Source organism: Gordonia sp. Z-3, assembly GCF_036233855.1.
In the GTDB taxonomy this organism is placed as follows: domain Bacteria; phylum Actinomycetota; class Actinomycetes; order Mycobacteriales; family Mycobacteriaceae; genus Gordonia; species Gordonia tangerina.
On record NZ_JAZARS010000006.1, the window covers coordinates 1 to 115,343 of the forward strand.

At 67.0% G+C, this 115,343-nt stretch carries 95 protein-coding genes and 1 pseudogene (1 of these 96 running past the window's edge); 48 read left to right on the forward strand and 48 right to left on the reverse strand.

All coding sequences use genetic code 11. The features are described from left to right. The first annotated feature begins 288 nt into the window (after nucleotides 1-288). The 9 genes from VX037_RS08210 to VX037_RS08250 all read left to right on the forward strand — a co-directional run bounded on the left by VX037_RS08210 (nucleotide 289) and on the right by VX037_RS08250 (nucleotide 13,801). Nucleotides 289-1,602: an aromatic ring-hydroxylating oxygenase subunit alpha gene (locus VX037_RS08210; protein WP_328713839.1), complete on the forward strand. Its 1,314-nt coding sequence runs from the start codon at nucleotides 289-291 to the stop codon at nucleotides 1,600-1,602. Between the two features lie 9 nt (nucleotides 1,603-1,611). Then, nucleotides 1,612-2,673: a hybrid-cluster NAD(P)-dependent oxidoreductase gene (locus tag VX037_RS08215; protein ID WP_328713842.1), complete on the forward strand. Its 1,062-nt coding sequence runs from the start codon at nucleotides 1,612-1,614 to the stop codon at nucleotides 2,671-2,673. Between the two features lie 13 nt (nucleotides 2,674-2,686). Further along, nucleotides 2,687-3,949, forward strand: coding sequence for a sarcosine oxidase subunit beta family protein (locus VX037_RS08220; RefSeq protein WP_235725644.1), 1,263 nt, complete (start codon nucleotides 2,687-2,689; stop codon nucleotides 3,947-3,949). Between the two features lie 34 nt (nucleotides 3,950-3,983). Continuing rightward, complete coding sequence (locus VX037_RS08225) at nucleotides 3,984-7,295, forward strand: sarcosine oxidase subunit delta (protein ID WP_328713843.1); 3,312 nt, start codon at nucleotides 3,984-3,986, stop codon at nucleotides 7,293-7,295. Next, nucleotides 7,288-7,854: a sarcosine oxidase subunit gamma gene (locus tag VX037_RS08230; protein WP_328713845.1), complete on the forward strand. Its 567-nt coding sequence runs from the start codon at nucleotides 7,288-7,290 to the stop codon at nucleotides 7,852-7,854. The genes VX037_RS08225 and VX037_RS08230 overlap by 8 nt, the downstream gene beginning before the upstream one ends. A gap of 33 nt (nucleotides 7,855-7,887) precedes the next feature. Continuing rightward, a complete protein-coding gene (gene purU / locus VX037_RS08235; RefSeq protein ID WP_328713846.1) occupies nucleotides 7,888-8,736 on the forward strand; it encodes a formyltetrahydrofolate deformylase in 849 nt (282 codons plus the stop codon). Nucleotides 8,737-8,791: 55 nt separating this feature from the next. Continuing rightward, a complete protein-coding gene (locus tag VX037_RS08240; protein ID WP_328713848.1) occupies nucleotides 8,792-11,248 on the forward strand; it encodes a GcvT family protein in 2,457 nt (818 codons plus the stop codon). Between the two features lie 13 nt (nucleotides 11,249-11,261). Then, nucleotides 11,262-12,929, forward strand: coding sequence for a BCCT family transporter (locus VX037_RS08245; protein ID WP_328713849.1), 1,668 nt, complete (start codon nucleotides 11,262-11,264; stop codon nucleotides 12,927-12,929). Nucleotides 12,930-13,006: 77 nt separating this feature from the next. Continuing rightward, a complete protein-coding gene (locus VX037_RS08250; protein WP_287017072.1) occupies nucleotides 13,007-13,801 on the forward strand; it encodes an IclR family transcriptional regulator in 795 nt (264 codons plus the stop codon). Here VX037_RS08250 and VX037_RS08255 read toward each other — a convergent pair. Continuing rightward, complete coding sequence (locus tag VX037_RS08255) at nucleotides 13,771-15,972, reverse strand: DUF2254 family protein (RefSeq protein WP_328713851.1); 2,202 nt, start codon at nucleotides 15,970-15,972, stop codon at nucleotides 13,771-13,773. The two genes, VX037_RS08250 and VX037_RS08255, sit on opposite strands and share 31 nt — an antisense overlap. A 59-nt stretch (nucleotides 15,973-16,031) precedes the next feature. Here VX037_RS08255 and VX037_RS08260 point away from each other — a divergent pair, with 59 nt between their 5' ends. Together VX037_RS08260 and VX037_RS08265 are read left to right on the forward strand one after the other, a co-directional pair. Further along, nucleotides 16,032-16,670, forward strand: coding sequence for a response regulator transcription factor (locus tag VX037_RS08260; RefSeq protein WP_328713852.1), 639 nt, complete (start codon nucleotides 16,032-16,034; stop codon nucleotides 16,668-16,670). Continuing rightward, nucleotides 16,654-17,946: a sensor histidine kinase gene (locus VX037_RS08265; RefSeq protein ID WP_328713854.1), complete on the forward strand. Its 1,293-nt coding sequence runs from the start codon at nucleotides 16,654-16,656 to the stop codon at nucleotides 17,944-17,946. The genes VX037_RS08260 and VX037_RS08265 overlap by 17 nt, the downstream gene beginning before the upstream one ends. Here VX037_RS08265 and VX037_RS08270 read toward each other — a convergent pair. From VX037_RS08270 to VX037_RS08280, 3 genes are all read right to left on the reverse strand, one after another. Continuing rightward, complete coding sequence (locus tag VX037_RS08270; RefSeq protein WP_266062966.1) at nucleotides 17,937-18,365, reverse strand: MerR family transcriptional regulator; 429 nt, start codon at nucleotides 18,363-18,365, stop codon at nucleotides 17,937-17,939. The genes VX037_RS08265 and VX037_RS08270 overlap by 10 nt on opposite strands. A gap of 4 nt (nucleotides 18,366-18,369) precedes the next feature. Next, the gene (locus VX037_RS08275; protein WP_266062967.1) at nucleotides 18,370-19,875 is read right to left on the reverse strand and encodes a SulP family inorganic anion transporter; all 1,506 of its coding nucleotides are present in this window, start codon (nucleotides 19,873-19,875) and stop codon (nucleotides 18,370-18,372) included. A 587-nt stretch (nucleotides 19,876-20,462) separates the two neighbouring features. Further along, a complete protein-coding gene (locus tag VX037_RS08280) occupies nucleotides 20,463-21,335 on the reverse strand; it encodes a LysR family transcriptional regulator (protein WP_235726350.1) in 873 nt (290 codons plus the stop codon). Between the two features lie 95 nt (nucleotides 21,336-21,430). Between VX037_RS08280 and VX037_RS08285 the strand changes: the two genes are divergently transcribed. After that, complete coding sequence (locus VX037_RS08285) at nucleotides 21,431-22,630, forward strand: MFS transporter (RefSeq protein ID WP_266062968.1); 1,200 nt, start codon at nucleotides 21,431-21,433, stop codon at nucleotides 22,628-22,630. Nucleotides 22,631-22,637: 7 nt separating this feature from the next. On the opposite strand, the gene VX037_RS08290 is transcribed toward VX037_RS08285, so the two are convergent. The 5 genes from VX037_RS08290 to VX037_RS08310 form a co-directional block, all read right to left on the reverse strand. Beyond that, a complete protein-coding gene (locus VX037_RS08290; protein ID WP_328713855.1) occupies nucleotides 22,638-24,317 on the reverse strand; it encodes an HNH endonuclease signature motif containing protein in 1,680 nt (559 codons plus the stop codon). Nucleotides 24,318-24,420: 103 nt separating this feature from the next. Next, nucleotides 24,421-25,845, reverse strand: coding sequence for a phytoene desaturase family protein (locus VX037_RS08295; protein WP_235721404.1), 1,425 nt, complete (start codon nucleotides 25,843-25,845; stop codon nucleotides 24,421-24,423). After that, nucleotides 25,842-27,683: a DUF3556 domain-containing protein gene (locus tag VX037_RS08300; protein ID WP_328713857.1), complete on the reverse strand. Its 1,842-nt coding sequence runs from the start codon at nucleotides 27,681-27,683 to the stop codon at nucleotides 25,842-25,844. Before VX037_RS08300 ends, VX037_RS08295 begins: the two co-directional genes overlap by 4 nt. Before the next feature lies 1 nt (nucleotide 27,684). Then, nucleotides 27,685-29,160, reverse strand: coding sequence for a class I adenylate-forming enzyme family protein (locus VX037_RS08305; protein WP_235721406.1), 1,476 nt, complete (start codon nucleotides 29,158-29,160; stop codon nucleotides 27,685-27,687). Between the two features lie 10 nt (nucleotides 29,161-29,170). Next, entirely contained in the window at nucleotides 29,171-29,941 is a 771-nt protein-coding gene (locus VX037_RS08310) for an SDR family NAD(P)-dependent oxidoreductase (protein ID WP_235721407.1), read from the reverse strand. A 202-nt stretch (nucleotides 29,942-30,143) separates the two neighbouring features. Here VX037_RS08310 and VX037_RS08315 point away from each other — a divergent pair, with 202 nt between their 5' ends. Further along, the gene (locus tag VX037_RS08315) at nucleotides 30,144-31,445 is read left to right on the forward strand and encodes a PucR family transcriptional regulator (protein WP_235721408.1); all 1,302 of its coding nucleotides are present in this window, start codon (nucleotides 30,144-30,146) and stop codon (nucleotides 31,443-31,445) included. Here VX037_RS08315 and VX037_RS08320 read toward each other — a convergent pair. Then, nucleotides 31,430-32,221, reverse strand: a complete 792-nt coding sequence (locus VX037_RS08320; protein WP_287014956.1) for an SDR family NAD(P)-dependent oxidoreductase — start codon at nucleotides 32,219-32,221, stop codon at nucleotides 31,430-31,432. The two genes, VX037_RS08315 and VX037_RS08320, sit on opposite strands and share 16 nt — an antisense overlap. Nucleotides 32,222-32,411: 190 nt before the next feature. On the opposite strand from VX037_RS08320, the gene VX037_RS08325 reads away from it, so the two are divergent. Together VX037_RS08325 and VX037_RS08330 are read left to right on the forward strand one after the other, a co-directional pair. Continuing rightward, on the forward strand, nucleotides 32,412-33,221 hold the full coding sequence (locus VX037_RS08325) for a PIG-L deacetylase family protein (protein WP_287014957.1): 810 nt from the start codon (nucleotides 32,412-32,414) through the stop codon (nucleotides 33,219-33,221). Nucleotides 33,222-33,250: 29 nt separating this feature from the next. Further along, entirely contained in the window at nucleotides 33,251-33,931 is a 681-nt protein-coding gene (locus VX037_RS08330; protein ID WP_266062984.1) for a nitroreductase, read from the forward strand. Between the two features lie 13 nt (nucleotides 33,932-33,944). Here the strand turns inward: VX037_RS08330 and VX037_RS08335 are convergent, their stop codons facing one another. From VX037_RS08335 to VX037_RS08345, 3 genes are all read right to left on the reverse strand, one after another. Continuing rightward, entirely contained in the window at nucleotides 33,945-34,367 is a 423-nt protein-coding gene (locus VX037_RS08335; RefSeq protein ID WP_266062971.1) for a DUF779 domain-containing protein, read from the reverse strand. A 39-nt stretch (nucleotides 34,368-34,406) separates the two neighbouring features. Then, nucleotides 34,407-35,930, reverse strand: coding sequence for an acetaldehyde dehydrogenase ExaC (gene exaC / locus VX037_RS08340; RefSeq protein ID WP_235721412.1), 1,524 nt, complete (start codon nucleotides 35,928-35,930; stop codon nucleotides 34,407-34,409). 185 nt (nucleotides 35,931-36,115) lie between these two features. Continuing rightward, nucleotides 36,116-37,270, reverse strand: coding sequence for a MalY/PatB family protein (locus VX037_RS08345; RefSeq protein ID WP_287014958.1), 1,155 nt, complete (start codon nucleotides 37,268-37,270; stop codon nucleotides 36,116-36,118). Nucleotides 37,271-37,340: 70 nt separating this feature from the next. Here VX037_RS08345 and VX037_RS08350 point away from each other — a divergent pair, with 70 nt between their 5' ends. Continuing rightward, on the forward strand, nucleotides 37,341-38,147 hold the full coding sequence (locus VX037_RS08350; RefSeq protein WP_287014959.1) for an LLM class F420-dependent oxidoreductase: 807 nt from the start codon (nucleotides 37,341-37,343) through the stop codon (nucleotides 38,145-38,147). 78 nt (nucleotides 38,148-38,225) lie between these two features. Beyond that, nucleotides 38,226-40,244 carry a TPM domain-containing protein gene (locus VX037_RS08355; protein ID WP_328713858.1) on the forward strand — a complete coding sequence of 673 codons (2,019 nt, stop codon included), beginning with the start codon at nucleotides 38,226-38,228 and terminating at the stop codon, nucleotides 40,242-40,244. Between the two features lie 16 nt (nucleotides 40,245-40,260). On the opposite strand, the gene VX037_RS08360 is transcribed toward VX037_RS08355, so the two are convergent. Further along, nucleotides 40,261-41,637: an NAD-dependent succinate-semialdehyde dehydrogenase gene (locus VX037_RS08360; RefSeq protein WP_235721416.1), complete on the reverse strand. Its 1,377-nt coding sequence runs from the start codon at nucleotides 41,635-41,637 to the stop codon at nucleotides 40,261-40,263. Nucleotides 41,638-41,839: 202 nt separating this feature from the next. Here VX037_RS08360 and VX037_RS08365 point away from each other — a divergent pair, with 202 nt between their 5' ends. Further along, entirely contained in the window at nucleotides 41,840-43,930 is a 2,091-nt protein-coding gene (locus VX037_RS08365) for a PhoX family protein (protein ID WP_287014960.1), read from the forward strand. Between the two features lie 10 nt (nucleotides 43,931-43,940). Here the strand turns inward: VX037_RS08365 and VX037_RS08370 are convergent, their stop codons facing one another. Next, complete coding sequence (locus tag VX037_RS08370; RefSeq protein ID WP_266062977.1) at nucleotides 43,941-44,171, reverse strand: PLD nuclease N-terminal domain-containing protein; 231 nt, start codon at nucleotides 44,169-44,171, stop codon at nucleotides 43,941-43,943. 56 nt (nucleotides 44,172-44,227) lie between these two features. Here VX037_RS08370 and VX037_RS08375 point away from each other — a divergent pair, with 56 nt between their 5' ends. Both VX037_RS08375 and VX037_RS08380 read left to right on the forward strand, forming a co-directional pair. Next, nucleotides 44,228-44,701, forward strand: a complete 474-nt coding sequence (locus VX037_RS08375) for a MarR family winged helix-turn-helix transcriptional regulator (protein WP_235721419.1) — start codon at nucleotides 44,228-44,230, stop codon at nucleotides 44,699-44,701. 13 nt (nucleotides 44,702-44,714) lie between these two features. Continuing rightward, the gene (locus VX037_RS08380; RefSeq protein ID WP_328713860.1) at nucleotides 44,715-45,992 is read left to right on the forward strand and encodes an MFS transporter; all 1,278 of its coding nucleotides are present in this window, start codon (nucleotides 44,715-44,717) and stop codon (nucleotides 45,990-45,992) included. Here VX037_RS08380 and VX037_RS08385 read toward each other — a convergent pair. Further along, entirely contained in the window at nucleotides 45,970-48,912 is a 2,943-nt protein-coding gene (locus tag VX037_RS08385) for a hypothetical protein (RefSeq protein WP_328713862.1), read from the reverse strand. The genes VX037_RS08380 and VX037_RS08385 overlap by 23 nt on opposite strands. Before the next feature lie 288 nt (nucleotides 48,913-49,200). On the opposite strand from VX037_RS08385, the gene VX037_RS08390 reads away from it, so the two are divergent. Then, complete coding sequence (locus tag VX037_RS08390; RefSeq protein WP_328713864.1) at nucleotides 49,201-50,832, forward strand: DUF222 domain-containing protein; 1,632 nt, start codon at nucleotides 49,201-49,203, stop codon at nucleotides 50,830-50,832. Here the strand turns inward: VX037_RS08390 and VX037_RS08395 are convergent. From VX037_RS08395 to VX037_RS08420, 6 genes and pseudogenes are all read right to left on the reverse strand, one after another. Next, on the reverse strand, nucleotides 50,826-51,194 hold the full coding sequence (locus tag VX037_RS08395; RefSeq protein ID WP_235721423.1) for a carboxymuconolactone decarboxylase family protein: 369 nt from the start codon (nucleotides 51,192-51,194) through the stop codon (nucleotides 50,826-50,828). The two genes, VX037_RS08390 and VX037_RS08395, sit on opposite strands and share 7 nt — an antisense overlap. Continuing rightward, complete coding sequence (locus VX037_RS08400) at nucleotides 51,191-51,772, reverse strand: RBBP9/YdeN family alpha/beta hydrolase (protein WP_328713866.1); 582 nt, start codon at nucleotides 51,770-51,772, stop codon at nucleotides 51,191-51,193. Before VX037_RS08400 ends, VX037_RS08395 begins: the two co-directional genes overlap by 4 nt. Then, nucleotides 51,769-53,129, reverse strand: a pseudogene (locus tag VX037_RS08405) (MFS transporter). The gene VX037_RS08400 and the pseudogene VX037_RS08405 overlap by 4 nt, the downstream one beginning before the upstream one ends. A gap of 168 nt (nucleotides 53,130-53,297) precedes the next feature. After that, complete coding sequence (locus tag VX037_RS08410) at nucleotides 53,298-54,365, reverse strand: 3-keto-5-aminohexanoate cleavage protein (protein ID WP_266063900.1); 1,068 nt, start codon at nucleotides 54,363-54,365, stop codon at nucleotides 53,298-53,300. 79 nt (nucleotides 54,366-54,444) lie between these two features. Continuing rightward, the gene (locus tag VX037_RS08415; protein ID WP_235721427.1) at nucleotides 54,445-55,332 is read right to left on the reverse strand and encodes a TauD/TfdA dioxygenase family protein; all 888 of its coding nucleotides are present in this window, start codon (nucleotides 55,330-55,332) and stop codon (nucleotides 54,445-54,447) included. Nucleotides 55,333-55,360: 28 nt separating this feature from the next. Continuing rightward, a complete protein-coding gene (locus tag VX037_RS08420; protein ID WP_328713868.1) occupies nucleotides 55,361-56,335 on the reverse strand; it encodes a quinone oxidoreductase family protein in 975 nt (324 codons plus the stop codon). 153 nt (nucleotides 56,336-56,488) lie between these two features. Here VX037_RS08420 and VX037_RS08425 point away from each other — a divergent pair, with 153 nt between their 5' ends. Next, entirely contained in the window at nucleotides 56,489-57,631 is a 1,143-nt protein-coding gene (locus VX037_RS08425) for an AraC family transcriptional regulator (RefSeq protein WP_328713870.1), read from the forward strand. 382 nt (nucleotides 57,632-58,013) lie between these two features. Here the strand turns inward: VX037_RS08425 and ggh are convergent, their stop codons facing one another. Further along, on the reverse strand, nucleotides 58,014-59,354 hold the full coding sequence (gene ggh / locus VX037_RS08430; RefSeq protein ID WP_235721430.1) for a glucosylglycerate hydrolase: 1,341 nt from the start codon (nucleotides 59,352-59,354) through the stop codon (nucleotides 58,014-58,016). A 77-nt stretch (nucleotides 59,355-59,431) separates the two neighbouring features. Between ggh and VX037_RS08435 the strand changes: the two genes are divergently transcribed. Further along, nucleotides 59,432-60,112 (forward strand): SDR family oxidoreductase, encoded by a 681-nt coding sequence (locus VX037_RS08435; protein ID WP_235721431.1) that lies wholly within the window; start codon nucleotides 59,432-59,434, stop codon nucleotides 60,110-60,112. Here the strand turns inward: VX037_RS08435 and VX037_RS08440 are convergent, their stop codons facing one another. Both VX037_RS08440 and VX037_RS08445 read right to left on the reverse strand, forming a co-directional pair. Beyond that, nucleotides 60,113-60,502, reverse strand: a complete 390-nt coding sequence (locus VX037_RS08440) for a nuclear transport factor 2 family protein (RefSeq protein ID WP_235721432.1) — start codon at nucleotides 60,500-60,502, stop codon at nucleotides 60,113-60,115. A 280-nt stretch (nucleotides 60,503-60,782) separates the two neighbouring features. After that, nucleotides 60,783-60,962, reverse strand: a complete 180-nt coding sequence (locus tag VX037_RS08445) for a hypothetical protein (protein WP_235721433.1) — start codon at nucleotides 60,960-60,962, stop codon at nucleotides 60,783-60,785. 21 nt (nucleotides 60,963-60,983) lie between these two features. On the opposite strand from VX037_RS08445, the gene VX037_RS08450 reads away from it, so the two are divergent. Continuing rightward, entirely contained in the window at nucleotides 60,984-61,430 is a 447-nt protein-coding gene (locus VX037_RS08450; protein WP_266061830.1) for an SRPBCC family protein, read from the forward strand. On the opposite strand, the gene VX037_RS08455 is transcribed toward VX037_RS08450, so the two are convergent. From VX037_RS08455 to VX037_RS08475, 5 genes are read right to left on the reverse strand one after another with little or no spacing between them, the layout of a single operon-like run. Continuing rightward, complete coding sequence (locus VX037_RS08455; RefSeq protein WP_328713871.1) at nucleotides 61,427-62,170, reverse strand: TetR/AcrR family transcriptional regulator; 744 nt, start codon at nucleotides 62,168-62,170, stop codon at nucleotides 61,427-61,429. The genes VX037_RS08450 and VX037_RS08455 overlap by 4 nt on opposite strands. A gap of 18 nt (nucleotides 62,171-62,188) precedes the next feature. Further along, nucleotides 62,189-63,769, reverse strand: coding sequence for an FAD-dependent monooxygenase (locus VX037_RS08460; protein ID WP_328713873.1), 1,581 nt, complete (start codon nucleotides 63,767-63,769; stop codon nucleotides 62,189-62,191). Nucleotides 63,770-63,779: 10 nt separating this feature from the next. After that, on the reverse strand, nucleotides 63,780-65,465 hold the full coding sequence (locus tag VX037_RS08465; protein ID WP_328713875.1) for a (2,3-dihydroxybenzoyl)adenylate synthase: 1,686 nt from the start codon (nucleotides 65,463-65,465) through the stop codon (nucleotides 63,780-63,782). Next, nucleotides 65,462-67,783, reverse strand: coding sequence for a hydantoinase B/oxoprolinase family protein (locus VX037_RS08470; RefSeq protein WP_328713877.1), 2,322 nt, complete (start codon nucleotides 67,781-67,783; stop codon nucleotides 65,462-65,464). Before VX037_RS08470 ends, VX037_RS08465 begins: the two co-directional genes overlap by 4 nt. A 27-nt stretch (nucleotides 67,784-67,810) precedes the next feature. Then, on the reverse strand, nucleotides 67,811-69,919 hold the full coding sequence (locus tag VX037_RS08475; RefSeq protein ID WP_328713878.1) for a hydantoinase/oxoprolinase family protein: 2,109 nt from the start codon (nucleotides 69,917-69,919) through the stop codon (nucleotides 67,811-67,813). 246 nt (nucleotides 69,920-70,165) lie between these two features. Here VX037_RS08475 and VX037_RS08480 point away from each other — a divergent pair, with 246 nt between their 5' ends. The 5 genes from VX037_RS08480 to VX037_RS08500 are packed head-to-tail and all read left to right on the forward strand — an operon-like array spanning nucleotide 70,166 to nucleotide 73,706. After that, nucleotides 70,166-70,921 carry a maleate cis-trans isomerase family protein gene (locus VX037_RS08480; RefSeq protein WP_287014971.1) on the forward strand — a complete coding sequence of 252 codons (756 nt, stop codon included), beginning with the start codon at nucleotides 70,166-70,168 and terminating at the stop codon, nucleotides 70,919-70,921. Nucleotides 70,922-70,950: 29 nt separating this feature from the next. After that, a complete protein-coding gene (locus VX037_RS08485; RefSeq protein WP_287014972.1) occupies nucleotides 70,951-71,598 on the forward strand; it encodes a VOC family protein in 648 nt (215 codons plus the stop codon). Beyond that, a complete protein-coding gene (locus VX037_RS08490) occupies nucleotides 71,595-71,855 on the forward strand; it encodes a hypothetical protein (protein WP_287014973.1) in 261 nt (86 codons plus the stop codon). Before VX037_RS08485 ends, VX037_RS08490 begins: the two co-directional genes overlap by 4 nt. After that, on the forward strand, nucleotides 71,852-73,099 hold the full coding sequence (locus VX037_RS08495; protein WP_328713879.1) for an alpha/beta hydrolase: 1,248 nt from the start codon (nucleotides 71,852-71,854) through the stop codon (nucleotides 73,097-73,099). Before VX037_RS08490 ends, VX037_RS08495 begins: the two co-directional genes overlap by 4 nt. A gap of 40 nt (nucleotides 73,100-73,139) precedes the next feature. Next, on the forward strand, nucleotides 73,140-73,706 hold the full coding sequence (locus VX037_RS08500) for a dihydrofolate reductase family protein (protein ID WP_235721444.1): 567 nt from the start codon (nucleotides 73,140-73,142) through the stop codon (nucleotides 73,704-73,706). A 28-nt stretch (nucleotides 73,707-73,734) separates the two neighbouring features. Here VX037_RS08500 and VX037_RS08505 read toward each other — a convergent pair whose 3' ends face one another. Then, on the reverse strand, nucleotides 73,735-74,307 hold the full coding sequence (locus VX037_RS08505; protein WP_235721445.1) for a TetR/AcrR family transcriptional regulator: 573 nt from the start codon (nucleotides 74,305-74,307) through the stop codon (nucleotides 73,735-73,737). Nucleotides 74,308-74,451: 144 nt separating this feature from the next. Here VX037_RS08505 and VX037_RS08510 point away from each other — a divergent pair, with 144 nt between their 5' ends. Beyond that, on the forward strand, nucleotides 74,452-75,474 hold the full coding sequence (locus tag VX037_RS08510) for a zinc-dependent alcohol dehydrogenase (protein ID WP_328713881.1): 1,023 nt from the start codon (nucleotides 74,452-74,454) through the stop codon (nucleotides 75,472-75,474). Nucleotides 75,475-75,522: 48 nt separating this feature from the next. Here VX037_RS08510 and VX037_RS08515 read toward each other — a convergent pair whose 3' ends face one another. Then, nucleotides 75,523-76,722 carry an acyl-CoA dehydrogenase family protein gene (locus VX037_RS08515; protein ID WP_328713883.1) on the reverse strand — a complete coding sequence of 400 codons (1,200 nt, stop codon included), beginning with the start codon at nucleotides 76,720-76,722 and terminating at the stop codon, nucleotides 75,523-75,525. An 84-nt stretch (nucleotides 76,723-76,806) separates the two neighbouring features. On the opposite strand from VX037_RS08515, the gene VX037_RS08520 reads away from it, so the two are divergent. The 3 genes from VX037_RS08520 to VX037_RS08530 all read left to right on the forward strand — a co-directional run bounded on the left by VX037_RS08520 (nucleotide 76,807) and on the right by VX037_RS08530 (nucleotide 78,183). Then, nucleotides 76,807-77,139: a TfoX/Sxy family protein gene (locus tag VX037_RS08520; protein ID WP_235721448.1), complete on the forward strand. Its 333-nt coding sequence runs from the start codon at nucleotides 76,807-76,809 to the stop codon at nucleotides 77,137-77,139. A 117-nt stretch (nucleotides 77,140-77,256) separates the two neighbouring features. After that, entirely contained in the window at nucleotides 77,257-77,958 is a 702-nt protein-coding gene (locus tag VX037_RS08525) for a hypothetical protein (RefSeq protein WP_328713885.1), read from the forward strand. 33 nt (nucleotides 77,959-77,991) lie between these two features. Beyond that, entirely contained in the window at nucleotides 77,992-78,183 is a 192-nt protein-coding gene (locus VX037_RS08530) for a hypothetical protein (protein ID WP_328713886.1), read from the forward strand. A 105-nt stretch (nucleotides 78,184-78,288) separates the two neighbouring features. Here VX037_RS08530 and leuS read toward each other — a convergent pair whose 3' ends face one another. After that, on the reverse strand, nucleotides 78,289-81,168 hold the full coding sequence (gene leuS / locus VX037_RS08535; protein WP_328713887.1) for a leucine--tRNA ligase: 2,880 nt from the start codon (nucleotides 81,166-81,168) through the stop codon (nucleotides 78,289-78,291). Nucleotides 81,169-81,321: 153 nt separating this feature from the next. On the opposite strand from leuS, the gene VX037_RS08540 reads away from it, so the two are divergent. From VX037_RS08540 to VX037_RS08550, 3 genes are read left to right on the forward strand one after another with little or no spacing between them, the layout of a single operon-like run. Beyond that, on the forward strand, nucleotides 81,322-81,765 hold the full coding sequence (locus VX037_RS08540; RefSeq protein WP_328713888.1) for an SdpI family protein: 444 nt from the start codon (nucleotides 81,322-81,324) through the stop codon (nucleotides 81,763-81,765). 5 nt (nucleotides 81,766-81,770) lie between these two features. After that, a complete protein-coding gene (locus VX037_RS08545; protein ID WP_442903649.1) occupies nucleotides 81,771-82,778 on the forward strand; it encodes a bile acid:sodium symporter family protein in 1,008 nt (335 codons plus the stop codon). A 59-nt stretch (nucleotides 82,779-82,837) separates the two neighbouring features. Then, a complete protein-coding gene (locus VX037_RS08550) occupies nucleotides 82,838-83,503 on the forward strand; it encodes a helix-turn-helix domain-containing protein (RefSeq protein ID WP_235721451.1) in 666 nt (221 codons plus the stop codon). 8 nt (nucleotides 83,504-83,511) lie between these two features. Here the strand turns inward: VX037_RS08550 and VX037_RS08555 are convergent, their stop codons facing one another. Together VX037_RS08555 and VX037_RS08560 are read right to left on the reverse strand one after the other, a co-directional pair. Further along, nucleotides 83,512-85,500, reverse strand: a complete 1,989-nt coding sequence (locus VX037_RS08555; protein ID WP_442903652.1) for a CocE/NonD family hydrolase — start codon at nucleotides 85,498-85,500, stop codon at nucleotides 83,512-83,514. 154 nt (nucleotides 85,501-85,654) lie between these two features. Continuing rightward, nucleotides 85,655-86,227 (reverse strand): YqgE/AlgH family protein, encoded by a 573-nt coding sequence (locus tag VX037_RS08560; protein ID WP_268899826.1) that lies wholly within the window; start codon nucleotides 86,225-86,227, stop codon nucleotides 85,655-85,657. A gap of 114 nt (nucleotides 86,228-86,341) precedes the next feature. Here VX037_RS08560 and VX037_RS08565 point away from each other — a divergent pair, with 114 nt between their 5' ends. Beyond that, entirely contained in the window at nucleotides 86,342-87,676 is a 1,335-nt protein-coding gene (locus tag VX037_RS08565; RefSeq protein ID WP_328713890.1) for an MFS transporter, read from the forward strand. A 27-nt stretch (nucleotides 87,677-87,703) separates the two neighbouring features. On the opposite strand, the gene VX037_RS08570 is transcribed toward VX037_RS08565, so the two are convergent. The 3 genes from VX037_RS08570 to VX037_RS08580 form a co-directional block, all read right to left on the reverse strand. Beyond that, a complete protein-coding gene (locus VX037_RS08570; protein WP_328713892.1) occupies nucleotides 87,704-88,291 on the reverse strand; it encodes a hypothetical protein in 588 nt (195 codons plus the stop codon). Between the two features lie 88 nt (nucleotides 88,292-88,379). After that, a complete protein-coding gene (locus tag VX037_RS08575; RefSeq protein ID WP_235721456.1) occupies nucleotides 88,380-88,817 on the reverse strand; it encodes a hypothetical protein in 438 nt (145 codons plus the stop codon). A gap of 239 nt (nucleotides 88,818-89,056) precedes the next feature. Then, nucleotides 89,057-89,302 (reverse strand): hypothetical protein, encoded by a 246-nt coding sequence (locus tag VX037_RS08580; protein WP_372474945.1) that lies wholly within the window; start codon nucleotides 89,300-89,302, stop codon nucleotides 89,057-89,059. Nucleotides 89,303-89,307: 5 nt separating this feature from the next. On the opposite strand from VX037_RS08580, the gene VX037_RS08585 reads away from it, so the two are divergent. After that, nucleotides 89,308-90,399, forward strand: a complete 1,092-nt coding sequence (locus tag VX037_RS08585; RefSeq protein WP_235721457.1) for an aminotransferase class V-fold PLP-dependent enzyme — start codon at nucleotides 89,308-89,310, stop codon at nucleotides 90,397-90,399. Here VX037_RS08585 and VX037_RS08590 read toward each other — a convergent pair. Together VX037_RS08590 and VX037_RS08595 are read right to left on the reverse strand one after the other, a co-directional pair. After that, on the reverse strand, nucleotides 90,393-91,931 hold the full coding sequence (locus tag VX037_RS08590; protein ID WP_328713893.1) for a glycerol-3-phosphate dehydrogenase/oxidase: 1,539 nt from the start codon (nucleotides 91,929-91,931) through the stop codon (nucleotides 90,393-90,395). The two genes, VX037_RS08585 and VX037_RS08590, sit on opposite strands and share 7 nt — an antisense overlap. After that, on the reverse strand, nucleotides 91,928-92,566 hold the full coding sequence (locus VX037_RS08595; RefSeq protein WP_328713895.1) for a TetR/AcrR family transcriptional regulator: 639 nt from the start codon (nucleotides 92,564-92,566) through the stop codon (nucleotides 91,928-91,930). The genes VX037_RS08590 and VX037_RS08595 overlap by 4 nt, the downstream gene beginning before the upstream one ends. A gap of 20 nt (nucleotides 92,567-92,586) precedes the next feature. Here VX037_RS08595 and VX037_RS08600 point away from each other — a divergent pair, with 20 nt between their 5' ends. Next, on the forward strand, nucleotides 92,587-93,531 hold the full coding sequence (locus tag VX037_RS08600) for a diacylglycerol/lipid kinase family protein (protein ID WP_328713897.1): 945 nt from the start codon (nucleotides 92,587-92,589) through the stop codon (nucleotides 93,529-93,531). 55 nt (nucleotides 93,532-93,586) lie between these two features. Here VX037_RS08600 and VX037_RS08605 read toward each other — a convergent pair whose 3' ends face one another. Beyond that, entirely contained in the window at nucleotides 93,587-95,023 is a 1,437-nt protein-coding gene (locus tag VX037_RS08605; protein ID WP_328713899.1) for a CCA tRNA nucleotidyltransferase, read from the reverse strand. Nucleotides 95,024-95,218: 195 nt separating this feature from the next. Here VX037_RS08605 and VX037_RS08610 point away from each other — a divergent pair, with 195 nt between their 5' ends. The 3 genes from VX037_RS08610 to murJ are packed head-to-tail and all read left to right on the forward strand — an operon-like array spanning nucleotide 95,219 to nucleotide 103,057. Beyond that, the gene (locus VX037_RS08610) at nucleotides 95,219-96,415 is read left to right on the forward strand and encodes an NUDIX hydrolase (RefSeq protein ID WP_266061869.1); all 1,197 of its coding nucleotides are present in this window, start codon (nucleotides 95,219-95,221) and stop codon (nucleotides 96,413-96,415) included. Then, the gene (locus tag VX037_RS08615; protein WP_442903650.1) at nucleotides 96,408-99,185 is read left to right on the forward strand and encodes a hypothetical protein; all 2,778 of its coding nucleotides are present in this window, start codon (nucleotides 96,408-96,410) and stop codon (nucleotides 99,183-99,185) included. The genes VX037_RS08610 and VX037_RS08615 overlap by 8 nt, the downstream gene beginning before the upstream one ends. Beyond that, nucleotides 99,182-103,057 (forward strand): murein biosynthesis integral membrane protein MurJ, encoded by a 3,876-nt coding sequence (murJ, locus tag VX037_RS08620; protein WP_328713902.1) that lies wholly within the window; start codon nucleotides 99,182-99,184, stop codon nucleotides 103,055-103,057. The genes VX037_RS08615 and murJ overlap by 4 nt, the downstream gene beginning before the upstream one ends. On the opposite strand, the gene VX037_RS08625 is transcribed toward murJ, so the two are convergent. Next, the gene (locus VX037_RS08625; RefSeq protein WP_328713904.1) at nucleotides 103,036-104,025 is read right to left on the reverse strand and encodes a sterol desaturase family protein; all 990 of its coding nucleotides are present in this window, start codon (nucleotides 104,023-104,025) and stop codon (nucleotides 103,036-103,038) included. The genes murJ and VX037_RS08625 overlap by 22 nt on opposite strands. A 156-nt stretch (nucleotides 104,026-104,181) precedes the next feature. On the opposite strand from VX037_RS08625, the gene VX037_RS08630 reads away from it, so the two are divergent. From VX037_RS08630 to VX037_RS08655, 6 genes are all read left to right on the forward strand, one after another. After that, complete coding sequence (locus VX037_RS08630; RefSeq protein WP_266061874.1) at nucleotides 104,182-104,895, forward strand: TetR/AcrR family transcriptional regulator; 714 nt, start codon at nucleotides 104,182-104,184, stop codon at nucleotides 104,893-104,895. Between the two features lie 121 nt (nucleotides 104,896-105,016). Beyond that, nucleotides 105,017-105,577, forward strand: coding sequence for an RNA polymerase sigma factor SigM (gene sigM, locus VX037_RS08635; protein WP_235721467.1), 561 nt, complete (start codon nucleotides 105,017-105,019; stop codon nucleotides 105,575-105,577). Between the two features lie 158 nt (nucleotides 105,578-105,735). Then, nucleotides 105,736-106,485 carry a hypothetical protein gene (locus VX037_RS08640; RefSeq protein WP_328713905.1) on the forward strand — a complete coding sequence of 250 codons (750 nt, stop codon included), beginning with the start codon at nucleotides 105,736-105,738 and terminating at the stop codon, nucleotides 106,483-106,485. Nucleotides 106,486-106,646: 161 nt separating this feature from the next. Then, on the forward strand, nucleotides 106,647-107,639 hold the full coding sequence (gene trxB, locus VX037_RS08645; RefSeq protein ID WP_235721469.1) for a thioredoxin-disulfide reductase: 993 nt from the start codon (nucleotides 106,647-106,649) through the stop codon (nucleotides 107,637-107,639). A 75-nt stretch (nucleotides 107,640-107,714) separates the two neighbouring features. After that, nucleotides 107,715-108,053: a thioredoxin gene (trxA, locus tag VX037_RS08650; RefSeq protein ID WP_235721470.1), complete on the forward strand. Its 339-nt coding sequence runs from the start codon at nucleotides 107,715-107,717 to the stop codon at nucleotides 108,051-108,053. 206 nt (nucleotides 108,054-108,259) lie between these two features. Beyond that, nucleotides 108,260-109,438: an N-acetylmuramoyl-L-alanine amidase gene (locus VX037_RS08655; protein WP_235721978.1), complete on the forward strand. Its 1,179-nt coding sequence runs from the start codon at nucleotides 108,260-108,262 to the stop codon at nucleotides 109,436-109,438. 81 nt (nucleotides 109,439-109,519) lie between these two features. On the opposite strand, the gene VX037_RS08660 is transcribed toward VX037_RS08655, so the two are convergent. The 6 genes from VX037_RS08660 to yidC form a co-directional block, all read right to left on the reverse strand. Next, nucleotides 109,520-110,350, reverse strand: a complete 831-nt coding sequence (locus tag VX037_RS08660) for a hypothetical protein (RefSeq protein WP_266061877.1) — start codon at nucleotides 110,348-110,350, stop codon at nucleotides 109,520-109,522. Between the two features lie 141 nt (nucleotides 110,351-110,491). Then, entirely contained in the window at nucleotides 110,492-111,556 is a 1,065-nt protein-coding gene (locus VX037_RS08665) for a ParB/RepB/Spo0J family partition protein (protein ID WP_235721472.1), read from the reverse strand. Nucleotides 111,557-111,969: 413 nt separating this feature from the next. Continuing rightward, entirely contained in the window at nucleotides 111,970-112,917 is a 948-nt protein-coding gene (locus VX037_RS08670) for a ParA family protein (RefSeq protein ID WP_328713907.1), read from the reverse strand. A 143-nt stretch (nucleotides 112,918-113,060) separates the two neighbouring features. Next, the gene (gene rsmG, locus VX037_RS08675) at nucleotides 113,061-113,807 is read right to left on the reverse strand and encodes a 16S rRNA (guanine(527)-N(7))-methyltransferase RsmG (RefSeq protein WP_328713908.1); all 747 of its coding nucleotides are present in this window, start codon (nucleotides 113,805-113,807) and stop codon (nucleotides 113,061-113,063) included. 183 nt (nucleotides 113,808-113,990) lie between these two features. Next, entirely contained in the window at nucleotides 113,991-114,698 is a 708-nt protein-coding gene (locus tag VX037_RS08680; protein ID WP_235721475.1) for a Jag family protein, read from the reverse strand. A gap of 79 nt (nucleotides 114,699-114,777) precedes the next feature. Then, a protein-coding gene (yidC, locus tag VX037_RS08685; RefSeq protein WP_235721476.1) for a membrane protein insertase YidC crosses the window boundary here: on the reverse strand, nucleotides 114,778-115,343 show its final stretch. 784 nt of this gene lie beyond the right edge of the window; 566 of the gene's 1,350 nt are visible here — the last part of the coding sequence; its start codon lies beyond the right edge, outside the window; the stop codon is at nucleotides 114,778-114,780.

Here is a 115,343-nt window from a genome sequence, read left to right on the forward strand (position 1 = left end):
CGACGATCACCATTTCGCGGGCAAACCTATGTGAGGCACCGAGGGCGTTTCGCGGGCAGATTACGTGAGTCAAGCCGACGGCTTGACAGCGCAAGAGCTGGAACGCACACTTGTTGCATCGGATGCGCGTCGTTGCGTATCACGCAACATCTGAACATTCTCCTCGATCACCACCCCCGATCAGAGCCCACTGTCGGCCGGAACCCATTCCTGCCCTCAGTGATCTTGTGCTGCAACCCATCTCCGATCCTCCACCTCAGGACCTGTGCAGAGAGGCATCCACCGCTGATGACCGCACCATTCGTTGCGCGTACCGCCACCAGCGCCCCGGCACCCGGCACCCACGCCCTGCTCACCGAACGCGTGCACGGTGAGAGCCTCGCCGCGCCGTTCTATGTGAGCGACGAGTTCTTCGATCTCGATCTCGACGAGATCTACTCCAAGTCTTGGCTTTTCGTCGCAACAGAGGCCGAGATCAGCGAGCCCGGCGACTACGTGACCATCACCTTCGGCTCACGGTCGGTGATCGTCGCGCGCGATGACCTCGGCCGAGTCCGAGCCCATCACAATGTGTGCCGTCACCGCGGCGCGCGTCTGCTCACCGAACCGAACGGCTCCACCGGCACCATCGTGTGCAGCTATCACTCCTGGACCTATGGCATGGACGGCCGCCTCGAGTTCGCCGACGCGCAGGCGCCCGGCTTCGACAAGTCCTGCTACTCGCTGCGTTCGGTCCACGTCCGCACGATCGCCGGACTCGTGTTCATCTGCCTCGCCGACGAACCTCCCAACGACATCGACGAGGTGGCCGGCATCGTCGAGCCGTACCTGGCACCGCACCGCCTCGCCGAGGCGAAGGTGGCCAAACAAACCGACCTCGTCGAGAACGGCAACTGGAAACTCGCCATGGAGAACAACCGCGAGTGCTACCACTGCGGCGGGCATCCCGAACTGCTCAACGTGTTCTTCCCCACCTGGGGCTACAGCAGCACCGACGCCATCCCCAGCCGGCTCGCACCGGTCTTCGATCGCTACCGGCGGGCCACCGCAGCGCAGATCGAGATCTGGGATCGGCGGGGTCTCCCCTACCCCCGCATCGAGCAACTCGACACCCGCCCAACGGGTTTCCACATCGAGCGAGAAGCTCTCGATCTCGCCGGCGAGTCCTTCACCCTGGACGGCACCGCCGCCTGCGGCCGGCTGTTGACCGACATTCCCGAGGCGCAGCTCGGCCGGCTCTCCATGCACCTGCAACCCAACATGTGGCTGCACGTGACGAGCGATCACGCACTGCTGTTCTCGGTGATCCCCGTCGCCGCGGACAAGACACTGGTCCGCACCACCTGGCTGGTCCATCGCGATGCCGAGGAGGGCGTCGACTATGACCTCGACCATCTCACCGGCATGTGGGAGACCACCAACCAGCAGGACGCCGACCTCGTCGCACTCGCACATCAGGGCATCAGCAGTCCCGCCTACGTGCCCGGTCCCTACGGCCCGTCGGAGTTCCAGGTGGAGGCATTCATCAACTGGTACGTCACCACCCTGCGCGATCGGCTGGGTGTGACAACGCCCCACGTCACCGACGCCGCGAGTGCGTGACCGATCATCATGGCCGACGACATCTTCCTGCAGTGCGTGTCCCGGGCGGAGACCACCCGCGACATGACCACGTTCAGCTTCCGCATCGCCGGCGGTGCACCGGAGTTCTCCACCGGGCCCGAAGCCTCCGACGACTCACACACCTTCGCATTCGCACCCGGCCAGTTCCTGTCGTTGTCGGTGGAGATCGACGGACGCCCCATCCCGCGGTGTTACAGCATCTCCTCGCCTCCGACCCGTCCGGGCACTCTGTCCATCACCGTCAAGCGGGTCAACGGCGGCTACGTCTCCAACTGGCTGCACGACAACATGGTGGAGGGCATGATGATCGCCGCCACCGGTCCCCTCGGTCGCTTCACCTACACCGCGCGCCCGGCCGAGAAGTATCTGTTCATCTCTGCCGGTAGCGGGATCACGCCGGTGATGTCGATGTTGCGCTCGGTGACCGACAGCGAGTCGCCACTCGACATCACATTCGTGCACAGCGCGCGCAGCGTCGACGACATCCCGTTCCAGGAGGAGTTGGAGGATCTCGCACGCTCCCACACCAACCTGACGCTGGCGTTCGCCGCGACCCGGATGGTCGCCGACGAGCTACCCGACTGGACCGGCCATCGGGGCCGTATCGACCGCGCCATGCTCGAACGTGTCTGCCCGGACCTCGCCGACCGCGAGGTCTTCCTTTGCGGCCCAGGCCGCTTCCGCAGTGAGGTACGCACCTCGTTGATGGCGGCGGGGGCAAGTCTGGCCCGCATCCACGAAGAGAGCTTCGGCTTCAGCCTGCCTGCCGCCGAGGACGCTACCGACAACGGCGTGGTCGTGGACTTCTCCCGTCGCGCACGACGGGTGACCGTCGCGCCGGGGACCACGATCCTGGCCGCCGCCGCGGCCGCCGGGGTCACCCTGCCGTCGTCATGCGGGGTGGGCCTGTGTGGGTCCTGCAAGGTCCGCAAACTCTCCGGCGACGTCGTGATGAACCACCAGGGCGGAATCCGCCCCCGCGAGATCGACCAGGGCAAGATCCTGCTCTGCTGCTCCGAACCCATGTCCCCCGTTGTGATCGACTACTGAGGAACACCCGACGATGCCCACAGACCCCCGGATCGCCGCACCCGACGCCGCGCTCCCACCCGGCGCGCACCTCCCCCACCACCCCGACTTCCTTTGGCGGGCAGCCGAACCCAAGTCGACCTACGATGTGGTGATCGTGGGCGGGGGCGGTCACGGACTGGCCACCGCCCACTACCTCGCCCGAAACCATGGCATCACGAATGTCGCCGTGCTGGAGCGCGGCTGGCTGGCCGGCGGCAACATGGCCCGCAACACCACCCTCATCCGCTCCAACTACCTGTGGGACGAGAGCGCCGGCATCTACGAGCACTCCCTGAAACTGTGGGAGGGCCTCGAAGACGAACTCGGGTACCCGATCCTGTTCAGCCAGCGAGGGGTGCTCAACCTCGCCCACACCGAGCAGGACGTACGCGACAGCATCCGGCGCGTGGAGGCCAACCGGCTCAACGGGATCGATGCAGAATGGCTCGACCCGAAGCAGGTCGCACAGGTGTGCCCGATCGTCAACACCTCGGCCGACATCCGCTACCCGGTGCTCGGCGCCACCTTCCAGCCGCGCGGCGGGATCGCCAAACACGACTACGTGGCGTGGGGCTTCGCCCGCAGCGCCAGTGACGCCGGGGTCGACATCATCCAGAACTGTGAGGTCACCGGTTTCGTCACCGACGGTGACCGCGTGGTCGGGGTCGACACCAACCTCGGCCGGATCGGTGCCGGGACCGTAGCCCTGTGCGCGGCCGGCCACACCTCCACCCTCACCGACCAGCTCGGCTTCCGGGTACCGGTGCAGAGCCACCCCCTGCAGGCGCTGGTCTCCGAGCTGCTCGAACCCATCCATCCGACGGTGGTGATGTCGAATGCGGTGCACGTGTACGTGTCCCAGGCGCACAAGGGCGAACTCGTGATGGGCGCCGGCGTCGACTCCTACAACGGCTACGGTCAGCGCGGCGCCTTCCACATCATCGAACGTCAGATGGCCGCGGCTGTGGAACTGTTCCCCGTGTTCGGTCGGGCCCGGCTGTTGCGCACCTGGGGCGGCATCGTCGACGTCACCCCGGACGCCTCACCCATCGTCGGCGCCACCCCGTACGAGAACCTGTACCTCAACTGCGGCTGGGGCACAGGAGGTTTCAAAGCGACACCCGGGGTCGGCTGGTGTCTGGCCCACACGGTGGCCACCGGCAGCCCACACGCCATCAACGCACCGTTCGCCCTCGACCGGTTCGTCACCGGTCGACTCATCGACGAGCACGGCGCCGCCGCCGTCGCCCACTGATCCCCGCCACCGCCTCGAGTACAGAGACACCACCATGCAGATGATCCCGTGCCCGCACTGCGGGCCCCGCGAAGAGACCGAGTTCCACTACGGCGCCGCCGCCGGCATCTCCTACCCTGAGCAGCCCTCCGAGCTCGACGACACCGACTGGGCGCACTACCTGTTCTTCCGCCCGAATCCCAAGGGTGCGATGGTCGAACGCTGGTGTCACACCGCCGGTTGCCGCCAGTGGTTTACCCTCGAGCGCGACACGGTGACGTACGAGTTCGTGGATGGCGAGACCCGCCGGCCCAACCGCTGGTCGATCTCGATACACGACTCACTCCGTTCGCCGCTACTCGATCCAAGGAGTAGTTCCGAGCCGCTAGGCGAGGAACGTATCGAGACCAGTCCCACCGCAAGCACTCTCGATACGCCCGACGGTGGGCTGATTTCGATACACCCCTCGCCTAGCGGCTCGGGGTTACTCAATCAGCAGAACGGGACCACGACCAGCGAAGAAGGTACCGACCTCACGTCGACCCCCACCCACGCCGAATCCCAACCCTTCCGCACCGGGACCGGCGGACGCATCGACCGATCCCGTCCCATCGACTTCGTCTTCGACGGGGTGACCTACCGCGGCTACGCGGGCGACACCCTCGCCTCGGCGCTGCTCGCCAACGGCGTACGGGTCGTCACCAGCAGCGTCAACCTCGGCCGGCCGCGCGGCATCACCGGCGCATGGGCCGAGGACGCGACCGCACAGGTCGGTGTCGACGCACCCTTCGTGGAGCCGATGATCCCCGCCACCACCGTCGCGCTGTGTCCCGGACTCGTCGCACACGGCGTCCCCGGCTGGGGCAAGCTGAGCACCACCGTCGACGACGCACGCTACGACGCCCTGCACCACCATCCCGATGTCCTCGTGGTGGGGGCGGGTGCGGCCGGTCTGATGTCGGCCGTCATCTCCGCCCGCGCCGGTGCGCGAGTGCTGCTCGTCGATGAGCGGGGCGAGGCGGGCGGCGCGACACCCGGCGCCGGATGGGTGAGTGACGCTGTCGCCGAACTGGATTCCTATGATCACGTCACGCGCCTGACCCGCACCACCGCGTTCGGCGCCTACGACGACGGCTTCCTGCTCGCCGTCGAGCACCGCACCGATCACCTCGGTACTGCTGCGCCAACACACATCTCGCGGCAACGTGTGCACCGCATCCGGGCCCGCCGAATCGTCATCGCCACCGGCGCCCACGAGCGGCCGATCGTATTCGCCGGCAACGATCTGCCCGGCGTCATGCTAGCCGGTGCCGGCGCCGAGTACCTGAAGCGGTACGGGGTGCGGGTGGGGCGCACGGCGGTGGTGTTCACCGCCTGCGACGCAGCCTATGCGGCCGCCTTCGCACTGGTCGACGCCGGCATGTCGGTACCCGCCATCGTCGACGTCCGGGAGACGGTGAGCGCAGACCTGCGCGAGAAGGCGCAGCGCCGCGGCGTCCCGATCCTGGCCGACACCACCGTGACCCGCGCGCACGGCACCGGCGCGGTCACCGCGGTCGACCTGAGCGACGGTACCTCTGTCGCCTGTGACACCGTCCTGGTCAGCGGCGGCTGGAACCCGGCGGTGCACCTGTGGAGTCAGCTCCGGGGGACGATCGCCTTCGACGACCACGCTGCGGCCTTCCTGCCCACCGGCACCGTGGCGAACACCGAGATCGTCGGCGCTGCAGCGGGTCTCACGACATTGACCGCATGTCTGGCGAGCGGTCGACGCGGTGCGGTCGCGACCTTGAACGGGCTCGGCCGGCCACTGCCGGAGTTCCGCGCCGTCCCGCGGGTCACCGAACGAACACCGGCGGCGCCCGCCGTCTGCTGGTATGTGCCCGATCCCGACACGGCGGACTCGACCTCGTTCGTCGACCTGCAGCGCGACGCGACCGTCGCCGACATCGCCCGGGCGCTGGGAGCGGGAATGCGGTCGGTGGAACATGTCAAGCGCTACACCACCATCGGCACCGGTCACGACCAGGGCAAGACCTCGGGCATCGTGACGTCGGGGATCGTCGCGCAGATGCTCGGCATCCCTGTGAACGACGCCGGCACCACCACGTTCCGTCCGCCCTACACCCCGGTCACCTTCGCCGCCCTCGCCGGCCGCGACCGCGCAGACGGCTACGACCCGGTGCGACGAACGCCGATCCACGACTGGCATGTCGAGCGCGGCGCCGTCTTCGAAGATGTCGGACAGTGGAAGCGACCGCGCTACTACCCACGCGGCGGCGAGGACATGCACGATGCCGTGCTGCGCGAGTGTGCCGCGGTCCGAACGGGTGTCGGCATCCTCGATGGCTCAACCCTCGGCGTCATCGACGTCGCCGGGCCCGATGCCCCGGCCTTCCTCGATCTGCTCTACACCAACATGATGAGCACGCTGCCGGTCGGCAAGGTGCGCTACGGCGTCATGTGCGGCGCGGACGGGATGGTCAAGGACGACGGTACGGTGATGCGGACCGCCGCCGACCGCTACACCGTCTACACCACCACCGGAAACGCTGCCGCCATCCTCGACTGGATGGAGGAGTGGCACCAGACCGAGTGGCCGGATCTGCGCGTGTGGATGACCTCGCTGACCGACCAGGTGGCCACCTTCCCGGTGGTGGGACCCCGTTCGCGCGACGTCGTCGGGGCGGTGTTCGCCGACCTCGACGTCTCCACCAAGGCCTTCGAATTCATGGGCTGGCGCGACACCACCTACCGCGGGGTGCCCGTCCGCATCGGCCGCATCAGTTTCTCGGGTGAACTCGCCTACGAGGTCAACATCGGCGCGAACTATGCCGATGCCCTGTGGCGGCAGCTGATCGCGGCAGGTGAACCGTACGGCATCACCCCCTATGGCACCGAGACGATGCATGTACTGCGTGCCGAGAAGGGCTACCCCATCATCGGTCAGGACACCGACGGCACCGTCACCCCGCACGACCTGGGGATGAGTTGGGCGGTGTCGAAGAAGAAGCCCGACTTCGTCGGCAAGCGGTCCTTCGCACGTGCCTCGGCGACGGCACCCGACCGCAAACACCTGGTGGGCCTGTTGCCGACCGACGGCATCACCTGGCTACCGGAGGGATCGCAGATCATCTCCCACCGGACCGACCGCACGCTGCCGCCTCCGCCGGTGCCGATGCTCGGTCATGTGACGTCGAGCTACCGCAGCGCGGAACTGGGCCGGACGTTCGCGCTGGCGCTGGTGAAGGGTGGCCGCGACCTGATCGGCACCCGACTCGACGTCCCGGTCGGCGACACACTGTGCGAAGTAGAGATCACCTCAACTGTTTTCGTCGATGTAGAAGGAGCGCGACGCGATGGCTGACACCACCATTCCCGATCTGGAGCCGATCCCGCCGCTGCGCGACTGGTCGGAGCGGTTCGCCGCCCTCGCCCCGGCGATCCTGCTGGCCGAGACCCCGGTCGCCCAGGCCGTGGTGCGTCCCACCGGGCCCGCGGCGAGCACGCGACTCGAGCTGCCCGGGGTCTGCCGGAAGCGGTCCACCGGTCCGGAGACGACACTCTGGCTGGGGCCCGACGAGTTCTTGGTCTACACGGCCGGCGTCGCACCCCACGCGTTGACCGCAACGGTGGGCGATCGCGCCGGCGACAGCGCGTACGTGGCCGACATGTCGGGTCAGCGCACCCGACTGCTACTCGGCGGGCCCCACGCCGAGACCATCCTCGCCCACGGCTGCGCGGTCGACCTGTCCCCGAACGCGTTCGGCGACGACGACGTGGTGCAGACACAACTCGCGCAGGCCGGCGTGATCATGCACCGCGTCCCGGGCGGATTCGCGATCTTCGTCCGCAGCTCCTTCGCCGACTATCTCGCGGGGTGGCTCGTCGACGCCGCCACCGAGTACGTCGCCACAACCCCCTGATCCACCTTCCATCCCCACCCCGTAGAGGAACCCATGTCCGACCGATTCACCCTCACCCTGCGGTGCCCGTCCCGCGGCGGTGTCATGCACGCGATCAGCTCGTTCCTCTACAGCCACGGCTGCGAGGTGCTCGACCACCAGCAGTTCGACGACCCGATCACCCACACCCTGTTCGTGCGGACCGAGTTCGCGTCGGCCCGCCAGTCCGGCTCGGAGCAACTGTCGGCCGCCTTCGACCATCTCGCCAGCGGGCTGGACGCGGAGTACTCGATCGACGACCAGACTCCACAGCGGATCCTGGTGATGGTGTCGCGTCTGGGGCACTGCCTCAACGACCTGATCTTCCGGTGGCGATCGGGCACCCTCGGCGGCGACCTCGTCGCAGTCGCCTCCAACCACACCGATCTCGCGCCGATGGCCGAATCCGCGGGGCTGCCGTTCCATCACATCCCGGTGACGCCGGACACCAAGGCGCAGGCCGAGACCGCGATGCTCGATCTGGTGTCGTCCTACGACGTCGACCTGGTGGTGTTGGCGCGCTACATGCAGATCCTCTCCGACGAGACCTGTTCGGCCCTGCGGGGCCGCGCCATCAACATCCACCACTCCTTCCTGCCGGGTTTCAAGGGCGCCAAGCCGTATCACCAGGCGCACCAGCGGGGGGTGAAGTACGTCGGCGCCACCGCCCACTACGTGACCCCCGACCTCGATGAGGGACCCATCATCGAGCAGGAGGTCATCCGTATCGACCACACCCACGACCCCCGGCGACTGGCCTTTGCCGGTAGCGACGCCGAGGCGTTGGCGCTGTCGCGTGCCGTGCGCTGGCACAGCGAGAACCGGGTTCTGATGAACGGCACCAGCACCGTCGTCTTCACCTGACCCACCCTCACCCGAGCTCCCAACCCAGAACCCCACCCGAGAAAGACAGATACCCATGGCTGCACCGAAAGTCGTGATCGTCGGCGCCGGCATCGTCGGCACCTCCCTCGCCGACGAACTCACCGCGCGCGGCTGGACCGACGTCACGGTCCTCGACCGCGGCCCACTGTTCGCCACCGGCGGCTCCACCTCGCATGCACCGGGCCTCGTCTTCGCGACGAACCCGTCCAAGACGATGACCGAACTCGCCTCCTACACCATCGAGAAGTTCTCCTCGCTCGAACACCCCGACGGCTGGTGCTTCAACCCGCTGGGTGGGCTGGAACTCGCCACCACCCCGGCGCGCTGGGAGGACTTGCACCGCAAGGCCGGCTGGGCGGCCTCGCGCGGTGTCGAGCATCGGCTCGTCGACGCCGCGGAGTGCGCCGCCATGTACCCGCTGATCGACCGCGATCTCGTCCTCGGCGGACTGCACACCCCGAACGACGGTCTCGCCAAGGCGATGCGCGCCGTAGAGGCCCAGGCAGCCCGTGCCATGTCGCGGGGTGCGGTGTTCCGCGGCGAGCAGGAGGTGATCGACGTCGTCGAGGCCAACGGTGAGGTCCGCGGCGTACGGACCACGACCGGAGTTGTCGACGCCGACATCGTGGTGTGCTGCACCGGTTTCTGGGGTCGCGAGTTCGGCCGCCGAGTGGGGCTCACCATCCCGCTGGTGCCGATGGCCCACCAGTACGCGATCACCACCGCCGTCGACTCCCGCCGCGGGGTCAACTCCGCTCTGGCCGAGGCGTCGCTGCCGATCCTGCGACATCAGGATCACGACCTGTACTACCGCGAGCACGGCGACCGCATCGGTATCGGCTACTACGGCCATCGCCCGATGCCGTCGGATGTGGGCAACCTCGACTACGAGACGAAGATCTCGCTCGACGAGATGCCCTCGAAACTCATGTTCACCCCTGACGACTTCGACGACGCCTGGCAGCACACCGTCGCGCTGCTGCCCGAACTCGGCAACGGGAAGGTGGAGGAGGGCTTCAACGGCATCTTCTCCTTCACCCCGGACGGCCATTCGATCATGGGTGAACACCGCGACCTTGCCGGATTCTGGGTTGCCGAGGCGGTCTGGGTCACCCATTCGGCCGGCGTGGCGAAGACCATGGCCGAGTGGATGATCGACGGAACCCCCGGGATCGACGTGCACGAGACCGACCTGTACCGCTTCGAGGACGAGGCGCTGCGCGACGACGTCATCCTGGCCACCAGTTCGCAGTCCTTCGTGGAGGTCTACGACATCGTCCACCCGCACGATCAGCGGAGGGCGCCGCGCAACGTCCGCACCAGCCCCTTCCACGACCGCGAGGTGAATCTCGGCGCCGAGTTCTGGGAGAGCGGCCTCTGGGAACGCCCCGCCTGGTTCGAGGCCAACCGGCCGCTGCTCGAGCAGAAGGTCGCCGACGGTCTGCAGATCCCGCAGCGCGATCCCTGGGCCGCCCGGCACTGGTCGCCGATCGCGGTCGCGGAGGCGGCGCACACCCGCAGTCATGTCGCCGTGTACGACATGACTCCGCTGACCCGATTCGAACTCTCCGGGCCCGGCGCGCTGGCCCTGCTGCAGCAGCTCACCACCAACAACATGGACAAATCCGTGGGCTCGGTGACCTACACGCTGATGCTCGACGACAAAGGTGGTGTCCGTTCGGATCTGACCGTCGCCCGCCTCGGCGACGACCTGTTCCAGGTGGGCGCCAACGGCCCGCTGGACTTCGACTGGATCACCCGGCACCTCCCGGCGGACGGTTCGGTGACGTTGCGTGACATCACCACGGCCACCTGCTGCCTCGGACTGTGGGGACCGCTGGCGCGCGACGTGCTGGCACCACTGACCCCGGCCGACCTGACCAATGACGGGCTGCGGTACTTCCGCGCGATGACGACCACCGTCGGCGCGGTGCCGGTGACCCTGATGCGGGTGTCGTATGTGGGTGAACTCGGCTGGGAGATCTACACCTCGGCGGCCAACGGCCGGGCGCTGTGGGACGCCGTGATGGCGGCGGGTGAACCGCACGGCATCATCGCGGCCGGCCGGATCGCCTTCAACAGCCTGCGCATCGAGAAAGGGTATCGCTCGGCCGGAACCGACATGACCATCGAGCACACCCCGGCCGCCGCGGGCCTCGACTTCGCCGTCCGCATGTCCAAGGACGATTTCCTCGGGAAGTCGGCACTGGCCGAACGCGGCGCGCCGAGCAGACTGCGCACCCTGCGGTTGACCGACCCCGCCGCCGTCGTGCTCGGCAAGGAACCGGTGGCGGTGAACGGCGCGGTCGTCGGCTACATCACCAGCGCCGGCTGGTCGGCGACCGTCGGCGCCTGCCTGGCGTACGCGTGGCTGCCCGCGGACCTGGCCGACGGTAGCCAGGTCGAGATCTCCTACCAGACAACGCAGTACCCGGCTGTCGTCACCTCCGAACCGGTGGTCGACCCCGAGATGACCCGAATCCGGAAGTGACCCGAGAGGCAGCATGAACAACCACCTCACCGCCCCTGCCCGAGCCCGCATCGACCCCACCGTGTTCGGTGTGACCGCCGCACTGGTGGTCGGCTTCCTGATCTGGGGTCTGGCTGCCCCCGACAACCTGTCCGCGGTCAGCGCCGGCATTCTCGGGTGGATCACCGGCAGCCTCGGCTGGCTGTTCATCCTGTCCGCCAACGGATTCGTGGTGTTCGCGGTGTGTCTCGCGCTGAGCAAGTACGGCAAGATCCCGCTCGGCAAGGACGGTGAGAAGCCGGAGTACCGCACCATCAGCTGGATCGCGATGATGTTCAGCGCCGGGATGGGCATCGGACTGATGTTCTTCGGCTCCTACGAACCGCTGTATCACTTCGTCGAGGCGCCGCCGGGGATGTCGGCAGGCGATGTGCGCACCGCGATGGCCACGACGATGTTCCACTGGGGATTTCACCCCTGGGCCATGTATGCCGTCGTCGGTCTGGCACTGGCGTACAGCACCCACCGGCTGGGCCGCAAGCAGCTGATGAGCGCCGTCTTCGCTCCCCTGCTGGGCGAGCAGACCAATGGGGCCGGCGGCAAGATCATCGACATCCTCGCGATCTTCGCCACCCTGTTCGGGACGGTCGCATCTCTGGGTCTCGGTGCGCTGCAGATCGGTTCGGGTCTGGCCAAGGTCGGTTGGGCCGACAACCCGGGCACCATGTTGTTGGTCGCGATCATCGCCGTGTTGACCGCCGCATTCGTGGCGTCGGCCGTGTCGGGCGTCGCCAAGGGCATCCAGTGGCTGGCCAACATCAACATGGTGTTGGCCATCGTCCTGGCCGTGTTCGTCTTCGCGGTGGGTCCGACGGTGTTCATCCTGAACCTGATGCCCACCACTCTGGGTGCCTACGCCAATGACATCACCGCGTTCTCGGCGCGGTCATCGGCGACCGTCGACGCCGCCGGGGAAAGCTGGTTGGCCGGCTGGACCATCTTCTACTGGGCGTGGTGGGTGTCGTGGACGCCGTTCGTGGGCATGTTCCTGGCGAAGATCAGCAAGGGCCGCAGCATCCGCGAGTTCGTGATCGGGGTGATGGTGGTGCCGACGACCGTGTCGCTGGTGTGGTTCTGCGTCTTCGGCGGCACCGCCATCCGGGAGCAAACCGACGGCGTGATGGGTTTCGACGCGGCGCTGGTGATGATCCTGGTGGCGATCTTCTTCGTCTCGGGTGCGGACTCCGCCTCCTTGGTGATGGGCACGCTGTCCGAGCGTGGCGCCCACGAACCGTCCCGATCGGTGACCATCTTCTGGGGCGTGCTCACCGGCGCGGTGGCGGCGCTGCTGCTGGCCATGAGCGGCGATGACGGCCTCAGCGGGATCAAGCAGATGGCCATCATCGCCGCTCTGCCGTTCGTGGTGGTGATGATCGGGATGTGCCTGTCGCTCTGCCTGGACCTGCGTCGCGACCCGTTGATCGTGGCGCGTTCACAGCTCGACGACCAGGTGGATCAGCACATCCGTGCGCAGGCGGAGAAGATCGGGACCGGCGAGATCGTCGTGGTCGATCCGGTGACGCTCGAGCGGCCACCACGCACTCGCCGGCGGATCCGCCGGCGCATCGACACCACCATCGACATCACAGTGGCCGCGGACGGCGCACCCGTTGGCGCGGCAGACGGGGACCCCCGGCCATGACGGGGCGGGCGCATCTCGCGGCCGTACGCGGCGGGGCTCCGGACCCGACGAACCGGACAGGTACCCTGGGCGCTGCGATGGCTGAGGAGAGTGCGGAGACCGACCGACCCGTAGGTGCCGTCGAACGGGCGCTACAGGTCATGGAGATCATCGGCAATGTCGGCTCGGCCGGCGTCACCGAGATCGCTCTCGAACTCGGCGTCCACAAGTCCACCGTATCGCGCATCCTCTCGTCGCTGGAGGCGCGCGGATTCGTCGAACAGGTGCCGGACGGACGCAAGTATCGCATCGGGTTGACGGTCGTCCGGCTGGCCGGTTCGACGATGGCGACGCTCGACATGACCAAATGCGGTCAGGAAACCTGCGACGCGGTGGCGGCGCAGACCGGCGAGACCACCAACCTCGCGGTCCTCAACCAGTCGCAGGCGATCAATGTCATCGAGGCGGCCGGCTCGTCGAGCGTCGCGCTGCGGACCTGGGTCGGACAGGCGTCACCGGCGTACGCGACGTCCTCGGGCAAGGTGCTGCTGGCCGAGCTGCCCGAGACCGAACTCCGCGACATTCTCTCCGCAGAGCTCGAGCGCTTCACGGAATCCACCATCGTCGACATCGACGAACTGGTCGACGAACTCCGCACGATCAAGCGCCGAGGCTGGGCGATGGCGGTGGAAGAACTCGAGGTCGGTCTGGTGGCGTTCGCCGCTCCGGTGCGCGATCACACCGGCGAGCTCGTGTGGGCGCTCAGCGTCTCCGGTCCGCGCTACCGACTCGATCCCAATGATGCACAGGAGATCGTGACAACAGTCACCGCTGCCGCAGCCGACCTCAGCCGACTGTTCGGCTACCGGGCGGCGGGGTCGACCGGCGCCTGACCCTGCGACGTCGTGTTGATCTGCAACCGGCGGTGGCGTACCCGCCCTTCTTCCGAGCCGTAGCCCTGCCGGTCGGCGGCCTGCGCCAGGCGCCGATCCAGGGGTGTCGCCCAGTCGGCGTCGACCTCCGCGTCGAGCGCGGCCATCCGCTCCCGCAGCGCGGATTGTTGGTCGGGACCGCATTGTTCGCACAGGGTGTCGTAGAGCGCGCGCAGCCGTCGTTGCACCTGAATCGAGCTCCGACCGAAGTGCCGGACCTGGTCGGTGGCGATACCCACATAGTCGCCCCAGGTGCGCCGATACCCGCCGATGAGGGTCAGCGTGCGGTGCTGCTCCTCGGCCGCCACCCGTGGGGCCAGCATCAGCAGCAGATCCTCGGCGTGATCGATCGCCTGCACCGCCCGGCTGGGGTCGTTGATCGACGGTGACAGCGCCTTGAGCGCGACGTCGGAGATGGCCTGCAACGCAGCGGCCGGACTCACTGACGGACGGTGGGTGTCGCCGAACAGCAGACACGACAACAGCTGTGCGGGACGCACGTGACGATCGTCGCCGACGATCTCGAACACCCCGACGTTGTGTGGCACATAGTCGCCGACCCCCACCAGCAGGTCGACCCGGACATCCCATCGGATGGCCAGGCGCTGGATGCGGTCGAGGTTGATCGCCAGCAGCACACGTCCCTGCGTCGGCGCATCGCGCAGGGTCACCACCTGGGTCACCGGTCGCGGGTCGTCGTCGGTGGCGGTGGTGCCGCCCACGGCTTCTCCGGCCAGGTACGGCTGATGATCGGGATACTGCCGATACACCGCAAGACGTCCCTGCGATTCGATCCACCGCAACAACTGCGTCGAGTTGAGGATGCTGCCGACCTTGCCGATCAGCACGATGAACATGAACGCACTGGCCAGCGCCAGCGCGATCGCGATCGAGGTCGACACGGCCGGGGCGTCGGTCCCGTCGGACACCGTGGTCAGATCGACCGCCACGATCAGGGTGAACGCGAACGTCGACAGGAACAGGCCGACCGATGCGCGCATCACCCGGTCCTGCTGCAGCATCGGGATCACCCGGATGGAGATCTGCGAGGCACCGAACTGCATCGCCAGGGTGACCGCGGTGAACACCAGACCGGTGAGGGTGGCCATCGCGCCGGCGATGACGCCGAGCAGGGTGGCCGTGGTGCCGGCGTCGAGGACGTAGGTGGCGAACGAATCGTCGATGGAGATCGCGATCAAACCGGCCACGATCGCCGCCGACACCATGAACGTCGGCAGTCGCCACGGCGGTTCACGTTTCAGTTCGCGACGGGTGCGGCGCCAGCGCACTGCCGTGATCAGCCGGCCGGGTGCGCGATCGACGGCAACGGGGTCGACGTGTGGTTCGCGTGGCGGTGTCGCCGGCTGCTCCGGCAACCCGAACCGACCGGCGACCGCCTCCTGCGCGACGATCTTCGCGCGCACGATGGGTTCCCGGTAGCGCATTTCGCGGTCGGCCGCCTTCTGCTGTTTGTGTGGGCGGTTGCCGTATCGCCACCGCGCCCACGGGGAACGGGGTCGGGCCACCCGGATTGCCCCGAACAGCAACAGGAACGGGAAGAACAAGCCGATCAACCCGGTCCACACCTTGCCTTTGAGCAGGGTGATGATCGCAAAGCAGACGTTGATCGTCACCGCCAGTACCACACCGGCACGGGTCGAATTGTCGGTTGCGTCGCGGAATTCGCCGACCACATCGTTGGCACCGAAGGGGTGCACGCCCATCAGGAACAGCAATCCGATCGCGATCGCCACGAACACTGCGTCGATCGAGGTACGGCCCTCCTCCGACCAGTACACGTCGCGCAGATGCAGCAAAAGCGCGAACTCGTCGAGCACCAGCGCCGCACCGATTCCGAACAGCGCCGCGAGAATACAGTCGGCCACCGGCGTGCGGAACGGGTCGACGGCGAAGAACCCGAACCCGGACAGCAGCATCAGCATCATCCCGAAGAACACGTGATGCACGTGCACACCGCCGGGCGTCACATTGCCCGGCCACCAGCTCACCTCGGCGCGAATCATCCGCACGCTGAACCGGATGAACAGGAAGGTGAGTACGAACGCGATCAGCAGGAAGAACAGCGGCAGCCGACCCGTCTCGACGATCGTGCGATCGAACCAACCCGCCATGGGGTCGACCCTACTGCGATATCGTCCGCCCGCAGGGCTTCGGCGCATATCCTGAGCCGATGGATCGGCTGGTGACCGCGGTGGTGATCGACGACCACCCGTTCTTCCGGGATGGAGTCTCGCGTGGGCTCACCCAGAGTGGGCGGGTGCGCGTCATCGGGGAGGCGGCCGACGGTGCGAGTGGGTTGGACCTCATCCGCCGCGAGCAGCCCGACGTTGCGGTCGTGGACTATCAGATGCCCGGGGTCACCGGAGTGGATGTGGCTCACGCGGTGACTCGCGACGGCCTGCGCACCCGAGTGCTGTTGTTGTCAGCGGTGACCGACGGCCCGATCGTGTTCACCGCCCTCGAGGAGGGCGCCTGCGGGTACCTGTCGAAGGATGCCGACCGCGACGAGATCGTGGGCGCGGTGACCCGGGTCGCGAACGGCGAGACGGTGGTTCCGCCGCAGCTCGCGGCCGGTCTGGTGGGCGAGATACGGTTGCGGTCGCAGCCCGACGTGCCTGCGCTCTCCGAGCGGGAACGTCAGGTGCTCGACGGTTTCGCCCGCGGCAAGTCGATCCCGCAGGTCGCCGCGGAGCTCTACATCGGTGCGGCGACGATTAAGACCCACACGCAGCGCCTGTACGAGAAGTTGGGGGTCTCCGATCGCGCTGCCGCGGTCGCCGAGGCGATGCGCCGTGGCCTCCTCGAGTAGCCCGCCACCGCGCCTCGGCCTCGCCGAGCTCGCCGAGGAGCAGCGAATCGACACGATCCTGGTCGCGCATGCGCTGCAGGGCATCCGGATTCAGGTGCTGCTGCGGTTGCTGCTCACGATCTTCGTGGTGCTGTCGGTGACGGTGGAGCCGCCGATCTATTCGACAACGCTCTGCATCGCACTGGCCGCGGCCTACGCCGGATGGTGCGCGTTGGGTGCCATCCTGGCGCCACGGGTCGGTCTGCTCGCTATCCGGTTTTCCTGGCTGATCCTGCTCGTCGACCTGTGTGCGCTCGTCGCGGTCACCGCGGTGGCCAGTGGTTCGGATCAGATCAGTTGGACTGCAGACGTTCTGGTGACCGGTTTCGCGATCGTGCCGATGATCGCGGCGATCAGCATGCGTCCACTGGTGTGCGCGGCGGTGGTGATCCCCACGGTGGTGGTCTATTTCGCGGCTCAGGTGATCGCCCGCATCCCCAACGGGCGGCCATGGTCGGTAATCGCGCTCGAGACCCTCGTGATCGTCGTTCTCGCGTTGGGCGCGGTGCTGCTGTCGCGGCTGCAGCGCTCCCGGGTGGAGACCATCGGATCGCTCGCCGCGCAACGTCGTCGGCTACTCGACGACGTGATGCAGATCGAACAGCGTGAGCGTCGCGACCTTGCCGAACATCTGCACGACGGCGCGTTGCAGTACGTGCTGGGGGCACGTCAGGAGCTGGCTTCGCTCGGCGAGGGCCCGTACGACGCCGAGAGCATAGCGCGGATCGACGGGGCACTGCGATCCGCTGCGCAGCTGCTGCGGTCCACCCTGGGCGAACTGCACCCGGCCGTGCTGGATCAGGCCGGCCTCGCCGTGGCGCTGGCGGATCTCGCGCGCTCGGTCGAGCAGCGCTCCACACTCACGATCGCCGTCGACGCTGTCGGATGGCCGGACGACCTCCGCTCACCAGCCGACCCGCTTCTGTTCGCCACCGCGCGTGAGCTCCTCACCAATGTCGTGAAGCATGCCGGGGCGACGAGGGTGGACCTCACCGTCGAGATCGATGACGGACGCGGGCGGCTCGTGGTGCTCGACGACGGTGTCGGCATCGACGAGGCCGCACTGTCGGATCGCGTGGCCGGCGGACACATCGGGCTGGCGTCGCGACGGGTGCGGCTGGGAGGCCAGGGCGGGTCGTTGACCGTGCGGCGGCATCCCGACGGCGGCACGGTGGCGATCGCCGAGGTACCGATGAGCGAGGTACCGATGGGTGGGCTACACCTCGGTCATGAGTGAGCGCCCGCCCGAGCCGCGAGTTGCTCGGTGAGTTCCTCGGCGTAGGCCAACTGCCGCGCCAGCTTTCGGCACGATTCCTGTGCCCGTTGATGGAATTCGGCGAGTTCGGCACCGGCGGCTGCCTTGCCGTCGGCGGACGCTTCCGGGTCGTCGAGGACCGCTTCGGCATCGAGCAATCGGCGCATGTCGTCGAGACTGAACCCGGCAGGCTTCATCCGGCGGATCACCAATAGTCGGTCGATGTCGCCGGGCGTGTAGAGCCGGAAGCCGCCCGCCGACCGTGCCGACGGGACGACGAGTCCCACCTCGTCGTAGTGCCGGATCGTCTTGATGGACAGTTCGGTGCGATGGGCCACCTCCCCGATCTGGAGCAGATCGTCGGCGGCCGCCGGCGTGTCCGGTTTCTCGGTCCCCGTCATGGTGTCAGTGTGCCCCGGACAGATGACCACTGAGCCGTTCGTGACGCTGCGCGCTGCTGTCGTTGAGGCCCACGATCGTCGCCGTCTTGCCCTTCGCCGCGTACTTGGTGGTGATGGCGTCGAGGGTGGCGACGGTGGAGGCGTCCCAGATGTGGGAGTCGCTCATGTCGATGACGACGTTGCGCGGGTCGCCGACGTAGTCGAACTGATAGACCAGGTCGTTGCTGGAGGCGAAGAACAATTCGCCGCGTACTGCGTAGACGCGTGTGTCGTCGTCAGGGTGCGCGACGTCGACGACCTCGGTCAGATGCGCGACCCGGCGGGCGAACAGCACCATCGCGGTGATCACGCCGACGATCACACCGTAGGCCAGGTTGTGGGTCACCACAGTCACCACCACGGTCGCGAGCATCACGGTGATCTCACTCTTGGGCATGCGGCGCAACGTCTTCGGGTTGATGCTGTGCCAGTCGAAGGTGCCCACCGACACCATGATCATCACCGCGACGAGCGCCGCCATCGGGATCAGCGCCACCACATCCCCGAGGCCGACGACCAGGATCAGCAGGAACACACCGGCCAGGAAGGTCGAGATGCGCGTGCGTGCGCCGGAGGACTTCACGTTGATCATCGTCTGGCCGATCATCGCGCACCCGCCCATGCCGCCGAAGAATCCGGTGACGATGTTGGCCACACCCTGCCCGACGGCTTCCCGGGACTTGTCGGAGTGGGTGTCGGTGATGTCGTCGACGAACTTCGCCGTCATCAACGATTCCAGCAGTCCGACCAGCGCCATGGTGAACGCGTACGGCGCGATGATGGTGAGGGTGTCCCACGTGAACGGGACATCGGGGATGAGCCAGGCGGGCAGGCTGTCAGGCAGTTCGCCTTCGTCGCCGACGTTGGGGACCGAGAGACTGGCGGCGATGGTGACCGCGGTGAGCAGCACGATCGCCACCAGCGGCGCCGGGATCACCGTGGTCATCCGCGGCATGAACACGATGATGGCGATGCCGATGGCGACCATCGGATACACCAGCCACGGCACCCCGATCAGGTGCGGCAGCTGCGCACTGAAGATGAGGATGGCCAAGGCGTTGACGAAGCCGACCATGACGCTGCGCGGGATGAACCGCATCAGCTTGGCCACGCCGAGCCCGCCGAGCAGCATCTGGAAGACGCCGGCGAGGATCACCGCGGCGATCAGGTAGTCGAGGCCATGGCTGTCCACGAGCGGCGCCACGACCAGCGCCACCGCGCCGGTCGCCGCCGAGATCATCGCGGGTCGGCCGCCGACGATGGCGATGGTGACCGCCATGGTGAACGACGCGAACAGGCCCACCCGGGGGTCGACGCCGGCGATGATGGAGAACGAGATGGCCTCCGGGATCAGCGCGAGTGCGACGACGAGTCCGGCGAGCACCTCGGTGCGCAGTCGGCGCGGGGACCGCAGTGCGGCCAGGACCGACTGCTCCTGCTGGGGCGAGACCACAGTGGTGGTCGACGACATGGACGTCTCCTTCGGCCGCGCACGGCGGCACACGGTGATCGCGTCACCTGACGATGCTGGGCACCGACCGCACCGTTGCGGTCGGCGAGAAAGATGCCGGCGGGCAGACCGCCGGACGCAGCTCGGAACTCTACCCTTCGGGGAGGGTAGAGTTGCAAATCCCCGGCCCCGCTGTGGTGCGAAACACCCGGTGCGCGCCCGCCACAGTCCCCTGCCGCCGATCGAGTAGCCCGAGGCGCCAACCGAAGCCGCCCCTTCTCGCTGATCCAATAACCCCAGGCGCCAGCCGAGGCTCACCCTTCTCGCTGATCGAGTAGCCCGAGGCGCTAGCCGAGGCTCACCCTTCTCGCTGATCGAGTAGCCCGAGGCGCTAGCCGAGGGCGTATCGAGATCCCCCCGCACCTCACGGCCCACCGATCGGTGGCCATCACCTCCACCACCGGATCCCCCGGTCGGCGGACCTTGCGAACGCCAGGTCACGGCAAAGTTCTCGGTGTCACCATCGTCGGCTTCGATCAGTGGCGAGTCCCCGCTGCGCGCCGGCCCGCGGCAGTGAAAGCGCCGGTCGGCGCTTGGTTCGTCCGCGCTCAGTCGGCGCGCGCTCGGTCGACCACGAAGTCCCGGAATCGGTCCGCCGCATCCGGCAACGGTCTCGGACGAAACCACGTCAGCCCGATCTCGCGAGACTCGTCGGCCAGCGGGATCAGCTCCACGCCCGGTCGGAGCGCAGTGTCATCGACGGGCACCACCCCGATCCCCAAACCGGCACCCACCAGACCCGTGATGGTGGTCAGTTCGGCGGATTCGAAGGCGATGGTCGGCGCGATATCGGCTGCGGCACAGAGCTCGTCGACGATGCGCCGCATCCCGTATCCGCGCTGCATCACGATGAACTCCTCGTCGGCGGCCTCGGCGAGCCCGATGACCGAACGCCCGGCGAAGCGATGGCCCCGCGGAACCACCAGGGCGAGATTCTGCTGTGCTATCGCGAGCCATGCCATGTCGGTACGCATCGGCCGGGGTGAAACGATCGCGAGATCCGCCTCGCCACGGGCCACGTGATCGACCACCGTGGCCGCCGCATCCTGGGTGAGGGTGAACCGGGCCCCGGGATTGGCGTCTCGGAAACCCTTGATCAGATCGGGGACCAGCGCAACGCCGAAGGAATGCAGAAAGGCCAAGCGGATCGGTCCCTGCGCGGGCCGAGTCATGTCCTCGATCTCCCGTCGCGCGGTGTCGAGTTGGACCCGGGCGCGCCGGGAGCGCTCGAGGTAGACGCGCCCGAAGCGGTTGAGGACGAGTCGCCGTCCGTGCCGATCGAACAGCGGAACTCCGAGGTCGAGCTCGAGGCGCGCGACGAAACGAGACAGCGTCGGCTGCGAAACGTGAACCTGTTCGCCGGCCGCAGTCAGGTTCTCCGCCTCTGCGATGGCGATAAACCAGTCCAGTTCATCGTGCATCAGACTCAATCTACCTGCAATTATTCCCATCTGCATAAGAGACTGGCACATGCTTCATTTTGCGCATCTGCGATGTGGTGCTTGCCTGAGTAGCGATGACGACCACAGCCTCTACAGCCGCGAGGACCGGATACACCCCGGGCACACCCGGGTATCGCCGTGCCACCATCGCGTTGTTCGCCGCCGGCATGACGACATTCATGGCGCTCTACTATGTGCAGGCCCTATTGCCGCAGTTGTCGGATCATTTCGGTGTCTCCCCCACCTCCGCGGCATTGTCGGTATCGCTGACGACCGGTTTCCTGGCCGTCGCGATCATCCCGGCCAGCGTCTTGTCGGAGCGCTTCGGTCGGGTGCGCATCATGGCGATCTCCGCGCTGGCCGCATCGATCGTCGGCATCCTGCTGCCGTGGGCGCCGACCATTGAACTGCTGTTGGTCGGCCGCGGACTCCAGGGCGTGCTGTGCGCTGGGGTGCCGGCAGTGGCGATGGCCTACCTCGCCGAGGAGATCGACGGCGGGTCGCTCGGCACCGCAATGGGTCGCTACATCGCCGGAACCACCATCGGCGGCTTGACCGGTCGCCTGATCCCGGGCTTCGCCGTCGACGTGGTGACATGGCAGTGGGCCCTAGAGATCGCCTGCCTGGTGTCGCTGGCCTTCGCCATCATCTTCTGGCGGACCGTCCCGGCGTCGCAGTTCTTTGCCCCGCAACGTATCTCACCGGCCACCACGATCGGTAACCTGCTCGGCCATCTGCGCAACCCGGGACTGCTCCCACTGTTCCTCCTCGGTTTCGTGCTGATGGGCGGATTCGTCACCGTCTACAACTTTTTGGGCTACCGCCTGCTGCGTGGCCCCTTCGGGCTCAGCGAGGCAGTGGTCGCAACCGTGTTCGTGATGTACCTGGCGGGCACCTTCTCCGCGACGATCGCAGGCCGGTTCGCCGACCGATGGGGACGACGGCCGGTACTGATCGCCGCGGTGTCGAGCATGCTGGTCGGTCTCGGCCTGACCGTGCCCGACAATCTCCCAATCGTGCTGGTCGGCATGTTCGTGTTCACCGCGGCCTTCTTCGCCGCGCACTCGGTGGCCAGCAGCTGGGTGTCGGCGCGCGCCACCGATCACCGTGCCGAGGCATCGTCGCTCTACCTGTTCCACTACTACCTCGGGAGTTCGGTGGTGGGTGCGCTGGGCGGGCTGGCGTTCTCCGCGTTCGGATGGGTGGGTGTAGCCACATACGTCGCGGTGCTGGTGGCGGCGGGTCTGGGCCTGGCCGTATTCGGGCAGGAATGACCCCCGATCAGTACGGTGGTGGGTTCTGTGTGTTCCAGCGTTCCATGGCGCGGGTGTCGGCGCGCTCTACCGATTTCGCGCGTTGGCCGCGGAGGGTGTCGATGCGTTGTCGGGCGGGGTCATCGGGTGGTCGGGTGCTGCGGGTGAGCGAGGTGAACAGGTCGCGGCCGGTGAACGCGTTGCCCAGGTAGGTGTGGCCGGTCGGTGATTGGAAGAACACCGTGCCCAGTGGGTCTTGGTAGTCGCGCCACCCGGTGGCGAAGGTTTTGATGCGGTGGTGAAAACGGCACAGCGGCTTAAGGTTTCGTGCATCGGTGGCGCCACCCTCGGCGTGTGGGACCGAATGGTCGACATCGGCGTGATAGGCGCGGTTGTTGCAGCCGGGAAAGCTGCAACACAGCTCGCCGGCCCGGATGAGGTCGGCGAGTTTTTTCGACGGCGCGTAGCGGTCGGTTTGTGCGAGGTTGGTGGTGTCGGGTGTGACGTAGCAGCGTTTGGCCTCGGCCAACAATGCGCGGGCGGTGTCGGCATCGATGACACCGTGCCCGTCGAGGAAGGCCGGATCATCATCGTGACCGAGCAGGGTGCTCAGGTTGACCACGATGTGAAACGTTGGACGCGGCGCACAGTCCGACGTGACGGTCTCGGCGCCGGCACCGTTCTCGGCATCGGTAACAGCCTCGCCCTGCTTGTCGCGGACCTCGGCCGCACCATTCACGTTGGTGTCAGACGCGGTCACGTCGGAGGCGTCGGTGCCGGTGGCGTCGCTGCCGGTGTCGGGTGATGCGTCGGGTCCGTCGCGTTCCTCGCCGGCGGCGCTGTCATCGTCGGCGCCGGCGGTGGTGGTGCAGACTTCGCACCGGCAGTCCAGACGGGCGGCACCATCGGCCAAAGCGACCAACGCGTCGGCGCGGCGTTGAGCGGCGGTGCGTGGATCGTCGGGATGCACCGAGGCGGCCATCGCTTGGAGTCGGGCATCGATGGCCGCGGCCTGCTCGGCGGGCAACACACCCCCGATACGCGATTGGCCCGGGGTGTGGCGGTCGGGGCGCACACTGATGTTGCGGTCGGTGTCGACCTGCTCACGGCGACGCCGCACCGCGGCCGGATCGATCTTCGCGATGATCTTGTCGATCATCGTGGTGAACCGGGTCATCGACATCGGTTCGCGTGACTCGATGGCCGCAGCGATCTCGGTATCCAACACGGCGAACTTCGCGGGATCGGCCAACACGGTGCGCCGTACCACCACCAGAAACCGCGGTAGGTCGATCCGTCCGGCGACGAGGGTGGCGCCGGTGAACGGCAACTGATGCCGTAACACGCTGCCGGCCTCGATCAACTCCCGCGCCCGGGCCGGGGGCACCGTCAACGCCGCACCGACCTCGGCGATCGCCATCTCCAACCCGGTCGGCCCGTACTGGGCGCGGGGATCCTCCCCGGCCGCCGCACGCTTGGCCAAACGTTCCAAAGTGGCCAGCGACGTCGACTGCTCACCCAACGCCGCCGCCAACCGCACCAGATGGTCCTGTTCACGTTCATCATGAATCAGGCTGACCGCCTGCAACATCCGATAATCGGCGGCCGCGCGCACCGCGTTGCAATGATGAAGCACCTCGACCAACTCGGTAGCGCAATGCCGCTCATCATCGGCCATCTGGGCCAACGCCGGCGCGCTCGAAGTCATGACACCAAACTAACCGCACCCACCGACAACATTCGTCGACGCAGGTCAGACACCGGAAAGGACTGCGAGGAAGGCTTGGCCGGATGACGGCCGAACACGGCAGTCACATCCGGGCCAGCACCGCCTGTGCAGCGTGGAAGCCACCCATTCCGTGCACGCCCGCCCCCGGTGGTGTCGCCGACGAGCACAGGACGACTCCGCGAACGCCTAGAGCGTACGGGTTCGTCGTCATCCGCGGCCGAAAGGCGATCTGCCGGGCGGTGTTCGCACCGGCGCTGATGTCGCCGCCGACGTAGTTGGCGTTGTACTTCTCCAGCGCTGCCGGACCACGAGTCGACGTCGCGATGATCCGCTCCCGGAACCCCGGCGCGAAGCGCTCGATCTGGCCGATGATGGCCTCCGTCGCATCGCCGGCATAGCCATGCGGAACGTGCGCATACGCATAGATAGGATTGATCGAGCCGTTGGATCGGCTGCTGTCAGCGATGTACTGCTGACCCACCAGCACGAAGGGGCGCTTCGACATTCGGCCGCGGACCGTGTCGCGTTCTGCCGCCACGATCTCGCGAGCGGTCCCACCGAGATGGAGCGTGCCCGCCCGGGCGCAGTCACCGTTGGTCCACGGGATGTGACCGTCGATCGCGATGTCGACCTTGAACGCGGCCGGGCCGTATCGGTAACGGCCCACTGCCCGCCGAACCCGATCGGGCATCTCATCACCGACGATCCGCGCCGCGGCGTGCGGGGACGTGTCGAGCACGACCGCATCGGGTCGCCGGCCGGTCAGGTCACGCAACTGGTCCAGCGAGGTGACCCGGATGCCGGTGATCACCTTGCCGCCCAGCGCCGCCAGCTCCGCGAGCAGTGCATCGGTGATGCGTTCGCTCCCACCCTCGGCGACGGGCCAGCCGACGGCGTGCGCGGCGGCGGTCAGCATCAGGCCCACCGAACTGCTGAGCGGGGTGTCGAGCCGGCCGAACGCATGCGCGGCGACACCGGTGAACAGTGCCCGCGCCGGATCGTCGGTGAACCGGCAGGCTGTCCACGTCGCGGGTTGCACCGCATGTAATCCGAACCGCCCGAGCGTGACCGGATGTCGCGGAAGGTGCGCCAGAGGCCGGAACACCTCCCCGATCAGCTCGTCGAAGTGTGTCGTCGCGCCCGAGAAGAGCCGGTCCCAGGAGCGGGCATCTACCCCGAGTGAACGTGCGGTCTCCGCGCGATCCCGCGTGGCGAGGCCTGCGTGTCCGTTGTCGAGCGGATGGGCCAGATCGAACTCCGGCCAACGCCAACGCAATCCGTGCCGCTCCAGATTCAACGACCTGAAGAACGGTGACGCGACGCCGGTCGGGTGGAAGGCGGCACAGTCGTCGTGCAGTACTCCGGGGACGGTCGGTTCGCTGGTCCGCGTACCACCGCCGGGACGGTCATGCGCCTCGAACACCGTGACGTCGACGCCGGCCTGAGCCAGCCGGATGCCGGCAGCGAGCCCATTGGGTCCGCTGCCGACGACGACTGCGTTCGTCATGCCACCGCACCCTTGCCGTGGGTCAGGGTTTCCTGTCGGCAGAAGCCGTCTGCCGTCCACGTAACCTGAAGCCGCACCGGACCGTTCGGCAGCCACGGCTGTTCCTTCACGCAATCGCTCACATTCCAGGTACCGCGTTCCACGACGCCGAGTGCGGCGTCTATGACGCGATACTCCTGCGCCGGATTGCTCCACGGTGTGGCCGGCGACTCGCAGTAGGCGACCACAAGGTCGCCGGGCGCGAGGTTCAGACGCCGCTGGATCGCCGCGATGAGCCGTTCGTCGTGCAGGTGTCCGTCGCCGAAGTTCCAGCCCAGGATGGTGTTGCACATGAACTCGCCTTCCCGGGTCGTCCGCGTGTCGATGTCCTCGAGGTGCTCGTAGAGGACCGACAACAAGCCGCGTCCCTGGCTGTGCATCGAGCGCCAGGCGACGGCCTTCTGCAGAGTCATTTCCGCGTCGTGCCGCTCATACGGTGTGGGAAGCATCCGCTGCAGCTGGTCGATCTGGTTCTCTACCAGGGGGAGTTCGTTGAGCCGCTCTTCCACACCCGGCTTCATCGACCAGATCGCCGACGCCCAGTTGCCCGCGTACTGCCGCATCGACGGAAGGAACGAGACGAGGTCGGGCCGCAGGTTGCCGAGCACCGGACCGAAGCAGAGGATCGCGAAGACCGGTATCAGCAGCCAGGGCTGCGAGAAGTTCCAGATGTTGTAGACCGAGGCGTCGAACCCGACCCACAGCACCAGGGCGATATAGCCGAAGTACACATTCCATTCCAGCGGCACCGCTAGCGGGAAGGTCGAGGTGATGTAGATGTGGAATGCCACGATGATCACCGCGCCGATGACCGCGATCGTGGTGTTGGTGGTAAGCAGCAGGACCAGCGGAATCGCGATCTCGACGGTGGTACCGGCGATGTGGGCCATGAACCAGGCAACCTTGCTGGGCCGGATGTCGTCGGGGCTGTCGCGGTAGAAGAGCCGCTTGACGAAGCGGAACTGTCCCGGACTGTTTGAGACCATCGGTGGCACGACGTTGATGAAGTGCTCGCCGAGCTTGGAGACCCCTGCTCCGATCCAGACGACACAGATGATGATCTTGAAGACCACGACCAGATCCACGAAGTTGGCCGCGTCCGCCCCATCTCCGAGGACCATCGCCCCGAAGATGGCGGAGAACAACATTATCGGCAGATACTGCTCAGAGCGAGCCGCCAGGAAGACGACCTTGTCGCGCAATCCCATCAACGTCATGGTGACCAGGATCGGGATGAACGCCACCGGCGGCACCAGCTCCTGCGGACCCGTGCCGGCCGGTAGGAACTGCACCGGCTGCGCGGTGACCACCAACGGATAGACCAGGCTCGCCACGACTGCGAGGAACAGGACGACATCGATGACGGTGCGGGTGTCGCCGCCGGTGCCGGGCACGTGCCGTCCCCACGGCGCCATCCGAACGGTGCCGGGCCGAATCCAGTACCGGACATTTCCCAGCATGGGGGTGAAGTGGCCGCACAGCGGGCCGAAAGCACCTGCGAGCCCTAGCACCTCCAGGAGCATCAACCAGACGGCGAGCTTCTGGTAGACGACGATGTTGTCGAACCAGCTCGCCGGGTCGGTGAAGTGCACGTACTGCGTGGTCCACGCGGTGATCGCCAGCCCGACAGCGAAGTACAGTCCCAGCATCTTCGCGATGTACACGACGTGCAGGACGCGTGGCGTACCGAACCCGTCGTCGACCCAGTGGGTACTCAGAATCCTCATGCGGTCGCGCAGCGGAAGTCGCACGAAATCCGAGGGTTCCATCGGCTGTGGAGAAGGTTTGATGAACCCCATGTCAAACTCCTTGCTGTGCGGGCTTTTGGGCAAGGCCGGCCCGCAGCCCGGGCTTGTCGATCTTGCCGACCGGGTTCTTGGGTAAGGCGCCCGTGATGGTTATCGAGACCGGCACCTTGATCTTGGTCAGATGCTGTGTGCACATGTCGCGAAGTTCGGTCTCGGTGACCGATCGCTCCGGGTGGAGCGCGACGTAGGCGACGGGGACCTCGCCATAGATCGGGTGCGGCGCACCCACAACGGCCGCCTCCAGCACAGCTGGATGGCCGTACAGAACGGATTCGATCTCTTTGGGGTACACGTTTTCCCCGCCTCGGATGATCATGTCCTTGATCCGGTCGACCAACCGGAGGTAGCCATCGTCGTCCAGGATCCCGACGTCGCCGGTGTGCAGCCATCCGTCACCGAGTGCGTCCACGGTGGCATCGGGCCTATTGCGGTACCCCTGCATCACGTTGGGCCCCTTGATCACAACCTCACCACGCCGCCCGGAGGGCAGTAGAGAGCCGTCGTTGTCCATGATGGCCACCACCTGGCCGGGCAAGGCCGTACCGACGGTGCCGGCTTTACGTGGTCCGTCGACGGGGTTCGCCGTCGACGCGCAGGTGCCCTCGGTGAGGCCATAGCCTTCGATCAGCGGGAAGCCGAACCGCTGTTCGGTTGCGCGGAGCAGTTCTTCGGACGCCGGTGCCGCCCCGCAGATCGCGAACCGTACCGAGGAAGTGTCGGCGGCGACGTCAGACGGCAGTGCGACGAGGTGTGCGTAAATCGTCGGTACCGCGGAGAAGAAGGTCGGCCGGAGGCGTTCGATCGCACCGAGAAACTCCACCGGATGGAATCTGGCGAGAACCGACAGCTGCGCACCGGCGATCATAGTGGCCAGGTAGCTGACGCAGATCGCGTTGACGTGAAACAGCGGCAGCACCAGCAGGCAATGGTCGTCCTCGGTGAGCCGCAGAGCCTCCACCATCGAGCCGGCCATCGCGGCGATGTTGCGGTGGGTGAGTTCGACACCTTTGGGACGGCCCGTCGATCCGCTTGTGTAGACCAGCAACGCCAGGTCGCCGACAGCGGTGACCGGGGCCGGCACGGACCTCGTCGGGGCTGTCCGCAGATCGTCGACGAGCACGCTCCATCGACCACCATCGGGCGCACCCGCGCTGGCGCGTACCACGAGTGCCGCATCCGCATCGGCGATCTGATAGGTCGCCTCCGATGCGGTGAACACCGGATTGACCGGCGTCGCAGCAGCACCGAGACGCCATGCGGCGGCGAGGCACACGAGCAATTCGACGCGGTTCGGCAACATCACTGCCACCACCGAGCCTGGACCGACACCATGATCCGCGAACTGTTCGGCGGCACCGTCGACCCGCTCGGCGAACTGCGCATAGGTCAATTCGGTGTGGCCGTCGCGAACGCACGGTCGGTCGGACTGCTCGGCGGGACGGTGCCAGGGCAGATAGTGCAGTTCCATCGTCGTCACCTCAGAACAATCCGGCGTCGAGGCCGCCGTCGAGCACAAGGCCCGATCCGGAGCAGAACGACGACTCGTCACCGGCCAGGAACAGCACAGCCTTGGCGATCTCCTCGACCGTGCCGTACCTACCCTGCTTTTGTTCGATCAGTGCGTCGAAGCCGTGCGCCGGCAGTCCCAGCGCAGTCTCGAAGCCCTGCACCTGATCGGTGACGAGGTGCGTGGCCACGAACCCGGGCAGAACAGCGTTCACGCGTACCCCGAATGCGCGGAGCTCGGTCGCCGCAGTCTTGGTCAAATTGACGACGCCCGCTTTCGCAGCCGCATACGAGGACACCAGCGGGGTGCCGGCCAATGCGGTCACCGAGCCGATGGTGACGATGCTGCCGCCGCCACTGGCGATGATGGCCGGCGCCGCATAGCGGATGGCAAGGAAGACCCCGTCGAAGTTGATCGAGGTGACCTTGCGCCACGCCGCCAGATCCATCTCCACGATGGGCGCCACCGACGCGATGCCGGCGTTCGGGATCATCACCTGCAGGCCACCGTAGGTCGCGACGGTCGACTCGACCAGGCTCTTGACCTGCTCCTCGTCGCGGACATCGCAGGCGATGGCGGTCGCGTTCGTCAGTTGTCCGGCGGCCTCCTTCGCAGCGGCTTCATCGATGTCGGCGACGACGACGCTCGCGCCAGCCGACGACAGCTGACGAGCGATCTCCAGTCCGATTCCGTGCGCTGCGCCGGTGACGATCGCGGTCTGCCCGGTGAGATCGGGTGCCATTGGATTCCTTCGTTCGGGGGTGTTGGATGCGACGAGCGTATGGAGCAGCGCAAGGCGAAAGATTGTGCTCACGACACGAACTTTCCGCGGATCGTTGTGGCAGGGTTCACATCGAGACCAGGCATCAGGTGGCGGCAGCCAGGAGTGACGCAACGGTCTTGGGTTCTGCGAACAAACCAGAATGCGGAGAGAGGACGACCCGATGGGTGGCGAACTGAGCCCGGAGCAGCGACGTCTGGCGGCGTTACGGGTCGCCGAGGTGGCCAAGACCGTGGGAGCCGAACTGCCGAGTCTCGGTCGGGCGCTGCACGCCGAGATCGCCGACTCGATCCCGGAGTTGCGCGGCGACGACGTCATCCTGGAACTGTTACGCGCGAGCACGGAGAGCAATGTGGAGACATTCCTCCACGTCGCCCAGCACGACATCCACGTCGACGATGTGCGCCCACCACCGGCTGCGATCGAGTATGCCCATCGCTTGGCGCAGCGTGCGATCTCGGCGAACGCACTGCTGCGGGCATATCGCATCGGGCAGAACCGGGTGCTCGATTGGGCGGTCGCCGAGGTCGCGGCCACCGAACGCGATCGGGACGTCGCCTTCGCGGCGTCGCAGGCCTTCCGCACCACCACGTTCGCCTACGTCGACCGGATCGCCGAACAAGTCGTCGCGGAGTACGAGGCCGAACGCGAACGCTGGCTCGCCAATCGCAACACCGTCCGGACCGCAATGCTCACCACGATTCTCACCGGCCGCGATCACGACCTCGGAACTGCGGAATCGGCCATCGGCTACCGCCTTCGGCAGCACCACCTAGGCGTCGTCATCTGGACCTCCGACGAGCACGGCGTGCCGAGCGAACTGCGTCGGATGGAGTCGTTGGTTGCGGCCATCGGCGAAGCCGTCGACGCCGACGGTCCCGCGCTGTTCCTGCCTCAGGATCGCAGCCTGGCGTGGGGCTGGATTCCGCTGGGCCGCAGCCGTGACTGTCATCGAATCGACCGTGACGCCGTCACTCGCCTGATCACCGATGCCGGCCCTGGCGTTGGTGTGGCCTTCGGTCGGCCGCACTCGGCGACGGTCGGTTTCCGTAGGACTCACCAGGAAGCACAGCGCGCGCACGTCGTCGCATCGATTGCCGGTGACCTCCTGGTCACCGACTTCGATGACGCCGGGGTTCAGCTGTGTTCGCTCCTGGCCCGCGACCTCGAAGCCACCAGAGACCTCGTCGCATCGACACTCGGTGGCCTGGCCGCCGACGATGAGAACACGGCCCTGATGCGGGCAACGCTGTTGGCGTTCCTGAAGGCCGGCAGTAGCTACGTCGCCGCGGCCGAGGTGATCCACTTACACAAGAACACGGTGAAGTACCGCGTGGACAAGGCGATCGACGCACGTGGTCGTCCCCTCGACGACGATCGTCTCAACCTGGAGATCGCCCTCACCGCCTGCCACTGGCTGGGCTCAGCGGTGCTCCCCCGGGATCGTCGTCAGGCGCGTGCCTGACGACGATCGCCGAGCTTCCGCATCACCCTCAGCATCGGCAGTCCGATGCTCGGTACGACATCGACGCCACGCACCAGAACGCCGCGCCAACGCGGCAGTACCCGGAAGAGCTGGCGACTGTCGATCAGGGCCATCCCTGCACGCGCAACGGCATCTTCGTCGAGGGGCTTCGGGCCGGAGAACAGCATCGCCGCGCCCGGGTCAGTGGCATGCGAGGTCACCATCTGGGTGCCGACGACGTCCGGACACAGTGCCCGGGCCCGGATGGGCATCCCGGCATGGGCCAGGTCCCCCTGCAGCGACGTGGTGTAAGACAGCACCGCCGCTTTGGTTGCGGCATAGAGGGCCAGGCCCGGTACGGGTGTGAGCGCCGAGATCGAAGCCACATTGAGGATCGCCCCTCCACCGGCGCCCATCTGCGCGACCGCTGCTGCGGAACCCGCCATGACGCCACGCACGTTGACCTCGAGGATGGTCGCGATCTCCTCGTCCGACTGCTTCCAGGCGTCTCCGGCGAAGAGAACTCCGGCATTGTTGACCCACACCTTCAGCGTGCCGCGCGTTGCGGCTTCCTCGGCGATCATGCGGTGCGACGCGATGTCGCGCACATCCTGGGCGAATCCGACCGCTCCGCACCCGATCTCCGCGGCGACACGTTCGGCAGCGTCGCCGTCGATATCGGTCACGACGACCTGATGTCCCACGTCGGCAAGATGTCGGGCGAGGGCACGGCCGATGCCGCGACCGGCTCCGGTGATGACTGCTGTGGTACTCATGCGACGACCGTAGAGCGCGGCGTCACCGATCTGCTCGTGTTCGCGACACAACCTTTCGTCGCGGACTTGGTCGACGCGTCCAGCCGCCGGCGTCGGTGGATGACCACGAGGTACGCGACCCTCACACAATCGATCCGGCCACGGTGACGCCAAAACCTGGCCGGAGGTCACCGCACTGTAGAAACGAGCCATGAGCACAATCGTCTTTGTCCACGCGCATCCCGACGACGAGGGAACCGGCACCGCGGGCAGCATGATCCGCGCATCACGGGAGGGGCACCGTGTGGTGGTCGTCTATTGCACCGACGGGGATCCCGGCGATGTGCCGGACGATCTCGCGCCCGGTGAGACGGTCGTGAGTCGCCGGCGAGGCGAAGCCGAGGCGTCGGCAGCGATCACGGGCACGGCCCGAGTTGCGTGGCTGGGTTACGGCGACTCCGGCATGACCGGATGGGCACAGAACGAAACCGACGGTGTGTTCTCGCGCGCCGACCTCGGCGAAGCGGCCCGTCGTCTGGCCGACATCCTGGACGAGGAGAACGCCGATGTCGTCGTCGGCTACGACTGGCACGGCGGCTATGGCCACCCCGATCACATCATGCTGCACCACACCACCCGCGCCGCAGCGGATCTCGCGGCGAAGACGCCGCGCTACCTGGAGGTCACCATGAACCGCGACCTGATGCGACAATTGTTCACCCTCGCCAAAGAGATGGGCATGGAGGGTTTCGACCCGGATCTGCGCGGTGACGACGGGAATCCGGTCGGCACACCGGAAGCCGAATTGCATTGGGCCGTGGACCTCGGGGACGACGTGATGGCCAAACGTGAGGCCCTCGCCTGTCACGCGAGTCAGAGCGACGTCAAACAACTCCTGGCGATGCCGGTCGAGATGTTCCCGGTCGGCTTCGGCACCGAGCACTACATGGAACCGGGCCGGCCGGCCGGCATGATCCGAGGTTGGTGGCTCGACGAGGCGGAGCATGGAATACTGCCGTGATGGTCGATTCACCCGAGCAGAGATCGACGATGGGTTACGACGAAGTGGTTCTGGGGCGCCGCAGCATCCGTGGGTTCACGCCCGACCCGGTACCCCGGGAGCTGATCGAAGAGATCCTCGAGCTCGCGATGCGGGCCCCGTCATCGATGAACACGCAGCCCTGGAATTTTCATGTGATCACCGGAGAACCGCTCGATCGCATCCGAGCGGGAAACACCGAGCGCAACCTGGCCGGCGTACCCCATTCGCGCGAGTTCCGGACGGGCGCGGAGAAGTTCACCGGCACCCACCGTGAACGCCAGGTCCAGGTTGCGAAGCAGCTGTTCGGCGCGATGGGTATCGCCCGCGACAACACCGAGCTACGCCACGACTGGGTGCTGCGGGGATTCCGTCAGTTCGATGCCCCGGTGTGTGTGATCGTGACCTACGACCGCATTCTCGACGGCAGCGACGACACACCGTTCGATTGCGGTGCGGTCTCCACCGCGCTGGTGAACGCAGCCTGGTCTCGCGGGCTGGGGGCGGTGATCAACAGTCAGGGCATCATGCAGTCGCCCGTCGTGCGAGAACATGCCGGTATCCCCGACGACCAGGTGATCATGAAGAGCATCGCGCTGGGCTGGCCGGATGACACCTTCCCGGCCAATGCCGTGGTGTCCGAGCGCAAGTCGGTCTCCGAAGCCGCCACCTTCGTGGGGTTCGAACCGTAGCCGGCGCCCGCCGTCACGCGCCGACGGCGGCACCCGTCTGAGGCGGGTGGGCCTCGAGCACCTCGTTCTCCTCCGGACTGAAAGCCCTCGAGCGCGAGAGGAATCGAACCCCTTCCGGCGCTTCCAGACTGAACCCGGCACCGCGGCCGTCAACCACGTCGAGGATCAATTGCGTGTGTTTCCACAGTTCGAACTGATCACCGTTGATCCACACCCGCACTGCGGGAAGGGGTTCGGTCAGTTCGATCTCGCCGACGAGGACGTCGCGCTGGCCGACCCGGTATTCACCGACCGGATAACACATCGGGGCCGAGCCGTCACAGCATCCACCCGACTGGTGGATCATGAGACCGCCGTGCAGCTCCGATAGTTTCGTCAAGAGCTGCACGGCGGTGTCTGTGGCGACGACCCGATCAGGAACCTGCTGGTCCGACACGGGTTTTCACCTCTGCTTTCTGTTGTGGTGAGATCCAGATCAGAAGAAGCCCTTGGCATTCTGCGCGTAACCGACCAGCAGGTTCTTGGTCTGCTGGTAGTGCTCGAGCATCATCAGGTGGTTCTCGCGACCGATCCCCGACTGCTTGTAGCCACCGAAGGCGGCGTGGGCCGGGTAGTCGTGATAGGTGTTGGTCCACACACGACCAGCCTGGATCTCGCGGCCAGCACGGTAGGCGGTGGCGCCGTCACGGCTCCACACACCGGCGCCGAGGCCGTAGAGGGTGTCATTGGCGATGTGGATGGCGTCTGCGTAGTCCTTGAACGTCGTCACCGCGAGCACCGGCCCGAAGATCTCCTCCTGGAAGATGCGCATCTTGTTGTGGCCGTCGAACACGGTCGGCTTGATGTAGTAGCCGCCTGACAGGTCGCCACCGAGGTCGGCGGGCTCACCACCGATGAGTACCTTGGCGCCCTCTTCCCTGCCGATGGCGAGGTAGGAGCTGATCTTCTCGAACTGGTCATTGGAGGCCTGCGCGCCCATCATCGTCTCGGTGTCGAGCGGATTGCCCTGCTTGATCTGGCCGACCCGGTCCACAGCCTTCGCGATGAAGTCGTCGTAGATGTTCTCCTGGATGAGTGCACGGCTCGGGCAGGTGCAGACCTCGCCCTGGTTGAGCGCGAACATCGAGAAGCCTTCCAGCGCACGGTCCAGGAAACCGTCGTCGGCGCTCATAACGTCGTCGAAGAAGATATTCGGGCTCTTGCCGCCCAGTTCGAGGGTGACCGGGATCAGATTCTCCGAGGCGTACTGCATGATCAGGCGGCCGGTGGTGGTCTCGCCGGTGAAGGCGATCTTGCGAATGCGGTTGCTCGATGCGAGCGGCTTGCCGGCCTCCACGCCGAAACCGTTGACCACGTTGAGCACACCGGCGGGCAGCAGATCCGCGATCAGGCTCATCAAGTAGAGGATCGATGCGGGGGTCTGCTCGGCCGGCTTGAGCACGATGGCGTTGCCGGCGGCGAGGGCGGGGGCCAACTTCCAGACGGCCATCAGGATGGGGAAGTTCCACGGGATGATCTGTCCGACAACGCCGAGCGGCTCGTGGAAGTGGTAGGCGACGGTGTCCTCGTCGACCTCGGAAATCGAGCCCTCCTGGGCACGTAGCGCGCCGGCGAAGTAGCGGAAGTGGTCGATGGCCAACGGAATGTCGGCGGCCAGGGTCTCCCGGACAGCCTTGCCGTTGTCCCAGGTTTCGGCGACGGCGAGCTTCTCGAGGTTCTCTTCCATCCGATCGGCGATGCGCAGCAGGACCAGCGAGCGCTCGGCGACCGACGCCTTGCCCCACTGCGGCGCAGCCTTGTGCGCGGCGTCCAGTGCCAGGTCGATGTCCTCCGCAGTCGAGCGGGCGACCTCGCAGAACGTCTTGCCGTCCACCGGCGACGGGTTCTCAAAGTACTGTCCCTTGACCGGCGGGGTCCACTGGCCGCCGATCCAGTTGTCGTAGCGGGACTCATAGCTCATCACCGATCCGTCGGTTCCGGGCTTCGCGAAGACGGTCATCTACAGCTCCTCATGTTGTTCCGGTTGAGGTGTCCTGGGGGTTGTCACCCGCCCCACGCAGCGGGGTCGATGTGATCTGGTGCACAGCGTAGGAGCGACCGCGTTGCACCTACGTTGCAGCCACGTACGGAACGTTGCAACGAGCCGAGATACCAGGTCAGGGCGTCAAACGAGGTGTTGTGGGCTCAGCGGACGGCGCGCTGGATCCCCTCCAGACCCGCACGGAGCAGCTCTGGCGAACAACCGACGTTGAGCCGGGCGAAACCGCGGCCCGCCAGACCGAACGCCGGACCGGAGTGCAGGGCCACCCGACCCTTCTCCAGGATCACGGCGGCCGGGTCGTCGCCGAGGTCGGTGGCTCGGAAGTCGAGCCACGCGAGGTACGACGCAGCCGGCCGATGCAGCCTCACCTCGGGCAACTCGGACTCGAGCCAATCGGAGAGCAGCCCGATGTTCGAGACCAGGACCTCGAGTGTCGCGTCGAGCCAGGCGTCGCCCTTCGCGAACCCCGCTGCGGTACCCGCACGGCCGATGATGCTGGTACGCACGCCCACCTCTTCGGGTTGGCGATCGAGCATCGAGCGCATGGTGCCGGAAGCGGCGATCATCAACGCACACTTCGCGCCTGCGATGTTGAAACCCTTGCTCGCCGAATGCGCCGCGACACCCACCTGCCGTGCGGCCTCCCCCGTCGCGAGGAATGGCGTGAACTCGCGGCCGGGGTGGACCAGCGGCGCGTGGATCTCGTCGCTGATCACCACGGCACCGTGTTGCCTCGCGAGATCGGCCAGCGCGACCAAGTCGTCGACCGGATGGATCAGGCCGAGGGGGTTGTGTGGGTGGCACAGCAGAACCGCACGCGCCCCGGCCGCGAGTTCACTCTCGATCCCAGCGAGGTCGAGCGACCAGCTGCGGTTCTCGTCGCATCGCAACGGCACCTCGCACACCTGCCCACCGGCCTCGGGGATGAGTTCGAAGAACGGCGGATAGACCGGCGGCGTGATGATCACCCGGTCACCTGGGGAAATGGCTACCCGCAGCGCCTCCACGATCACCACGCTGACGTCGGTGGTGAGTCGGACGTCAGCGGGTGCGACGTCCCAGCCCCAACGCCGCTGCGCGAACCCGGCGAAGGCATCCCCGACCGCACCCGCGCCGCCCGAGTAGCCCACATCGGAGGCACGGATCTGCTCCACCATGGCGTCGGCGACCACAGGTGCGAGCTCGAAATCCATCTCCGCCACGAACATCGGCAACACATCGGCGGGGTAGGCACACCACTTCACACTGGTGCGCCGACGCAGTTCGGAAAGGTCAGGGGCCTGCGGTCGCATCGTCACCCGTCCTGCTTACCACCGCGGCGCAATTCGGACAGTGACGCGGCATCGATCCTTCGGCAGACTGGTTTTCATGACCTTCACAGCTCGCGATTTCCGTGTCCGCGTCGGTGTTCAGCTGCAGCCCCAGCACGCCCCCGAGTACTCGATGATCCGCGACGCCGTGCGCCGTGCCGAGGACATGGGCGTCGACATCGCCTTCAACTGGGATCACTTCTACCCGCTCTACGGCGATCCCGACGGCGAGCACTTCGAATGCTGGACCATGTTGGGTGCCTGGGCCGAGCAGACCAGCCGGGTGGAAATCGGGGCGCTGGTGACCTGCAACTCCTACCGCAATCCGGAGCTGCTGGCGGATATGGCGCGCACCGTCGACCACATGTCGGACGGGCGTCTCATTCTGGGCATCGGCTCCGGATGGTTCCAGAAGGACTACGACGAGTACGGCTACGAGTTCGGTACCGCAGGCAGCAGGTTGAACGACCTCGGCGAGTCGCTGCCGCGAATCACCGACCGATTGGGCAAGTTGAACCCGAAGCCCACCCGCGACATCCCGGTCCTGATCGGTGGCGGTGGCGAGAAGAAGACGTTGCGCCACGTTGCCGAGTACGCGAACATCTGGCACTACTTCGTCGATGTGCCGACCTACGAACGCAAGTCCGGCATCCTCGACGAGCACTGTGCAACCGTGGGCCGCGATCCCGCCCAGATCGAACACTCCGCCGGCCTGCAGGCCCGGACCGTCGACGATGCGCTGCGTGAGGCCGACGAACTGGTGGCAGCGGGCATCTCGCTGATCACCGTCGGCGCTGGCGGTCCCGACTACGATCTGTCGGTGCTCGAGGCCGTATGCAAGTGGCGCGAGGGCAACAACAGCTGACCGGGGTGAGCCGGCGCTGACACGGCCGGGACATCCGCCACGCCCGCGGCGTCGGACGTGGCGGATAGATTAGGACGCATGCTTGCCTCCGCCACGCTGCTCCGTCGGCTGGGCCTGACCCTCGTCGTCCTCGGTCTCGTCGCACTCGTCGCACCCGGCGTGCTCGCCGGTTCCTCCCACGCCGAACCGCCATCACGACTGCCGACGCAGGTCGTGGACTCGGCCAACGTGCTCACCACCACCCAGCGCACCGAGCTCCAGGCATCGATCGACCAGCTCTACACCGATCACGAAGTGCAACTGTGGGTGGTGTACGTGCGCGACTTCGACGGGGTGGGCCCCGAGCAGTGGGCGACGCAGACCGCGACCATCAGCGATCTCGGTGACCGCGACGTACTGCTCGCCGTCGCCACCGACGACCGCGCCTACTACTTCAACGCGCCCGAATCGGTCGACGGACTCGACCAGGACGCCATCGACGACATCGCGCGCGGCGACATCGTGCCGGCCCTCAAGGACAGTGACTGGGCGGGCGCCGGGCAGGCCGCCGTCGACGGGATCAACTCCGCGATGACACCGTCGAACGCGGGGCTCTACACGGCACTGGCCGTCGGTGGGCTCGCCGTGGTCGGTGGTGGCGGGTTCCTGCTGTATCGGCGTCGCCGCAAGCAGCAACGCATCGAGGCCGGTGTGGAAGCCATGCGGGAACAGGAATTGACCGGCGACCAGCTGGTCGCCCAGCCACTCGATGTGCTCGACCCCTGGTCACGGGAGGTGCTGACCGACACCGACAACGCCATCCGCACCAGCGAGGAAGAGCTGGCCCTGGCCGTCGGCGAGTTCGGGGAGGTGGCGACCGCCCCGTTCACCGAAGCGTTGGCCGAGGCCAAACGCGGACTGGCCGAATCGTTCACGGTGCGTCAACTCCTCGATGACTCGATCCCGGAGACCCCGGACGAGCAGCGGGCGATGCTGGTGCAGATCATCACCACCTGCACCGACGTCGATGCGGCGCTCGATGCCCAGGTGGAGAGCTTCGACGCGATGCGCAATCTGCTGATCAACGCCGATTCCCGGTTGGCCGAACTCACCCAGAAGCTGGTGGCGGTGCGTGCCCGCATGGAGCAGTCGCAGAGCAAACTGGACGCCTTGATCGGCAGGCATGGCGAGACGGTGCTGGTGTCGATCGCCGACAACGTCGATCTGGCGCGCGAGGAGATCGAGTTCGCCGAGCACAGCGCCGACCAGGGACGGGAGGCGGCCTCCGCGCCGGCCGGCGAGCAAGGGCCCGCCGTGGCCGCGATCCGCTCGGCCGAAGGTGCGTTGGAACAGGCCAACCGGTTGCTGGATGCGATCGACAACGCCGAGGCCAACATCGCCGCCGCGCACACCCGGATGCCCGCTCTGATCGACGAAGTCGACGGGGAGCTGGCCGAGGCGGCGGAGCTGACCGGCGACGGCGGGCCCGCGCTGGCCACCGCGGTGCAGAAAGCAACCGCCGCGTTGTCGGCGGCACGGGCGGAATTCCACGACGACCCGCTCGGTACGTTCACCGCACTCGTCGACGCCGACGCCGACCTCGACGACGCGCTCGACGACGCCCGCGCATCCTCGGCGGAGCGCCGGCGCCGGGCCGAACTGCTGAACTCGGCGGTGACGGCCGCGCAGGCCAAGGTATCGGCCGCCAACGACTTCATCTCGACGCGGCGCGGCGCCATCCAGTCGATCGCGCGCACCCGGCTCGCCGAGGCGCAGCGGCTGCTCGCCGAGGCCACCGCCGCGGGGGTCGCCGACGCCGCGCAGGCCGCCCAGAGTGCCCGACGCGCAGGCTATCTCGCCGATCAGGCGTTGATGGCCGCGCAGGGTGACGTGGTGCAGTGGCAGCAGAACCAAACCCCGCACCCGACGGGGCCTTCCGTCGGCGGTGCCGTGCTCGGCGGCATCCTCGTCGACAGCTTCCTGCGCGGCACCATGGGCGGCGGTGGCCGCGGCTGGGGCGGTGGTTTCGGCGGTGGCTACGGCAGCGGCGGCCGCAGCCCCGGATCCTTCGGCGGCTCGGGCAGTTCCGGAAGGATCGGGGTCGGCGGCCGCTTCTGAGTTGCCTCGGGCGTTGCTACTTGCTCGAGGTCCGACGTAGGCGGGTGTTGACGAACTCGCCCATGCCCCAACGGCCGAGTTCGCGTCCGTAGCCGGAGCGCTTCACCCCGCCGAACGGCAGACCTGGCAGCGTGGTGCCGTGTTCGTTGATGTAGGCCATCCCGACCTCGAGCCGATCGGCTACCTGCTGCGCCTTGCCGAGGTCGGTGCTCCACACCGATCCACTGAGCCCGAAACCGACATCGTTGGCGAGTTCCACCGCCTCATCGATCGACGAAACCCGGTACACCATGCCGACCGGACCGAAGATCTCCTCGGCGTAGGCGTCCATCTCGCTGGTGATCCCGGTGAGCACCGTCGGCGCGTAGAAGGCACCATCGCGGTCGAGCTTCTTCCCGCCGGTGTGCAACGTGGCGCCCTGCTTCACGGCGGTGTCGACCTGCTCGGCCACGCCGTCACGTGCCGAGATCGACGACAGCGGTCCCATGTCTGTGTCCGGGTCGGCAGGGTCACCGACGGTGACCGCTTCGAATTGGCCGACCAGCCCCTCCACGAACTCCTCGTAGAGCTCGTCGAGCACGATGAAACGCTTGGGCGAGTTGCAGGCCTGACCGGCATTGGACAGCCGTGCCTGCGCGGCGATCGTGGTCGTCCGCGCCATGTCTGCGGTGTCGAGGAGGATGAACGGGTCTGAGCCGCCGAGTTCGAGCACCGACTTCTTGAGGTGTTCGGCAGCGGTCTGAGCCACCGATGCGCCCGCCTTCTCACTGCCGGTCAATGACACACCCTGCACAACGGGGTCGGCGATGAGGTCCGCGACCTGACTGCTGGAGGCGAAGACGTTGATGTACACGTCGTCGGGCGCGCCCGCCTCGTGCAGGATCTCGGCCATCAGCTGCGCCGAGGCGGCACAGATCGAGGCGTGCTTGAGGATGATCGAGTTGCCGACCATGAGATTCGGTGCGACGAAACGGACCACCTGGTAGTAGGGGTAATTCCACGGCATCACCCCGACCAGTGGACCGACCGGTCGACGCTGCACGATCGACTCGTCGGCACCCTGGGGATCGAGTGTCTCCGTCTCGAGCAAATCGGGTCCGTGTTCGGCATACCACCGGTAGATGTCTGCGGCCAGCTGCACCTCACCGTCGGCCTGCGCCTTGGGTTTACCCATCTCCGTGGTGATCGCCGCCGACAATTCGTCGGCCCGCTTCTCGTAAATCTCTGCAGTCCTAGCCAGCACCTCGGCCCGCTTGGGCACGGGTGTGTCGCGCCACTGGCGGAATCCGGCGTCGGCGCGTTGCGCCACGGCGCGCACGTCATCATCGGACAGGCCGGGGAACTCCCGCTCGGTCACTCCGGTCGTCGGGTTCGCGGTCACATACGTGCTCATCTACTCCGTCCTTCCTGTCGGATGCAGACCGGGTACCCGCGCCACGGCGGCACCCAAACACTCCGATGCGAACATTCCGATGCGCACGTGGTGTTCGCCCTGGGTTCACGGACACCTTTCCGACGGTTCTCTTTACCTCCCTAACGTCCTCACAGTTCTCGATCCAGCCCACTTGTAGAGAGCGACCCGGAGGGAAGTTTCCGTGCGTATCCCGTTGCAGCTGTTCACCTCGACCGACCGGCCCGGCCGGTCGAAACGTGCCCACGTGACCTGCCAGTACAAGTGCGGCGAGGCATGCTGGCACGATCCGGGCAATACCAGCGACAACGAATACTTTCGGGATATCCTGCGGGCGAGTGCTTCTCGACGTACCGTGCTGCGCTCGTCGGCCGGCGCCGCGGTCGCGATCGGCGCAACGTCGCTACTCGCGGCCTGTGGCGCCGACGACACCTCCGACTCCGCAGTGGCGAGCTCGTCGGCGGTCGGCGACACTCCCCCGCCCGGGATGAACTTCGCCACCGTGGCACCCAACACCGAGGATGCCGTCGTCATCCCCGAGGGATACCGGCAGGAGGTGGTCATCGCATGGGGCGATCCGGTGCTCCCGGGTGCGCCGGCCTTCGACTTCAGCCGCCAGACACCCGAGGCCCAGGCGATGCAGTTCGGCTACAACAACGACTTCGCGGGCCTGATCCCGGTCGACGGTGTGTCGGGCCACTACTACCTGGTGTGCAACCAGGAGTACACCACCGAAGAGTTCATGTTCACCGGCTACCAGAGCGGCGAACCCACCGAGGAGCAGGCCCGGATCTCGATGGCCGCCCACGGCATCACCGTCGTGGAGGTGTCCACCGAGACGGGCACGGGAGCGGTGACCACCATCGTCGGCCCGCGCAACCGCCGAATCACGGCGACGACGCCGATGCGGCTGACCGGCCCCGCCGCCGGCACCGATTTCGTCAAGACCTCGGCCGACCCGACCGGCGAGACGGTGCTCGGCACCTTCGCCAACTGTGCCGGCGGGATCACCCCGTGGGGCACCATGCTGTCGGGTGAGGAGAACTTCGACGGCTACTTCAGCAACGCGAGCGCGGTGACCGACGCGACCGCCGCCGAGCGGCTCGAACGCTACTCGTTTGACGACGACTCCGACTACCACCAGTGGGGTCGGTTCGACCCCCGCTTCGATCTCGCGCAGGAACCGAACGAGGCCAACCGGTTCGGCTACGTCGTGGAGGTGGATCCGCACGATCCGAACTCCACCCCGATCAAGCACTCCGCGCTCGGCCGGCTCAAACACGAGGGTGCCACGATCCACGTGGTGTCGTCGGGTCCCGACGAGGGCACCGTGGTGGCCTACACCGGCGACGACGAGCGATTCGAGTACATCTACAAGTTTGTGTCGAGCCGCAAGATGAAGACCGGGGTGTCGGCGACCGCGCGCGCCCACAACATAGGCATCCTCGACGAAGGCACTCTCTACGTCGCGTCGTTCACCGGCGACAACCCCGACGCCGTCGATGGCAGCGGCGAACTACCCGAGGGCGAGTCCTTCGCGGGCACCGGCACCTGGCATCCGCTACTGACGGTCAACGCCGACGGTTCGGCCCGCTCCCATGTCGACGGGATGACCCCGGAGGAGGTGGCGGTGTTCACCCGGCTGGCCGCCGATCAGGCCGGGGCCACCAAGATGGACCGACCCGAGGACATCGAGGCCAACCCGCGCACCGGAAAGGTGTACTGCGCGTTGACCAACAATGACGAACGCGGCACCGACGGCGAAGCGCCGGCCGATGAGGCGAACCCGCGCAACGAGAACAAGAACGGTCAGGTCATCGAGATCACCGACAACCACACCGGCACCGATCTCACCTGGGATCTGCTGCTCGTCTGCGGCGACCCGGCCGCCGCCGACACCTACTACGGCGGCTACGACAAGACCAAGGTCAGCGCGATCTCCTGCCCCGACAACGTGGCCTTCGACCCGCACGGCAACCTGTGGATCTCTACCGACGGCAACGCACTCGACAGCAACGACGGCTTGTTCGCCATCGCCCTCGACGGTGCGCAGCGCGGACAGACCAAGCAGTTCCTCACCGTCCCGGAAGGAGCCGAGACATGTGGTCCGATCATCGGCAGCGACCGGGTGATGGTGTGCGTGCAGCATCCGGGTGAGCTCGACGACCACTCCGCCGACAACCCGGCATCACACTGGCCCGACGGCGGCGACACCCAACCGCGGCCCGCAGTGGTCGCCGTGTGGCGTGACGGCGGCACACCCATCGGCGTCTGAACAGGAGCACTCAGCTCTGCGACTTGCGCCCCACCACGAAGTAGGCGATCGGCCCGAAGTAGTTGAGAAAGCTCAACGCCACCCAGAGTGGCTTCGGGCCCTTCACCTGCTCGGCCGGTCGCCGCTTCAGGTCGCGCAGGGCCGCACCCTGCAGCGCGAACTGGACGATGGCGCCGACGATGATCAGCGCTCGTGACTCCGGCGGGAGTTGGGAGAATCGCTTCTTCTTCGCGCTTGTCATGGATCTCACAATAGTGTGTGCTTTTATTTCGTAAACCTAAGTATTAGCCTGGTCGTGTGTCTGATGACGAGACGTTCCAATTGGCATCGGCCCTGCGGCCGACGGTGACCCGGCTCTACCTGACCCTGCGGCGACGCACACCCATCGCCGAGTACTCGGCCGCGCAGGCATCCGCTCTGGCGGTGCTGCTCGACCACGGGCCGATGCGAATGGGCGAACTCGCCGAGCGCGAATCGATCCGGATGCCCACCGCGACAGCGCTGATCGACGGGCTCACCAAGAACGGTCTGGTCGAACGAACCCCCGACCCGGCAGACCGCCGCGCCGTTCTGGTCGGGCTCACCGACCACGGACGAGATCTGCTCGACCGGGTCCGCGGCCGCCGCGACAGCATCCTGACCGCGGCCCTCGCCGAACTCAGCGACGACGACCGCGCCGCACTCACCGCCGCCGCACCCGCCCTCGAGGCGTTGCGTCATCAGCTCGAGTCGCTCCCGAATCCGGAAGCGGCCGACATCACCGCCGAATGATCCCGAGGTAACCATGACCGTCACCGAGAACCGGCCCGTCCCCCAGCCGGCCGAACACCACGAACCATCACTGCTGGAGACCTTCCGCCAACAGCCGCGCACAGTCTGGGTGACCGCATTCGCCGCGGTCATCGCCTTCATGGGCATCGGCCTTGTCGACCCCATCCTCAACAGCATTGCCGAAGCGTTGAATGCGCCACCGGAGAAGCTGACCCTGCTGTTCGGCGTCTACGTCGGTATCCAATGTGTCGCGATGTTGCTGACCGGGTGGGCTGCTTACCGATTCGGCCCCAAACGCACCCTCACCGTCGGTCTCACGTTGATCGTGATCGCCGCCGGGATCTCATCGTTTGCGAGCGGGATCGATCAACTCATCGCCTACCGGGTGCTCTGGGGACTGGGCAATGCGCTGTTCATCGCGACCGCGCTCGCCTTCATCGTGTCCGCGGCCAAGGGGAGCCAGCACGGCGCGATCATGCTGTACGAAGCCGCGCTCGGCGTCGGCCTGGCCGTCGGTCCGCTGTTGGGAGCCGTTCTCGGCGAAGGGAGTTGGCGCGCACCCTTCGCCGGCACCGCGCTGCTGATGCTGGCCGGCGCGATCCTGTGCGCGGTCATGTTGCCATCGGATGGCCCGCGCACCACGCGCACGCCGGTCCGGATCGTCGACCCGCTGAAGGCGCTGCGCAACCGCACGCTGCTGATCACCTCGATCGGGTCCGCGTTCTACACCGGTGCACTGTTCACCGTAATCGCATGGGCGCCGATCGCGATGGGGCTGCGACCGATCTACGCCGGCCTGATCTTCTTCGGTTGGGGCCTGCTGACCGCGCTGGCCGGCGTGTTCATCGCGCCGTGGCTGGCCGAACGGATCGGCCAGAAGGGCGGTGTCATCAGCGCGATCTCGGTGTATGCCATCGTGATGGCGCTCGCCGCCATCGGCGTGCTCACCGACCAGGTGGCGCTGATCGGGACCGCGGTCATCCTGTCCGGCCTTCCCTCGGGTGTGTTGAACACCCTGTTCACTGGTGTCGCGATGTCCTCGGGTGAGGGTTCCACCCCGCGGTCGGTGTCCAGCGCCGGCTACAGCTTCCTGCGGTGGATGGGCGCGGCCGTCTCCGCTGTGCTGGTGGCCCACCTTGCCGACTGGTTCGGCTCGGTGTCCGCGCCGTTCTGGTTTGCCGCACTCTACTGTGTGATCGCCGTGGCCGCCGTCGCGTTCGTCCGTACGCAGGCTGCCGCCGACCACGAGGTCGACGACACCGCGGCACTTATCGGCGCCGAAGAGTACTGACCGGCGGGGCGCCTGCGCTGCCCACCACGCGTAGCGCCTCTGCGCCGATGAGGCGCCCCAGTTGGGTGTAGGCGGCGAACTGTCCCTCGTCGAACCACTGATCCGACGTGCTGTCATGCGGGAAGATCGAATGGGTGTTGGCATACGTCATCAACCAGTCCGGGCAGTTCTGCCAGAGGACCGCCTTCGCCAGGATCAGCCGACCGGTCCGTGACACACCGTCCTTCGGCGGATAGGTGAAGGTCGCGGTGACCACGCACTGACTCGTGATGCGCGCGTTCAGTGCGGCGAAGTCGTCGTCGGGGTCGAAGGCTGTACCGGTCCCGGGAGCGAGGTGCTCCGCGGTGTGGTCGTCTCCGCCGCCCTGTTCTGGAAAGCTGAACGTGACGCCGAGTTCGGCGCGGGCCAAGCGGATCGCGTCGGCCAGGGTGCTCAGATTGGGCGGGGTGTCGCCGCTGGCGTCGATGCACACGATGGTGGTGCAGCGGCGCCGCAACGCCTCGACGAGGCCCAGGTTCTCGTAGTGTCCGCCATCGGAGATCTGGAGGAGTCGTCCGCGGGCGGAGTTGAGGCCCAGTACCTCTCGATACAGGTAGCCTGCGCCCCGGTAGCGCGGCAGCCCGTGTGGCCAGGACCAGTTGTTCTGCTGGTGCGTCGACGCGGCCAGGAAGGCCGGGTTCGGCAGCCAGGTCCCCAGGCGTGCACCGGAGATGGCGAACAGTTTCTGATATCCCGAGCCCATCCGGCCCATCGCGGAGGCGAACGCCGCCCCGCTCACCGCGACCGCGGCCTGCACGGTCAGGTCCCGACGGATGCGCGGTGGGGCCAACTGCTTCAGGATTCGGGTGGACGCCCAGCCGACGTCCGGGCCGCCCACCCAATCGGTTCCGAAGCTGAACGGCACCGCGTTGAGCCCCGCGGCCGGCTTCTCCTGACCTGAGATCGTGGCCGCGGCAGCGAACACGAAGTGCGGTGTGGCGTCGGGGCTGTCGAAGTCCGCGAGTTCGGTGGATTCGCTACTCGGATACGCCTCGGCGGTCATACCCTCGCCGTCGGCGCTGCGGACCCGGCGGACAGCGAACGCACGGGCCAGCCGACGCCGATAAAACGGCTGCAGACTCGACGAGGTCACGTCGTAGAGCGACAGTGTGATCGCCAGGATGACCGCTATCGACAGGACCCACCACACGCCGCTGTGATCTGCGCCGCCGGCAGAAACATCTTCGCCGGACAGCATGTCGCGGGTCTGCGCTCCTTGATCGACCGGATGGGCGACAAAGGTGTCGAACGTCCACGCTCCGACGCCCCCGAAAGTGGCAAACCACGTCGCGATCACCACCGCCAAAGTCGCCAGCACGAGCAGCAGTTGCACCGCGCCGCGGGGAACTCCCTTGCGCGGCGCGTCCGGCTTGCCCCGGATCCCGGCGACGAGCTTGCCAACGAGTCCCCGGTTGCGCCACAGGATCGCGGCGAGCAGCGCCACATAGTTGAGCAGCGCGACTGCCGACGCGCTCCAGGCGATTCCGGCCGGCGACGACGACAGCACCGAATCGGCCAGCCGCATCAGGCCTGGTGCACCGACCGTCATCACCGCGATGATCGCCACGGCTACCGCGAAACACACGGCGACACCCGACAGTCGCTCCCGCCACCGCTCACCGCGATCACTGACCGACCGCGCCTCGGTGTAGCCGGCGGCGACCAGAAGGGTGAAGCAGATCGCGCCGAGAACGCCCAGCACCCACAGCGTCGCAGCGGAATTGGCGAACAGACTCGCCTGATCCGGATCGGTGGGCGCATCCGCGGTGTTCTCATCCGGTACCGGCACGATCGCAGCCATGGGGATGGTGGCGTAGACGATCCCGGCGAGCACTCCGGCGATGACCGCCGGGGTGAACAGAATTGTGAGTGACAACAACATGTTCTTGGCGATGATGACCAGTGCCGCGATCATCTCGGCGGGACTGTCGGCGATGTAGCTGGCACGGCGCCGGATGTGGTCGTACTCCTCGCTGCCCTCCCCGAACAGGTCGGCGAGACCGACCTGTTGCACGTCGTCCGCGTCGTACCGGGCCTGCATGTCTTTCGGCCACGCCCCGGTCCGCGGCGCGTTGCGGCGCATGGCCTGCAGGAATGCGCCGGCGGTGTAACCGCCACCGGATACCGACACCACGTAGTCGGGCTCGAGGCCGCCGACCTCGCGTCCGGTGAGGCTCTGCATCGCTCCCAACGCGACCGAGGCCGACCGCACCCCGCCACCCGACAAGCAGATCGCGGTCGTGTCTCCCGTGTCGGTGGTAGGGGTCAGATAGGCGCGGTCCCAGCGGGGTTCGTCGGCCCAGCGGTCGGTTCTCGGTGTCGGCGCCCACGCCTGCGCACCGTGTCTGCGCACCCAGCGGCGCGCCACGATGGCCTTCACCAGTCCGACGAGCGACCACAAGGCGATCACCGAGGCAGGGATCAGCAGCGCGAATTTGGCCGTCGCGAACACCGCCGATGCGGCGAGGTTCCCAAGCGTCCAATCGGTGGCCAGCGCCAGGTTTTCGGCGAGGTCGAACAGACCGGCCGCGACGATGCCCACCCCGGCGACCGTGGACACCGTCCGGTAGGGCGCGGTGAAGGCCAGCAGACGTCCCAGCAACGCCAGCCCGCCCAGCGACAGGACGTAACCGAGGATGAGCCCGAGGTCGGGTGCGAGGGTGCCGCGCAGCTCGTCGAGTTGCGCCTGCTCGGTCGGCGGGTACCCGAACTCCCACGGGACGACTCCAGGAGCAGACGAGGGCAGGCAGGTCACCGCCACCAGCAGCAGGCCCAGCACGATGATGATCACCACCGCGATGACCGTGTTGCGGTCGGTGGGCGAGCGTTCGGCGGAGAATCGAATGCGGGCACGGTTCGGGATCACGCTCGGTTCTGTCATCGATGCCTCGATTCCCCGGATGCGCTCGCTCGACCGATGTGATCTGTCTACACCCGTGGGTATGGTTCTGTCACCGGCGTCGACAGTTCAGATGACTCGGCTTCCGCTGTTGAACGGGCGCTGACCTGCCGGAACGTTCTTGTCGGTGGGGTGTCGTAGGTTGGTGTCAGCGAGATCGACGAAGTGATGTGAGCCAGGTCGGGCCGGTGATTGAGCGGTCTGTTTCTTTCGGAGATATGTGGGTTGGGTCTCGCGCTGCCCCATAGGTGTCTCTGGAAGGTGTTGCTGGTGTCGGGTCCGGGTTGGTCGGTTGCGTCGTGGTGGAGTGACCCGTCGCCGTGGCCGGAGTTGCCTGCGCTGTTCACCGGCGGCCTGCCGGCCGAGGCTGTCGGGTCGCGAGACACCAACGATCTGCTCGGCGCCTTGATCTCCGATGTACGCGGTGAGGCGTTTACGGCGTGGCATCGCTATCAGATCGCCGCCGAACTCCACACCCGCCTGGTCGGTGCTGAATCCGATGATCACGCCCTGTTGCTGCATGACGGGTTCGCCGACTGCGCCGCCCGGATCGCGGTGAGCCAAGCCATCAGTCAGGGCGCGGCCGAAAAGTTCCTGCATCAAGCGGTCGCGTTACGCGACCGTCTGCCACAAGTGGCGCAGCGGTTGCGCGAGGGGCGGATCACTGCCGAGTTGATCGTCAAGATCATCTCCCGCACCGAACTGATCGACGGCCAACCCTATGCCGCGGCGGTCGATGCCGAGATCGCCGCCAACCTCGACGCCCACACCACCGCCTGGTCAGCGCACCGGCTACGCGACATGTGCGATCGCATCATCTTCCGGCATCATCCCGATGCGGTACGCGAACGCCGCCGCCAGGCCCTCGACAAACGTGGTGTGCACTCCAAGAACACCGGTGACGGGATGGGCGAGATCTCGGCGACGATGGCCGCCGAAAACGTACGCATCGCCGCCGAGGCGGTCCGTAAGCTGGCCGACGCAGTGTGCGACAACGACGAACGAACCCGCCAGCAACGGGCCTCAGATGCGATGTTCGCCCTGTTGTCGGGCACACCGTTCGAATGCCTATGTGGTGTCGACACCTGCACCGCCGTGATCCCCGAGGCGACCACGGCGCCACCGGCGGATGCGAAGATCGTCATCCACGTCGTGTGTGACGAGGCCACCCTGGATGGTGCTGAGCATGCCGGATTCATCGACGGCTACGGCGTCATCGACGACGCACATGTGCGGGACCTCGCCGCGCGTACCGATGCGGTCATCAAACATCTGGTACCCACTGACACCACACCGGACCCGGATGGCGGGTTCACCCTGGACGCCCATCTGCCGTCGGATCCGTATCGGCCGACGGCCGCGTTGGACGCCTTCATCCGAATTCGCGACGGCTATAGCGTGGTGCTAGGTAACGACACCCCCGCGTGGCGCGCCGATATCGATCACGTCGCCGAATACAACCATGCCGATCCGGTCAGGGGTGGTCAGACCGAACCGGACAACCTGAACGTCAAAGACCGCTTCTCCCACATCCGTAAGACGTTCGGGTCGTGGCTCGACGACCAGTACCGCGACCGCCACGGCCGGTTACGCACCGAGTTCATCACTCCCGAAGGCCTCGTCATCGCCGGCGATACCGAAAGCATGGAGAAACTGTTCCCCGGACTACGACGTATCCGATTCAAACCACCACCACCGGCGGCCGACAAAAGCACCGACACAACGACGCCGCCGCCGCCGACACCACCCACCCGCTCCACACCTCGGGTGGCAGCCAAACACGCCCGCCGACAGCAAGAACGCGAACGCAACCGCCAACGACGAAAGGAAGCCGAAGCCGCCGAGACACAGGACGAGCAGCGCGGCGACGGGCCGCGTCATGGACCGCCGCCAACTCAATGAGATTCGCTCTCTTCCAACAAGATCGGTAGACCCACGTTGATCGAGTGAATCCCCACCGAGGTCGTCATCTTGAGAACCTCCAGAATCTCACGCTGCGTCACCCCGCAGTCCAGAGCGGCGCGAATGTGTCGCCGCAATCCGGGTTCGTACAGATGCGTGCACGCGGCGTCGACCGCGATGCACAGCAGCTGCACGACCTGTGGCGGGAGCACGCCACTCTGGTAGGGCTCGAGGACCGCGGTGAGGTAGTCCTCGGTCCAGATAGGGTCGAGTTCGTCGAGCCCGGTCCACAGCTCGTTCCAGGACCCATCGGACTTCAGACGGTCCACCAATGACCTGTCGTCGTCCTCCGCGGCAATCACGCCGACCTCTGCTCAGATACCGTCACGAGCAGTTCGTAGGTCAGCTGCAATCCCCGCGGCCACGGGCCGTAACCGGCGGCCGGATTGAGGTGTCCGACATCGCCTAGGTCGACGACGCGACTGCCCCACACCTCCGCCATACCGGTGATGCGTCGAAAACCGCCCAGTGGGTCGGATCGACTCGCCGCAACCGTAGACGGGAACGGCAGCCGTCGGCGCGGGATCGGGTTCCAACCGCCGTCATCGAGGTCCGCAGTGCTCGGATACCCTGCGGGAAGTGGTAGCTCCAGGTCCGCGGGCGTCACCAGCAACGCGCCCGCGATCTCCCGCGTCGGATGCTGCGCCCAGTGCACCGTGGTGATGACCCCGGCGCTGTGCGCCACCAGCACCACCGGCCCACGCACACGATGCAGCACCTCGTCGAGGGCGGCGACCCTCGCCTGCCGGCTGAGCTTGTCCCGCTCGAGCGGCGGTACGATGACTGAGTCGAGCGCTGCGGCCAGATGCGTCTGCCAATGATCGGCGACGTGATCGCGTAAACCTGGGACGATCACTACCGTCGGTTCGCCCCGGTTCATCGGACACCTCCGGCCGACCGAGCCTGCAATGCTGCCAGCTTGCGCACGCCGAGCGGATGCAGCCGATACCCCGCAGCCAACGCCACGATCGCAGCGACATAGACCAGCGGCGAGAGTTGCAGGGCTGTACGCAATCCCACCCAATCGGCAAGGATGCCGACGACGAACGGCCCCAGCGCCAGACCCAGCAGATTGTTGGCCACTGTCAGCGACCCCATCGCCGAGGCACGCATCGAGGCATGCGTCAGATTGGCCACCATCGCCGCCGTCGGGCCGGATGATCCCGCGGCGAAGAATCCGCCGAGACAGATCAACGCCACCTGCGACGCACCGGCAGCCAGACCGAAACCGACGGTCAAGCACACCAGTGAGTGACGCAGAACGCGATCGCGCTCAACCACTTACGCCGGATGTCGACACGCCCGACACGGTCGGTGATGAACCCACACACCACCATGCCACTACCCACGAGCAACACGATCCCGGCCGCCGCGATGCCGGCCTTGTCCGGGGCCAGACCGTAGAACCGGTTGAAGAAACTCGGTGTCCACGACAACAGCACGGCGGCAGTGAACATCTGCAGACCGCCGCCGGCATACGCACAGAGAACCGCCGGGTTGGTGAACAAGCTCGACACCGGCGCGCGCCGGGGACCCGACGGCGCGGCGCTGCTCACCACGCCACGTGGCGCAACGTCGTCCACCGAGTTCTCGGCGACTTTGCGCTCGGTGACGATCAGCCGGAACAGCGCGACCAGGATGAGCCCGAACACCGCCATCGCGGCGAACGACCAGCGCCACCCCAGATGCACCGCGATCACGCCGCCGAGCGCGACACCGAGCACCGACCCGAACGAGCCGCCGGCCATGAACGCCCCGCTGAGCGTTGCGTGTACCCGAGGCGCGAACACGCTGAGTACCAGCGCGATTCCGACGCTGCCGTATGCGGCTTCGCCGACGCCGACGAGGAAACGCGCGGCCAGCATCTGTTCGTAGTTGCTTGCGATGGCGCACAAGAGCGTCGCGATCGACCACAGCACCGCCATGACGACGAGGCTGCGCACCCGGCCCCAGCGGTCGGCGATCAACGACAGCGGCAGGGTCAGCAACCCCACCATCAGGGCGACGATGCTGGTCAGGTAGGCGAGTTCCGAGTCGGCCAGCGACCACTCGGCCTTCAGGAACGGGAAGACGGCGCTGAGGACCTGCCGGGACATGTAGTCGGAGATCAGCAGAGCGAAGGTGAGCGCGAACACGAGCCACGGGTAGAGGCGGCGTCTGGTGGTCCGCGGCGAAGCGGGGTGGGTGGTCAGCGAGGTGTCGTCGGCCGGTGGGATCGACGAGAGGGGAGTGCCCATGGGAGGCTCCTGGCGGTGCGGGTGAAAGATGTGAGGGCGCAAGATGCGGCGGCGCACGTCGATCACTCCGAGGTGAGCGACGTCTGCTCGGTGACCGGACCGCGCCGAAGCCGGCCGGTCCGGTCACCGATGAGGATGGTCTGACGGGTGAGGGTGTAACGGGCCCCGTCAGCCCTGGGTCTGGAATCCGTGGTGGGTGAAGCCGACCTGCCCGGGGCGCCGGTTGGGCGCATAGCCCAGCTTCGCCAGTGTCTCGTCGGCGTCGCGATACTGTTCGCCGATCCGGTAGATCTCACGGGCTTCCTTGCCGCCGGCCACCTCACGCCCCAGTTCACCGGCGATCCGGACCAACTGTTCAATCTGTTGTACCGACGTCATCTTCTCACCGACCCTGCCCCAGATGGTGTCTTCATTGCCACATCGGGTGTGCAGGCCCATCGCGATCGCCATCGCGTTGACCGGCAGTACCGACCGCATCAGCGTCTCCAGCGTCAGGCAGGCGCCGTCCGGGACGCGCTGGATGAAGTTCATGATGTTGTACGGATTGGGGCCGTCGAAGCCGCCGCCGATGCCGACCCAGGTGAGGTTGAGGGGGCCGGTGTAGACGCCGCGGCGGATCAGCCGCTCCACCGTCTCCAGCTGCGGGATGCTCGACAGCTGGAAGTGCGGCTGGATTCCCGCGGTCTGCAGGCGTCGCAGATGCTCCTCTACCCAGGCCGGTCCGGCGGGGACCGTCATCTCCCGGTAGGTCGACGCCAGCTCCGGACGTGCCAGCGAGGTGCCGCCGATGTCGTCGGCGGTCATCAACTCCATGATGTTCATCTGGCTGGTGTTGATGGCGATCGTCACCTGGTCCGGTGCCGGATCCAACTCGGCCAGCATGTGCCGGGTGTCGTCGGACAGCCACTTGGCATCTGCGCCTTCACCTTCAGGGGCGAACGAGATGGAGCCACCGACCTGCAGGATCATCTCCGGCACCGCCTCGCGCAGTCCGGAAAGCAGTTCGTTGAACTTCGACAACCGCTTGCTGCCCTTACCGTCGAGTTCACGGACATGGATGTGCAGCACGCTGGCGCCGGCCTCGTAGCAGTCGACGGCCTGCTGGATGTGCTCTTCCATCGTCAGAGGCAGGTCATCACGGAAGTCGTCGGGTTCCCATTCCGGACCGTAGGGCGCTGCGGTGATGACCAGCTTGTCCTGGTTCTCCGGGAACAGTGCGTCGTCGTGGAAATGCATGGTCGTGCTCCTTCACTGATGGTGAATCAACTGTGTTGTCGGCGTGGATGGGTGGGCCGGTGGTGTCGTGCGCCCGGGGTCAGAAGGGACGATCGCCGATGATCCCGGCGCGCTCCATCTTTCGGACGGCCGGCCAGTAGTCCTGGACGGCATAGTGTTGGGTGCTGCGGTTGTCCCAGATGGCGATGCTGTTCGGCGTCCAGCGCCACCGCACCTGGTACTCGGGGATGGATGCCTGGCTGATCAGGTACTGCAACAGGTTGGCGGCTCCGGGCGCATAGTCGATGCCGAATCGGATGTTGTCGGCGGTGTGGTAGTTGACCAGATGGGTGGCGAACGAGTTCACGAAGAGGATCTCGTCGCCGGTGTCCGGATGGGTTCGGACCACCGGGTGTTCGGCATCGGGGTACCGCGCGTGCAGCGCCGCGCGCTGCTCGGCCGACATCCGCGCGCCAAAGCTCGCCTCGATGCTGTGGCGCGCACGCAGATTCGCGATCTTATCCTTCACCGTCGCCGGTAGCCGGCGATAGGCCTCGACCATGTTCACCCAGATGGTGTCGCCACCGACTGGCGGCGCCTCGACGCAGCGCAGCACGCAGCCGAACGGCGGGTTCTCCCGCCAGGTCGCGTCGCAGTGGTAGGCGTTTTCGTAGTGTTCGGGCGGGCTGTCGAGGTCCTTGTAGATGCGGACCAGACCGGGCTGGTCGGGGTCACTGCCGACCACCGGATGATCCTCGAGCGGTCCGAATCGTTGCGCGAGGGCGACATGCTGGGCCCGCGTGATGTTTTGGTCGCGGAAGAACAACACCTTGTGCTGCACCAACAGCGCGCGCAGTTCGGCGAACAGGTCGGCATCGGAGGCGACCTCGCCGAGGTCGCACGCCGTGATCTCCGCTCCGATCGAACAGGTCAGCTGTTCGACCTGAAAAGTGCTGGACGTCGCTCTCGTTCGAGTTGCGGTGGTCATCGGATTTCCTTTCGTGAGTGTCGTGTGATCAGACCGAGAACACCGACGAGCCGACACTGCGCCCGGATTCCAGGTCACGATGTGCGGCAACGGCGTCGGAGAGCTCATAGCGTTGGTTGATCTCGATGGAGATCCGCCCGGCGGCCACGTGTCCGAACAGCTCGGCAGCCAGTTCTCGGCGTTCGGCCGGGTCGGCGATGAAGTCGGCGAGCGCCGGCCTGGTGACGTACACCGACCCGGCGAGCGCCAGTTGCATGGCATCGATCGGCGGCACCGGACCGGATGCGGTGCCGAAGCACACCAGCAGACCGCGCCGTGCGACCGATGCGAGTGACGATGCGTAGGTGCGGGCACCGATACTGTCGTAGGCCACTCGTACACCCACACCGTCGGTGAGTTCGCGGACACGTTGTGCCACATTCTCTTCGGTGTAGATGATCACCTCGTCACAGCCGTGCGCATGGGCGACCTCGGCCTTGGCCTTGGTCGACACTGTGCCGATGACGCGGATACCCAGCAGACGAGCCCACTGAGTGAAGATGAGGCCGACCCCGCCGGCAGCGGCCTGCAGCAACACGGTGTCGCCGGCCGCGACAGGCCAGATGCGGCGCAGCAGGTATGCGGTGGTCAACCCGCGCATCGTCATCGCCGCCGCGGTGTCGAAACCGATCTCGTCGGGCAGGGCGATCAGATGCTCTGCGGGCATCACCCGTTCGGTGCTGTAGGCGCCGAGGGGGCTGCCCGTGTAGGTGACGCGATCGCCGGGCGCGAAGTCCGCGACACCCGGCCCGACGGCCTCGACGGTGCCGGCCGCCTCCACACCCATCCCCGCGGGTAGGGGCGCCGGATAGAGTCCGGTGCGGAAGTAGGTGTCGGCGAAGTTGAGTCCCACCGCCTCGTGCCGAATGCGGACCTCCCCGACTCCCGGTTCGGGTACGTAGACCGCTTCCCATCGCAGGACCTCCGGCCCGCCGGTCTCGTGGAATCGAACTGCCTTCGCCATGGTGGCCCCTTCTCTGTCCCCGGCGCGGCGGCGAGCGTGTGATGACCTGCCGCGCCGATTTCGTTTGTGATGCAGACCACGTTATGGACTGGCGAGACGCATTTCTTTTCCGTACGGGACTCACCACTGTTCATTTGGGGACATACTTGGGGTGTGAAACCTCTGGCGCGCTACGCGGCGCTCAACAACTTCGTCGAGCTGGGGCACTCGCTGGGGCTCGATCCCGCACGCCTCATGCGTGACGTCGGCCTGGATCCGGCCAGCATCGGCCTGCAGGATCGGTGGATCCCGGCCGAGGCGGCCGTTGAGGTGCTTGAACGTGCCGCAGCCGCAGCCGACCGCGACGATCTCGGTCTCGCCTTGGCGCAGTTCCGAAGGTTGTCGCATCTGGGACCGTTGAGTCTGGTGCTGCGCGAAGAGCCCGACGTGCGCAGCGCGCTGCTGCTACTGATCCGTCATCAACACATGTACAACGAGGCGTTGCGCATCCGGCTGACCGAGCAATCGGGCATCGCGACCGTGCGCGTCGCGCTGGACCTGGGTTACCCCGGTGATTTCCGGCAGTCCAGCGATCTCGCTGTGGGCGTGCTGCATCTGTTGATCCAGGGGTTCATCTCGCCGGGGTGGCGTCCGTTGAGCGTCTCCTTCGCGCACCCGCCGCCGCGTGACCCGCGGGTGTGCCACTCGTTGTTCGGCCCTCAGGTCCGCTTCGACGCCGACTTCGATGGGATATCGCTCTACACAAAGGATCTCGACACAGCAAATGCAATGGCGGACCCGACGCTGCGCCAATACACCCAAGAGCTGCTCGGCGATATCGACACTCCCGGCGCGCCGACCACCGAGCATCGGGTACGCGAACTCGTCGAACTACTGCTGCCCACCGGACGGTGCTCGGTCGAGCAGGTGGCCCGCAGCCTCGGCGTCGACCGGCGGACGGTCCACCGTCGGCTCGACGACGACGGCACCTCGTTCTCCGCGGTTCTCGATGACACCCGCGCGGAGTTGGCCCAGCACATGGTCGCCGGCCGCCGGCAATCGATGATCGACATCAGCGAATCACTCGGCTTCGCCTCGCCCGGCAACTTCAGTCGCTGGTTTCGCAAACGGTTCGGGCAGTCGCCCAGCCAATGGCGCGCCGAGCCCACCAGCCACCCTCCGCCGGACCACCAGCCAGGCGACCCTCCGCCAGGCAACCAGCCACACCCCCCTCCGCCAGACAACCCTCCGCCGGGCAAACAGTCAGGCGACCCTCCGCCAGACAACCAGCCACACCACCCTCCGCTGGTCGAGTAGCCACCGAGCCGCTAGGCGAGGCGGCGTATCGAGACCACTTGCGTCACATGAATGCTCGACCATCGTCGGACGTCACCTGATCTCGATACGGCTCCTCGCTGCGCTCGTCACCTACTCGATCAGCGAGCGAGGTCACCCACAATCAGCGAGCGAGGTCACCCAAAATCAGCGAGCGAAACTGCCCACATTCAGCGAGCGAGGTTGCCCACGACCAGCGAACGAGGTCACCCACAATCAGCGAACGAGGTCACCCACAATCAGCGAACGAGGTTGCCCACGACCAGCGAACGAGGTCACCCACAATTAGCGAGCGAGGTTGCCCACGATCAGCGAGTTGGGTCACCCAGGAGCAGCGGGATAAGCGTGCGCGGGAACGCACAGCTCAGTCCAGCCAGTCCAGCACCGCGGCCGCCGTCCAGCTCTGCTGCATGCTGCCCAGCGGCTCGCCGGTGAACGGTTCGTAGTACTCGGCGAACGCGCCGTCGGTGGCCTGCCGCAAGCCTTCCTCCCGCAGCCGGGCCGATCGTTCGGTCCAGCCGCGACGGGCGAACGCCCAACTGAACAGCCACGTCATCACCGGCCATACCGGACCGCGCCAGTATTCGCGCGACCGGAAGTCCATCGAGATCGGCGACGTCGACGGAGGCACCGCGTACCGCAGATCAGGATGGCCACAGAACCGCGGGCCGTCGAACAGCCGCAGCAGGGCGCGCTCGCGTTCACGCGAGAGCCCGCCACAGATCAGCGGCGCGAACACCGCGAGGGTCTCGGTGTTGATCCACTGGTCGGTGCGCAGGTCGTAATCGCGGGCGGCGCCATTGCGTTCGTTGGCCGACGCCACCACACCCGCGCGGAATCGGTCGGCCCACGCGCGTAGGTCGCGAACATCGGAGCGCGGTTTGGAGTAGTCCTCGCCGATGGTGGCCAGCACATCGCAGGCGACCGAGAAGATGGCGCTGACGAAGACGTCCTCGACGGCGAAACTCATCACCTTCGGCAGCAGGTCGTCGTCGTAGTTGGAGCGCTTCATCTGCTCGACCAGCCAGAGGTAGCGGTCGTATTCGAGGTCCGACGGCCGCATCGACAAGTCACCGACGTGGTCGAGATCGGCACGCACGTAGGCGGGCAGATCCACCCCGGGCACCACGTTGGCATACGGCCGGTCCCAGCGCGGCGAGTTGTCCATCCCCGATTCCCAGCCGTGGAACAGGGTGACGCGGCCGTTGCCGTGCGGGTCGCGTGCATGGGCGAGCCAGCGATGCCACCGCACCAGCGACGCCCAGCGACGGTCGATGAACTCGTTGGCCACCGACCGTGTGGTGCGCCCGTGGCGGCGCGAGTGGTCGAGGATGCGTTGCACGGCGATCGCATGCACCGGCGGCTGGGTGATGCCGGAGGTGTCCGGCGCGTCGGGGGCCGCCGGCGCAAGGCGCGCACATTCCCAGCGCGCCGGACCGGGGAAGTACCCGTCGCGGCCGTTGGCGAACACGATGTGCGGGATCATGCCGTTGTCCCACTGCGCCGACAGCAAGGTGTCCATCTCGATCACCGCCCGCTCCACCGATAACGGCGCAAGTCCGACGGTGACGAAAGCGGCGTCCCAGCTCCACATATGTGGGTACAGCTTGGGCGCGGCGCTCGTCATCGTGCCCAGATCGTTGCCGCGTAGCAGGTACGCGGCGCGGGCTGACAACTGAGTCGGGGTGAATCCATACCGGGCCACCCGTCGATTCTGCACCGGGTCGACGGTCGTCGCGCAGCGAGGAGGTCACAGATGCGCGCCGGGGTAACGTCGATGCCGTGTCGACCGCATTGATCACCGGGGCCAGCCGTGGCCTCGGCGCCGAGATCGCCCGACAGCTCGCACCGACCCACGACCTGCTGCTCGGCGGTCGCCCCTCACCCGAACTCGACCAGCTCGCCGCCTCGCTCGACGGGGCGAGCACCTTCCCCGTCGAATTGACCGACTACGAGGAGGTGGAGGCCGCCGTCGAGGCCATCTCGTCGCTCGACGTACTCGTCCACAACGCGGGCGTCGGCAGCAGCCTGGAGACCGTCGCCGACACCCCGGTCGAGGAATGGCATCAGGTACTCGAAGTGAACCTGGTGGCCGCTGCCGAGCTGACACGGCTGCTGCTGCCCGCACTGCGCGCAGCGGGCGGGCATGTGGTGTTCATCAACTCCGGCGCCGGCCGCCGCGCCAATCCCCGCTGGGCGCCGTACGCGGCGAGCAAGTTCGGCCTGCGTGCGCTCGCCGACGCGTTGCGCGCCGAGGAACCCACGCTGCGCGTGACCTCGATCTTCCCCGGCCGGATCGACACCGACATGCAGCGCGACATCGTCGCCAATGAAGGCGATGATTACGATCCGAAGCGGTTTTTGACCACCTCCACCGTCGCGTCGGCGGTGGTGCATGCGGTCACCACGTCGGCCGACGCCCATCCAGAAGAGATCGTGCTGCGCCCGACCGGGCGGCGCTGACTACAGCTGCTTGAGGTCGGACTGCTCCCACACCGCTCGCATCGACGACACCTTGCCGTCGGCGTTGAACACCATGATGTCGATCGGGGTGATCTCGAACTTCATCCCGGCGGTGCCGGTGACCAGGGTGAACTCGAAGACCCCAGTGTCCCCGGCGATCTTCTTCCATTTCAGTGTCGCGGTGCGCTCGTCCATCCCGGTGATGACGGAGTAGAACTCGATCAGCTCCTCGCGGGTGGTGCGTAGTTCAGCGCCGATCGGGTCCTCGACGGTGGCGTCGGGCGCGTAGAGATCGGCGATCTGCTCGGCCGTGCCGTTGTTCAACAGCTCCACGTACGCGTCCACCGTCGCGTTGATCTGCTCGCTCAGGGTCCCCTGTTCCACCGTCATGACCGGCCTTTCGTCGTCGAAATAGAACGTGTTCTAGTTCGTGACGGTAGCACTGCTGGCTGGTGGGCCACCCATCGTTCGGCCAGATCCCGGATCGGCAGGCATTCTTCGGTCCCCACCGAACTGCATCAGTCGACGTCGGACAGACGTCCCAGCAACAGGAGCCGCAGCACATGGCGGAGATGTCGCGGATCGACTGGAGGGTGTCGATGCGTCGCGCACGGACCTCGCGGGCCATCAACTCGACAGCCACAGCTGCACCACTGGCACCGGTGCTCGATCACACCTGGAATCCGCCTGGCATCGAGCGGTACTGAGAATCGCCGAGAGGCGTGAGCAGCCAGTCCATGGTGGCGAGTCGGCTCTTGCCGGGATGAGCGATGAATTCTGGCCACTCTCGACGTCTGTAGTCACGGCGGACGAACCCGTCCGCGCTGATATCGCCGATGTCCACAGGCATCGCGAGGAGGCGAGGTTCACGATGACCGACGCGACCGGCGCAACACTGACCCATACCTTCGACGCCACTCCAGATGCCGTGTTCGACGCGTGGACGACTCCGACACTCTTCTCGACGTGGTTTGGCGGCAGCGCCAACGAGGTGCCCGTCGACTCCGTCTCGATCGACGCGCGCCCCGGCGGCACTTGGATGGCCACCATGATCCTCGGTGAGGAGATGCCCGACCTCCACTGGCACGGTGCGTATCTCGAGGTACAGCGGCCCCACAGGCTTGTCCTGACCATGACCGACGAATCTGGTGACGATCGCGAAGTCCTCACCGCCGACTTCGTAGCCATCGACAGCGGTACCGAACTTCGGTTCAGCCAAACCGGCGGAAACCTCACGCCCGAGCAGTACGGGTACGCCGCGTCCGGATGGCACGCTGCGTTCGAAACGCTGGACAAACTGCTCGCCGACTCGCCCTAACCCTCGGCCCGCACCGACCTCTCGAGATAGTCCAACCCCTGCCGCATCTGCGCGATCACCCGTTCCGCTCCCGGCTCGGTGTCGCCCGCAACGGGGTCGAGCACGGAGTGGACGGCCATGTCAGCCAGCTGCCGTGCGATGGTGCGGTCGGCCTCGGCGTCGCCCGGATGATGCCACCACGCGATCCAGTTGAGCATGCCGACGATGCCGAGCGCCGACACCCGCGGATCGGCCGGCCGGAACTGCCCCGCGTCGATCCCCTCCTCCATGGCGGCGACCAACTCCTTGAGCACCCGCCGACGGCTCTGCCGATAGGTGTCGGCCACCCCGGCGGGCAGCTCGGCCTCGGACCGGATCAGCACTCGGAACCGATCGAGCGTCTGGGTCTGGTGCAACGCGATCGACATCGCCATCTCGTGCACCTTGGCGACCGGGTCGAGATCGTCGCGCTGGTTGATCTCGTGCAGCAACACCGCCGGCTCCTCGGCGATCTCACTGACCAGCCGGGAGAACAGTTCGTCCTTGTTCGCGACGTAGTGATACAGCGCCGGCCGGGTCAGCCCGGTCGCTTCGGCGATGTCCTGCAGCGTGGTGCTGGCCAGACCCTTCTCGGCGAACAGCCGCGTGGCCTGCTCCATGATCTCGCGCTCGACCAGCTCGCGCCGGGAGTTGCTTCGGCCGCCCTTGGCGGCGGTCGCCACCGAGTCGTCGGTGGTCGCCTTCGGCGTCGAGCTGGTCATAGGCGAAGAATAGTGCCGTCAGACCGCGGCGGTGTGCACAACCTCGGACACGCAGCCCCGCCTGGCGGCATCGGCGATGCACACCAGATCGGCACGCAGACTCACCAGCCCGGCCACCAAGTCGTCCTGGGCGTCGGTCGGCGCCTCGACGACCACCACCGCAGCGGTCTCGCGCCGCAACCGTTCACCGAGATCGAGGCGGGTCAGCACCGCACTGCGGTCAGCACTGCCGGTCAGCCACAGCACGGATGCACCCGCCGATCGCGCGACGATGTCGTCGGCGCCGGCCCCCCACGCGGCACCGAGGTCCACGGTGATCACCTCGGTGCCGGGTTCATCCCGCAGCGACTGCGGAGCGGTCCGCCGCGGAAAGGTCAACCCGTGCCTGGCCAGCGGCCGCGCCAACACCCAGTCGGCCAGTCGCTCGGCGGGGACGCGCGCCGGGTCCACCCCGGCGTAGTCCGCAAGACCGCGGGTGGCGACGTCGGGCGCCGACGACACGAACCGATCCAGCCCGACCTTCCCGGCGCGGGTCATGTAGGCGATCATCAACTGCTCGACGGGGATGTCGGTGCGGCTCGGGAACGACTCCCACCACAGCTCGCTGCGAGCGGCGATCGACTGCAGATACTCGACGCCCGGCCGACGGGCGGCCTCATACGCCGTCAGCGCGTCCTCGAGGTTCGATGCGTCTCCCACGGCGCGGTCGAGCGCGATGGCGTCCTCCATCGCCAGCTTGGTACCCGAGCCGATCGAATAGTGGGCGGTGTGCGCGGCGTCGCCGAGCAGTACGACGTTGCCGGTGTGCCACCGTTCGCATGTCACGGTGCGAAAGCGCATCCAGCGGGTGCGGTTGCCGATCAGTCGATGGCCGCCGAGGGTGTCGGCGAACGCGTGGCGCAGATAGGTCAGCGACGTCTCGTCGCTGTCGGCGGCCGCCGTTTCTGCCGTCGACACATCGAAACCGGCGTTGCACCAGGTGTTCTCGTCGGTCTCGATCAGGAAGGTGCTGCGGTCGGCGGCATACGGATAGGCGTGGGCGACGAAGGTGCCGTGTTCGGTGGTCACCGGGGTGAAGATCGCACTCGGGAGGGCGAAATCGGTTCCGCACCAGAGATAGAGGCCGTCACCGGTGGTGATGTGCGGTCGGAACTCGGTAGCGAGGTCGGCACGGGTGGCACTGTTCACTCCATCGGCGGCGATGATGAGGTCGGCGTCGATCTCACCCACGGAGCGGCGCTGCCCGAACTCCAGCCGCACACCGACGTCGGCAGCATGCCTCTGCAGTACCTCGAGCAGGGTCGTCCGTGCGATGGCGAGCAGTTCACCGTGGGACAGCCGTGCCACATCATCGCCGACCTGCATCGACATCTCGTGCGGATGCGACACGTCGACGATGGCGTCGAGTGACGCCGGATCGGCCTCCCGCAGATTGCGTTGGGTTCGCGACGCCAGCCCTACGCCGAACCCGAATGTGGTGTCCGGCGAGCCCTGTTCGTAGACGGTGACGTCGGCGTCGGGGTGGCTGCGCTTGAGCAGCCGTGCCGCGTACAGGCCGCCCGGCCCGCCGCCGAGCACGGCGATGCGCCTGAGATTCATCGGTCTTTCCTCACTGATCTGGAGTTTCGGCAAGCCTGGCGACAATGTCGGCGCGGAGCCGCTTCTTGTCGATCTTGCCCACATTCGTCTGGGGAAACGCACGCACGAACTCGAGACGTTCGGGCCATTTGAACTTGGCCACGCCGCGCGCCTGGAGATGCTCGCGCATCTCGGACATCGACAGGACTGCACCGTCCACCGTCACGAGATATGCGCAGGTGCGCTCGCCCAGACGTGGATCGGGCATGGCCACGACCGCCGCGTTCGCCACGTTCGGGTGTGTCACCAGCAGCTGTTCGACCTCTTCGGCGTTGATCTTCTCGCCACCGCGGTTGATCAGGTCCTTGATGCGCCCGTCGATCGAGACATACCGGACGCCGTCGATGACGACGATGGACGCCAGATCTCCGGTCCGATAGAAGCCGTCGGAGGTGAAGGCCATCCGATTGTGTTCGGGTGCATCGTAGTAGCCCGGGATGGTGTACGGCCCGCGGCAGGTCAGCTCGCCGACCTCGCCGTCTGCCACCTCGGTCTCGGTGCCGGGTTCGAGGATGCGGATCTCGTCGGTGTCCGCGATCGGTGTGCCGACCGTGGTCATCCTCGCCGACGCCGGCGACTCGTGCGGGGAGACGGTGAACAGACCTTCCGACATCCCGAACAGTTGCCCCGCCCATCGTTTCTCGCCGTCGTCGACGCGCTCGAACAGCTCGGAGCTCACCTTGGCGCCGGACAGGATGACGGTGCGCAGCACTGGTCGGACCTCGTCGAACGCCGGACTCGCGACGGCCTGATAGTGGCCGTGGCCGATGAGGACGTCGGTGGCCCGTGCTCGCGCCATCAACGAAAATGCCTGGGTGACATCGGCGGTCGCCAGAATCAGACAGGCACCGACGGAATGTGCGGCGTGCAGCCCGCAGCTGATCCCGGCGTTGTGGATGATCGGGATCAGGTGTGCGACCCGGGTGTCCTCGGTCCAGCCGAGGCGGCGTGCGTAGAGCCGCGCATTGTCCCAGTATTCGACGTGGCGCCGCGGGATCACCTTGGGCACGCCGGTGGTACCGCCGGAGAGCTGGAACGCGACGACGTCGAGCGGATCGATCTCGGCTTGCACCGCCGCGACCCGTGCGCGGGCGTCGTAGGGTGCGATGTCAGCGCCTAGCGTCTCCACCGGGGTCCCCTCACCTGCGGGTGCACCGATGGTGAGCATCGTCCGCAGAGTCGGATGTCCTTGTGCCTGCTCGCGAGCGAAGTCGACGAGGTCGAACGACAGGCCCGCCTCCACGACGTGACCCACGGCGCCGACGGCGCGGGAGATGTGACCGATCTCGTGTCCGCGGTGCGCGGCGAGGGTGGCCACCGGCACCAGTCCCGCTTTGATGCAGCCGTACCAGGTGAGCACCGTTTCCAGCCGATTGGTCGCCTGGAAGATGATTGGCTCCCCCGGAGACAATCCGAGGTCGAGCAGCCCAGCGGCGATCTGATCGGTACGCCGCCCGAGTTCGCGGTAGGTGATCGTGCCGGCATCGGTGGTCACGGCAGGCCGGTCGGCATATCTGTCGACACTGTCCTGCAGGCGATGTGCCAGTGGCCGATCCGTCCACTCCCCCGCCCTCCGGTATGCCTCGGCGCGGTCCGCGGGGTACCCGACCAGCCGATCGCCCCATCGCGCTCGACCGGCCGGCTTCGTCATCGTCATCGGCCCGCCACCGCGGGGAGCAGCTGGGCGAGTTCGGCGACCCGATCGGGATGGTCGACCGGGACGATGCCCGAGTAGATCGCGGTCCAGCAGCCGGGACAACACTGCTGCCGGAACACGACCTCGGTGTCGACGTACTCACCGGGATCGGAGGTGACCTGCGGTCCCGCGTCGCTCGACGGACCGTCGTAGCGAGCCAGGTCGAGGCGTCCGGACTTGCTGTCACCGAGAAGCCGTCCACAGTGGGCACATCCGACTGCGCGCGACTCCCCGATGGTGACCTCGACGAGATTGTCGTCGAGCCGACGCGCACGGCTCAGGTCGAGGTTCGCCTCCTGGCTCTGCGGGACATCGGACCGGTCGCGGCGGATCTCGCGCAGCTCGTTGCGCTTCTTCTCGGTGCCGGCCTCGTCGACCTGTCCGCCGGCGAGCACGACGCCGTAGTTGTCGGCCGCGCCAGTCGCGGTGACCTTGCCGTTGCGGACATCGTCGGCCACCGCGTCGGGCTCGCGACGCAGTGGATCGCCGTAGCCACCACCGCCCTGCCAGTGCATGTACAGCACCTCGCCGGGCGCCAGGTAGCTTTCGGCGTAACAGGGGCCGAGTTCCTTGTCGCCGGACAGATCTTCCAGTGTTGCCGGAATCGTGCCCTGCGCCAACAGCTCCTGCACCCCGGATGCGCGGGCGAGGATCTCCAGCCCGGTGTTGCCGGGCAGACCGCCGGCCAGCCCGGAGTTCTGCGCGACTGCCTTCCCGGCAGACGCGAACACCAGTCCCATCGGCAGACTCGTTCCATACGGGGTGACCGCCAACGACGCCGATACACCGCCACGATGCCGTCCGGGCCCGCCGGAGTCGGGTTCTTCACGGCGCCACAGGGTCAGCAGCGGGTAGAGGAACTCGGTCATCTCGGTGTCGGGGATGCGGCCCATCGGGATGCAGAACAGGCCGCCGGTGTCCATCCCGTCGGCGACCGGCCGGGCCCCGTAGCCACCGGCCATCGGTTCCATCATGATGTTGAGGAACGGCACCGGCTGCTCGCCACGCTCGTCGAGACCGGCGACGACGGCGGTGTCCCAGGTGCCGCAGCACGACGCCTGCACGTTCTTCCCGAGTTCGAGATGGCGGTCCAGCATCTGCGCCAGACATTCGGCGATCAGGTTGCCGGTCAGCCAGGCCGGGCCGATCGGTCCGCGACTCACCGCGGCCGGGAAGGTGGCGTTGTTGATCGTCCCCTCCTCCGCGATCAGGTCGAAACAGCGCATCAATCCGCCTGCCGACCAGGGGATGTCCCCGGCGAGGATCGGCAGCAGCGCCAGCATCACCCCGCCCCGCATACCGGCGTAGGTGCAGTTGATGACACCGGTCTGCGGGTCGGTACCGGTGAAGTCGAACGACAGGTGATCGGTTTCTTTGGTCATCGCGACGGTGATCTTGTGGACCTCGCGGTCACCGGTCTGCGCCTGATCCTGGTATCCGGTGGCGTGCCAGGTGCCGTCGGGCAGGTCGGTCAGCTTGGCGCGCAGCCGGCTCTCGGCGTCGGCCATCATCCGTTTCATCACGGCCTTCACCGTGTCCGCACCGTACTGTTCGATGACGGCGAGCAGACGGTCGCGACCCACACTGTTGGCACCGATCTTGGCGCGCAGGTCGAGACCGACGAGCATCGGCACCCGCGACCGCCGGACCCAGACGTCGGCGACGTCGCGCTGTAACTCGAAGTCACGCACCACCTTGATCGGTGGCGTCGGAAGCGATTCGGAGAAGACATCTTTGGCGGCCGGGTCGAAGGAGCCGAGTCCGGACCCGCCGAGGTCGGGTTCGTGGCAGATGGCGCTGGTCCAGCCGAACAGCTGGCCGTCGTAGAACACCGGCTGGTAGACGATGACGTCGCTCTGGTGCAGTCCGCCGCCGACCCACGGATCGTTGCAGAGGAACATGTCGCCCTCGGTGATGCCGGGGTTGGTCGACCGATTCTGCAGCGTCCAGTAGATGGCGAGGTCGACGGCCCCGACGAGCATCGTGTTGTAGAGGCCCACCTGGACCTCCTGGCCGATCTCGTCGCTGACGGCGAAGTCGAAGTCGTTGGCGTCGGTCACGATCGGCGATCCGGACATGCGCTTGAGCGCCTCGCCCATCTCGTCGGTCACCGACCACAGGCGGTGCCGGATCACCTCGTAGGTGAGGGGATCGACGGCGTCGATCTGTTCCTGGGTGACGGTGTGGACGGGCAGCGACGGCGGCAGTGAGCGGGCCAGCGCGTCGAGGTCTGTCGGGCGGCTGGAGAAGACCTCCGAGCCGGGAATGGGTGCGGTCATGAGTGCAGAACTCCTGTGGCTGGTGGCTTATGCCTGGTCGACGGTGATGGTGAGGTTGCCGAGGCGGTCGATCTCGCCGGTGGTGTCGTGCGGGATCACCACCGTGGTGGTCGGCACCTCGATGACGGCGGGCCCGGTGATGACGTGACCGGCGCGCAGGCCCGCGTAGTCGTAGATGTCGGTGTCGACGAATCCGCGGCGGCCGTCGAGGCACACCTTGCGCATCCCGAGGTGCGCGTCGCTCGGGTCGGCGGAGTCGGCGACGGCGAGTTCTGGCAGTTCAGGAGAGAACGGCAGGACGCCGGTGCCGCGGACGCGGTAGGTGATGGCCTGGATACCGGCTTCGCGGAACCCGCTGTCCTTGCCGTACAGGTCCGCATACTTCTTCTCGAATGCCTCAGCTGCATCGGCGATCTCGGTGGAGGTGAGCGACCCGTCGGGCAGCGGCGTGGCGACCTCGGCCAGCTGCATGGTGTAGCGCATGTCGATCTCGCGCTCCATCACGATAGACGCGAAGTGCAGGCCCTGCCGGTCGAGCTGGTCACGAACCTGCTCCTCGAGCACCTTGAAGTTCTGCTCCACCCGGGCGGGGTCCAGCGGCATCGCGGCTGGGTCCGAGAGTTCCTTGGCAAGAACGATATCCGACGATGCCAGGCCGTAGGCGGAGAACGCCGAGGCGACCTGACCGAGCGGGACGACGACCCGCGATGCCCCGATCTCCTGCGCGTACAGCCCGCAGTGCGCAGGCCCTGAACCGCCGAAGGCGTAGACGATGAAATTGCGGGGGTCGTGGCCGGCTTCGACGACGGTCTTGCGCAGCAGGTCGCCGGTCTGGGCGTTCTGCACCGCGTAGATGGCGGCGGCAGCGTCCTCGACAGACAGGCCGAGTGGTTCCGCGATGCGGGTCCGGATGGCCTCGCGTGCCTTGGTGATGTCGAGCGCCTTACGCCCGCCGAGCAAGCCGCGTTCGGGCAGGATACCCAGCACCAGGTTGGCGTCGGTGTTGGTCGGCTCGGTGCCGCCCTGGCCGTAGCAGGCGGGGCCGGGAACGGCCTGCGCACTGTGCGGACCGATTTGCAGGTTGCCACCGGCATCCAGCCAGGCGATCGCTCCGCCACCCGCGCCGATCGCGTGGACTTCGAGCGTGGGCACGTTGATCGGATGGTGGTTGATGATCGTCGTCGACGACCGCACCGGCTCGCCATCGACGACCAGGCCGACGAGGAACGTGGTGCCGCCGGCGTCGGTCGCGATGATGTTGTCGTGGCCGAGTTGGCGGCCGAGCGACACCGAGCCGACGACACCACCGGTGAGCACCGAACCCACAGTCGAGATCGCGTTGCCCGGCGCCTCCGACGCGGCCACCGCACCACCGTTGCTCTGCATCACCAGCAGCGGACCGGCCAGCTGGTGTTCGCGGAGTCGACCCTCGAGTTCGCCGAGGTAGTCGCGCAGGCCCGGCCCGATCTGGGTGCTCATGATGGTGGTCGCGTTGCGCGCGAACTCCCGGATGCGTGGACTGACCTCGCTGGACAGTGAGACGAACACCGTCGGGTCGATCTCGTGCACGATGTCCCGGATGCGCTGCTCATGGGTGGGATTGCGGAACGACCACAGCAGCGACACCGCGATGGCGCTGATGCCCTGGGCGAGCAACGTGCGCACGGCCGCACGGACCTCGTCCTCGTCGAGGTTCACGATGACCCGACCGTCGCGGTCCACCCGCTCGGTCACCTCCAGCGCATGGCGTTTGTCCACCAGTCCGTGGGACTTGCTCTGCGCCATCACGTTCTGCAACTGCTCGGGCGACCGACCGAGGTAGCGGCCCTCCACGTTCATGATGTAGATCGAGTCGCGGTGACCTTTGGTGGTGAGGAACCCGACGTCGGGGACCTTGTTCATCACCAACGCGTTCAGCGACGACGTGGTGCCGTGCGCGATGTGATGGGTATCGGCGAGCATGTCGTCGAGCGGTCGGCCGAGTTGCTCGGCGAGCACCGCGAGGACATCCATCACGCCTTCGGAATAGTCGGGTGGTGTCGAGGGCGCCTTACCGGCGACCACCAGGCCGTTCCCGTCGTCGAGAACGGCATCGGTGAACGTCCCACCGACGTCCACTCCGATCACGTATGCCATGGCCAGGTACTCCTTTGTCAGCTGGATTGACGTTGGCGTTGAGTATTCGACGCCGACGACTCACTGTCAAGGCTTGGATGTGAGTACGGTCACCCGATTGTGCCCGTGTCGCGGCTGTTTGCCCAGTTCAGGACCGGTTGTGGCGCACCCTTGACGAATTTTCGTTTGCGTCGAATAATTGTCGTTGGCGTCAACGTGGCGTCGAGCGGCCCGTTCGTCGGCCGAAATCGAAAGGACCACAGACACATGGGTGTCCATCGCATCGGCCTCGTGGTGCCGAGTTCGAACGTCACCGTGGAGACCGAGATGCCGGCGCTGCTGAACCGCCATCCGGTATCCGCGTTCTCCTTCCACTCGACCCGGATGCGGATGCATCAGGTGTCGGCCGAAGAACTCGCGGCGATGAATGCGCAGCGCGAACGCTGCGTCATGGAGATCGCCGACGCGTCGCCCGACGCGATCCTCTACGCGTGTCTCGTGGCACTCATGGTCGGCGGACCCGGCGAGCATCAACGCGTCGAAGGTGCCGTCGCCGAACAACTCGCCACCGGCGGCTCCGACGCGATCATCCGCTCCAGCGCCGGCGCCCTGGTGGAGGCGCTGCGGGCAATGGATGCGAAGCGGATCGCGATCGTCACGCCGTACATGCGGCCACTCGCCGAGAAGGTTGTCGCCTATCTGGAGGCCGAGGACTTCACCGTCGTCGACTGGCGGGCCCTGGAGGTCGCCGACAACGCCGAGGTCGGCTGCATTCCCGGCGACCGGGTGATGGACGCGGCCCGCTCGCTCGACCTCACCGACGTCGACGCACTGGTGCTGTCGTGCTGTGTGCAGATGCCGTCGCTCCCCCTGATCGACGATGCGGAACGCGAGTTCGGCATCCCGGTGCTGTCGGCGGCCACCGCCGGTGCCTACAGCATTCTGCGCGGCCTGGGCCTGTCCGCCTCGATCGACGGAGCCGGCAGTCTGCTGCGCGCCGACCTGGCGTCCGTACCCGCCTGAACCATTCCCGCTCAACCCAAGGAGTAATGATGAGCGAACTCGTCCATAAGGTGCGTGGCGTCGACCACGTCGCCTACCCGACCTTCGATCCGGCCGCGACGGTGCGGTTCTACCGTGACGTCCTGGGCTTCCCGGTGGTCCACTCGATCTGTGCCGCCGGTTGGGGACCGGACAAACACCCCGACTTCATCCACTTCTTCTTCGACATCGGCAACGACGACCGGCTCGCGTTCTTCTACTACTTCGGTCTCGAACCGTTCGACGGTGGACCGCAGGGTGATTCGTACTCTCGGTTCGCCGAGGACGTGCCGATCTGGTTCATCCGGTCGCGGCATCTGGCGATTCACGTCGACAGCGAGGAGGACCTGCTGGAATATCGCCGCCGCCTCGACGGCAGCGAGTGGCCGGTGGAGATGCAGATCCAACACGAGACCATCGAATCGATCTACACCCACGACCCGAACGGCTACATGATCGAGGTCACCCGGGCGATGCGGCCGGTGACCCCGCAGGAGGACCTCGACGCCAATCTCACCATCGACGCCCTGATCGACGTGGTATCGCAACCGAATCCGAGCATGGCCGCGCTGCTGGCGCGCAAGGCGGAGAAGATCGTCGAACGCGCAGCGACCTGGCAAGAGGAGCAAACCGAGCGCGAGGCGGTGTCGGTTCGATGACCACCCTGTTCATTCTGGACGTACCTGAGAACAAGCCCGTTGCCGCGGTGGCCGGCGAAGACCCGGCCGTGACCGTCGAGCACCTCGGACCGTATTTCCGCATCACCGCCGATGACGCCATCGTCGTGGACCGTCGTGCGACCGGATGTCGGCATGCGGTCTGGTACAGCAGCGTCGCCGGTCTCCTCGATTCGCGGATCACCCAGTGGGACAAGGACGCCCTGCGGGTCGAACCGAGCGTGGTGTCCGGCCGATGATCGTCTCGACACCGCCGGCCACGAGTGGGATCGGCGCGGGCCGCTATATCGAGTCCGCCGAGCAGCCCACGGACACGACGACGTCGGTGCACGAGCTGTCGACGGCCGACGGCGCGAAGGTCACGGGGGTGCTGCGCACGGTTCCCGGCGCGTCGACGGTGATCGCGCTGATGCATCCCCGCCAGGACCTCACCCATCACGTGCTGGTGCCCGAACTGCTCGCGCGCGGCTTCGCGGTGTGGACGCAGGGCACGCGGTCGGTGAACAACGACTTGAACCTCGTCCATGAGCAGGCACTACTCGATGCCGCGGCAGGTCAGGTCTTTCTGCGCGACAATGGCTTCGGCTCGGTTCTGACGCTGGGACACTCAGGCGGTGGCGCGTTGTTCGCCTTCTATCACGAACAGGCGGGACTCGCCCCGGATAATCGTCTGGCGGCCACACCGGCCGGACGTCCGATCGACCTCGCCGGTGCCGACATGCCCGTTCCCGACGGCGCGATCTTCCTGGCCCCGCATCCCGGCCAGGGACAGCTGCTGCTGAGGCTCATCGACCCGTCGGTGAGCGACGAGAACGACCCACTGAGTGTGGACCCGTCACTCAACCCGTTCGACCCAGCCAACGGGTTCGCCGAACCACCCGAATCGTCCTCCTACTCTGCGGAGTTCATCGAACGCTACCGCACCGCACAGCGGGACCGGGTGGCGCGCATCGACGCCGTCGCTCGCGATTTCGTCGCCGAATCCGGCCGCGCACGTGCGCACTTCACGGTCTCCGGCGACCCGGCCGATCGTCGAGCGGCGTTGGCGCCGCGGGTGATGACCGTCTACCGCACCGACGCAGACCTCCGTTTCGTCGACCTCTCGCTGAGTCCTAACGACCGCCCGTACGGGTCGCTGTTCGGCCGTCGCCCCGACCTCACCGACTACGGACTCGTCGGCTTCGGCCGGCTCGCCACACCCGAGGCGTGGCTCTCGACGTGGTCGGGCCTGTCCAGCAACGCAGGTTTTCTCCGCTGCGCACCCGAGGTGCGGGTACCGACCCTGTTCGTCGAACTGACCGGCGATCAGGCCTGCTTCCCCGAGGATGCGGTGGAGATGGTGAACGCCCTCGGCGCGGATGATGTCACCCACGTCCGCGTCGAGGGAACCCACTTCGGTGGGCCAGTACGGAAGGGCGCGCCGACCGGGGCGAGCCTGGCCGCCGCGGAGATCGGAGGCTGGTTGGCGCAGCGGTTCGGCTGAAGCACCGATGAGTTCTGCGATCCGGTGCAGTCTTACTCCCATGGGCACACTCATCTATGGCTTCACCGTTTCGGTGGACGGCTACATCGCCGACGCACAAGGCAGCATCGACTGGTCCGAACCCAGCGACGAACTGCATCAGTACTGGAATGACTTCGAGCGGGAAACCGCGCTGTCGCTGTACGGGCGGCGGCTCTACGAACTGATGTCCGCGTACTGGCCGACCGCCGATCAGGACCCGGACGCCGGCCCGATCACCACCGACTTCGCCCAGGTGTGGCGTGACATGCCCAAGGTCGTCTTTTCGAACACACTGGAGTCGGTCGACTGGAACTCCCGCCTCGAACGCGGCGACCCGGTCGAGGTGGCGACCAAGTTGAAAGCCGAGACCGACGGCCAAATGGAGGTGGCCGGCGCGACCCTGGCCGCGCCGATCATCCGGGCCGGGCTGGTCGACGAGTTCCGTCTGGTGGTTGCTCCCACCGCTGTCGGCGGCGGACTTCCGTTCTTCCCGACGCTGCCGTCCTGGATTTCCCTGCGGCTGGTAGAGAACCGTACCTTTCCGGGCGGAATCGTACTTTTGCGCTACGAGGTCGAGCGCGACTGAGCAAGATCCGTGAAACAGCCGGCCACGCTCAGTCGATGACGGCGCGCACCACACGCTCCAGCGCGTCCGCTGTCCGATCCAACGCGGCGATGCTCCGCTGGGCCCGACACATCGCCACCGTGCCCTCGATGGCGGCAACGATGAGGGTCGCTGTCTGCACGGCATCCGCATCGCTCGCCCCGTGTGCCCGTAGCGACTCGGCGAGCATGTCAGTCCAGTGTTCGAAAGCGAGCTCCGCTGCGCGCAGCGGGGCGTCGTCCTCGCCGGGTTCCTCCACGGATACGGCCAACACGGGACAGCCCGCACGAAAGTCGCTGGTGACCACGACGTCGCGCCACATCTCTACAAAGCTGCGTAGGCCGGCGACAGGTCCGGACGAGTCGAGTTCTCGTGCGAGCACCCGAATCGTCAACGCATCGGCGAACTCCACGGCCTCGACCGCCAGCTGGGACTTGCCGCCCGGGAAGTAGTGGTACGTCGAACCCAGCGGAGCCCCCGAGTGTTTCGCGAGTTCGCGGACGCTGGTCGCGCGCAACCCACGCCGCCCGAGCATGTCGGCCGCGCCCGCAACCAATTGGTCCCGAGCCGTCGACTTGGCCATCGTTTCACTCCCTCTTGCCTATGACAGTCGTTCTAGCGTAGCGTGCGCGGTGTTATGACGGTCGTTATAAAGGGCCCCTGATGACCGCCACCCAAACCGTTGCCGTGTTCGCCTGACAACCGACCCCCGAACAGGAGAAGCCCGATGAGAAGCCTGATGTTCGTCAAGCCCGGTGAGTTGCGATTCGATGAGGTCGACGAGCCGGTGCTCGTCGATCCCACTGACGCGCTTGTGCGCCCGATCGCGTCGACCACCTGCGATCTCGACCACCACGTGATCGCCGACAAAACTCCGTTCTCGCCCTTCGGGCCCTTCCCGCTCGGGCACGAATGCGTCGGGGCGGTGGTCGCGGTGGGTGACGAGTGCACGGCGGTTTCCGTCGGAGACAAGGTCGGAGTCGCATGGCACATCGCCTGCGGCACCTGCGCTCAGTGCTCCATCGGGCATCCGGCCCGCTGCCTCGTGCACGGCGATGCGCAGTACGGCCTGCCGGTGAACGGCCAGTGGGGCGGCACCTTCGACGAACTCATCCGGGTGCCGTTCGCCGACTACAACCTCGCGAAACTCCCCGACGGCGTCGACCCGGTCCACCTCGCCTCCATCGGCGACAACTTCGCACTCGGCTGGGAAACGGTGATGCCGGCCGTCGAAGGGATCACCGATCCCAAGGTCGCGGTCTTCGGTGGTACCGGATCGATCGGCCTGTATACGGTCGATGTCGCCGTCCACTGCGCCGAGGCGCACACCGTCTACTACGACGACGACCCGGTGCGGATGGCGGTCGCCGAGAAGCTCGGCGCCGAGGTACACGACATCAACGGCAAGCGCGACAAAGACTTTCACGTCGCCGTGGACGCCACCTGCGATCCCACCAAGCTGCGCAAAGCACTGCTCTCAGTGGTCCCCGAAGGCACGGTCAACAGCGTCGGCATCTACTTCGACGACGTCTCACTCCCCATGTTGACCCTCTATCAACGCGGCGTGAACTTCCACAACGGCAAGGGCATGGCACGGCCCAACATGACACCGACTCTGGAAGCCGTCGCCGATGGCACCCTGCATCCCGAATTGGTCACCAGCGGCATCTACGAGTGGGAACAGCTCCCCGAGATCCTCACCGGACCCGACGCCGGGCACAAACCCGTCTTCGTCCTCGACCCGTCCTGAGTCAGCGTCGGGACTCCGACCGATCAACCACCGTGGCTCTACCGGCGGTTACTTCAGATCCGCGCTCGATTTCCCCAGCACCCGCCGCGCAATGATCAGCTGCTGGATCTGCTGCGTGCCCTCGAAGATGTCCAGGATCTTCGAGTCGCGCGCCCACTTCTCCAGCAGCATGGTCTCCGAAAATCCTGCGGTGGCAGCAACTTCCACCGCCTTGTTGGTGATGTCGGTGACGGTGCGACCGGCCTTGGCCTTCGACATCGAGGCCTCGGCCGAGTTCGGCTGGGAGTTGTCGGCCATCCAGGCGGCGCGCAGCGTGTGCAACCACGATGCCTCCCAGTCGGATTCGAGGCGGATGAACTCGCACACCGATGCATGCTGGGAGGCTGCCGGTGCGTCGTAGTCGATCTCGCGGCCCGCTTCCTCCAGCATGCGTCGCAGTTCTTCGAGCGCGGCACGTCCCAGACCGATCGCCATGGCGGCGACCACCGGGCGAGTGTTGTCGAAGGTCTGCATCACCCCGCCGAACGCCTTCTTGGTGTCCACCTCAGGCGATCCGAGCAGGTTCTCGGCGGGCACGCGGGCGTTCTCGAAGCGGATCACGGCGGTGTCCGACGACTTGATGCCGAGCTTGTGCTCGAGGCGAGCGACGGTCACCCCATCGGTGGTCATCGGGACGACGAAGCTCTTGATGGCCGCGCGCCCGGCACTGCGGTCGATCGTCGCCCACACCACCACGTGGTCGGCGCGGGAACCGGCGGTCACGAAGATCTTCTCACCGTTGATCAGGTAGTCGTCGCCGTCGCGGGTGGCCGTCGTCGACACCGCGGCCGAGTCCGAACCGAAGCTGGGTTCGGTGATGGCCATCGCGGCCCACACCCCGGAGAACTTCTCGAGCTGTTCCTCGGTGGCGACCGCGGCGATCGCGGCGTTGCCGAGTCCCTGGCCCGGGATCGACAGCAGCAGGCCGACGTCGCCCCAGCTCATCTCGCGAGCGGAGATCAGGGCGCGCATGTTGGGGCCGTTCGCCGACGGGCCGTCGGCGTCTGCTGACGTCGCCTCGCCGTCGGATTCCCGCTCCTGAGCTCGCGATTGTTTGGCGAGTTTGCCCAGCTCATCAAGCTCGGTCGGATACTCGTGTTCGGCCTTGTCGTACTTGCGGGAGATCGGGCGGAAGATGTGCTCAGCCGCCATGTGGGTGCGCTCGACCGTCGAATCGAACTTCTTCGGGAGCTCCAGGTTGATCGCCATGCGCACATCTTACTGGGGAGTAAGTTCTTTTCCAACCCCACGCGGTTCTTTTGCAACTCTCGTTGAGGATTTAGGCTCTTACGCGTGGCATACGACCTCGATCTCGCTTATCGCATCCGCGGGATGCTCTCGACCGAATGCGGGGTCGACGAGCGGTCGATGTTCGGTGGCCTCGCGTTCCTGATCAACGGCAACATGGCGCTGGCGGCCAGTGGGCAGGGCGGCATCATGGTGCGTGTCCCGCCCGAGCAGACCCAGGGGCTGCTGGAGTTCGACCACACCGAACCGATGGTCATGTCCGGCCGCGAGGCACGCGGATGGCTACGCGTCTCCGACGAGGGCATCCGCACCGAACGTCAGCTGCAGCGCTGGGTCACCCTCGGCTCCGATTACGCACGCAAGCTCCCGCCGAAGTAGCGGGCCGCAACCGCGCAGCCGCTGCGGTGCCGCGCATGTCGCGACGTGCGCGGACTCACAGCGGATGCGCACTTGCCGTGGATGAAACCTACGGTCCGTCTGGCGCGTCCAAAGAGTGTGACTGCCTTTCCCACCGATCGACATGGCCTCGTCCATCGCTGCTCGGCCCTCGCCGGCGGCTACACCGACACCGAACTGGCCCGAGCACACCGGAAGCACGACCTCATCCACCTGATTCCGGGGGTGTCGGCACTGGCCGCCGAACGCACTCCCGAACAGTTGCATCGTCTCAAGGCGATCGCCGTGCTCGAGACCACCGAACCGGATCACACCGTGAGCCATCAATCCGCGGCCACCGTCCACGATCTGCCCATGCTGAAGCCGAACCTGCGCCGCGTCCACGTCACGACCGGTTCGAAGTCGGGCGGTCACCGCAGCGCTACGCGGCATGCACATGTCGGGGAACTCAAACCAACAGAGGTCGTACTGGTCGACGGCATCCGGGTGACCTCCCTAGAACGCACCGCCGTCGACATCGCGTGCACCACGTCAATGGGTTTCGCCGGTGCGCTCGCCGTCTTCGATGCCGCGCTTCGCCTGGGCGCCGACCACACGGCGATGTCGGTCATGCTGCGGCGTCGGCGTCCCGGCATCGCCCAGGCACGCCGGGCATTGCATCACGCCGACGGGGCATCGGAGAACCCCGGCGAGTCATGGGGACGCGCGCAGATGATCGAAGCCGGACTGCCGATCCCACGCCTGCAGCATGAGTTCCGTGGCGAGAATGGAAAGCTGGTCGCGCGAACCGACTACGACTAGGGCGGACTCCTCGTCGGGGAGTTCGACGGAGACGTGAAGTACCGGAAACACCTCAAACCCGGAGAATCGCCTTTCGACGCGATGAAGCGAGAGAAGAACCGGGAGGACGAGCTGCGGAAGATGGGGATCATGGTGATCCGCTGGACCTGGAACGACCTCGAGCAGGGGCGAGTCGTCGGACTGATCCGGGACTGGCTCGCCCGACTCAGCCTCTCGGCCGCCTGAGCATCGAATTTATCCGCGCACCCGTCATGCTCGCGCGCATGTCGCGACGTGCGCGCGAGCGCGATGGGTGCGCGGTTGGACAGGCGCGCGCCACACGGCCCCGCGCTACGGGACGACGTTGACCATCCGGCCGGGCACCACGATCACCTTGCGGGGCTCGCCGTCGAGCAGCGGGGCGATCTTCTCATCGGCCAGGGCGGCGGCCCGCACAGTCGCCTCGTCGGCGTCGGCGGCAACGGTGATGCGACTGCGCACCTTGCCCTTCACCTGGATGGGGATCTCGATGGTGTCCTCGACCAACCACTGAGGATCTGGTTCGGGGAACGGACCCCGCGCCAGCAATCCGTCGTGGCCGAGCCGATGCCAGAGTTCTTCGGCGAGGTGCGGAGCCAGCGGCGCCAGCATGATCACCAGCGGTTCCACCACCGCACGTGGCGCGCCGGTCTTCTCGAAGTTCTTCGTCAGGTGATTGGTCAGCACCGTCAGCTTCGCCACCGCGGTGTTGTTGCGCAGTTCGGCGTAGTCCTCGCGGACACCGGCGATCGTCTTGTGCAGCAACCGGATCGTGTCGTCGTCGGGTTCGGTGTCGCTGCAGCGCAGGGCCCCGGACTCCTCGTCGACCACCAGGCGCCAGATACGTTGTAGGAAGCGCTGCGATCCGACGACGTCCTTGGTCGCCCACGGCCGTGACTGATCGAGCGGACCCATGAACATCTCGTACACGCGCAGCGTGTCGGCGCCGTAGTCTCGGCAGATGTCGTCGGGTGCAACGGAATTCTTGAGCGACTTGCCCATCTTTCCGTATTCCTGAGTCACCTTCTCGCCGTTGTAGAAGAAGGCGCCGTCGCGTTCCTCCACCTCCTCGGCGGGAACATAGAGTCCACGCGAGTCGGTATAAGCGTAGGCCTGGATCATGCCCTGGTTGAACAGCTTCCGATACGGCTCCCTACTGGTGACGAAGCCGAGGTCGAACAACACCTTGTGCCAGAACCGCGAATACAGCAGGTGCAGCACGGCATGTTCGACGCCGCCGATGTAGAGGTCGAGCCCACCCGGATCGTCGGGCCCGTGCAGAGCCGGCCGCGGGCCCATCCAGTAGGCCTCATTCTCCTTGGCGCACAGCGTCTCTTCATTGGTCGGGTCGATGTAGCGCAGCTGATACCAGGAGCTGCCGGCCCACTGCGGCATCACGTTGGCGTCACGGGTGTAGGTCTGCAAACCGTCGCCGAGATCGAGTTCGACGGTCATCCAGTCGGTCGCCTTGGCCAACGGCGGCGACGGCTCACTGTCGGCGTCCTCGGGATCGAAGGAGACCGGCGCGTAGTCGTCGACCTCCGGGAGTTCCACCGGCAGCATCGATTCCGGCAGCGGATGGGCCACGCCGTCGGCGTCGTAGACGATGGGGAACGGTTCGCCCCAGTAGCGCTGGCGGGCAAACAGCCAATCGCGCAACTTGTACTGGATCTTCCCGGTACCGGCGCCCTCGGCCTCCAGACGCTCGACGATGGCCGCCTTGGCATCCTCCACCGACAGCCCGTTCAGGTAGTCGGAGTTCACCAGCTGCCCGTCGCCGGTGTAGGCCTCTGACTCCACTCCCTGCTCGGAGCCGATGACCTCGCGGATCGGCAGCCCGAAGGCAGACGCGAACTCGTGGTCACGCGCGTCGTGGCCGGGCACGGCCATGATGGCGCCGGTGCCATAGCCCATCAGCACGTAGTCGGCGATGAACACCGGGATCTGCTGCCCGTTCACCGGATTCGTGGCGAAGGAGCCGGTGAACACACCGGTCTTCTCCTTGTTCTCCTGACGCTCCAGATCCGACTTGGCCGCGATCGCGGCGCGGTAGCCCTTGATCGCCGCAGCCGGGTCGGCCGCGTCGCCGGTCCAGCGCTCGTCGGTATCGGCGGGCCATCCCTCGGCGGTCAACGCGTCGACGAGCGGATGCTCCGGCGCGAGCACCATGTAGGTGGCGCCGAACAGGGTGTCGGGACGGGTGGTGAACACCTCGATGGCGTGCGGTCCGCTCGCGAACCGGACCTGGGCACCGCGCGAGCGTCCGATCCAGTTGCGCTGCATGGTCTTGACCTTGTCGGGCCAGTCCAGCAGTTCCAGGTCGTCGAGCAGTCGGTCGGAGTACGCGGTGATCCGCATCATCCACTGCCGCAAGTGCTTACGGAACACCGGGTAGTTGCCGCGGTCGCTGCGGCCGTCGGCGGTGACCTCTTCGTTGGCCAGCACCGTGCCCAGCCCGGGGCACCAGTTGACCAGCGAGTCACTCTGGTAGACGAGCCGATAGGAGTCGATGACCTCGGTCCGCTCGGCGGCCGACAATGTCGCCCACTCGCGGCCGTCACCCACCGCGCGGGCACCGGAATCGAACTCGGCGATCAGTTCGTCGATGCGCCGCGCCTTGCGCTGGTCGACGTCGTACCAGGCGTTGTAGATCTGCAGGAAGATCCACTGCGTCCAGCGGTAGAAGTCGACATCGGTGGTGGCCACCCGGCGCCGTTCGTCGTGGCCGAGTCCCAGGCGACGAATCTGACCCAGGTACCGCTCGATGTTGGCCTCGGTGGTGGTGCGCGGGTGGGTACCGGTCTGCACCGCGTACTGCTCGGCGGGCAATCCGAACGAGTCGAAGCCCATCGTGTGCAGCACGTTCTTGCCCGTCATCCGCTGATAGCGGGCGAAGACGTCGCTGGCGATGAAACCCAGCGGGTGCCCGACGTGCAGGCCGGCGCCCGACGGGTACGGGAACATGTCCTGGATGAACATCTTGTCCGGGGCGTCGGGTGCGGCGCCGCCGACGGTGCTGAGGTCACCGGCCAGCGGCCCCACCGGGTTGGGTGCCTCGTAGGCGTGCTGGTCCGCCCAGGTGCGCTGCCACCGGGCTTCGATCTCACCGGCGAGCTCCGCGGTGTACCGGTGGCCGGGCACATTCGCCTCCGGGGCCGTCGATGCGGTGCGGGCAGAATCAGCTGAAGTCACCCGACCAGCGTAAATCGTCCGCGACGGCGGGCTGTCGTGGGGAGTGGATCGTCGCGCATACTGCGTCCCGCCTTCTCGACGACGCCGCCCGGGCGAGCCGATGGTCGAGCGGGCGCACAGACGACGATTCGTGCTGCTACGACCGTCAGTCGTATGGTTGTCGCTGTGAACGTCCTGCTTGTTGTCGCTGCCGTCATCGTCTTTGCGCTGGCCGCGATGTGGCTCGTGGTGGGCGCGCTGGCCATCACCGGCCGGCTGCGACGCAATCGGTGGGTGGGTGTCCGTGCCGATGCCACCATGCGCTCCGACGAGGCGTTTGCCGTCGCGAACCGGGTGGCTGCGCCGGGTGAGTTGGCCGCCGCGGGCATCCTCGTGCTCGCCGGGATCCTCACCCTCGGAGTGAGTGGCTACTGGGCGTTGGTGTTCGCGGTCATCGGAGTGGTCGCCGCCCTGTTCGTCGTCGGCATCGTCAGTGCCTACGGCGTGCGCGCTGCGGCCGCCGTGCCCGAGGACAACCCGGCCGACGACTGCGGCCCGTCGAGTTGTGGCGCCTGCAGCCTGCGGGGAGTCTGCTCGAACGAGTCCGCGCAGGTCTGACTCGCGTGGCAGCACCCCTGCGCGTCGCACGCGACTGGTTCAACCGCTCCCCCGTCGACGGCTTCATCCTCGCGATCCTCGGTGCCGTCATCGTCGCCGCACTACTTCCGGCGAAGGGCGACGCCGCCGAGGTCCTTGACTGGGTGGTCGTGGTGGCGATCGCGGCGCTGTTCTTTCTCTACGGCACCCGACTGCATCCGCGGGAGGCCCTCGACGGCCTCAAGCACTGGCGCCTGCACCTCACCATCCTCGCGTTCACCTTTGTGGTGTTCCCGCTCGTGGGCCTCGCCATAGGTCCGCTCGTCGAGCCGATCGTCGGCGACGACCTGTACTCGGGCCTGCTGTTCCTGTGCCTGGTGCCGTCCACGGTGCAGTCGTCGATCGCATTCACCTCCATCGCCCGCGGCAATGTGCCGGGGGCCATCGTCAGCGCGTCGGCGTCGAACATCCTGGGTGTGGTGCTGACCCCGTTGCTGGTGGTGTTGCTGATGACCACCGACGGAGACGTCACGATCGACGGCACCTCGGTGCTGAAGATCCTGGGTCAGATCCTGCTGCCGTTCATCGTCGGACAGATCGCCCGTCCGTGGGTGGGCCCGTTCTTCGCCCGGCACGCCAAGATCACCAAACTCGCCGATCGCGGCACCATCGTGCTGGTGGTCTACGTGGCGTTCAGCGAGGGCGTCCGGGAGGGCATCTGGTCGATCGTCGACGCCGGGCAGCTGGTGGCCGTCGCGGTGATCTCACTGATCCTGGTGCTGGTGATGCTGGTGGTGACCCGATGGGTGCCGCAACGCCTCGGATTCTCCCGCGAAGACGTGATCGCCATCCAGTTCTGTGGCACCAAGAAGAGTCTCGCCACCGGTCTGCCGATGGCGACGGTGCTGTTCGCCGGTTCGACGGTCGGCCTCATCGTGCTCCCGCTGATGATCTTCCACCAGATCCAGCTGATCCTCTGCTCATGGCTGGCCACCCGCTACGGTCGCGAGGCAGACGCGGCGACCGTTTCGTAGTATCGGGCGCTCGGCGTTTCGTCTACTGCGAGGAAACAGAAACTAGCTACACTGGCCAGATGGCTGCCGACTCCACGAAGACGATCCGGGACACCGGCGACCCCGCGCCCGTGCATCGAGAGGTCGACGGGGACGCTCCGACCGGCGGCGACCTGGAGGCCGCGATCGCGCATCAGGTCCGGATGCTGCGCCGCAACGCCGGGATGTCGGTCGCGGACATGGCTGCCAAGGTCGGCATCTCCAAGGCCATGCTCTCCAAGATCGAGAACGCCCAGACCTCGTGCAGTCTCTCGACTCTTGCGCGTCTCGCCGCCGGACTCGACGTCCCGGTGACCTCGCTGTTCCGGGGCGCCGACGTCGAGCGCGAGGCGATCTACACCGAAGCGGGCAAGGGCGCGGTGATCGTGGGCCGCGGCACCCGCGTCGGCCATCACTACGAACTGCTCGGCGGTCTGCGCGGGCAGCACAAGCGACTCGAACCCGTGTTGGTCACCCTGACCGACGACAGCGAGGTGTTTCCCCGTTTTCAACACCCCGGCACCGAGATGCTGTACATGCTCGAGGGCGTCATGGTCTACGGGCACGGCAACGCCGAGTACACGCTGCGGCCGGGTGACTGTCTGCTCCTCGACGGGGAGGGCATCCACGGGCCGCATGATCTGGTCCGGCTGCCGATCCGCTTCCTGGCCGTCACGGCGTATCCGGACAATCACCGCGACGAGTAGCGCAGCGGCTACCCGATCGCTTGCGAGACCGGCAGATTCAAGAAACTCGGCCGCCGCGGATCGAGCTGAATGTGTTGCGGCTTCAGCCGCGACTCGTTCAGCAACGGCCGTAGCGGCAATCCACGCGGCAGGTTCATCGCGAACACGTCGACCCGCAGCCGGTGACCGGCCTTGATCAATGCCTCCGTGGGCAGCAACCCGATGTCGATGGCAACCGGACGGCCGGGTCGCACTCGCTCCCGCGAATCCAGGGTCAAGGTGTAGAACGGGTCGGTCACATCACCGTTGGACGCGAACTGCGACCGGGACCGCTCGTAGTTGCGTAGCGACGCGACCACCTGACCGGAACTGATCACTTTCGACGTCCCGTCGGGTGCCACATCGTTGAGGGTGGCCGTCCAGTACCCGTCGGTCGCATCCATCACCGCGTTCACCCGCACGTTCGCGTACCCGGACACGCTGCGCGTGGTGCGCACCGGGGCGCTGGTGAAGGTGAGCGCGTTGCGTTCGGAGATCCGTGCGTCTTCGGCACACCACGGGAACAAGGCCGTGGCGCCGGCTGTCTGCTGTGCGGAGTCACGAGAGCACAACGTCAGCACACCGGGTGAGATCGTCAGCCGGCCTCGCGAGCCGGTCGGCGCGGTGGTGAGGCTGCCGTCGCGGACCGCATGCGGCGCGGTCCCGCTGCGCCGATCATCGAGGTAGAGCCGCTGTCGGGTCATCCCGGCGCGCGGGAACTGCTGGGCGGTCATCCACGCGTCGCCGACCTGTTTGAGGTTGACCGGTCCGTAGCGGTCGATGCCGTTGTCGATGCCCTTGAGCCACTTGTCGAACCACGCCTTCTGCAGGACGTCCAGGCGTGGCGGGGTGCCGGCACGGCCCTGCTGGCCGCCGCCGATGGTCAGGTGATAACCGTCGCCCATGATGAGCTGTTTGCGGCCCGGCGCGAGCGGGATCTTGTTATACATCCGCACCTCGCTGTTGGTGAACAGGTCGAACCAGCCGCCGTAGATGAACGTCGGCGTGGTGATGCGCTCGGCATGGTCGAGCCACGACGTGCGTGGCTCCGAGTTGGTGGTGAGGAGCTCGTCGAGCTGCGGTGGAACCGACGGGATGTCGGGGGTGAGCAGCGCTGCGAACAGCTCCGGGTAGAAAGTGAACGGATCGGAGATGCGGTCGGCCAACCACGTCCAGTCGAAGGTGCCGTCGAGCATCGACGCGACGTTGGGCACCATCTTGGTGCTGTTCACCAGGGTCAGCCACATCGGCAGGAAGCCGACGCCGAGCGCACCACCCGGGGCGACGATGTCGCGGATGAGGTCGCCGCCCGGCTCCACGGGGAAAATCGCCTTGAGCGCAGCCGGGTTCTTGTTGGCCGCCTGAATCTGGTTGATCGCCGAATAGGAGACCCCGGACATGCCGACCTTGCCGTTGGAGAACCGCTGCTTGGCAGCCCAGTCGATGACCTCGACGGTGTCGGCCTGTTCGCGGCTCTGGAACACATCCCATCGGCCCTGGGAGAACCCGGTTCCACGGACATCGACGACGACCTGGGTGTAACCGCTGCGTACCAGATCCTCGTCGACCAGGAACGTGCGCGCACCACCATCGCGCAGGGTATTGGTCAGCTGCGAGACGTCGGCGATGTCGCGGATCGGCGCCGCGATCTGACTGATGCCGTCCACCAACTGCGTCAGGAACGGACCGAGCACCGGGTGCTGCGTGACTGCCGTACCAACGGCGGTGATGAGCTTGGTGTACGGGGTCATGTTGACGACGACCGGGTGGCGTTGCGACGTCGCCCGACCCGACTTGTCGGCTGGGCGGTAGACGTTTGCGCGCAGCACCGTCCCGTCACTCATCCGGATCGGCACATCCCAGCTCACCGACACCCCGGCATACGGCTGCGGACCGTCGTGCGACGTGGCCCATCGTGCGGCCGACGCCCCACCGGTTGCAGACGGTTGTGCCCCCGCGGTTGCGGGCAGGACCAGCATCGTCACCGCGACGATGAGCACCCCGACCCCACGAGCCACCCGCACACTTCTGACTGCAACCCCCACGCCGCTGACCCCCGGTCGAGTTGAACAAGCGACCAAAAGGTAGCAGGAAGTGTGCCCTGCGTCACTGGAATCGCGGTGGCTGCCCTGATCAGTTGCGCGCGATGTCGATCGGGTGCGTCGCGAGCAGCGGCGTCGGCCAAGGCTGGCGGCGCAGCACCGAACCCCAGAGGTCGGTGGTCGTCGGCACCAGCAGATCACCGGCCAGCGCGGACGCCAGCAGCCAGCTGTCCTGCTGCAATTCGGCGTCGAGCTGGCCCTCACCCCAGCCGGAGTATCCGGCGAACACACGGACTCCTTCCAGGACGTCGGCGAGTTCGGTGGGGTCGGCGTCGAGGTCGACGAGCACCACCCGACCGTCCACCGGCCGCAACGCTTCGTACCCGGAGATGTCGGCGCCCAACTTCACCACCCCCAGACAGAGGGCGGCGTCCTGTTTCACCGGCCCGCCGACGAACAGCGCGCGCGGCGACGCGGACAGGTCGGTCCACTGCGGCAGCAGGTTGTGCACCGCCGTCTGGCTCATCCGGTTGAGCACCACACCGAGGCTGCCGGCGTCGTTGTGCTCCATGATGTAGATGACCGTGCGCGCGAAGGTCGGTTCGATCAGATCGGTCGACGCGATCAACAGCGTCCCGGGCCGAACTCGGCCGGCCGCGGGCATGTCGGGTGCAGCACCCTCCGAGTAGAACTCGGGGGTCGGATCCTCTGAGTCGTCGCCGCCGGCCACCCACCCATCATGGCATGGCTCACCGGTCGAGGTCGGTACTCTGAATCAGTGACGTCAGGCTCGCCGCACACCTCCCCCGGTCTGCGGGGGTTCATCCGCTCGCTGGGGCATTCGCCCGGGCTCGGCCGGCTGCTCGCGGTGCGGTTGACCAGCCAGATCACCGACGGTGTCTTCCAAGCGGCGCTGTTCGCCTCGATCCTGTTCAACCCGGAGCGACACGCCGATCCGTTGGCCGTGGCGGGCGGACTCGCGGTGCTGCTGCTGCCGTACTCGCTGATCGGTCCGTTCGCCGGGGCACTGCTCGACCATTGGGATCGACGCAATGTGCTGATGTTCGCGAATGTGCTTCGCGCCGGGCTCATCTCTCTCGTAGCGCTGGCCATCGCCACCGGCGCGAGCGACACCGTGGTGCTCTTCGGTGCGCTCGCGGTCACCGGCGCCAGTCGGTTCGTCGCATCGGGCCTGTCGGCGTCGCTCCCACACGTCGCGCACCGCGACGTCATCGTCGCGACCAACGCGCTGTTCACCACCCTCGGAGCCGGCATGCTCGCGGTCGGCGCGGGCATCGCTGCAGTCCTGCGGATCATCTTCGGGCCCGACAATTCCGGCAGTGCATTCACCACCCTCGGCGGTGTGGTGATCGCGCTGATCGCGGCGACCCTCGCGCACGGGTTCGGTCGACTGCAACTCGGACCCGACGAGCCCGATGACCCCGGGCGCTCGGCGGTGCATGCCATCACCGTCGGCCTGCTACACGGGGTCCGGGCGGTCGCTCATTCGCGCACCGTGGCGGCCGCGTTGTCGGCGATCGGCGCCCACCGGCTGGTCTTCGGGATAAACACACTGATGCTGCTGGTGCTGAGCAAACAAGCGGGCGTCGGCGACGGGCTGGCCGGCGTGTCGGTGGTCGCCGGATTCACCGCAGGCGGCGCCTTCCTCGCCGCGGTGGTGACGCCGTATTCGGTGGAACGATACGGCCGACGGCCCACGCTGATTGCCGCCATGCTGGTGGGCGCGGTGGCGGAGGCCTCGCTGCTCACCTTCCATCCGGTGGTGTTCTGCATCGGCGCGTTCGTACTCGGATTGATCGGGCAGGTCGCCAAACTGTGCGGCGATGTCGCCATGCAGGTGGACATCGGCGACATGGTGCGTGGCCAGGTGTTCTCGGTGCAAGACGCGGTGTTCAACATCGCCTACGTGGGTGCGGTGACGATCGCCGCGGTCGCGATCCCCGATGACGGGCGCTCGGCCGGGATGTTGGTCCTCGGTGTCGTGCTCTACCTGATCGGGGCGGTGGTGGTGCGGTTGGTGCACACGCCACCGCACCACGGGCCGTTGGCCATCGCCGATCATCCGATCCAGCCGACCGGTCATCACAGCTGACGATCGCGCTCCGTCACCTACCGACCGTCACCGAACCTCGAATCGAGGCGACCGGTCATCGAAGCTGACGTCGGCGCGGCCATCACCATCGGAGTCCACCAGCACACGATCGAAACGGCCGTCGCCGTCGGCGTCGACGTAGAGCCGATCGGCCACCGGAATGCCTGCGCGGCGAGTGCCGACGAGTTCGATGTCGGCGGTTCCGTCACCGTCGAGGTCTGCTGAGCGGACGACCACGGCGTCGTCGGTGTCGGTCGGCTCACGGTCGCGGTGCGGCGCCGGATCGGCCACCCGGCCTGGCGCCGGCGTCACCTCCGGTTCCGGTGGTGGTGAGGCAAGGTCGGTCGGTCGTTGAGCAGTCTCGCCCCACACTCCTGATCCGTCGTCCCGATAGAACTCGTGGCCGCGGCCGTCGTCGTCCCGGTCGAGCGCGACGACGTCTGCGATCCCATCGGCATCGCTGTCCCACATGGCATCGTCGCGCCGCCCGTCACCGTCGAAGTCGAGAGCCACCGCATCGAGCGTGCCGTCGCCGGAGAGGTCGATGTCGGGCGGCGACACCCACGCTGTGGTGACACCGTCACCGGTCCCGAAGACGTACTCGATGGGGTCCATGGTGTTTGGACGCTCGGGGGGCACTCGTGGTTCCGTGCGGCACCAGACTTCTGGCCCAGCGGTGGCTCGCCTGCAGGCCGTCCGGCTGTCAGTGACCGTCGGAGCGTCGCTGGTGCGGCCCGGAGTACTTCGGAGGCGGAGAGTACGGACGCGCAGAACCCGGAGGGGGGTAGTGCGGGGGGTATCCATGGACGAAGTGGCCGTGGTTCGCAACGGACACAACGCCGTGGCCGGCCTCGACCGCGCGTGCTTGGCGCAACAGGCGTCTGCGGCGACGATGCAGCGCGATGGCGCCAATCGCTGCCGCGATCGGAAACCCGATCATGCCGACGAGGCGGCCGAGGGCCTCAGCACCCGAACTCGGGGCAGGTGTGATCGGTCCCGAGGTCGCTCGGCCGAGCGCACCGAGAATCATCACACCCACCAGCACCCACAGCAGGGTCGCGCCGAGGAGTGCGCTCGAGGCCCGGCGGCGCAGTATCGCCGGATCACGCGGTGGCGCCGGTGTAGGCGGGAAGTAGGTCATCATCTGTCCTCTCGGCCTCATACGGCGTGAATGATCGCGGCGGGAAGGGCGGTGGCATCGCCCCGTCCCCGGTATGCCGTCCCGGTCAACTGGGGCCAGCACGTTGTTGTGGTGTTCGCGAATGAGACGCCCCCGGCGGGTGGTTATGTTCCCGCCCGGTGTCACGCCATCGGGTAGCGGATCAGCCGGAAGTGCTGCGGACGACGCTGGGCCCACGGGTCAACGAACTCGGCATGAGCTCACACGTGGTGACCAGGCACCTGATCGGTGTGGACGGTCATGCGCTGCCACGGCGGCTGACGAAGAACCGCGGCCGAACCCAATGTCGCCGCGATCAGTCCGGTGACCACACCGATCAGGGCCACCCGGCCTCCGTCCACGACGGGAGTCCACGTGGTGGCGGCACCCGCCGAAGTCATCGCACCCGGGTTCGCCGGCGACCAGGGGTGCCCGGTTCGAGTATCCCCCAACACCGGTAGGTTCAGAAGTCATGTACGTGAGCGAACTGGGTGAGCAGTGGCGACGTGCACGCCTGCGCCCGGAAGTCGTCCACCTCGACTCCGCGGCTGCCGGTCGATCCTCGAACGCCGTGATCGGCTCCATCTCGGCTCATCTGTGGCGCGAGAGCGAACGCGGCTCCTATGTGGCCGCCGCCGATCGCGCCGACGAGATCGCCCGTGACAAGCGCGATCTCGCGTCGCTGATCGGACACACCGCCGACGAACTCGCGTTCCGGGAGAGCGCACGCGCCGCCCTGCGCGCGCTGCTCACCTACTGGAACCTGCCGATCTCGAGCACCGTGTGGGTGGCCAAGAACGAGTTCGGACCGAACCTCGTGGAGTTCGAACGCCGCGGCTACGCGGTGCGGCCGCTGCCGGATGCCGACATCGCCGGCCACGTCGACACCGACGCGCTGGAGAACATGCTGCAGTTCGAGCAGCCCGACTTCATCCACATCTGTCATATCGGGGCGATGTCGGGCATCGTGCAACCCGTCACTCGGATCGTCGAGATCGCCCATGCCGCAGGCGTTCCCGTGGTGGTCGACATGGCACAGACCGCCGGCCACGTGCCGACGGTCACCGGCGCCGACGTCGTCTATGGCACCAGCCGCAAATGGCTGACCGGGCCGCGCGGTGTGGGATTCGTCGCAGTACGCAAGGATGCGTTGCGTCCGGTGGAGATCGAGAGTTCCGAAGCATTCGTGGCCGGACGGCTCGGCCTGGGCATGGCGGTGTCGGAGGTTCTGGCCATCGGGCAGCAGCGCGTGTTCCGCGAACTCGCCGCGATCGGCCGGGCCACCCGCGAACGCCTCGACGGCATCGGCAGTTGGGAGGTGCTCGAGCCGGTCGACGAACCGTGCTCCACCACCACCCTCGCGCCGCCGCCGGGCTGGCAGGCATCCGACGTGGCCGCCGCCCAGGCCAAACTGTTGTCGCTGGGCATCCTGGTCACCTGCGCCGACTCCTGGCGCGCCCCGCTGACCACCGAGCAGTCGGTGTTGCGGGTCAGCCCGCACCTCGACGTCGAGCGCGAGGACTTGGACAAACTGGCCGACGCGCTGCGGACGATGGGTTACTGAGCTCGAACCTGCTCGATGAGCTCGGTGATCGCGGGACGGGCACGGTCGGCGTCGGCGTCCACCAAGCCGATGCGGGTGCGCCGGTGCAGGACATCGTCGACGGTGAGTGCGCCCTCGTGAGTGAGCGCGAACTCCACCTCCGCGCGGGTGACGTCGATGTCGTCGACGATCGCATCCAACGCACGCTCGACCTGCGCTGACGACACCACCTTGGCCGCCTCGGAACCGAACCGACTGATTAGCGACGCCGGCAGCTCCGGCGGTGCTGTGACGGCGGCGGCACCGATGAGCGGGGTCGTCGCCGTGATGCAGCGGCCCGCGGTCAGTCCCCCGGCGTCGACCGCGGCATCAACGGCATCCTGGGCCATGCGACGGTAGGTGGTGAGTTTCCCGCCGAGCACACCCACCAGCGTGTCGTCACTGACCTGGATGCGGTGACGCCGCGACAGGTCGGCGAGGCTTCCCGAACTCGAATTCTTTTCCGCGCCGACAACATCGACGAGTGGTCGGAGCCCGGAGTAGGTGCCGATGATGTCGGAGCGGGTCACCGACCGGTCGAGCGCCGGGTTGATGGACTCGAGCAGGTAGTCGATCTCGGCCTGCGACGCCTGCGGGACGTCTGGGATCGGGCCCGGGGCGGCGACGTCGGTCAAGCCGACGAAGACCCGTCCGAGCGGCTCGGGCAGGGCGAACACGAACCGTGAGATGGAGCCGGCCACCGGCACGGTCAGCGCACCTTCCGGGTGCCCGAAGGTGGCGGCGTCGAAGATCAGATGCGTGCCCCGGCTCGGCCGCATCCGGACTGCCGGATCCACCTCGCCGGCCCAGACACCGGTGGCGTTGACGACGGTGCGCGCAGCCACGTCGAAGGACTCCCCCGTGCAGGCGTCGGTCAGGCGGGCACCGTTGCCGGTGACGTGGTCGGCGCGGGTATACGTGCAGATCATCGCACCGAAAGCGGCAGCCGTACGCGCGACCGCGACCACCAGTCGGGCGTCGTCGACGAGCTGTCCGTCGGAGTGCGCCACGGCACCCCGCAGTCCGGCCCGCGTCGTCTGTGGGCACAACGCCAGCGTCTCGGCCACCGACAGCCGGCGCGGACGGGGCAACACAGGTGCTGGGGTGCGCGCAACCCGGCGCAGCACATCGCCGGCCTGCACACCGGTACGAATCATCGCCGACGTGGCGCGCGAACCGAGATCGGGCACGACCTGCGCCAACGGCCGGATCAGATGCGGCGCGATCGTCGTCATCAGATGGTGTCGCTCGACCGCGCTCTCGTAGGCGATCGGCAGATGGCCGCCGGCCAGATACCGCAATCCCCCGTGCACCAACTTGCTGCTCCACCGCGATGTGCCGTGGGCCAGATCGTGCGCCTCGACCAGCGCGACGCGCAGTCCACGACTCGCGGCGTCGAGGGCCACTCCGGCGCCGGTGATCCCACCGCCGACCACGAGCACGTCGAGGGGGCGGTTCTGGTCGGCCAGCGTGGACTGCCATCGGTGCCGCTGGGCGGCGTTGAGCCCGGTCATCCGCTGATCGTCGGCGGCTCGCCGCCGGACGGGCCCAGAGGAGACGAACCCAGATGGGTCGGGCGCAGGTAGGACGACAGCGCGTGATGCAGTTCCCGACTCCAGTCGTCACCGAGAATCGACTCCACCAACGCGCGTGACTGGATCGCTGATTGGGTGATCAGCAGCACCATCGACGCCAGCTTCTGCGGGTCGCCGTCGCGCACCTGGCCGCGCTGTTGACCGTGAGCGATCGCCTCGGTGAGGATCGCGAGCACGCCCTGCTGGCTGGTGCCGAGGCGCTCGAAGACATACGGCGTCATGAATTCGCGCTGGGCCCGCCACAGCGCCGCGACCAGCTCGTCGTCGCGCAGAGCGGCCGCGATTCGCACCACCAGGTCGACGGTCGCGTCGAACTCCGCCGTGCGCAGCGGCGTGACATCGGTGACAGCCGTGACGATGCCCATCACCTCAAGGGTGAGCAACGCGCGCGTGATCTCGGACATATCCGGCCAGCGTCGGTACACGGTGGGACGACTGACGCCGGCTTCGCGCGCCACCTCGGCAAGTGTCACCTTGCGTCCGCCACTGCGGACCAGGCAGGCCCGGGCGGCGTCGAGGACCTGCTCACCGATATCCGCTTTACAGATTGACATGATGTGTAAAATCGTAACCCATGGCGGGCGATCCAAACCACCACAGCGCCGACCGGAGGTCGGTCGGTCAGGTGACCCTGCTGGTCAATCCGCACGCGCGTCACGGTGCGGCCGGCGACGTCGCCGAGGCGGCGATCGCGCGGTTCGCGGCAAGCGGCATCGCCACCGAGATCATCGTCGGAGCCGACGCCCAGGATGCCGCCGAGCAGGCCGGAAAGGCGGCCGGCGGCGACACCGACGGGATCGTCGTGGTCGGCGGCGACGGAACCATCCGACTCGCAGTGGAAGCGGCCTTCGGCACCGACAAGCCGTTGGGCATCGTACCGGCCGGCTCGGGCAACGACGTGGCCCGCAACTTGGGCATTCCGTGCGACGACGTCACCGCCGCGGTCGACATCATCGTGACCGGCCACACGCGGTGCATCGATCTCGGCCGGGTCACCTTCCCGGACGGTCGTACCGCACTGTTCGTCACCGTCGCGGCGACCGGGTTCGACGCCTCGGTGACCGCGCGCGCCATCGACATGCGCCGGCCCAAGGGCCCGGCCCGCTACACACTCGCCGCGCTGCGCGAGCTCGCCGGCCTTCCCTCGTACCATTACGACGTTCGCGCCGACGATGTCGAGATCGACGACGACCTGGTGTTCGCCGCCATCGGCAACACCACGTCCTACGGCGGCGGTATGCACATCACCCCGCGCGCGTCCATGACCGACGGACTGCTCGACCTCACGCTCGCCCATCATCCGGATCGGTTCGCCCGCGCCACCGTTGCGCGGGTGTTCCCGAAGGTGTTCGGCGGAACCCACGTCGACCATCCGATGGTCCGCACAATGCGGGGCGCGGAGATAGAGCTGTACAGCGATCCGCCGGCGCTGGTGTCGATCGACGGCGACATCGTCGGCGAGCTACCGGCGGTGTTCGAGGTTGTGCCCGGTTCGACGAACGTGTTCGCCCCGTCGTGAGCAGGGCCGCGGCGTTAGGCCCGCCATCGGACACCTTCGATCCACACAGCGACCGTCAGCCCTGCGATGCCCACCATTCCCGCAGGGCCTCCTCGGCCTCCTCGCGGGTCAGCGGACCGCGGTCGAGACGCAGTTCCTTCAGGTAGCGCCACGCCTGGCCGACCTTGGGGCCGGGCGGCAGTCCGAGCAGTTGCATGATGGCGTTGCCGTCGAGGTCGGGTCGCACCCGCTCGAGATCCTCGGCTGCCTGCAGGTCGGCGATCCGGTGCTCGAGATGGTCGTAGTTCTCCTGCAGCCGCCGCGCCCGGCGTTTGTTGCGCGTCGTGCAGTCGGCGCGCACCAACTTGTGCAGCCGATCCAGCAGCGGTCCCGCGTCGGTGACGTAGCGGCGCACCGCCGAGTCGGTCCAGGCGCCATCTCCGTAGCCGTGAAACCGCAGATGCAGGAACACCAGCTGCGACACGTCGTCGACGACGGCCTTCGGATACTTCAGCGCCCGCATCCGCCGGCGCACCATCTTGGCGCCGACCACCTCATGATGATGGAAGCTGACGCCGCCACCCGGTTCGTGCCGACGGGTGGCAGGTTTGCCGATGTCGTGCAGTAGCGCCGCCCAGCGCAGGATCAGGTCGGGATCGCCGTCTTCGAGGTCCACCGCCTGTTTCAGCACCGTCAGCGAATGCTGGTAGACGTCCTTGTGCTGGTGATGCTCGTCGATCGTCAGCTTCATCCCCGGTACCTCGGGCAACACCCGAGCGGCCAAGCCGGCGTCGACCATCACGTCGATCGCCTCGAGCGGATGCTCGCCGAGGATCAACTTGTCCAGCTCGGCCCGCACCCGCTCGGCGGTGATGCGCTCGATCTGCTCCGACATGTCGCTGATCGCCTCGAACACCCGGGGTGCCACCCGGAAACCCAGTTGGGAGACGAAACGCACGGCACGCAGCATCCGCAGCGGGTCGTCGTTGAAGGATTCCTGTGGCGTGGCCGGTGTGTCGATCACGCCTGCCAGCAGGGCGGTCATGCCGTCGAGGGGGTCGACGAACTCGGCTGGACCGTCGGCTCCGATCCGCACCGCCATCGCATTGATGGTGAAGTCGCGGCGCACCAGGTCCCCGCGCAGGGAATCACCGAAGACGACCTGCGGGTTTCGGCTCACCCGATCATAGGAATCGGCACGATAGGTGGTGATCTCGATGGTCGCGTCGCCTTTGCGCGCGCTGACCGTTCCGAATTCGATCCCGGTGTCCCACTGTGCGTCCGCCCAGCCGGCCAGGAGCGCGGTGACCTGCTCGGGCCGCGCGTCGGTGGTGAAATCCAGGTCGCCGGCCAACCGGCCCAGCACGGCGTCGCGCACCGACCCGCCGACCAGATACAGCTCGTGGCCGGCATCGGCGAACAGCGTGCCGAGCGGAACCAATACATCCGAGAACGTCTGAAGCGACACGGCCGCGCCGGCCAGCAGACGAGTTCGGCGATCGGGGTCGGTCACGGCACATCAGCCTACCGTCGACGCAGCCGGGGTCCGCATCCCATCCCTGGTCGGTATTGCCACCCGATTCCGGGTGAACCGGGCGGATTCGCGGTGAACCGTGGCACAAACCGCCGCCCATCCGTGTCGACACCACCCTCGGCGCCACGGCCCATCCAGGCAAACGCCAGGTTGCCAGCGGCTAGCATCGGAGACGTGTCCGCCGACCCGTCCACCGACCCCTCTGACGTCTCCGACGACGTCATGGCGGGTTCGCGTGGTCCCAACGGGACCGGACGGCGTGATTCCGGACATCAGGATTCGGCACGATCGGCCGACACCTCAACGGGACACCGGGTGACCCCTGCCGACCTCGCACGCGCGAACTCCCGCGGCGGCGGTGTTCAGACCGGCACCGGATCGACCGCAACCGACGACCCGGGCGGAACCACTCGGCGCGGGCGGCGCGGACGACGGCGCCGCGGACGACGACCTTCTCCTCCCAGCACCGCCGACGCCGGACACGACGAGACACCGGCCGCCGAACGACGCGACACGCCCAATCCCGGGCAGATGCCGAAGCGGTCCGGAAAGGCCGACCACGTCGAGGAGGAGTTGCGCCCGACTCACACGCGGGTGTCTCCCCCGAAACCCTCCGACCTTGTCGCGGTGACCGCCAAGATCACCAAGACCGGACTGACCCACACCTCCGCCGGCGCCGAGGCGACGACCTCGACGACCGCGAAGTCGAAGACCCGGCGCCGCACCGGCGGCAAGGGACCCGAACGCGGCCAGGAGCGCCTGCGCACGGTCCGCGAGACGTCGGCGGGCGGGCTGGTCATCTCCGATCTGGACCTGCCGACCGAGGAATTGTGTGCGGCGCTGATCGGCCGCATGGACCGTCGCGGACGGATGATGTGGTCGTTGCCCAAGGGGCACATCGAGACCGGCGAGACGGCCGAGCAGACGGCGATCCGCGAGGTCGCGGAGGAAACCGGCATCAGCGGCACCGTGGTGGCACCGCTGGGCAAGATCGACTACTGGTTCGTCAGCGAGGGACGTCGAATTCACAAGACGGTGCACCATTATCTGCTGCGCAGCATCGGTGGAGAGCTCTCGGACGCCGACTATGAGGTCAGCGAGGTGGCCTGGGTGCCGCTCGAGGAGTTGCCCCGCAAGCTCACGTACTCTGACGAGCGGCGACTGGCCCGGATGGCCCGCGGCGTGATCGCCGATCTCGCCGCCGACCCCAACCGGTTGGCCCAGTCCGAGGCCGAGAGCATCCGCACCGAACCCAACGCCTATGAGAGAGCCGCAGCTGCCCGCAACCAGCGCCGCAACGAGCCGTTGCCCCCGGCGCGGTCGCGTCGACGGCGCAGGCGGCCGCGGCGTCCACCGGCCGGCGATGCCTGACCCGGTACCGCCCCCGCTGCCGCTTGTTCTCCATCGATTCACGCACGGTCGATCCACGCGCGCATCCGCGGTGGTGTTCGCTGTCGTGGCGCTCGTGGTGCTGTGCGCCGGACCGGCCACGTTCGCCACCGCCGCGCCCGTGTCCGACGACACGGCCGGCACCACCGACGCCGACGGGACCGGTGGCTTCCTGCGCCTGACGATCGACGAGATCACCCCGTCGATCGTCACCAGTGGAGGCGGCGCCGACGTCACGGTGTCCGGCAGTGTGCGCAACGTCGGCGACCGTGATCTGGAAGACCTGTCGATACGCCTCGAGCGCGGCGATGCGATCAGCGACGCCAACGAGCTGCGCAGCAGCCTCGCGGTGGCCCCGGTGCCGGTGAGCGCGGCCACCGCCTTCCGCCCGGTGACCGACGCACTCGCGCCGGGCGAGTCAGATGACTTCAGCATCACCACCCAGCTGTCTGCGACCGACGGGCTCAACATCCAGCGAACCGGAGTGTTTCCGCTCAACGTCAACGTCAACGGCGTCCCCGACTACGGCAACGCAGCCAAGCTCGCCCAGTCACGCACGCTGCTGCCGGTACTGTCGCTGCCGCCCAACGCCACGCGAGCCGATCAGTACGTCGATCCCAGCACCGACGTCGACGACGCGAACATCGACAGCGATCTCGGCTCCGACGGATCGGTGTCGGCGAATCTGTCGAGCCCCGCACAACTCACGATGCTGTGGCCGCTGGCGGCGCCGCCCCAACTCACCCCGGGTGTGTTGGGCGGCAGCACCGAACCGGTCCGGCTGGTCGGCGAGGAGATGGCCCGCTCCCTGTCGGACGGCGGGCGCCTGCACACCTTGCTCGACGCCGCGCGGTCGGTGGCCGGATCCTCGGCCGGCGCGACGTCGGCGCCTGCTTCCGACACCACGTCGCCGACACCGTCGGTCGCTGAACCGGCGGAGCCCGAACCGTCGGCTCCGGGTGCCGCGCCGCCCTCGGCATCGGGAGAAGCCGCACCACCCGAAGGCGCTGCATCACCGGACGCGCCGTCGCGGCTGGCGCAGAGTATGTGCCTGGCGGTGGACCCGGACCTGCTGGTGACCGTGCGCGCGATGTCGCTGGGTTATGCGGTGTCGTCGGATCCGATGGACCCCACGTCGCCGACCACCCCGGGCACCGGTCAGCCGGCCGCACTGCAGTGGCTGACCGAACTGCGTGACGTGGCCTCCCGGATGTGCGTCGTCGCATTGCCGTTCGCGCAGGCCGACCTCACGTCGCTGTCGCGGATCAACGATTCGGGGCTGACCGACGCCGCCCTGGCCGGGCCCGCAGACGTCGTCGACGCCGTTCTCGGGGTGCGCAGCGTGCGGGGCATCACCGTGCCGGCGCTCGGCGCGATCGACAACACCGGCGCCGACGTCCTCGCCTCCGCATCGGTGGGCGCCGCGGTGACCTCCGCCAGCAGCGTCGACGCCGAGCGCGCGGACCCCACCGGCCGCTATCGAGTGGGTGACCTGGCAGTACAGACCAGTGAGGCACCGCTGACCGCGGCCCTCGCCGGTCTCGGCGACACCCCCACGACACCACCGCTCACGCCGGCCGACCAGGAGGTGTCCTTCGACGGTGAATCGGGCACCGCGCGCCGGCAAGCGGCGGTCGCCGCCGTGGCATATCCGGCCATCGACGCACCCACCCAGCCCGACCCGGCCGACCTGCCCACCGCCGGACGCAGCGAGTTCGTGATGCCGCCGACGTACTGGTCGCCGACCGCCGACGACACCGACGCCCTGTTCACCACCGCGACGCTGCTGCTCGAGTCGGGCGCCGCCACCCCGAGTCCACTGGCCGATGTCCGTGGCGCCCTCGACGCGACCACCACCACGGCCCGATTGACCCAACCGCCGGGCAGTCGACCGCTCGCCGAACTGGGCATGGCCGTCTCCGACGACGTCGCCGCCCAGATCGACGACGAGGCCGAACTCTCCTTCCAGCTGCAGGCATCGTTGATGAGCTCGGCGGATGTGGCCGCGACCCCCGAACGATATGTGGCCCCACTGCGTGAGGATCTGCTGCGCGCGATCCGCACCCCGGACACCGCGTCTGCTGCACTGCGTGCCGAGGCGCGCGGGCAGCGCGCCGCACGCATCACCGCCGTGGACGCCACCCTGCAGCGCATGCGCAACTCCGTCACCCTGCTCGATCCCGGTGGCCGCTACACGCTGGCGTCCGAACGCAGCCCGCTGCTGCTGGTGGTGCGCAACGATCTGTCCCTGCCGATCCGGGTGCGGATCAACGTCGATGCACCGCCCGAACTCGACGTCGGCGATCTCGGCGTGATCGAGATCCCGGCACGCGGCACCCGACAGATCCAGTTGCCGACGCGCGCGGAGACCTCCGAGGAGGCGATCACCGTGACCATCGGTCTGACCACGTCCAGCGGCATCTCCGTCGGGTCGCCGATCTTCCTGTCGGTGCACGCCAACGCCTACGGCAAACCGTTGTTCTGGGTGACCATCGCCGCCGGCGTGGCCCTGGTGCTGTTGGTGGCCCGCCGCCTATGGCACCGCTTCCGCGGCCAACCCGACCCCGCCGACGAGGACCGGCCCGACCCCGACGAACACGATCGACTGCTGGCCGGCGCCACCTATCAGGAACGCCGCCGTAACCTGCAGACAGAACACCCGGGGCATGAGCACCACGATGTCTCGGCGGACGAGACCGACGACCACCAGGAGCCGACCACGACGAGCTCGAGTGACGGGGACAGGCCATGAGCGAACAGCGACCACCGGAGTCCCACCGGGCGGCCCCGCGTCGGATACCGCCGGGAGCGCCGTCGGGTCCGCCGCCACGCCGCGCCACCCCACCCGGTCGCGGCCGACCCGCACCGACTCGTACGGACACGCTCACCGCCGCCCGGACCGGCGGCCGACCGGCCCCGGAGACCCGCGCCGAAGCCGAGATCGACGAGTCGTCGACCGGCCTGTCGCGTGACTCCGACGCCAGCATCCTCAAGACCAGTGGATCCATCGCGCTGGCGACCCTGACCAGCCGGATCACCGGATTCGTGCGCACCGTCTTGGTGCTCGCCATGCTCGGTCCGGCGATCGCCTCGGCGTTCCAGGCCGCCTACGTGCTGCCGAACATGATCGCCGAGGTCGTCCTCGGCGCGGTGCTGACCGCCATCGTCATCCCGGTGCTGGTGCGGGCTGAGGCGGAGGACGCCGACGGCGGACGCGCCTTCATCAACCGCATCTTCACGTTGACCGTGGTCACCCTTGGCGCCGCGACCGTCATCTCGCTGATCGCCGCTCCCCTGTTGACCTTCCTCAACGTCGGCGACGGCGACGTCAACCGCGACCTGACCACCGCGCTCGCCTACCTGCTGCTGCCCGAGATCCTCTTCTACGGCCTGTCGGCCCTGTTCATGGCGATCCTGAACATGAAGGGGTTCTTCAAGCCGGGCGCCTGGGCTCCGGTGCTCAACAACATCGTCCAGATCGCGACGCTCGTGCTCTACGCGGCGATGCCCGGCGAGATCTCGCTCAACCCGGTGCGGATGACCGACCCGCAGCTGCTGGTGCTCGGCATCGGTACCACGCTCGGCGTCGTGGTGCAGGCGATGATCCTGGTGCCGTGGCTCAAGCGGGCCGGCATCCGCCTGCAGCTGCAGTGGGGGCTCGACGCCCGGCTCCGCCGGTTCGGCAACATGGCGCTCGCGATCGTCATGTACGTGGCGATCCTGCAGGTCGGGTTGGTCATCACCTACCGCATCGCCGCGCACACCGACGCCGCCGGCATCAGCGTCTACGCCACCCACTGGCAGCTGCTGCAGCTGCCCTACGGCGTCCTGGGCGTCACCATCCTCACCGCGATCATGCCGCGACTGTCGCGCAACGCGGCCGCCGACGACAACCGGGCCGTCGTCGACGATCTGTCGCTGGCCACCCGGCTGACGATGGTCGCGCTGGTACCCGTCGTCGCCTACATGACATTCTTCGGCCCGGCCATCGGTGTGGCCGTGTTCAACTTCGGCCGGTTCGATGCCGAGATCGCATCCCAGCTCGGTTCGGTGCTCGCCTGGGGCGCATTCACGCTCATCCCCTACTCGATGACGCTGGTCCAGCTGCGGGTGTTCTATGCCCGCGAGGACGCCTGGACGCCGACGGTGATGGTGCTGGGCATCACGGTGGTCAAGGTGGCCGCGTCGCTGCTGGGTCCGGTGCTGTTCTCCGACCCGGAACTGGTGGTGCGCTGGCTGGCGCTGTCCAACGGGCTCGGCTATCTGGTCGGCGCCGTGGTCGGTCACTTCCTGCTGCGCCGACGGCTCGACGACGCGCGGCTGACCGACGTCGCCCGCACCACCGCGGTGACGCTGGTCGTCTCGGTGGGCATCAGCGCCATCGTGTGGGCCGTCGCCCAGCTGTCCGGACTACATCTGATGATGACCGAGGCCGGAAAGTTCGGTTCGCTGATCTACTTGGCGCTGACGGCAGTGGTGGTACTCGGCGTCACCTACGCCGGCCTGGCCGTCACCCGCCTGCCCGATGTGGTCTCGATCGGCCTGACGGTGCGCCGCGTGCTGGGCAGATTCGTCCCCGCCTTGGCGCCGCCTGAGAGCCCGGTAAGAGAATCGACTGCAACCATCACGGTTCAGTTTCCGCAGACCGTCACCGACGAATCGCTCCCGTATTCTGGTCAGGTACAGGTGCTCCGGCGATTCGACCGGGGCACTGCCACATGGCAGTCGTACTCGGTTCACAGCGGTGGAGCCGCGCGCCTCCGCGATGGTGGCGAGATGCGGATCCACGCGCCACGCGACATGCGGTATCGCAGGAGAGGAGCTCGGCGCGTGAGTGACAATGAGATCGGTGCCACGCAGGACACCGAGATCATCCCGGACTCTCCGGCCGACCAGGGCTCGGTACGAGTCGAGGATCGGTCCGAGACATCCGCGACGGACACCCCGACCGCGGACCGTCGCGACGATCCCGGCCGCGCCGAGAAGCCCACGGACACACCGAAATCGGACAATCCAGCCAACCCCGCCCAGGCGACCACGCGGATGCCGTCGGCCACCCAGCCGCGGCCGCGGGGTCCCCGGCTGGTCCCCGGGGCGGCCGTCGCCGGCGGCCGATACCGCCTGCTCGATCACCACGGCGGCACCCGCGGTCTGCAGTTCTGGCGGGCTCTCGACATCAATCTCGACCGTGAGGTGGCGCTGACCTTCGTCGACGCCGAGCAGCTCGCGCCGCCACCGCGCCGCGGCGAAACCGCCAAGGTCACCGACGACGGACCCCAGGGCGTGCTGTCGCGCACCTTGCGACTCGGTCAGATCTCGTCGGCCGGGGTGGCGCGTGTACTCGATGTGGTGCGCGGATCCTCGGGCGGCATCGTGGTGAGCGAATGGGTGCCCGGCTCGTCGTTGGCCGAGGTCGCCCGTTCCGAACCGTCCCCCATCGGGGCGGCACGCGCGGTGCGCGCACTGGCCGCGGCCGCCGAGGCCACCCACCGCTCGGGTGGGGCGCTGTCGATCGACCACCCCGACCGCATCCGGATCAGCACCGACGGCAACGCCGTGCTCGCCTTCCCCGGCACCCTCGCCGGTGACGACAAATCCTCCGACGTCCGCGGACTGGGTGCGGTGCTCTATGCATTGCTGCTGGCACGGTGGCCGCTCGACGGCCGCACCGGTACCCGTCTGGTGACCACCTCCGACACGACCGACGAGGTCGGCGGCCTGCCGATCGCGCGCCCCGACAAGAACGGCGCGCCGATCGAACCCCGGGAGGCGCGGCCGGACACGCCGTTCGAGATCTCGGCCGTCGCCGCGCGAGCCCTCGACGGCAATCGAGGCATCCGCACAGCCGGCACGATTCAGCACGTTCTCGACCAGGCGACGGTGATCGATCTCAACACCGACATGTTGCCGGCGATCGAGACCGACCAGGCCCCGGTCGCAATGACCCCGACGCCGTCCCGTACCACTGCCGGTACCGAGCCGGAGGGCACCGGACGACGCAATGTGGCGTTGCTCGCCGGCGCCGGACTGCTGGCGCTGTTCGTCATCATCGCGCTGGTGGTGTGGGCGACCAACATCTTCGGCTCCGACGGCGACGCGTCGGACATCGACTCCATCCTCACCACCACGTCGGCACCTCCGGCGACCGAGACCCAGCAACAGGCCGCGGCCCCGCCGGCAGCACCGGCCCCCATCCCGCTGCAACGGGTGAACCTGGTCGACTTCTCGAACCAACCGCCCGACAGTTCCACCAATCTCGGCAATGTGATCAGTGGTGTCGCACCTCCGTGGAGCACCGACATCTACCGCGGCTCAGCCGATTTCGGCGGCCTCAAGGATGGTCTCGGGCTGATGTTCGACCTCGGCAGCGACCAGTCCGTCGCCACGGTCACCATCCGGACACCCACGCCGGGGTTCGATGTGTCGATCCGGACCGCGACGTCGGCGCAACCCACCTTCGCCGAGACCACCGAAGTCGCCTCCGGCACCGTGTCGCAGCCGTCGACCACCATCACCATCCCGAACCCCACCGAGAGTCCGTTCGTGATGGTGTGGTTGACGTCGCTGCCGGCGGGTGGCGGTGGCTTCCAGGCAGAGATCGCTCAGGTCTCGATGGCGGGCTGATCCCGCCTGTGCGGTGAGCCCAGCATCCGCTGACGACCTGCGCGTACCGGCGGATTCGTCGTCGCCGGCTTCCAGCCCGGCGGTCCGAACACCAGACCCAACCGCGTCCGCACGCCTCGGGCGGCCCGCACATCTCGGGCGATGGCCACGTACTCGTGGGTCTGCAGCCGCCAGATGTTGTAGGTGTCGACCGGCGTGGTCAATCCGTACGTCGGACGATGTTCCTCCGCGGCAAAGCTGCCGCAGAGCCGATCCCAGATGATCAGGGTGCCACCATAATTGCGGTCCAGGTACTCGCTGTCACTGCCATGGTGGACGCGATGGTGGGACGGCGTGTTGAAGACGAATTCGATCGGCCGCCAGAGCTTTCCGAGGTGTTCGGTGTGAATCCAGAACTGGTAGACGAGATTCAATGAGTACGCCGCGAAGACGAGGGCCGGCGGAACGCCGAGCAGGGGGAGTGGCAGCCACATCAGGATGCCGGCGCTGTTGTTCCACTTCTGTCGCAGCGCCGTGGTGAAGTTGAAGTACTCACTGGAGTGATGCGCCTGATGGGTCGCCCAGATCAACCGGACCCGGTGCGCGAGACGATGCTCCCAGTAGAACAGGAAGTCGAGTCCGACGAACGCGATCAGCCAGGTGTACCAGGCGTCGGCGGGCAGCTGCCACGGCGCCACGTAGCCGAATACGGCCGCATATCCCAAGAGCGCCAATGCCTTCCACGCGGCGCTCGTGCCGATCGAGACCACACCCATGAGCAGGCTGGCCCGTGCGTCACGGATGTTGTAACTGCCGGGTGCCGACGACGAACGTCGCGTCCCGTGCAGGTGCGCGCGCTGTGCGGGCCGGTCACGTTCGGTGTGGTCCAGCTTCCACGCCGCCCACCACTCGAGCGCAACCATCGCCACGAAGAACGGAACAGCCAGCACCGTCGGCTCCCGCATCGCCTCGGGCAGAAAGTCCAACACCGGCCACTCCTCGGTCGACGGTCACCAGACCGTTTCGGTTTCTGACACGAGTGCATGTCAGATAGTTCTGACACGGTAGCGTGTCAGATAGGCTGCTGTAAACAGTTCTTGGTATTCGCGATGCTTTCCCAACCGAAGCGGCAGGAGTCCGGCACGATGACCACCCGGGGACGGCGCTACGGCGGCGCCGACGCGGCGCAGCGGCGAGATCGTCGGCGCAGCGACCTCATCGCCGCCGGTCTCGAGCTATTCGGGACCGAGGGATTCGCCACCGTGTCGGTGAAACGGATCTGTGACCACGCCGGGCTCACCCAGCGCTACTTCTATGAGTCCTTCGAGGACAGATTCGCCCTGCTCGCGGCGGTGTATGAGGACTGCGTCGCCACCGCCCGGGCGGCCACGATCGGTGCTGGGGCCCCGTTCGTGGGCGGCAGCGGGGGAGCGGTCAGTGAGGGCGAGAGCGCGAAGAGTGTGGGAATTCTCGCCACCGACGCCGAAGCCGTAGCGCGGGCAGCGCTGGGGGCCTTCATCGGCACCCTCGCCGACCAACCTCGGCGCGCGCGGGTGATGCTGGTCGAGATCGTCGGGGTCAATCCGGCCCTCGAGCGGCTACGGCTCACGGCGATCCACGGGTGGGCCGACCTCATCCTTGCGCTCGCCCTGGGCGAACGGTCCGCCGCCCGACCGCAGCGACTGGCGGCCATCGGCCTCGTCGGCGCCGTCACCCAGTTGCTGGTGGATTGGTATACGAGCACGGCGGGGGAGTTCGCCCCCGGCGATGCCACCGACGCCGACCTGTTCGAACTCGACGCCATCCTCGACGTCAGCGTGGAACTGTTCGTGGCGGCCTACCAGCGACTTCTGGGCTGACACCGCCCGCGTTCCGCGCGGTGCACACCAGATTCCACACACCACGCATCTTGTCCCCAGTTCTGTGGACTACGTGCAGGTCAGTGGCACATCGCCGGTTCACTTCCATTAATCTTCTCCCATGACTCGGGGGAGCGTCGATGCACGCAGCGACGATGACCTGCTCCTCGCCCACGTGCACGGCGATCCCGGCGCCTTCGCGGTGCTGATCGAACGCCATCACGCCTATCTCTGGTCGGTCGCCTGCCGCACCAGCGACAACCCCGACGATGCCGCCGATGCACTGCAGGACGCCCTGCTCAAGGCGCATCGGATGGCCGATCAGTTCCGCGCCGACGCAAAGGTCACCAGCTGGCTGCACCGGATCGTGGTGAACTCCTGCCTCGACCGCATCCGACGCAACCGGGTGCGACTGAGCGTGCCGATCCCCAACTACGACGTCGAGCCGTACCCCGACGAGCGTGATCAGATGGCGGCCGTGGATCTGTCGCTGTCGATCGGCCGGGCGCTCGACGCGTTGCCACCTGAGCAGCGCGCGGCGGTGGTCGCCGTCGACATCGAGGGCATGACGATCGTGGACGCGGCTACTCGCCTGGGCGTGCCGGTCGGAACAATCAAGAGCCGGTGTTCGCGTGGTCGCCTGCGGTTGGCACAGATTCTCGGTCATCTGCGCGACGACTGATCACCCCCGGCGAGAATTGCACACGATCCGATGGAACCGGACCGCGGGCCGGTGCGTCTTACAGTTGACGAGCACGAGTTGACGACCGCCGCACGGTCGGATCGAACGGCCCGGCAACTGGCCGGGCACGTGCACCAGAGAAGTGGGAGAGTGCAGCGATGGTCCCGCCGGGAGCAGACGACGAGGCGTCATCCTCTGCTGAGTTCACGCGCTACCCCGAGCCGCCGTATTCGGTGGAACTGCTCGCCGATCTGCACGCCGACGTGCTGGCTCCCGACGTCGCCGCGCACATCCGGTCCCGACTCGTCGACGACCCGCACGCGCAATCGGTCCTCGATGCGCTCGATGCGGCCGCCCGCGACCTGCGCGGCGCCGCGGTCGCCCCGGTACCCGTCCCACCCGACGTCACCGAACGGACCCACCGGACACTCGACCGGCTCGGCGCCGAGGTGACTGCCGTCGGGGGCGGCGAAGTGGTGGCCGCCCGCCGACACCATCGCGCCCGGCGATGGGCTGCCGCCGGTGTGGCAGGCGCGGCCGCTGTCGCCGTCGTCGCCGCGGTCTCCGTCATCGCGCCGCGCGCTCCCGAACCGGGTACACCGGTGCAGGCCCAGCCGTCGGCGACCGCAGACGCGGGGGAGCGGGTCACCTTGCTGTCGGTGCTCGGCAACGACGGCTTCGCCCCGTTCGGCTCAGAGGCCGCCCTACGACGCTGTACCGCCGCCAACGGCGTCGCAGCCGACGCCGGCATCGTCGGCTCGGGCCGGGTGTCGCTGCGAGACCACGACGACGCCGTAGCGATCCTGCTGTCCACCGGTGTGGCCGGTGTGTTCGACGCCCTGATCGTCGGCTCGGACTGCACCACCGACAATCCGTCGACCATCTCCCGGACCACCGTCGGCAACTGAGTTGCCGGTCACGCGGACGACAACCACACCGCGTCCTGTGACGCGGCCGGTACGGGCGCGGACGGCGGGAACATCTGCCCTTACCCTGATGTTGAGACAGCCGAGACCGACGCAGCGCGATCACCTGACTGCCCAGCAGCGTCGACGAGTACGGAGGACGGATGACCCACGCAGACAGCCAGCAGATCCACGACCTGATCATCATCGGATCCGGACCCGCCGGCTACACCGCCGCCGTTTACGCGGCACGCGCTGAGCTGGCACCGCTGGTCTTCGAAGGCACTCAGTTCGGTGGTGCCCTGATGACCACCACCGAGGTCGAGAACTTCCCCGGCTTCCAGAACGGGATCCAGGGGCCCGCACTCATGGATGAGATGCGTGAGCAGGCCATCCGCTTCGGTGCCGACCTTCGGATGGAAGACGTGGACACCGTTCGACTCGAAGGTCCCATCAAGGAGGTCGAGGTCGCTGGCGAGGTGCATCGCGCCCGTGCAGTGATCCTGGCCATGGGCGCCGCGGCCCGCTACCTGGGTGTCGAAAACGAGCAGGAACTGCTCGGCCGCGGGGTCTCGGCGTGTGCCACTTGCGACGGTTTCTTCTTCAAGGACCAGGACATCGCCGTCATCGGCGGCGGCGACTCGGCGATGGAGGAAGCTACGTTCCTCACCAAGTTCGCCCGCAGCGTGACCCTGATCCATCGCCGCGACGAGTTCCGGGCCTCGCGGATCATGCTCGAGCGCGCCCGCGCCAACGACAAGATCCGCTTTGTCACCAACTCCGCGGTGACGTCCGTCGTGGGCGACGGCTCCGTCACTTCGCTGGGTCTGACCGACACCGTGACCGGCGAGACCAGCTCCATCGAGGTGACCGGCATGTTCGTGGCGATCGGTCACGATCCGCGCAGCGAACTGGTCAAGGGTCAGATCGACCTCGACGCAGAGGGCTATGTGCAGGTGGACGGCCGCACCACCTACACCTCGGTGCCCGGGGTGTTCGCCTGCGGCGACCTCGTGGACCACACCTATCGGCAGGCCATCACTGCGGCAGGCAGCGGCTGTTCGGCGGCGATCGATGCCGAGCGCTGGCTCGCCGACCAGGGCGTAGCGGCACCGTCGGTCGAGAGCGACATGTACGTCGTCGACGCCACCGCCTGACCGGCCCTCGAGTCACGCGACCCCAAACACCAAACTCCCCAAACACCAACTCCACAGTCCACAAGGAGGACACCCATGGGAGCAAACACCGTCGCCGTCACCGACGCGACCTTCGCCGATCAGGTACTCGGTTCCGACAAGCCGGTGCTGGTCGACTTCTGGGCCACCTGGTGCGGTCCGTGCCGCATGGTCGCGCCGGTGCTCGAGGAGATCGCCCGCGACCACGCCGACAAGATCACCGTCGCCAAGCTCGACGTCGACGAGAACCCGGCAGTCGCGCGGGACTTCAAGATCATGTCGATCCCCACGATGATCCTGTTCGAGAACGGCAAACCGTCCAAGACCATCGTCGGCGCGAAGGGCAAGGCTGCGCTGTTGCGCGAGCTCGACGACGTGGTCGGATCCCCCGCATAACACACGTCTACCTGGCGATACGCTGGCAGCACCTATGCGGCCGGCACCGTCGACACCGATGATGGCGCCCCGAGCGGCGCCATCATTTGGTCGTGCCGTCACGACCTGAAAGAATGCCTGGTGTTTGCGCCGGTACGTGGCCTGCACCGGTGAGTGGAGCGTTTTCGCCCGTGCCACGGCCGCACCGAATCGACGAGGAGTTGCTGATGCCGATGTTCCGCCTCGGGGATCATGGCTCGGCTGTGGCCGAGATCCGCAACATCCTCGTCGGTCTCGGGCTGCTCACTGCAACACCCGCACCGGAGAGTTTGTCCGGCACCATCAGCGGCTGGACACCGCCCGAAGCCGTCTTCGACGATTCGTGCGACCGCGCTGTGCGCGCATTCCAGCAGCAACGCGGCCTCATCGTCGACGGCATCGTCGGCCCGGCCACCTACCGCGTTCTGCGCGAGGCTTCCTACCAACTCGGTGCGCGCGTCCTGCTTTATCGGCTGTCGGCTCCGATGGTCGGTGACGATGTGGCCACCCTGCAGGGACGGCTGCAGAACCTGGGCTACTACACCGGCCTGGTCGATGGCACCTTCGGCGAGACCACACACAACGCGGTGTGTCTGTATCAGAGCGAGTTCGGCCTGTCATCGGACGGCATCTGCGGGCCCTCCACCCTGCGCTCGCTGGAACGTCTCGGCACGCGCGTCACGGGTGGTTCGCCGCACGCCATCCGCGAGGAAGAGCACGTGCGCCGTTCCGGACCCCAGCTGTCCGGCAAGCGGATCTTGATCGATCCGGGTTCCGGTGGGCTACACAAACTTTCGACCGGTGCTCGGGCCGAGACCGAGTCGGCGGTGCTGTGGGACCTCGGTTCCCGGCTCGAGGGACGGATGGCTGCGGCCGGCATGGAGACCTTCCTGTCGCACGACGGTCGCGGGCGTCCCGGCGACGAGGAGCGTGCCCGCGTCGCCAACATGGTCGGCGCCGACCTGATGGTGTCACTACGCTGCGGCCATTACCCCAGCGAGTTGGCCCATGGGGCGGCGTCGTTCTACTTCGGCAACTCGCACGGATCCTATTCGACCATCGGCCGGAATCTGGCCGGGTTCATCCAACGGGAGATCGTCGCGCGCACCTCGCTGACCGACTGCCGAACGCATGAACGAACCTGGGATGTCCTGCGGCTCACCAGGATGCCCGTCGCTCTGATCGACGTCGGGTATATCACCAACTCCGCCGACGTCGCGCTTCTCGAGGACGCACAGACGCGCGACGTGATCGCCGAGGCCATCTTGGTCGCTGTCAAGCGTCTTTATCTACTGGGCGACGACGATCGTCCTACCGGCACTTACACCTTCGCGGAACTACTTGCCGCAGAACGTCTCTCGAGCTGACGCACTCGGAGTGCCGACCGGCGACACACAGCGGCCGCACGCCTCGTCGGATGATCTGAGCTGAAGGCCTGCGCTCCAGGGTCAGCTGCGGCGACCGACCGGTACCGCCGTCCGCTCACGGCCCGCCAGATCCAGTGCTGCCATCACCACCAACTTCTCCAGGGCATGCTCCACCTCATGCTTCCACCCCAGGCCCTCATCGAGTTCCAACCGGAACCGTGGGAAGCGCGGATGGGACGCGATCAAGTCGAACCCCGAGTCCTTGAGGAAGTCGGCATCGATCATGCACTGCAGACACAATCCCGCCTGCGGATTGTCGTGCATCACCCGGGTGATCTCGACGATCGCTTCGTCGGCCCACAACCGCATGTCCTCGGTCATGCTCTCCAGAGCGCCCAGCTCCGCGACGTCCTCGGGTTCCGCCGATGGAGTGGGCACTTCGGAGGATGGACCAGCTTCCTCAGGTGTACGCACGAGACCGAAGGCCTCGATGGCACGCACACCACGTCGAACCAGGTCGGTGACCACGCTGTCGAGCAGAATCGGTGCCGCCTCGTCGAAGCCGGGTTCCGTGCGGATCGAAGTGAGCAGAACCGCGTCCGCGCTGACCGGAGAGGTGGGGAAGAGGGTCGACCGCGGCACCCGCCGCGGCGGTGCGTAGAACGCATTGCCCACGACCTTGCCGGTCTGGCCGTCGATGGCCACTTGGGCGCACGTTCCCCATTCGAGGAGCACTCCCGAGATCCACGCCTCTTTGTCGAACTCGCTCTCGAACGAACCGAAATCTCCGAAGATGCTCTTCTCCGCCTCGCGGGTCGACGCCGGATCGACTTCCCAGAAAACACATCGGCGGGTGTGGAGCGGCAACGTGTCGAAGGATTCGAGATCCAGGCGGGTGACTGCGAGACTCATGCGGCCGGCCTCCACGTCGGCCGCAGCGAAGTGCCGAAAGTGATGTGCGACAAGATGTTTCGTACTTTCACTATCGTCCTCGCTACTGAAGTGTCACTGTGACGTAACAACCGGGTACCTATAGGTGCGCCGATCACGCGGTCACGAAGTTCCTCGTGGATCGATTACGCCGACGATCCGCTCGAGGTCATCCACCGAGCCGAACTCGACCACGATCTTTCCCTTTCTCTTCCCGAGACTGACTGTAACCCTCGTGTCCAGTCGATCCGAGAGCCGTTCGGCGACGTCCTGGAGACCGGGCATCTGCATCGGCTTACGCTTCGCCGGTCCCGCGGGGGAGGAGGGCTGATCGTCGCCCCGGTTGGCGAGAGTGACCGCTTCCTCGGTGGCCCGGACGGACATACCTTCGGCCACGATGCGCGCCGCCATGGCCTCCTGTGCATCGCTGCCGGTCTCCATCGAGAGCAGTGCGCGAGCATGGCCGGCAGACAGGACGCCGGCCGCGACGCGCCGTTGCACGGGAATCGGTAGCTTCAGCAACCGGATCATGTTGGTGATCAGTGGCCGTGACCGCCCGAGCCGATTGGCCAGTTCCTCATGGGTGACCCCGAACTCCTCGAGCAACTGTTGGTACGCCGCCGCTTCTTCGAGTGGGTTCAGCTGTGCACGATGGATGTTCTCGAGCAGCGCATCACGCAGCATCTCGGCGTCGGCGGTCTCCCGCACGATCGCCGGAATGGTGTCGAAGCCGGCTTCTTTGCTGGCCCGCCACCGACGTTCGCCCATCACGAGTTGATAGGTCACACCGTCATCGGTGGGTGTGGGCAACGGCCGCACCACGATGGGCTGCATGAGCCCGAACTCCTTGATGGAGTGCACCAGCTCGGCGAATGCCTCCTCGTCGAAGACCGTGCGCGGCTGCTTGGGATTCGGCTGGATCTGTGCCGGCGGAATCTCGCGGTACACCGCACCGACCTCCGACGACACGACGGCAGCGCCGTCAGTCGCCTCGGCGGATGCCCCAGACGCAGGTGTCGTCGGGGTGGAGGGGGGAGCCCCTGCACCCTTGCCGATGATCACGTCCGCCGCCGCCGAACCGAGGCGGGGTCCCGACGGTGCGTCGCCTTCCGGCGGTCCGGTGGGGATCAGCGCGGCAAGACCACGACCGAGGCCGCCGCGACGTTGTGCGGGTTCTCGCTGACTCACTGTTGTCCTCTCCCTGTGTTCACCGTGAAACCGTTCGCGGCGACATCACGACCGGTCAATTCGTCGCCGATTGAGCAGCCCCGAGCCGCCAAACGACCGGTGAACTACCCGCTGATTGAGTAACCCCGAGCCGCTAGTGTCCCGCGCCGGAAATTCGTTACATGAGTTCGGCGGTCCAGGTGGATGCATCGCGAGGCGGCGGAGGATGCAGGTACTGGATGTACCTGCGACGACGCCAACGAAGCGAGGCGCCGCCTGGACGTCGAAATCATCATCGAATCTCCGACGCGGGACACTAGGCGAGGGGTGTATCGAAATCAGCAGAGCCCACGCCTCCGACTCGGCCGTTCCCCGCCCGGCCGTGCACCCGGCAGCAACCGTCGTACTCGGTCTGCACCCCGCTGCCCGAGCGCTCATGCGCGCGCGCTTCGCAGGGCGATCTCACGAGACGCGTCGAGGTAGCTCATGGCTCCACGTGAACCCGGGTCGTACTCGATGATGGTCATCCCGAATCCGGGAGCCTCGGACACCTTCACACTTCGGGGGATGATCGTGTTGAGCACCGTCTCCCCGAAGTGGCGACGCACTTCCTCGGCCACCTGGTCGGCGAGCTTGGTGCGTCCGTCGTACATCGTCAGCACCACGGTCGAGACGTGCAGCCCCGGATTGAGGTGGGCCTGCACGAGTTCGATGTTGCGCAGCAACTGACCGACACCCTCGAGTGCGTAGTACTCACACTGGATCGGGATCAGGACTTCCTTGGCGGCCACCATCGCATTCACCGTCAGCAGACCCAACGATGGCGGGCAGTCGATCAAGACATAGTCGATGCCGAGTTCGGACAGCAGATTCTCATCGAGTGCGTTTCGCAGACGGTTCTCCCGAGCCACGAGCGACACCAGCTCGATCTCGGCACCGGCAAGATCAAGAGTCGCCGGGACACAAAAGAGATGATCGTTGTTCGGACTCTGCTGGGTGGCCTCACGCAACGAGACGTCGCCGAGGAGCAACTCGTAGACCGACGCGATGTCGGGGGCGCGATGGTCGATACCCAATGCCGTGCTCGCGTTGCCCTGCGGATCGAGATCGATCACGAGAACCCCGAGTCCATGCAGCGCGAGACCCGCGGCGATGTTCACCGTGGTGGTGGTTTTCCCGACACCACCCTTCTGGTTCGCAATGGTGATGACGCGAGGGGACGGCGGGTGGGGGAGTTCCCCGGCGCCACCGGGCGTCAGCACCTGACTGGCACGAGCTGCCGCGGCAGCAATCGGGGTGTCATCGAATCCGGGAACCGACCTAGGGGAGGAGCCTCCATCGGCACTTGTTTCACGTGAAACACTTCGGTCCTGTTCGACCACGCCTGGACTCCTTCGCCCCACTTCGTATCCGTTGGCACCCTGGTCGGTATCACCGCCGGAGATCTCGGCAACTTCGGCGGCACCCGACTGATCACCGGTCTGCCGTCTATTCTGCGCCCTCCGTGAACTCCACACCAATCCGGTCACCCCTTCCGATCGCGACGACGCCCGCGTCGCTTCGCCGCACTCCTGGCACCCTGTGTACCCGTCGTTGTGCGGGCACCGCCGACGGCACGCTTGTGTCCGATCACGACAGTGGTTGCGACGTCCAGCACGCCGGCACCGCACTGTTCCACGTGGAGATCGACGATGCCCTGCCGGTGTGCGACCTCACCGTCGCGCTCGATCTCTTCGGCCGCTGACGAACCCTTGATCGCAACCATTCGACCGCCATCCCGGACCAACGGCGCGGACCACTTCGACAGGCGCTCCAGCGGTGCCACTGCACGCGAGGTCACCACATCGGCGCCACCGATGTCGGATCGCACAGCTTTCTCCTCGGCACGTCCACGGATCACTCGCACATTCAGTTCCAGCTCGTCCACGATGCGCTCCAGGAACTCACTTCTACGCAGCAGCGGTTCCACCAAAGTGATCGAGAGGTCGGGACGAGCCATGGCAAGGGGGATACCCGGCAAACCCGCCCCGCTGCCGATGTCGACGACGGTCTCGGCGTCTTCGATTACATCGCCCAGGACGGCACAATTGAGAATGTGCCGCTCCCACAATCGCGGTACCTCGCGCGGACCGATGAGGCCGAGCAGCACACCGTCCGTCGCCAACGCGGCGCAGTAGCGGTCGGCCCTGGTTTGGCTATTACCGAAGACTGAGATCGATGCCTCGGGCGCATGTGGGATCTCCACTTCTTCGTCGCGTTTCACGTGAAACATCCTCTCACTGCATTGGGCTGCTAGAACCTGCTGCCGACAGTTTCACGTGAAACCGCGGCCGAAGCGTTTCACGTGAAACAACGCCAGCGACCCAAACCACAAGCGTGTAATTCTCATACCCAGAGACGCCGAAAGTCCCGGCCTGGACCGGGACTTTCGTCAATGTCGGACTTCGGGGGACCGTCACGCGGACGGCAACACCACCACGCGGCGCCTAGGCTCGGCACCCTCACTTTCACTGACGACGCCGTCCACTGCCGCAACGGCGTCGTGGACGATCTTGCGTTCGAACGGAGTCATCGGGTCCAGTGCCTCACGCTCACCAGACTTGCGCACTCGCTCGGCCACGTCGGTTCCGAGTCTCGCCAGGCGATCGCGCCGGTCGGCCCGCCAGCGGGCGATATCGAGCATCAACCGGCTGCGCACTCCGGTGGACTGCTGAACCGCCAGTCGCGTCAGCTCCTGCAGGGCATCGAGTACTTCGCCCTTGCGGCCCACCAACTTGTCGAGGTCGTCACCGCCGTCGATACTCACGACCGCGCGATCACCGTCGACGTCCAGGTCGATGTCGCCATCGAAGTCCAGCACGTCGAGCAACTGCTCGAGGTAGTCGCCGGCGATCTCGCCCTCTTCGACCAGCCGATCCTCTTCGTCGATCTCCTCCTCATCGGCTGAGTCATCGGACTCTCCGTGCGAAGCGGCATCATCGGCATCCCGCGATGCGGCTGCGTCGGATCCGGTCTCGGCATCGGCACCCGAGGAGCCCGGGCCAGTCGCTTCGTCGGCTTGCGAGGCCGCATCCGTGGCCGCCGGCGATGCACCGGCGTCGTCGCTCACCGAGTCCTCGATCTCGCGAACCTGTTCGTCGTGTGCAGCAGTCTCTGCTGTCATCTCACTTCCACCTAACTCTGCTTCTCAACCAAACGTCTGCGTTCCACTCGAGGGGGAGGGGAGTGGTCACCCGATCGGGTCAGTGCCGCCCTCCGGGCCGGCCTCCCTTTCGACGGCGCGAACCACCCTTGCGGTTCTTGGCCGCCACGTGAGCGGTGCCCGACTTCTGCGGTCCGGACTTCTGCCCCTGGCCGGCGGATCTGCCACCGGATGATCGCTGTGCCGCGCCGGCATCCGGACCCGACGAAGTCGTGGAAGCATCGTCCTTCTCCGACTCGGTATGAGCATCGGTGCCGGTGGCCGCGTCATCGTCGCCCCCCTGCGCGGCCGCCGACGTGTCAGCAGATGAGTCGGACGAGCCGGCTGCCGTGGACTTCGATTTATCGAGCCCCAGCATGCGCTGCAGACCGGCCAGCGGACCCGCCGACGTGGTCGTCGTGGTCGTCGACGTCGTCGCATCTTCCTCGGGCGCCACCACGTCACCGTCGACCGTCGCGGGTTTCTTGGCACGGTCCGGACGCGCACCCGGCTTGGGCGCGTTCGCTTTCAGCTTCTCCTGTTTGAGCCGCCGTGCTTCCTCTTCTTCACGTTCGATACGACCGAACACGATGTGCTGCTGACCGTAAGTCCAGAGGTTGTTACTCA

Bases quoted from the DNA above. Each gene is read 5' to 3' on its own strand.
- VX037_RS08450 (WP_266061830.1), top strand. From the start codon at position 60,984: ATGACCGACGCGACCGGCGCAACACTGACCCATACCTTCGACGCCACT.
- VX037_RS08465 (WP_328713875.1), bottom strand. From the start codon at position 65,465: ATGACGATGACGAAGCCGGCCGGTCGAGCGCGATGGGGCGATCGGCTG.
- VX037_RS08255 (WP_328713851.1), bottom strand. From the start codon at position 15,972: ATGGCGGGTTGGTTCGATCGCACGATCGTCGAGACGGGTCGGCTGCCG.
- VX037_RS08455 (WP_328713871.1), bottom strand. From the start codon at position 62,170: ATGACCAGCTCGACGCCGAAGGCGACCACCGACGACTCGGTGGCGACC.
- VX037_RS08330 (WP_266062984.1), top strand. From the start codon at position 33,251: ATGGGTTACGACGAAGTGGTTCTGGGGCGCCGCAGCATCCGTGGGTTC.
- VX037_RS08300 (WP_328713857.1), bottom strand. From the start codon at position 27,683: ATGGGGTTCATCAAACCTTCTCCACAGCCGATGGAACCCTCGGATTTC.
- VX037_RS08290 (WP_328713855.1), bottom strand. From the start codon at position 24,317: ATGACTTCGAGCGCGCCGGCGTTGGCCCAGATGGCCGATGATGAGCGG.
- VX037_RS08560 (WP_268899826.1), bottom strand. From the start codon at position 86,227: ATGCCCGCGGCCGGCCGAGTTCGGCCCGGGACGCTGTTGATCGCGTCG.
- VX037_RS08385 (WP_328713862.1), bottom strand. From the start codon at position 48,912: ATGACAGAACCGAGCGTGATCCCGAACCGTGCCCGCATTCGATTCTCC.
- VX037_RS08400 (WP_328713866.1), bottom strand. From the start codon at position 51,772: ATGAACCGGGGCGAACCGACGGTAGTGATCGTCCCAGGTTTACGCGAT.
- VX037_RS08270 (WP_266062966.1), bottom strand. From the start codon at position 18,365: ATGACGGGGACCGAGAAACCGGACACGCCGGCGGCCGCCGACGATCTG.
- VX037_RS08680 (WP_235721475.1), bottom strand. From the start codon at position 114,698: ATGACAGCAGAGACTGCTGCACACGACGAACAGGTTCGCGAGATCGAG.
- VX037_RS08420 (WP_328713868.1), bottom strand. From the start codon at position 56,335: ATGGCGAAGGCAGTTCGATTCCACGAGACCGGCGGGCCGGAGGTCCTG.
- VX037_RS08215 (WP_328713842.1), top strand. From the start codon at position 1,612: ATGGCCGACGACATCTTCCTGCAGTGCGTGTCCCGGGCGGAGACCACC.
- VX037_RS08630 (WP_266061874.1), top strand. From the start codon at position 104,182: ATGACCACCCGGGGACGGCGCTACGGCGGCGCCGACGCGGCGCAGCGG.
- VX037_RS08275 (WP_266062967.1), bottom strand. From the start codon at position 19,875: ATGTCGTCGACCACCACTGTGGTCTCGCCCCAGCAGGAGCAGTCGGTC.
- VX037_RS08360 (WP_235721416.1), bottom strand. From the start codon at position 41,637: ATGAGCACGTATGTGACCGCGAACCCGACGACCGGAGTGACCGAGCGG.
- VX037_RS08210 (WP_328713839.1), top strand. From the start codon at position 289: ATGACCGCACCATTCGTTGCGCGTACCGCCACCAGCGCCCCGGCACCC.
- VX037_RS08245 (WP_328713849.1), top strand. From the start codon at position 11,262: ATGAACAACCACCTCACCGCCCCTGCCCGAGCCCGCATCGACCCCACC.
- VX037_RS08410 (WP_266063900.1), bottom strand. From the start codon at position 54,365: ATGCATTTCCACGACGACGCACTGTTCCCGGAGAACCAGGACAAGCTG.
- murJ (WP_328713902.1), top strand. From the start codon at position 99,182: ATGAGCGAACAGCGACCACCGGAGTCCCACCGGGCGGCCCCGCGTCGG.
- VX037_RS08660 (WP_266061877.1), bottom strand. From the start codon at position 110,350: ATGAGTCTCGCAGTCACCCGCCTGGATCTCGAATCCTTCGACACGTTG.
- VX037_RS08380 (WP_328713860.1), top strand. From the start codon at position 44,715: ATGACCGTCACCGAGAACCGGCCCGTCCCCCAGCCGGCCGAACACCAC.
- VX037_RS08445 (WP_235721433.1), bottom strand. From the start codon at position 60,962: ATGCCTGTGGACATCGGCGATATCAGCGCGGACGGGTTCGTCCGCCGT.
- VX037_RS08350 (WP_287014959.1), top strand. From the start codon at position 37,341: ATGACCTTCACAGCTCGCGATTTCCGTGTCCGCGTCGGTGTTCAGCTG.
- VX037_RS08515 (WP_328713883.1), bottom strand. From the start codon at position 76,722: ATGGCGATCAACCTGGAGCTCCCGAAGAAGTTCGATTCGACGGTCGAG.
- VX037_RS08490 (WP_287014973.1), top strand. From the start codon at position 71,595: ATGACCACCCTGTTCATTCTGGACGTACCTGAGAACAAGCCCGTTGCC.
- VX037_RS08240 (WP_328713848.1), top strand. From the start codon at position 8,792: ATGGCTGCACCGAAAGTCGTGATCGTCGGCGCCGGCATCGTCGGCACC.
- VX037_RS08470 (WP_328713877.1), bottom strand. From the start codon at position 67,783: ATGACCGCACCCATTCCCGGCTCGGAGGTCTTCTCCAGCCGCCCGACA.
- VX037_RS08555 (WP_442903652.1), bottom strand. From the start codon at position 85,500: ATGCTGGTCCTGCCCGCAACCGCGGGGGCACAACCGTCTGCAACCGGT.
- VX037_RS08500 (WP_235721444.1), top strand. From the start codon at position 73,140: ATGGGCACACTCATCTATGGCTTCACCGTTTCGGTGGACGGCTACATC.
- VX037_RS08250 (WP_287017072.1), top strand. From the start codon at position 13,007: ATGGCTGAGGAGAGTGCGGAGACCGACCGACCCGTAGGTGCCGTCGAA.
- VX037_RS08495 (WP_328713879.1), top strand. From the start codon at position 71,852: ATGATCGTCTCGACACCGCCGGCCACGAGTGGGATCGGCGCGGGCCGC.
- VX037_RS08550 (WP_235721451.1), top strand. From the start codon at position 82,838: ATGGCTGCCGACTCCACGAAGACGATCCGGGACACCGGCGACCCCGCG.
- VX037_RS08310 (WP_235721407.1), bottom strand. From the start codon at position 29,941: ATGGCACCCGATCTCACCGGGCAGACCGCGATCGTCACCGGCGCAGCG.
- VX037_RS08575 (WP_235721456.1), bottom strand. From the start codon at position 88,817: ATGACCTACTTCCCGCCTACACCGGCGCCACCGCGTGATCCGGCGATA.
- VX037_RS08595 (WP_328713895.1), bottom strand. From the start codon at position 92,566: ATGTCAATCTGTAAAGCGGATATCGGTGAGCAGGTCCTCGACGCCGCC.
- VX037_RS08510 (WP_328713881.1), top strand. From the start codon at position 74,452: ATGAGAAGCCTGATGTTCGTCAAGCCCGGTGAGTTGCGATTCGATGAG.
- VX037_RS08540 (WP_328713888.1), top strand. From the start codon at position 81,322: ATGGTTGTCGCTGTGAACGTCCTGCTTGTTGTCGCTGCCGTCATCGTC.
- VX037_RS08570 (WP_328713892.1), bottom strand. From the start codon at position 88,291: ATGGACCCCATCGAGTACGTCTTCGGGACCGGTGACGGTGTCACCACA.
- VX037_RS08475 (WP_328713878.1), bottom strand. From the start codon at position 69,919: ATGGCATACGTGATCGGAGTGGACGTCGGTGGGACGTTCACCGATGCC.
- VX037_RS08220 (WP_235725644.1), top strand. From the start codon at position 2,687: ATGCCCACAGACCCCCGGATCGCCGCACCCGACGCCGCGCTCCCACCC.
- VX037_RS08355 (WP_328713858.1), top strand. From the start codon at position 38,226: ATGCTTGCCTCCGCCACGCTGCTCCGTCGGCTGGGCCTGACCCTCGTC.
- exaC (WP_235721412.1), bottom strand. From the start codon at position 35,930: ATGACCGTCTTCGCGAAGCCCGGAACCGACGGATCGGTGATGAGCTAT.
- VX037_RS08285 (WP_266062968.1), top strand. From the start codon at position 21,431: ATGACGACCACAGCCTCTACAGCCGCGAGGACCGGATACACCCCGGGC.
- VX037_RS08320 (WP_287014956.1), bottom strand. From the start codon at position 32,221: ATGAGTACCACAGCAGTCATCACCGGAGCCGGTCGCGGCATCGGCCGT.
- VX037_RS08440 (WP_235721432.1), bottom strand. From the start codon at position 60,502: ATGACGGTGGAACAGGGGACCCTGAGCGAGCAGATCAACGCGACGGTG.
- VX037_RS08295 (WP_235721404.1), bottom strand. From the start codon at position 25,845: ATGACGAACGCAGTCGTCGTCGGCAGCGGACCCAATGGGCTCGCTGCC.
- VX037_RS08485 (WP_287014972.1), top strand. From the start codon at position 70,951: ATGAGCGAACTCGTCCATAAGGTGCGTGGCGTCGACCACGTCGCCTAC.
- VX037_RS08305 (WP_235721406.1), bottom strand. From the start codon at position 29,160: ATGGAACTGCACTATCTGCCCTGGCACCGTCCCGCCGAGCAGTCCGAC.
- VX037_RS08600 (WP_328713897.1), top strand. From the start codon at position 92,587: ATGGCGGGCGATCCAAACCACCACAGCGCCGACCGGAGGTCGGTCGGT.
- VX037_RS08590 (WP_328713893.1), bottom strand. From the start codon at position 91,931: ATGACCGGGCTCAACGCCGCCCAGCGGCACCGATGGCAGTCCACGCTG.
- VX037_RS08460 (WP_328713873.1), bottom strand. From the start codon at position 63,769: ATGAATCTCAGGCGCATCGCCGTGCTCGGCGGCGGGCCGGGCGGCCTG.
- VX037_RS08505 (WP_235721445.1), bottom strand. From the start codon at position 74,307: ATGGCCAAGTCGACGGCTCGGGACCAATTGGTTGCGGGCGCGGCCGAC.
- VX037_RS08230 (WP_328713845.1), top strand. From the start codon at position 7,288: ATGGCTGACACCACCATTCCCGATCTGGAGCCGATCCCGCCGCTGCGC.
- rsmG (WP_328713908.1), bottom strand. From the start codon at position 113,807: ATGTTTCACGTGAAACGCGACGAAGAAGTGGAGATCCCACATGCGCCC.
- purU (WP_328713846.1), top strand. From the start codon at position 7,888: ATGTCCGACCGATTCACCCTCACCCTGCGGTGCCCGTCCCGCGGCGGT.
- VX037_RS08325 (WP_287014957.1), top strand. From the start codon at position 32,412: ATGAGCACAATCGTCTTTGTCCACGCGCATCCCGACGACGAGGGAACC.
- VX037_RS08480 (WP_287014971.1), top strand. From the start codon at position 70,166: ATGGGTGTCCATCGCATCGGCCTCGTGGTGCCGAGTTCGAACGTCACC.
- VX037_RS08655 (WP_235721978.1), top strand. From the start codon at position 108,260: ATGCCGATGTTCCGCCTCGGGGATCATGGCTCGGCTGTGGCCGAGATC.
- VX037_RS08615 (WP_442903650.1), top strand. From the start codon at position 96,408: ATGCCTGACCCGGTACCGCCCCCGCTGCCGCTTGTTCTCCATCGATTC.
- VX037_RS08260 (WP_328713852.1), top strand. From the start codon at position 16,032: ATGGATCGGCTGGTGACCGCGGTGGTGATCGACGACCACCCGTTCTTC.
- VX037_RS08585 (WP_235721457.1), top strand. From the start codon at position 89,308: ATGTACGTGAGCGAACTGGGTGAGCAGTGGCGACGTGCACGCCTGCGC.
- sigM (WP_235721467.1), top strand. From the start codon at position 105,017: ATGACTCGGGGGAGCGTCGATGCACGCAGCGACGATGACCTGCTCCTC.
- VX037_RS08370 (WP_266062977.1), bottom strand. From the start codon at position 44,171: ATGACAAGCGCGAAGAAGAAGCGATTCTCCCAACTCCCGCCGGAGTCA.
- VX037_RS08315 (WP_235721408.1), top strand. From the start codon at position 30,144: ATGGGTGGCGAACTGAGCCCGGAGCAGCGACGTCTGGCGGCGTTACGG.
- VX037_RS08640 (WP_328713905.1), top strand. From the start codon at position 105,736: ATGGTCCCGCCGGGAGCAGACGACGAGGCGTCATCCTCTGCTGAGTTC.
- VX037_RS08280 (WP_235726350.1), bottom strand. From the start codon at position 21,335: ATGCACGATGAACTGGACTGGTTTATCGCCATCGCAGAGGCGGAGAAC.
- trxA (WP_235721470.1), top strand. From the start codon at position 107,715: ATGGGAGCAAACACCGTCGCCGTCACCGACGCGACCTTCGCCGATCAG.
- VX037_RS08415 (WP_235721427.1), bottom strand. From the start codon at position 55,332: ATGACCACCGCAACTCGAACGAGAGCGACGTCCAGCACTTTTCAGGTC.
- trxB (WP_235721469.1), top strand. From the start codon at position 106,647: ATGACCCACGCAGACAGCCAGCAGATCCACGACCTGATCATCATCGGA.
- VX037_RS08225 (WP_328713843.1), top strand. From the start codon at position 3,984: ATGCAGATGATCCCGTGCCCGCACTGCGGGCCCCGCGAAGAGACCGAG.